The organism is Streptomyces sp. CA-243310 (genome assembly GCF_050936775.1).
Taxonomy (GTDB): Bacteria; Actinomycetota; Actinomycetes; order Streptomycetales; family Streptomycetaceae; genus Streptomyces.
In genome coordinates this window covers 2,272,119-2,383,309 of record NZ_JBNJMF010000002.1, presented here as the reverse complement: position 1 = coordinate 2,383,309, position 111,191 = coordinate 2,272,119, and the positions used below count along the sequence as shown (strand labels likewise).

Here is a 111,191-nt window from a genome sequence, read left to right as displayed (position 1 = left end):
GGGGTTCGTACCCCCCGGTTCGCCCGTCGGCTGCGGGTGGGGCGCGTAGCCCTGGCGCAGCACGGCACCCGTGTCGGCGTCACAGACGACGATGCGAGTGAAGGTGGAAGAGCTGTCCAGCCCGGCGACTATCCCCATGCGGAGAATTCTGCCGCACGGACCGGCGGGCTCCGCCGTCGAGGAGGCCTCCCGGCCACGGGCCGCGGAGGCCTCCCGGCCGGCCTCAGGTGTTGCTGGTGCCCCAGTCGTCCTCGCCGCCGGCGCCGGTGCCCCGACCGCGCAGGTTCCGGACCCGCTCGGCGAACCCCTCCGGCACCGCGTCGCCGACCTTGTCGCTCACCGCGGCGAAGGCCTTGCCCGCGTACTGGCGACCGCTGTGACCGGCCGTCTCCGCGGCATTGCGGACCGCCGGGTTCTGCGTGATCTCGCGGGCCGACTTCTTCAGCTGCTCGTACCGCTCGCGCCCGGCCCGGGTCCCGAGCACGTACCCGAGGGCCAGTCCGACCGCGAACGTGACCTTGTACCGCATGCCTGTCACCCTTCGTCGTGTGGTGCCCGGCCTGCTGCCGATACCGATTGGCGGAGCACCCCCCTGCTTGCGCTAATCTATGACTCGCAACGGGCGCTCGCCCCCCGGCAAACGCCGGAGGTGGGCTGTTCGGTGCAACGCAGCAATCCCCTGTAGCTCAATTGGCAGAGCAGCCGACTGTTAATCGGCAGGTTACTGGTTCGAGTCCAGTCGGGGGAGCGCGGTCCCCTGTAGCTCAATTGGCAGAGCAGCCGACTGTTAATCGGCAGGTTACTGGTTCGAGTCCAGTCGGGGGAGCAAAGAAGAGGAGGGCCCGCGAGGGCCCTCTTTTTTTGCCCTGATTCCGGAACCGGGCAGCGCTCGGCGCGGTCTCTCTGGACAGCGAAGCCGATCATGCGAGGCATCCGAGGCAGGAGATCGTATGAGCGGCTATGCTGCGGCAGACGGCGCGCACACATGTACGCGCCACGCCGTAAAGGGGCGGTAGCTCAGCCGGTTAGAGCAGCGGACTCATAATCCGTCGGCCGTGGGTTCGAGTCCCACCCGCCCCACTGCGGGGCTGGTTCGCAGAAACGTTGCGACCAGCCACTTCGGTGCCTCGTCCAGCCTGCTGGGTCGGGGCACCCTGTCGTTTCCGGCCCCGTGCCGGCCGTACGGGCCCGCGCAGATCTTCCTGGATGCCCTCGGCGGGAGCACCGGACGGACGATGCCGCTCATCGTCATCGGTGCCCAACTCTTCTGCGGCACCCGCCCCCCCGTGGTGCTCAACCGGCCGGGCAGGCCGCGGCCGGGTCGTCGTGGGTGAGGGCGCAGACCATCTGCGCGCCGCGTCGGTGGTCGGGGTACGCCGCGAGCAGTTCGGACTTGAAGTCGTTCCACTGGCGGGCGATCTCGGCGGTGGCCCCGGTCGTGGCATGCCGGAAGTTGTCGCCCGTCCTCGAACGGGCGGACGCGGCGGTGTCCTTGTTCAGGGCACGGTTGTGGGCGACGCGGCCGTCGCAGTCGGGGGGCTTGACCCCGGTGGAGTCCATGTCGGGGTAGCAGCCGGTGGTGAGGTCCCGGGGGATCCGCTCGCGCGCCTCCCGGGTCCACTCGGCGTCCGTCATGGCGCTGTAGCGGCGGATGTCGAGGAACGGCGCGACGTCCGTGCGTCCCAGGCCGGGCGGGTTGTCCGGGCCGATCGGACCGGGGGCGGGTCGGTCGACCCAGTTGGAGTGCGAGTAGAAGTCCTCGATCTGGTGCCAGCCGCGGCCGAGCTGTTCGAGGACGGCGCACTTGGCCCGCCCGGGCTTCCCGTCCCACACGCAGGGGGCGGACAGGTCGCCCTGGTCCGCGCGCACCTTCCCGTCGGAGTCGACGAGGCCGTCGGCGGCCCGGACGGCGGCGCGGAAGCGGGCTACGGAGGTACGGACGCAGGCGAGGAGCTCGGTGGTGGCCTCGTCCCGGGTACGGGGGTAGTCGCGGGCGTAACGGGGTTCGAGGTGGTCGGCGTTGTCGCAGTGCAGGGGGCCGACGTCGAAGTAGGGGCGGTGGTCGTTGGCGTTGATCGCCCCGCTCCGCGCGTCGGCCATCGCGGTCAGGGTCACCGGCTCCCAGGGCAGGGCCGCCCGGGTGATGTCCTCGTGGTCGGGTCCGGTGAAGGCGTGGGCGGGTCCGCTCGGCACGGCGGCCAGGGCGACCGCCACGAGCGCCGCGGCGGTCGCGGCGGCGGGCCGGGGCCGGCAGGGCAGCGGAAGGTGGGACATGCGGAGCTCCAGGCGTCCGAGGGCCTGCCCCGGGGAGGGCGAACCCTGCCTCCATGCTGCGCGCCCGCCCCGCGCTCCGCACGCGCGCGGCGGCCGGCACGCTCGTACGCCCCGTCCGCCCTCCGAAGCCGGCGGCTACGGCTCCGTCGAGCGCGGCTGGGTCGAGGGGATCCGTTGGGCGAAGAACAGGGCGATGAGCGCGGCGAAGGCCAGGATGGCGAGGGCCGCGCGCAAGCCGTCGAGCCTGGCGTCGGCATTGGCGGTCATGGCCGCCTCGGACACCTCCGGGCTCGTGCCGGCTTCGTCCAGGGCGGACTTCAGCTGGGTGTCGGAGAGGAACGGCGCGCCGCTCTGGAGCTGGACGGTCGCCTGGTTCTTGACGCTGTCCGGGACCGCCGGATTCGCCTCGACGTTGGTCAGGAAGGAGGCCGTCAGCGCGCCGATCATGATCGATCCGGCGAGTGCCGTGCCGATCGAGGCGCCGAGGTTGGTGACGGCGTTCTGTACGCCGCCGACCTCCGCGCTCTGCGCCTGCGGCACCGCGGACACCGTGACCGATCCCAGCTGGGACGCCAGCGCGCCCATGCCCAGCCCGATCAGCAGGAGCGGGAGGGTGACGATCTCCGCCCCGGCGCCCGCGTCGAGCGCGGCCATCAGCACCACCGCTCCCGCGAGCAGAGCGAGGGTGCCGAGCCGTACCACGAGCCGCGGCGAGACGTCCGGGAGGAAGCGCGGGATCAGGGTCGCGGCCGCCAGCAGGCTCACCGAGAGCGGCAGGAGACGGGCCCCGGTCTCCAGCGCGGACAGGCCCAGGGCGACGGACAGGTAGAGCGGTACGACGAAGAACACGCCCATCTGCACGAGGTACTGGAAGAAGAACATCGTCAGGCCGCCGCTGAGCTGCTTGTTCCGCAGCATCCCGGGATCGACGAGGGGATCCCGGCCCCGCTCGACGACCTTCGCCTCCCAGCGCAGGAAGATCCGGATCAGCAGCAGACCCGCCAGCATCAGCCACGTCGTCAGGGACACCCCGATCCACGCCGGCGCGTCGGGTTTCGGCTGGAACCAGCCCCATTCGTCCGACCGGAGCACGCCGTAGACGAAGATCCCCAGGCCGAGGGCGGAGAGGACGGCGCCCACGTAGTCGACGCGCCGGCGTTCACCGGGCGGGGCGTCCGCGATGCGGCGCGCGAGCACGAGGATGCCGAGCACCACCACGACCTCGCCGGCGAAGACCCACCGCCAGGAGAAGTACGTCGTCGCGACACCGCCGATGAGCGGTCCGACCGCGATGGCCACGGCCCCCGCCGCGACGACGAGGCCGTAGGCGGCGGGACGCCGTTCGACGGAGAAGTTGCCGGCGACGAGCGCCACGATCGCGGGCAGGATGAGCGATGCCCCGATCCCCTCCAGGAACGCCCAGCCCACGAGCAGCACGGGCAGGTTCGGTGCGAGCGCCGTGGTCAGGGAACCGGCCCCGTAGACACAGCAGCCGATCATGAACGCGCGTCTGCGGCCGATCAGTGCCCCGACCTTGCCGCCGGGGATCATGAACATGGCCATCACGAGGGTGTAGGCGGTGATCGCGCCCTGGATGCCCGTCACCGTCGTGCCCACGTCCTCGGCCACCGTGGCGATGGAGACGTTCATGACGGAACTGTCGAGCGCCATCAGGAACTGACCCGACGCGAGCGTCAGCAGGACGAGTCGCGCCTTCGCCGAACCCTCGGCCGTGCTGGGGGGAGCCATTTCCGCATGGTTCCAGCCGCCCGGGGGCCCGGAAGGACGGCGCGCCAGGCGGTCAACCGGACGGAGGCGGCCTGGCCGTGAGCGAGACGCGGGCGGGCCCCGCCGACCCGCCGACCCGGCGCCCGGGTCGGCGGGTCGGGCGGTTCCTAGACGTCCTCCGTGCCGTCCGCCACGAGGCGCAGTACGTCCATCAGGTCTTGGCGGCGCGCGTACGCCACCCGTTGGCGGTGGGCACCCGAGCCGTCGCGCAGCAGGCCCGCCAGGGTCTTGGCCGCGTGGTCGAGGTCGCCGACCGCCGCCAGTTCCGGGGCGACCCGGTCGAACAGGGCTTCCGCCAGGTCGGCCGCGGGAAGCTCGGTGCCGGAGTACGGGTCCAGGCCGAAGCCCTCCAGGCCGTCGTGGGCCGCTCGCCAGCGGGCCAGGCGCAGTACGTCGTCCCGCACCGGTGGGTCGGGGACGTGTTCCGCGATCTCGCGCAGGGCCGTGGCCACCAGGGCGCGGGCCAGTTCCGCCTGGAGGATGGCCGAGTCGATGTCCGAGGACATGTCGGGCGCCCGGATCTCGAGCGTCGGCCAGTGCCCGGACGGGCGGAGGTCCCAGTAGACCATCTTGGTGTCCAGGGCCGCCCCGGAGCCGAGCAGGGTCTGCACCGAGCGTCGGAAGTGGGCCGTGGACGTGTAGTGCGGGGGCAGGCCCGCCGAGGGCCAGCCCGCCCAGGCCATCGCGCGCCAGCTGGAGTGGCCGGTGTCACGGCCGCCCCAGAAGGGCGAGTTGGCCGCCAGCGCGATCAGCGTGGGCAGCCAGGGTCTGACCCGGTTGGACACCGCCACGGCGGTGTCCACGTCGAGGGTGCCGATGTGGATGTGGCGTCCGCAGCTGACCAGGGTGTCGGTCAGGGCGCCGAACCGGCGGTGCTGTTCGCGCTGGCGGGGTTCGTCGTCGGTCAGGTGCAGCGGCCCCTCCACGGCCAGGATCGGCGAGGGCGCCGCCAACAGCCGGCAGCCGTGGGCGCGGGCCGCCACGCCGAGGGAGCGCCGCAGGGCGGCCAGCTCCGCCCGCAGGGTGACCGCCGAGTCCGCGATGGGGGTGGCGATCTCCACCTGGTAGCGGGTTCCCTCGGGGTGCAGCTCGTGCGGCAGCCCCGCGGCCGTGGCGAGGACGAGGGGGGCGGCGGGGACCACGCGCAGGGTGCGGGCGTCGACGAGGAGGAACTCCTCCTCGACCCCGAGCGTGAGGGGGGTCGTGTCGTTGTTCGGGGGGTGCGGCCCGCCGTCGCCCGCGGCGCGGATGCCGGTGGGACTGGTGCTCGTGGTGCTGTTGCCAGGTTCGATCACTACGCCTCCCTGGACATACGAGTCTTTTCATCATGAGCCGAGCGGGAGGCGGGGAGGGTACGTCGATTCGGTCAAATGTCCGGTGACAGTGGCGGGTTAGCGGCAAGATCCGACTCGTGCCGGGGTGCCCGCTTCCGGTGGGGCGGCTGTTGCGCGGGCGTGAACAGGCGGAAAAAGGGGGAGAGCCGCGCGCGGGCCGCCGGCTATCATCCGATGTGACCGGTACGACTTCCCCTCCCCGACCTCAGCGGCGCATATTCGCCGACCTGACCCCGCTGCGCACCTCCCCGGACTACCGGCGGCTGTGGGTCGGCGGGACCATCTCCTGGATGGGCCAGGCGATGACCGCCCTGGCCATCTCCCTCCAGGTCTACGAGATCACCGGGTCCAGTTTCTCCGTCGGGCTCGTCGGCCTCTTCTCCCTCGTGCCGCTCGTGGTGTTCGGCCTTTACGGCGGCGCCATCGCGGACACCGTGGACCGGCGCAAGCTCGGCCTCCACAGCTCCACCGGGTTGGCGGTCCTGTCCATCGCGCTGGCCGCCGCCGCGCTCCTCGACTACCACCGGGTCTGGCTGCTCTACACGATCGTCGCGCTCCAGGCGGTCTGCGGGGCGCTCAACGGGCCGGCCCGGTCGGCGATGATCCCGAGGCTGCTGCCGCCCGAGCAGCTCCCGGCGGCCAACGCGCTGGGCTCCGTCACGATGACCTCCGGCACGATGATCGGCCCCGTCCTGGGCGGGCTCGTCGTCGGCTGGTGGGGATACCAGGCCGCCTACCTCGTCGACGCCGTCACCTTCTGCGCCGCCCTCTACGCGATGTGGCGGTTGCCCTCGATGAAGCCCGACCGGGCCGAAGGGGTCCGGGGCCGGGCCTCCGTGCTGGACGGGCTGCGGTTCCTCGGGACCAGGCCCAACATTCGGATGACCTTCTTCTCGGACATGGCGGCCATGGTGCTGGCGCACCCCCGCGCGCTGTTCCCGGCGATTGCCGGGCTCTGGTACGGCGGCGACGCCAAGACGGTCGGCCTGCTGGTGGCGGCTCCGGCCGTCGGGGCGCTGCTGGGCGGGGTGTTCTCCGGCTGGCTGGGGCGGATCCGAAGGCACGGCCTGGCCATCCTCCTGTCCGTCGCCGCCTGGGGCCTGGCCATCGCCGTCTTCGGACTGACCCGGAACCTGTGGCTCGGACTGTTCTTCCTCGCCCTCGCCGGCTGCTCCGACACCATCTCCATGGTGTTCCGCTCCACGATGATGCAGGCCGCCAGCCCCGACGAGATGCGGGGCCGGCTCCAGGGAGTCTTCATCGTGGTCGTCGCGGGCGGACCCCGGCTCGGGGACTTCCTCGCCGGGACCGTGGCCGACCTGACCTCCCCCGCCGTGGCGATCACGGGCGGCGGGCTGGCCTGCGTCCTGGTGGTGGGGCTGCTGGCCGCGTGGTGGCGCGGATTCGCGCGGTACGACGCCAGGTCGCCGCAGGCCTGAACGCGGGCCCGGCGGCGGGGTCGAGGACGACGACGAACCGCCCCCGGCAGATCACCCGGTCGAACACGGTCGACGTACGGGTGTCCGCGCGCTCCCGGCGCTGATCCTCAGCGTTGCGCCGCGACCACCCCGCGCGCCACACCCAGGGCCACCAGGTCCTGGGGGCGGACGCGGAGCTGGTCCGCGGTGGCCGGGGCCTGGTCGGCGGGGCGCTTGAGGATGGCCGCCGCCAACTCCGGCGCGATCACCGAGAAGTAACTGTCCGGGGTGACCCAGGTGTTCCCCGGCGCGGCCAGGGCCAGGGCCCCGCCCGAGCCGCCCTCGCCGATCAGCAGGGTGGTCACCGGCACCGAGGCCCCGGCCACCGCCGCGAACGTGTCCGCGATGGCCGCGCCCGCGCCCGCGTGTTCGGCGGCGGCGTCGTTGGCCGCGCCCGGGGTGTCCACCAGGGTCAGCACGGGGATGCCGAGCCGGTCCGCGAGACGGATGACACGGGCGGCCGTCCGGTAGCCCGCCGGGCGGGTGGCCGTGCCGCACTGGGCTGCATACGCGACGGCTCGCCCCTCCCGCAGCCCGAACCCGCACGACATCCCGGGATCCGTGCCGCCCGCCCGGTCCCCCGACAGGGGCAGGCGCAGCGCGAAGTAGGCGTCCAGGTAGGCCCGGGCGCGCGGCCGGTCGGGGTGCCGGGCCTGTCCGACGGCTTCCCAGCCCGTCGCGGGCGGCGTCGCGTCCGCCAGTGCGGCCGGGGGTTCGACCGGCTCCGTCGACCGGGGCGCGGCCAGCAGGCGCAGCCAGTCCGTCACGGTGCCCGGCAGTGACGCGGCGGGCACCACGGCGTCGACGTGGCCGGCCTCGTACTGCCCCTCGGCGGTGTAGGCCGCGGGGTCCGCGTCGGCCGGCCGCACCCGTGACCCGGCGAAGCCGACCTGCGCCCCGGGGAGCGCGAGCACGACGTCCGCGCCCGCCCCGAGGGTCGCCCAACCGCCGCCCGTGGTCGGGTCCCGCAGGACCGCGATCTGCGGGAGCCCGGCGGCGCGGGTCAGCACGGACTGCCGTGCCACCCGCTGGAGTTGGGTGAGGGCGAGCATCCCCTCCTGCATCCGGGAACCGCCGGTGGCGATCAGCGACACCAGGGGGAGTCGGTGCGCACGAGCGTGGCCGTACGCGGCTTCGAGCCGGTCTCCGGTGCGCTCGCCCAGGGACCCCCCGAGGAAGCCGAACTCGAAGGAGATCAGGGTCGCCTCGTGACCGCCGATGCGGACCGTCCCGGTGACGACGGACTCCCGTTCGCCGGTGCGCAGCTCGGCGCGGGCGCGGGACGCGTCGTACCCGCTCCACGCGAGGGGGCCGTCGGCCGGCGACTCCCTCGGCGGTACGGGGAGTTCGGCGAAACTGCCGGGGTCGGCGAGGGAGGCGATGGCCGCGCGGGCCGAGAGGCGGGTCACGGGCTCACCCTAGAGGGTGAGGAAGATCCCCGCCGGGTCGGTCCCCGCGGTCCGGCGGTCCCCGCAGTCCGGCGGTCCCGCGGTCCGGCGGCCCGGCGGGCCGGCACGGGGGCCGAGCGCTCCACCGGGATCCACGGCTCCGCGTCCGCCCGCTCCCCGTCCGGCGACAGCCGCACGCGCAGGATCTCCGGCCCCGACCTGCTCGGGTACGGGTTCGAGGGCAACCACTGCGTGAACACGTCCCGCCACCGGTACTGGAGCGACCGCGGGAACGCACCCGAGTTCTCGAAGACGGTCCACGTGCCCGCCGCCACGACCGAACTCCGCCTCGGGTCAGGCCCGGGGGAGGGGGAAGGCGATCTTCAGGGCGTAGGCGGCGACGAGACCGTGACCGAGGCGGAACGTCCAGACGCGGACGGCGGGGGAGACCCTCGCCCCCGCGAAGGAGCCGAGGACGACGAGGAACTGCTGCCACAGCAGGGAGGCGACGGCGACGCCCGCGAGGAAGACGGCTCCGGTCGGGCCAGTGCTCAGGCCGCCGCCCTGGGCGGTGGTGAGCGCGACGAAGTAGAGCGCGGTGGTGGGGTTCACGGCGGTGAGGGCGACGAAGCGGCCGAAGGCCCTGCCCGGCCGGGAGGCCTGCGCACCGACCGCCGGTGGGGCGGGTGCGGTCGGTGTGGCGGGCGCCGCGGATTGCGCGGGCGCGGCCGTCGCGGAGCGCAGTCCCCGCGCGGCGATGACCAGCAGGACCAGGGCGGAGACCAGCCGAACCCAGGCCTCGACGGGCGCGACGTGGGAGGCGACCCGGGGCCCGGCCATCGTGGCGAGCGCCGCGTAGCCGAGGTCCACCGCCGCGATGCCCGCCGCCGCGGCCACGGCCGCGCCGCGGTGCCGCATCGCCTCCTGGAGCAGCAGCACGCTCATGGCGCCCATCGGCATCGCCACGCCCAGTCCCGCCACCGCCCCCGACACCGCCGGCCCCATCAGTTCGCCCATGCCGTGAGGATGCGTCGCGCGCCCCGTCGTACGGCGGCGGATATCGGTCCGCGCTGCGACAATCGCGGCATGGACCGTCTGGACAGGGAGATCCTCGGCATCCTTCAGCAGGATGCGCGGATCTCGTACCGTGACCTCGGCGTCCGCGTCGGCCTCAGCGCCAACGCCACCGCCGACCGTGTGCGCCGGATGCGCCGGGACGGGGTGATCCTCGGATTCACCGTCGTCGTCGACCCGGCCGCCGACACCCGGGGCGGGCTCGTCGTCTTCATCGACCTCACGCTGCGCCAGGACGTCACCAACGAGGAGTTCGAGCAGCGGGTCGCCAGGCTGCCCGGGATCACCGAGGTCGTGCACGTCACCGGGGAGTACGACTACCTCGTTCGGGCCCGGGTCGCCGACGCGACGGCCCTCGACGCGCTGTTGCGCCGCCTCAAGCGGGAGACCGGGGTCGCCCAGTCCAGCACCCGACTCGCCCTGCGCTCCGCGAACACGCGTTAGTACGCCCGTTCGTGAGGTGTATTTCTGTTCGCAGCAGTGGAGGCGGTCCAGGCGGTCGAGTCGGGAACTCTCTGTTCCCCGGAAATGATTCCGGCCCTCCCGTCACGCTGGTCACGATTCTTCGCACCGAATGGGGCGGCGGGCGCACGGGGTCCGGCCATGAGGAATTTGGCCGGATCGAGCGGTGGACGGTCGGGGGCATTTCGGGCTGAATGGATTTCGCCCATCGGCGGACCATTTGGGGAGGGCCGATCGTCATGTCCGAAGGCGATGGAACAACCGGCGAGGAACAGGTTCAGGCGCGAGTCCGGAAGATCCGGAAAGTCTTCGCCCGCAAGCGGGAGGAGAGCGGCGGCCTCGGCTCGGGGCTCGATCTGGAGGCGTCGGCGCGACAGGCCCTGGAGGCGAGGGCGCAACCCGCGGTGGTCGCGGACGAGGCGATCCTGGCGAAACTGCGCGCCTCCGCCCCGGAGTCCCTCGACGAGAGCGGCCCGAACATCTGGTGCGAGCTCTACGGATTCCTGGACCTGGGGTACAAGATTCACCTGAATTCGTACGCGGTGACCATGGTGACGAGTGCGGCCTCGGCGCTGGAAAAGGTTCTGGGCGACGCCGTGGAGGATTTCCCGGAACTGGAGGCGATGTTCGTTCCACTGCTCGCCTTCATTTACGCCGAGGGGGACGCGATCGGTCAAGTCGCCCAGATCGGCGGCTCGGTCGTGCTGATCGGCGTGATTCCCGACCCGTTCCCCCTGCCTTTCCCCGACGACTGAATCGTCCCCGCTGTCGCCGGGAGAGCGACGCGGGTGCGACGAACTCGGCTCCGTCGGCCGCGCGAAGGGCCCCTCGCGCGTCTATGGGCGTGGCTTGCCGACGGACTTCGCGGACGCGTCCCGGGCGGTCCCGCCGCTGCCCTGGAGCGGCGACTCCCAGGTCAGCGTCGTGCCTCGGGCGCCCGTCTCGGTGCGGCCGTCGTCGGAGACCGTCAACCTGACCCGGGTCGGGGCGGCGTTCACCCCGACCCGGATGGAGGTGACCTCGGCCCGGCGGTGGGCCGCGGCCAGGGCCCCGCGCAGGGTGGACAGCAGTTCGCCGGCCACCGGTTCCGTGAGCAGGGTGTCCACGGCGCCCTCGAAGTGCACGGACGGTTGGAAGCCCAGCAGCACCGCCGCGCCGCCCGTCTCGCGCAGCACCCGGCCGCGGAAGGTGGCCGGGGCGTCGGTGGGCGGTTGCTGGAGGGCGAAGATGGCCGTGCGGACCTCCTGGATCGTGGAGTCCAGTTCGTCGACCGCCCGGCCGAGTTCGTCGCCGACGGTGTCCCCGGCGGGGGCTGCCGCCGAGCGCTTCTTGGTGCTCTCCAGCATCATCTCCGTCGCGAACAGCCGCTGCACCACGAGGTCGTGCAGGTCCCGCGCGATCCGGTCGCGGTCCTCGTACACGGCCAACTGCTCCCGGTCGTGCTGCGCGTCCGCGAGGACGAGCGCCAGCGCCGCCTGGGAGGCGAACTGCGAGGCCAGCAGCCGGTCCACCGCGTCGTACGGTCGACCGCCCCGTTCGCGGGGCAGGGCCAGTGTGCCGATCAGCTGACCGCCGCTCTGCAAGGGGAGCATCATGCTGGGGCCGAACCGCACCCGCACGTGCGTGGTCATCCGCGGATCCGTCGCCGAGTCCTCTATGAAGACCGGCTCACCGCCCAGTAGTTGCTCCAGGACCGCCGAGCCGGGGGCGATGGCGGTGCCGACCATGTCGCCGGGGTCGCCGTGCGTGGAGGCCGCGACGATCTCCATGCCGCCCTCGGGTGTCGGCTGGAGGACCACGCCGGCCGCCGCGTCCGCGAGGAGCCGGGCCCGTTCTGCCACGCACATCAGCGCGTCCGCGGCCGGCCGGCCCGCCAGCAGGGCCGTGGTCACGGCGGCGGCGCCCTCGATCCAGCGCTCCCGGCGGCGCGCGGTCTCGAACAGCCGGGCGTTGCCGATCGCTATGCCCGCCTGCGAGGCCAGGACGCGCAGCAGCGCGAGGTCCTCGTCGGTGAAGGGGCCGTCGCCCTGCTTCTCGGTGAGGTACAGGTTGCCGAAGACCTCCGTGTGCACCCGGATCGGTACCCCGAGGAAGGTCCGCATGGGCGGGTGGCCGGGCGGGAAGCCCACCGAGCGGGGGTCCCGGGCGAGGTCGTCCAGCGCCAGCGGCCGGGCGTCCGCGATCAGCGCTCCGGGCACCCCGGACCGGCCGTCGGGGAGCCGGGGGATCGCGGCCCGTTCGGTCTCGGTCAGCCCGGCGGTGAACAGCTCGGTCAGCCGGGCGCGCTCGGGGTCGACGACCCCGAGCGCGCCGTAGCGGGCGCCGCACAGTGCGGCGGCCGACTCCACGATGTGCTGGAGGGTGGTGCGCAGCTCCGGTTCGGAGCCGACCGAGAGGACCGCTTCCAGCAGGGCGGGCAGGGCGGACCGTTCGGCCGCGGTCTCCTTCGGGTCCAGCGTCATCCGGCCAGCGGGTTGAGAACCATGGGGGCGATCTTTCCTTCGAGCATCGCGCCGAGACCCAGCACGGCGCACACGTCGGGCCGTTCCGCGATGGCGACGGGCATCCCGGTCGCGTCCCGCAGCATCTGGTCCAGGCCCGGCAGCAGGGCGCTGCCGCCCACCATCATGATCCCTCGGTCCGTCAGGTCCGCCACCAGGTCCGGCGGGCAGTCCCGCAGCACCTTGCCGATCCCGTCGAGGACGGCGGTCAGCGGGGTGAAGATCGCGTCGCGGACCGCGGCGGTGTCCACCTGTACCGAGCGGGCGAGGCCGGTGGCCACGTCGCGGCCGTGGATGAGGGTGGAGGCCGGCCCGTCGGGGGTGATGCCGTTGCCGTGCAGGGCCAGCTGGAGCGGCCGGACGGCCTGGCTGGGCAGCATCAGCTCGTGCGCGTGCCGCAGGTGCTGGACGATCGCGTGGTCGATGGCCTCGCCGCCGACGGGGATCCGCTCGGCCGTGACGATCGAACCGAGGGAGAGGACCGCCACCTGCGTGGCCGCCGCCCCGCACACCATGATCATGGTCGCGGTCGGCTGCTCCACGGGCAGGCCGCAGCCGACGGCCGCCGCGATCAGGGTGTCGACGAGTTCGACGCGCCGGGCGCCGAGCCCGACCAGCGTCTCCACGGTGGCCCGCTGGGCCAGCGGATCGGCGTCGTGCGGGGTGCAGGCCGCGGCCCGCAGTCGGGGCTTGCGGCGCAGGGCGCGCCGCAGCTTCTCGCCGAGGAGGTGACGCAGCATCCGCTGCGCCATCTCGATGTCGACGACGGTGCCGCCGGAGACGGGGCGCACGACCCGGATGTAGTCGGGTGTGCGGCCGGTCATCCGTTCGGCGAAGGTGCCCACGGCGATGAGTGCACCGGTCCGGGTGTTCACGGCGGCGACGCTGGGCTCGTCGACGACGAGGCCGGCGCCCTTCACGTACACGCGGGTCCTGGCCGCCCCCAGGTCGACGGCGACGTGGCAGCGGCGCAACTGCTCAAGGCTGACGGTCACGGCGGATCCTCCCGAGAGCGCTGGGGCTGGGCTGACCGACGGAAGCCGGTCACAATCCATATCTTCTCGGGTAAATGGGGTATGGCGCCCGTTGGAATGCTCCGGGTGGGGTGCGCCTGATGGGCCGAGAGGTGCTGCACGGGGGTGGATTTCTGTACCGACAGGCAACACGATGCGCGCACCGTCCGCGCTACTCGCGCGTAACAAGGTAAAGGGGACCCGATGCTGACGCCCCGCCAGAGATTCCTGGCGCTCCCGACGCTCTGCCTGGCCCTGCTCGCACCCTTCCCGGCCCAGGCCGCAGACCGGTCCGCCCCGCCGGCTCCCGCCCGAAATCCGGTGGTCCTGGTGCACGGTTACAACGCCGACCCCGGGGTCTGGGGGTCGCTGCGGGAGGACCTGCGCGCCGACGGTTACGCCGACGCGGAGCTGTACTCGTGGGGGTACGACACCCACCGGTCCGTCAACGAGGTCCTCGCCGGCAGGCTCGGCGCGTACGTCGAGCAGGTCCGCCGGGAGACCGGCGCCGCCCGCGTGGACATCGTGGCGCACTCCTTCGGATCCCTCGTCAGCCGTTGGTACGTCACCCACGGGGGCGGCGGCGCGACGGTGGACCACCTGGTCTCGCTGGCCGGACCCAACCACGGCACCTCCATCGCCTGGGGCTGCGCCCTGTGGGACCAGGCCTGCCGGGACATGACGCCCGGTTCGTACGTCGTCAGGAACCTCGCCGCGGGCGACGAGACGCCGGGCGCGGTCGCGTACGCCACCTTCTGGTCGAACTGCGACGAGGTCGTCAACCCCGACGACAGCGTCCCGTTGGCCGGGGCGACCAACACCCCCGTCGGCTGCCTGGGGCACAACGACCTGCTCGGCGACGACGCCACCTCGGCGGGCGTCCGGGCCTTCCTGCGCTCCTGACCCGTGCACCCGCCCCGCCCCGGTCCGGTCAGCTGCCGCCGGGCCGGACCTCCTGGAGCAGCCCGTAGGTGAACTCCGCGACGTACGGCGCCCCCGACACGGCGAACGCCAGGCGCCACCGCGTCGGGGCGGTTCCCTCCATCGGCCGAACCGGGGCGAACGCCCGCGCCACCTCGTCCACCGTCGCGGACCAGGGCAGCAGGTCCGCCGCGGTCTCCAGTACGGGCGCGGGCGCGCCCGGGGCCCGTACCAGCCACTCGTTCCACACCGCCCCGTCGGGCGCGGCCAGCACCTCGAAGCGCAGGTCCGGCCAGAGCGGCACCGGCCACAGCAGGGCCTCGCACTCCAGGTCGCCGATCCTGCGGCGCGCGGTGGACTCCGCCGGACCCAGCACCGATCGGTAGCGGGCCAGTGCCCCGCGCGAGCGCGGCGACCGGACCATGGCCTGCCAGCGCTTGTTCGCCTCCCGCTGCTCCGCGAGCGAGGCGCCGAGGCGCAGCCGAGCCGCCTCGGCGAGGTCCGGCCGGAAGTCGGCCATTCTGCGCAACAGCACCAGCTGGAAGCCGGCCGGGCCGAAGGGGCCCGGGGTGGTCGGGCCGTGGTTCAGCGTCATGGAATCCACGATTCCACACAGAATCCTTACGTTCCCGGGACCCGGATGTGCTCCGTCGCCGCATAGCCTGCGGGCGCCATGAACTTCTGCCACGCCTGCCGGAGACACCTCAATGGCGCACTGGCGTGCGCCGGGTGCGGAACCCCGGCCGAATACCTGACCCCCGCGGCGCCGACCGCCCCCGCAGCCCCGGCCGGGTACACCGAGCCCGGGTATCCGGAGCCGGGACACGCCTCGCCGTACGCGCGGCCGGAGTACGCGGAGCCGCAGTACGCGCCGCCGGGGTACGCCGAGCCCGGCCCTCCGGCGCCCGGGTACGCGGTGCCCGGGTACGCGGTGCCCGGGTACGTGGCGTCCGAGTACGCGGCGCCCGCGCCCGGGTACGTCGACCACGCGGCGCCCGGGTACGTCGAGCCCGGCTATCCCGAGCCCGCCGGGGAGCGGCCCGAGGCGTCCGACGCGTACGTCGAGTCGCTCGTCACGCTGTCGGGCCCGGCCGAAGGCCGGGCCGGCGCACGGCGCCGCACCGCGAACCGCAGGAGTCGGACCGTCCTCGCCGTCGGGCTCGGGCTGGCGCTGGCCACCGGCGGGTCCGTGGCGCTGGCCCGCATGGTGACCGACGAGGAGCGCACGGACCGGGCGACCGAGGTCGTGCTGACCGACGACGCGGGGCCGCAGCAGCCGGTCCCCGCACCCGCCCTGCCGAGCACGGCCGCGCCCTCGGCGCCGTCGAAGGGCGGCGGGAGCGCGAAGGCCTCCGTGATCGCCACGCGGACGACCGGGCCCACCGGGGCGCCGAGCGGTTCCGCGGAGCCGGGGCCCGACGAGAGCGCCTCCACCCCCGCAGGGGAGTCGTCGTCGCCGTCGTCCTCCCGGACCGGCGGCCCGGGACCGGGTCCGTCCGCGAAGCCCTCCACCTCGGGCCGGCCGTCGCCGAGCGCTTCGTCCGGGACCGCGAAGCCGAAGCCCACGGTGACTGCGACACCCGGCCCCACGCCGACGCCGACCAAGAGCGAGTGCTGGATCTGGTTCCTCTGCTGAGGGGCGGGGCGATCAGCCCAGCATCCGCCTGAGCAGGTCCCTCAGCGCCGTCCGCTCGGCCGTGGACAGGCCGGCCAGCGGTTCGCGCGCGAAGTCCAGCGACTCGCGCAGCCGGTCCGCGGTCTGGAGCCCCTTCTCGGTGGCGGCGGCCAGTTTCACGCGGCGGTCGGCCGGGTCCGGGCGGCGTTCGACCAGGCCGCGGCTCTCCAGCCGGTCCACGATGCCGGTGACGTTCGACGGCTCGCACTTCAGCTTCTGCGCGATCTTTCGCATGGCCGTGGGTTCCAGGGAGAGCAGGTTCAGCACCCGTGCCTGGGCTCCGGTGAGCTGGTGGCTGGCTGCCGCGTGCTCGTACTCCTGGTGATAGCGGGCCACGACGTCGCCGATGAGCTCGACGACCTCGAGGGTCAGTGGGTCTGCGCGACGACTGGGCATGGAACCAGCGTACCCATTTACTTGACAACATGAAATATCCAGGAGCATGGTTGTTTCACGTTGTGAAGCATTTTCCTCCGTCCTTCACCCCCCAGCGTCAGGAGCGCACCATGTCCCAGATCCCCGCCGTGAGCCGTGAGTGGCACCTCGTCCGCCGCCCGCAGGGCTGGCCCGTCGCCGAGGACTTCGCCCTGCGCGAGGCCCCCGTGAACGCGGAGCCCGCGCCCGGCCGGATCCTGGTGCGCAACCTCCACATGTCCGTCGACCCGTACATGCGCGGCCGGATGAACGACGTGAAGTCCTACGTACCGCCCTTCCAGCTCGACAAGCCGATGGACGGCGGCGCGGTCGGCGAGGTCGTCGCCTCCGCCGACGAGCGCTTCGCGGTCGGCGACCACGTCCTGCACGGGCTGGGCTGGCGCGAGTACGCCGAGCTGGACGCCAAGCACGCCACCAAGGTCGACGGCTCCCTCGCCCCGCTCTCCACCTACCTCGGCGTGCTCGGCATGCCGGGCCTGACCGCCTACGCGGGCCTCTTCGAAGTGGCCTCCTTCAAGGAGGGCGACGCCGTGTTCGTCTCCGGCGCGGCCGGCGCGGTCGGCAGCCTGGTCGGCCAGTTCGCCAAGATCAAGGGCGCGTCCCGGGTGATCGGCTCGGCCGGCTCGGACGAGAAGGTGACGCTCCTCACGGAGAAGTACGGCTTCGACGCCGCCTTCAACTACAAGAACGGCCCCGTCGGCGAGCAGCTGAAGGAAGCCGCCCCCGAGGGCATCGACGTCTACTTCGACAACGTCGGCGGCGACCACCTGGAAGCCGCGATCTCCTCCCTCAAGGTGCACGGCCGCGCCACCCTCTGCGGGGCCATCGCCCAGTACAACGACACCGAGCCCGCCCCCGGCCCGCGCAACCTCGTGCAGGTCATCGGCAAGCGCCTGCGCCTGCAGGGCGTGCTGGTCGGCGACCACGCCGACATCCAGCAGCAGTTCGTCCAGGACGTCGCCGGCTGGCTGCGCTCCGGCGAGCTGCGCTACGACGAGACCGTCCACGAGGGCGTGGAGAACGCGACCGAGGCCTTCCTCGGAATGCTGCGCGGCGAGAACACCGGAAAGATGATCGTTTCTTTCACCGGTTAGGCTCACTGCACACCGTCGTGATCGTGGGCGCGAGTCACGGCGATTACCAGGAGGATCTTCTTACATGTCCATCCAGCAGTCCGATGTCGCGTACACCGCTGTCGCCACCGCCGAGAACGGCCGTGACGGCCGCGTCGCCACCAGCGACGGCAAGCTCGACGTCGTGGTGAACCCGCCGAAGGAACTCGGTGGCAGCGGCGCCGGCACCAACCCGGAGCAGCTGTTCGCCGCCGGCTACAGCGCCTGCTTCCAGGGCGCCCTGGGTGTCGTCGCCAAGAACGAGAACGCCGACATCTCCGGCTCGACCGTCACCGCCGAGGTCGGCATCGGCAAGAACGACGACGGCTTCGGCCTGATCGTCAAGATCTCGGCGTCGATCCCGAACGTGGACGCCGCCACCGCCAAGGACCTCATCGAGAAGGCCCACCAGGTCTGCCCGTACTCCAAGGCGACCCGCGGCAACATCACGGTCGAGCTGGCCGTCTGATCCCGCACCCCGCTCATCGCGAAGGCCGCGCCCCTCAGGGGGCGCGGCCTTCGCCGTAAACTGCGCGCATGAGTGCTTTCGCGGGGGGATTGCGGTACTTGCTCGCCGGCCAGCGGTGGGTCTTCGGCCACGGACGGTGGTTCGGCGTCGGCCTGCTGCCGGGACTGGTCGCGCTGGTGCTGTACGCGGGCGCGCTCATCGGGCTGGGCTACGGCGCCGACGACCTCGTCGGTTGGCTGACCCCCTTCGCCGACGACTGGGGCTCGCCCTGGCTGAGCCTGTTCCGCGGCTTCCTGACCGCGCTGGTCTTCAGCTTCGGACTCTTCCTCGCGGTGATCACCTTCACGGCCGTGACCCTGCTGGTCGGCCAGCCCTTCTACGAGTCCCTGTCCGAGCAGGTCGACCGGACCGAGGGCGGCGAGGTCCCCGAGTCCGGCCGAAGCCTGTGGCAGGACCTGTGGATCTCCGCCCGCGACAGCGTCCGCCTGCTGGGCCGGGTGGTGCTGTACGGGATCCTGCTGTTCGCCCTCGGGTTCATCCCGGTGATCGGACAGACCGTGGTCCCGGCGATCGGGTTCTGCGTCTCCGGCTACTTCCTCACCCAGGAACTCACCTCGGTCGCCCTTCAGCGCCGCCGCGTCGACCTCGACGAGCAACTGGTCCTGCTGCGGTCCCGGAGGGCGATGGCGCTGGGATTCGGCGTACCGCTGGTGCTGGCGTTCCTCGTCCCGCTGGTCGCGGTGTTCCTGATGCCGGGCGCCGTGGCCGGGGCGACCCTGATGGCCCGCGACCTCGTGGGTGCGGACACCGGCCCCGAGGGTCCCGACGGGGGAGCCGACCCCGACGAACCCGTCCCGGGCCCCCCGGCGCCGCAGGCCACCGGCTTCGGCCCGCCGCCGCCCGCCTACTCCTGAACGGCCTCCGTCGCCCCGGACCCCGCGTCAGTACCGGCCGGCCCGGCGGCGCAGCAGGGTGATCGCCCCGCTCGTGTCCTCGCGCGCGTGCGCCGCCGGGTCGGCCTCCAACCGCTCCCGCATCAGCTCCAGGTACGGGGTGATCAGCCCGGGGTCGACGCCCCGCTCCGCGGCCGTGCGCAGCAGGGTTTCGCTCGCGGCGACCTGCATGGACAGGTTCGACACCACCCCGGTGGTGAAGTCACCCGAGGTCAGCCGGTCGGCGGCGTTGCCCACGAAGAAGCCCATCGCACCCAGCCACTCCGACAGCAGCGGCGCCAGGTCCTTCGGGGCGATGTCCTCGCCGTCGATCAGGGCGTAGGCGTGCGAGATCCCCGCGAACAACCCGTACATCGCGCTGAGCAGCGCCACGTCGTGCAGGGCCGCGTGGCCCGGGTCCTCGCCGACGAAGCGGACCCCGGCCGGTACCTCCAGCGTCGCCCGGTGGCGGTCGAAGAGGGCCCGGGAGCCGCTGTAGAAGACGTAACCGCCGGCCTCCGGGACGCCGATCATCGACGGGGTGGCCATGATGCCGCCGTCGACGAACCGGGCCCCGCGCCCCTGGGCCCAGGCGGCGCGCGAGCGACCCTGGTCGGGGGTCCCGGTGGTGAGGTCGACCAGGTCCCGGCCCGTGAGGTCGACCCCGTCGAGGGCCGAGTCGACGGAGGCGTCGTCCAACAGGCACAGGACGACCAGTTCGTTCGCGGCGACCGCCTCGGCGGGGGTCGCGGCCACGCGCGCCCCTTCGGCGGCCAGTGCCTCGGCCTTTGCGGTGGTGCGGTTCCAGACGGTCAGGGGGTGTCCGGCGGCCAGCCAGGTACGGGCGAGGGCGGTGCCCATGTCACCGAGTCCGAGGAGGGTGAGCGGTGTCTTCACGAGGTTGTCGGTCATGACGTTCAGCCTGGTCGCAGGCCGTGAGACGCTCAAGTACGCACTTCGGAGTGGGTGGTTACCCCGAGGTGAGCGAACAGGTGGGAGGGGTGCGCGATGGCGTTGACACGAAGGCCCGGGGCGGATCACTGCGGGATCGCCGCGGCGATGTCCGTGATCGACGGCAAGTGGAAGGTCTCCCTGCTGTGGGAGTTGGAACAGCGCCCGCGCCGTTTCGGTGAACTGCGCCGGCTGGTCCCGGGGGTCTCGGAGAAGGTGTTGTCCGCGCAGCTGCGGGAGTTGGAGACGGACGGGATCGTGCACCGCGAGGTGTACGAGGAGGTGCCGCCCCGGGTGGAGTACTCGCTGACCCCGCTCGGCAGGGAACTGAACGCGGCCCTGGCTCCGCTGGGCGCATGGGGCGGCAGACACCTGCTCCCCGCCCCCGCGCCGGCGGGACCGTCCGGTCAGCCCACCGCGGCGTACGAGCCGGCCGAACGCCTGGTGTAGGCGCCGGGCGTCTCCCCGAAGTGGCGGCGGAAGGCCAGGATGTAGCCGTTGGTGCTGACGAATCCGACCCGGGCGGCGACCACGCTCACCAGGTGGCCCTGCCCCAGCAGTTCCAGCGAGTGGTTCAGCCGCAGCCGGGTCCGCCACTCCGAGAAGGCCAGGCCCGTCTCCGTGCGGAAGGCCCGCCGCAGGCTGGTCGAGCTGGTGTACAGGTCCTCGGCCCACTCGGTCGCGGTGCGCGGGTCGGCGGGGGTGCGGGCGAGCTCCCGGGCTACGGCCCCGGCGGCCCGGCTGGTCGGCTGGGGCAGCGGGAGACAGTCGCGGTGGGTCGCGCAGAGGGCGGCGAAGACCGCCGGGTCGTCCTCGGACACCTCGGAACTGCGCATCCGGGCCAGCAGCAACCGGCGCTGCTCGGCGGTCGCGTTGACGGTGGTCGCCTCGGTGTAGGGCAGTGCGTGCAGGGTGGCGTCGAACCCCTCGGCCGTGATCACGGAGTCACTGTCGAAGCGGGCGCTGTGCCACACCCCGGCCGGTATCCACAGGGCCACGGACGGGGTCAGCTCGTGCTCCCGCTCGCACGCGGTCACGACGATGCGCCCGATCGGCACGTACAGGAACTGGTGGAACGCGTGGACGTGGGGCGGGTGTCCGCCCGCCGCGATGAAGTCCTCGTCCACCGTCAGCTCCTCCAACCGGTCTGCCGTCACTGTGCCGTGACCCCCCATTGTGGGCGGTGCGCCACGACACCGACCCCCCGAAAGAAGGTAAGGGTAGCCTAACTATCGGGTGGGTGGGGCGGCCTCCTCCAGCGCGTCCACGCTGCCCGACATGACGGTCCGCACGTGCCGGGTGAGGTGCTCGACCGGCCAGTCCCACCAGGCGACGGCGAGCAGCCGGGCGATGTCCGCCGGCTCGTACCGGGTACGGATCAGGCGGGCCGGGTTGCCGCCGACGATGCCGTAGTCCGGGACGTCGTCCACCACGACGGCGCCGGAGGCGATCACGGCTCCATGGCCGATCCGCACCCCGGGCATCACCATGGCGCCGTGCCCGAACCAGACGTCGTTGCCCACCACGGTGTCCCCGCGCCCCGGCAGGTCGGTGAGCAGGTCGAAGTGGTCGGCCCAGGCGCCTCCCATGATGGGGAACGGGAACGTCGAGGGCCCGTCCATCCGGTGGTTGGCGCCGTTCATGATGAAGCGCACACCGGTGCCCAGCGCGCAGAACCTTCCGATGACGAGCCGCTCCGGCCCGTAGTGGTAGAGCACGTTGCGCGTCTCGAAAGCCGTCGCGTCGTCCGGGTCGTCGTAGTACGAGTAGTCGCCCACCTCGATCAGCGAGGACGTCACCAACGGCCGGAGCAGCACCACCCGCGGCTGTCCCGCCACGGGGTGCGGTACCGACGGGTCGGGCGGGACGGGGCTCATGCCGGCACCTCCGCCGTCACCACGCCCTGCGTGTGGTCGTCGGCCTCGACCACCGTCGAACCGTCCGGGGCCCAGACGGCCGCCCCGCCGCAGCCGGTCCACGGGCCTGCGGGTCCGACGTGGTTGGCGAGGACCACGTACAGGCCGTGCTCCTTGGCGATCCCGGGGTACACGGTGCCCCGCTCCGCGACCCCGGCGCCCGTTCCGTAGAGGGAGCTCGCCAGATGGACCGCGCATCCGTCGGCCGCGCCCCGGCCGGGGAGATCGGGGAAGTGGTTGTCGAAGCAGATGCCCAGGCAGAAGCGGACACCGCCGAGTTCGAAGCGGCCGTCGACGGCGCCCGGCGCGAAGGCGTCCCGCTCGTGCTCGAAGAGGTGCTGCTTGGCGTACGTCGTCACGTGCGCGCCCTCCGCGTCGTGGACCAGGGTCGCGATGGCCGGCAGCGGGCCGTCGGTGCGCACCGCGGCGTTGACGGCGGTGGCGATCCCGGCGGAACGCAAGGGGTCCAGTCGCGGATCGTCGGGGCCCGTCAGCCACAGCCCGGGGTCGGCGGTCAGAGCCTCGATCTCGTATCCGGTCAGGGCCAGTTCGGGCAGGACGACGAGTTCGGCGCCCTGGTCGCGGGCCGCGACCGCGAGGGCGGCGGCCCGCGCGGAGTTGGCTTCGACATCGGCCGGGACGCAGGTCATCTGGGCTGCGGCTATCCTCATGCGCCCAGCATGCCGGCCCGGTCCCCGCCCCGTCCGGCAGGGCCGCGCAGGGCGCTACGGAGACTCGGGGGCGCCCCGGAGCAGCGTCAGGAACGAGCGGAACGCGCCCGGCATGTCCACCGACTCGGGTGAGAGCAGCCACTGGTACTGGAGCCCGTCCATCACCGCCGTGAGCAGCGGCGCCGCCTGCTCGGGGGTGAGGCCCGAGGGGAGCCGGTCCCCGAACTCGGCCCGCAGCACCGCGGCCATCTCGCCCCGGACCTGCGCGTACCGCTCGGTGAAGAACTCCCGGGCGGGGTGCCCGTCGGTGACGCTCTCGCCCAACAGGGCCGAGAAGGTCTGCACGATGCCCGGACGCATCGCGTTGTAGTCCACCAGGGAGGCCAGCAGGTCCAGCCGCCAGGTGTCGGCCGAGGCGCGGGAGCCGCCGCCGGTGTCCCAGCGGTCGCGCTCCTCCAGCACCGCGACCAGCAGCGCCTCCTTGGTCGGGAAGTAGTGCAGCAGGCCCTGTTGGGTCAGGCCCACCCGTTCCGCCACGGCTCCCAGGGACGCTCCCCGGTACCCGCGTTCGGCGATCACCTCGACCGCCGCGCGGACGATGTCGCCGCGTCGTTCCTCGCTCCTCGCCCTGACCATGGCCCGGCACTCCCTCCGCGTCGCACCCCTGCCCGCAGGACCGTACGCGATCCGCGCCCGACAAGCCGAGATCACAAGAACATAACGAACCCTACCGCTCACCAGGTAGCAGGTCCACGATGGGGTCACCGCACCGCACCGCACCGCACCGCACCGCACCTCGCACCCGCACACCGCACCCGATGAGGAGGCTCGGCCGTGACCGATGCCGAACAGGTCCGCCACGACACCGCGGAAGCCGCACTCGACAAGCTCGACCTCGACACCAAGACCCGGCTCCTGGCCGGCCAGGACATGTGGTCGCTGCCCGCCCTCCCGGAGATCGGCCTGGGCTCCCTGGTCATGTCCGACGGCCCCATCGGGGTGCGCGGCGTGCGCTGGACCGCCGACGACCCCTCCATCGCCCTGCCGTCGCCGACGGCGCTCGCCGCCGCCTGGGACCCCGCCCTCGCCCGCCGCGCCGGCCGCCTCCTGGCCCAGGAGGCCCGCCGCAAGGGCGTCCACGTCCTCCTGGCCCCCACCGTCAACCTGCACCGTTCCCCGCTCGGCGGCCGGCACTTCGAGTGCTACTCCGAGGACCCGTACCTCACCGGCGCCATCGGCACCGGCTACGTCAACGGCGTCCAGGACGGGGGCGTCGGCACCACCGTCAAGCACTACGTCGGCAACGACGCCGAGACCGAACGCTTCACCGTCGACTGCGTCATCGCGCCCCGCCCGCTGCGCGAGCTGTACCTGGCCCCCTTCGAGGCCATCGTCACCAACGCCCGCCCCTGGGGCATCATGACCGCCTACAACCGGGTCAACGGCACCTCGATGACCGAGAACGCGTACCTGGTCAACGAGGTCCTGCGCGCCGAGTGGGGCTTCGACGGCGCCAACGTCTCCGACTGGATGGCCGCCCGCTCCACCACCGGCGACATCCTCGGCGGCCTCGACGTGGCCATGCCCGGACCGCAGACCGTCTACGGACCCGCCCTCGCCGAGGCCGTCCGCGCCGGCGAGGTCCCCGGGTCCGCCGTCGACGACGCCGTGCGCAACGTCCTGCGGCTCGCCGCGCGCGTCGGCCTCCTGGACGGCGCCCCCGCCGTCGTCACCGACCACCCGACCGCGATCGACGGGCAGGCCCTGGCCCGCGAGATCGCCGCCCGCGGCACCGTCCTCGTACGCAACGAGGTCGTCTCCGGCGAGCGGCGCGCGCTGCCCCTGGACACCCGCCCGGGCCGCACCGTCGCCCTCCTCGGAGCCGCCGCCCGCGACGCCCGCGTCCTCGGCGGCGGCTCCGCCACCGTCTTCCCCGAGCGGATCGTCTCCCCGTTCGACGGCCTCACCGCGGCCCTCCCCGACGGGGCGCTCACCTTCCGCGTCGGCGCCGACCCCAGCGAGGAACCCGTCCCCGCGGACAAGGGCTTCGCACTGCGCGCCGTCTGCCGCGACGCCTCCGGAGCCGTCCTGGGCGAGGGCAGCCTGCCCACCGGTCAGGTCCAGTGGATCGGCGACGACCTGCCCGAGGGCGCCGCGTACGAGACGATGGCGAGCATCGAGGTCACCGGCACGTTCCTGCCGCGCGAGAGCGGCGAGCACGCCTTCGGCACCCGCGGCCTCGGCGCCTTCGCCCTCGCCGTCGACGGCCGCACCCTCTGGGAGGGCGTCCAGGAGATGGGCGACGAGGCCGACCCCTTCGAGGCCTTCTTCGGGGCGCCCAGCGAGCGCGCCCGGATCCCGCTGACCGAGGGCGAACCCGTCGAGGTCTCACTGACCTTCCAGGTCCCCGACGTCACCGGGCTGCCCCTCAAGGCGATCATGTTCTCCCTGCTCCACCTCGGCCCCCGGCGCGACCCGGACGCGCTCATCGCCGAGGCCGTGGAGGCCGCGCGGGCCGCCGACACCGCCGTGGTGGTCGTCGCCACCACCGAGCGGGTGGAGTCCGAGGGCTTCGACCGCACGGACCTGACCCTGCCAGGCCGACAGAACGACCTGGTCGCGGCCGTCGCCGCCGCCAACCCGAACACCGTGGTCGTGGTCAACGCCGGGTCCCCCGTGGAACTGCCCTGGCGCGCGGACGTGGCCGCCGTGCTCCTGACCTGGTTCCCCGGGCAGGAGGGTGGCGTCGCCCTGGCCGACGTGCTCCTCGGGGACGCGGAGCCCGGCGGTCGACTGCCCACCACCTGGCCCGCCGCGTTCGCCGACGCGCCCGTCACCGAGGTGACGCCGACCGACGGCAGGCTGGAGTACCGCGAGGGGCTCCTCGTCGGCTACCAGGCGTACGAGGACCGGGGCGTGGTCCCCGCCTACCCGTTCGGCCACGGCCTCGGCTACACGGACTGGAGCTACGACTCCCTGGAGGTCACCGGCACCACCGCCCGGGTCCGCCTCACCAACACCGGCACCCGGACCGGCCGCGAGGTCGTCCAGGTCTACCTCGCCCCGATCGCCGACCCCGTCGAGCGCCCCGCGAGCCGGCTGGCCGCCTTCGCCTCCGTCGAGGCGGGCCCCGGCGAGAGCGTCGAGACCGAGATCGAGCTGCCCGCCCGGGCCTTCGAGATCTGGGACGAGGACACGCCCGGCTGGCGGCGGATCGACGGCCGGTACGAGGTCCGCGCGAGCCACGCACACGGCGACACCCGCCTCACGGTCACCCTCGACGTCCACTGACCTGCCGCATGGCCGGAAACCACCCATGAAGCGGACCGGGGAAGGGCCCTGACCCCCGCCCCCGGTCCGTACCAACCGTCAACGCGGCGGCCTTGCCGCCGTCACCTGTCGGTGCGCGAGTTCCGCCAGCCGCGCCTGTCCGTCCTTCCCCGGATGGAAGAAGTCCCAGCGGCTCAACTGCTCGGCCGAGAAGGGGTACTGGAACACCGCGCCCCCGTCGTATCGGCAGAGCGGGTCCTTCGCGCAGACCTCGCGCAGTACCTCGTTGTACTCGACCACGCGTGCCCGCACCCCCTCCCGCCGCGAGGTCGCGCCCGTCGCCAGGGAGAGCGGATCGGCCAGCATCGACTGGCAGATCCCCAGCTTCCAGATCTGGCGCACCATCGGCAGGTCCTTGCCCTGTTCCCACAGCCGCTGGAGGTCCGGCACCGAGGAGACGTACACCTGGGAGGTCGGGGACGCCGCCCGCAGGCCGGCCAGGGCCTTCTCGAAACCGGCCCGGAAGTCGGCCACCGAGGTCATCGACGAAGCCAGCGGCCGGCAGGCGTCGTTGGAGCCCACCATGACCGTGACCAGGTCGGGCTTGTGCGCGGCGGCCGAAGCCAGCTGCCCCGGAAGGTCCGCCATGCGCGAGCCGGTCACCGCGTGGTTCCAACTGCGCGCGGGCGCCTCGGCGGCCCCGATGAGGCGGGTGGCGAGGGAGTCGACCGCGGGATCGTCACCCGTCGCCCAGGAGACCTCCGGGCAGTCCGCCAACACCGAACAGGCGTCGAATCCGCGCGTGATGGAGTCGCCCACGGCGGCGATCGAGGTCGGCGCGGTGTTCCAACGGGGACCCGCCTGCGCCCCCCGCTCGCCCTCGGACGCCTGCTCGCCGCCGTCGCACCCCGTGACCACGCCGGCCAGCACGGCGACCGACGCGACCGCGCCCGTCAGCCTCCTGCGCGCGCGCCGGCGTGGAGCGGTGGTGCCCATCGGGTGGTCCCTCCTTCGTCGCCCCGTGTCCTTCCGGGGCGTCCTGCTGAGTGAATGCTTTGCGTTCACGGGGTTTGGAGCGACCGTACGTCACACCGGGACCCCCCGCGCACGGTAGCTTTTTCCCGTGGCGTTTCGGCCGCACGTCCCACGACGCAATGTCAGATCATTTCCGGTAAATTACGTCACGTCACATACTGTCCGTTTTCTGGAGTTTATTCCCGACCTCGTCCCACACTGGAGGTCCCGGTGACGACACGTGGAGTTCTGTACGTGCATTCCGCGCCGCGTGCGCTCTGCCCGCACGTGGAATGGGCTGTTGCGGGCGTACTCGGGGTGCGGGTGAACCTCGACTGGATCAGACAGCCCGCATCCCCCGGCACCTGGAGAGCCGAGTTCTCCTGGCAGGCCGAAGCGGGCACCGCGTCGAAACTCGCCTCCGCCCTGCGCGGCTGGCACCTGTTGCGGTTCGAGGTGACGGCCGAACCCTGCTCGACCTCCGAGGGCGAGCGGTACAGCTCCACCCCGGAACTCGGAATCTTCCACGCCGTCACCGGAATGCACGGAGACATCCTCGTACCCGAGGACCGGCTGCGCGCCGCCCTCGTCCGATCCGCGCACGGCGAGACCGACCTGGAAGCCGAGATCGCCAAACTGCTCGGCAAGCCCTGGGACGACGAGTTGGAGCCGTTCCGCCACGCCGGCGAGGGCGCTCCGGTGCGCTGGCTCCACCAGGTGGTCTGACCCCGCGACACACGGACGACACGTGAGAGGGGCCCCACCCGGCGGTTGCCGGGTGGGGCCCCTCTCACGTGGTGTGCGCGACTCAGACGGAGCGGAACGCCAGCGAGACGTTGTGACCGCCGAAACCGAAGGAGTTGTTGATCGCGGAGATCGGGCCGTCGACGGGCAGCTTGCGCGGCTCGCCGCGGACGATGTCCGCGTCGATGTCGTCGTCCAGGTCCTCGACGTTGATCGTCGGCGGGGCGATCCGGTTGTACAGAGCCAGCACGGTCGCCACCGTCTCGATGCCGCCGGCGCCGCCCAGCAGGTGACCGGTCATCGACTTGGTCGCGGAGATCGCGATGTGGTCGAGGTCGTCGCCCAGGACCTTGCGCAGCGCCTTCAGCTCGGCCGTGTCCCCCTGCGGGGTGGACGTGGCGTGCGCGTTCAGGTGCACCAGCTCGGCCGGGTCCAGACCCGTGTTGTCGAGCAGGTTCCGCAGCGCGGCGGCGACGCCGCGGCCCGTGGGCTCCGGCTGCGCGATGTGGTGGCTGTCCGCGGACAGACCCTGACCCAGGACCTCGCAGTACACCCGCGCACCGCGCGCGGCGGCGTGCTCGGCGGACTCCAGGATCACGACGCCGGCGCCCTCGCCGAGGACGAAGCCGTCACGGGCCTTGTCGTACGGGCGCGAGGCCTGCTCGGGGTGCTCGTTGTTCTTGGACATCGCCATCATGTTGGCGAACGCGGCGATCGGCAGCGGGTGGATCGCCGCCTCGGTACCGCCGGCGACGACCACGTCGGCACGGCCGGTACGGATCATCTCGACGGCGTAGCCGATGGCCTCGGCGCCCGAGGCGCACGCGCTGACCGGGGTGTGAACGCCCGCGCGGGCATTCACCTCCAGGCCGACGTTGGCCGAGGGGCCGTTCGGCATGAGCATGGGGACGGTGTGCGGGGAGACCCGACGCACACCCTTTTCCTTCAGTACGTCGTACTGGTCGAGCAGGGTCGTCACGCCACCGATTCCGGAGGCGATCACGGTACCCAGACGCTCGGGCGCGATGGACTCGTCCTCGCCGGCCGGGGCGGTGTAACCCGCGTCGGCCCAGGCCTCACGGGCCGCGATGACGGCGAACTGCGCCGAGCGGTCCAACTTGCGGGCCAGCGGACGGGCCAGTACCTCACTCGGGTCCACGGCGGCCTGCGCGGCGATACGGACCGGCAGTTCGGCGAAACGCTCGCCCTCCAGGGGCGAGACGCCGGAACGGCCGGCAAGCAGACCTTCCCAGGTCGAAGCGCTGTCGCCACCCAGCGGAGTGGTTGCGCCGATACCGGTGACGACCACGGTGCGATTGGTCGGGCTCACAGGAATTCTTTCTCCACGTCTCAGGGGGTGCTGAATTGTCACGGCGCCACCGCCAGGTGGCGACAAACGCTCGTCAGGCTCAGGCCTGGTGCTTCAGGATGTAGTCGGCGGCGTCGCCGACCGTCTTGAGGTTCTTGACGTCCTCGTCCGGGATCTTGACCTCGAAGCGCTCTTCGGCGGCGACGACGACCTCGACCATGGACAGCGAGTCGACGTCCAGGTCGTCGGTGAAGGACTTGTCGAGCTGGACGTCCTCCTGCGGGATGCCGGCGATCTCGTTGACGATCTCCGCGAGACCTTCGAGGATCTCTTCCTGCGTGGCGGCCATGTGGCGCTCCTTCTTTAGCTGACTGGATGTTCAGGGAGGGAAAGCGATCCCGACCCTAGGGGAGGGTAACGACCGTCGCGGCGTAGACGAGTCCCGCCCCGAAGCCGATGACGAGCGCGGTGTCGCCGCTCTTCGCCGCACCGGTCGCCAGGAGCCGCTCCATTGCGAGCGGGATCGAGGCGGCCGAGGTGTTGCCGGTGGTCTCGACGTCACGGGCGACCGTGACGTGCTCCGGCAGCTTCAGAGTCTTCACCATCGAGTCGATGATCCGCATGTTTGCCTGGTGCGGAATGAAGACGTCCAGGTCGTCCGCGGTGATCCCGGCCGCGTCGAGCGCCTGCTGGGCCACCTTGGCCATCTCGAAGACGGCCCAGCGGAAGACCGCCTGACCCTCCTGCGTGATGGCCGGGAACTTCTCGCCGCTGTCGGTTCTGCGGTACTCGTCCCACGGCACGGTCTGCTTGATCGTCTCGGACTTGTCGCCCTCCGAACCCCACACCGTGGGGCCGATGGCCGGCTCGTCCGAAGGGCCGACGACCACGGCGCCGGCGCCGTCGCCGAACAGGAAGGCCGTCGCGCGGTCCTCCAGGTCGGTGAGGTCCGACAGCCGCTCGACACCGATGACGAGGACGTACTGCGCCGACCCCTCCACCACCAGGCCCTTGGCCAGGGTCAGGCCGTAGCCGAACCCGGCACAGCCCGCGGAGATGTCGAAAGCGGCGGGCTTGATCGCCCCGATCCGGTGCGCGATCTCGGTCGCGACGGCCGGGGTCTGCTTGAAGTGCGACACCGTGGAGACGATCACGGCGCCGATCTGTTCGGGGGAGACCCCGGCGTCGGCCATGGCCTTGCCCGAGGCCTCCACCGACATCGCGGCGACCGTCTCCTGCGGCGAGGCCCAGTGCCGGGTCGCGATGCCGGAACGCGAACGGATCCACTCGTCGGACGAGTCGATCGTCTCCAGGATGACCTCGTTGGGCACCACCCGGACCGGGCGGTAGCCACCCACACCGAGGATGCGGGCGTACGGGGAGCCCTTGGCCGGCTTGATCTTCGACATGCTGTGTGGGCTCCTTCTCTCAGACCGCGTGCTCGGCGAGGAGCGCGGCGGCCTTGTCGAGATCGTCCGGCGTCTTCAGTGCGACGGCCGGCACGCCCTTGAGCGCACGCTTGGCCAGACCCTGGAGGGTGCCGCCCGGGCAGAGCTCGACGATCCCGGTGACGCCCAGTTCGGCGAACGTCTCCATGCACAGGTCCCAACGGACCGGGTTGGCCACCTGGCCGACCAGCCGGGCGACGACGTCGGCGCCCGTGGTCACGACCCGACCGTCCTTGTTCGACACGTACTTCAGCGCCGGGTCCGCCGGGTCGAGGGCCTCGGCGGCCTTCTCCAGCGTGGCGACCGCGGGCGCCATGTGGTGGGTGTGGAACGCGCCCGCGACCTTGAGGGCGACGACCTTCATGGAACCTTCGGGCTTCTCGGCCACGAGGGCGGCGATCTGCTCCACGGTGCCGGCGGCCACGATCTGGCCCGCACCGTTGATGTTCGCCGGGGTCAGCCCCAGCTTCTCCAGGTGCGCGACGACCACGTCACGGTCACCGCCCAGCACCGCGGCCATGCCGGTCTCGGTGACGGCGGCGGCCTCGGCCATGCCGAGCCCCCGGGTGCGTACGAACGACAGCGCGTCGGCCTCGCTCAGTACACCGGCGTACGCGGCGGCGGTGATCTCACCGACGCTGTGACCGGCGACCGCGCCGAAGGCCGTCGTGGTGCCGAGCGCGGAGGCGGACAGCAGACCCGCGGCGACCAGCAGCGGCTGGGCCACCGCCGTGTCGCGGATTTCGTCCGCATCGGCCTTCGTGCCGTAGTGGGCAAGGTCGAGCCCGATGGCGTCGGACCACCCCGCGACGCGCTCGGCGGCGCCGGGGAGTTCGAGCCAGGGAGTCAGGAAGCCGGGCGTCTGAGCGCCTTGGCCTGGAGCGACGAGTACGAGCACCCTCACACTCTCTCTTGTATGTGGCCCGCGCCGCCCGTGGGGACAGGGACGAAGAACCGACGGGGTAATTGTTGATGTCCGACAAAAGTCTAGGACTGGGGATCGCCGTCGGCCAGGCGCCCCAGGATCAGGGCGATCCGCAACGTGAACGCCGAACGGACATCGGAGGGTGACCAGCCGGTGACGTCGGTCACACGTCGGAGCCGGTAGCGCACCGTGTTCGGGTGCACGAACAGCATCCGCGCGGCCCCTTCCAGACTGCTCGCCTGCTCCAGGTAGACGCTCAGCGTCTCCAGGAGTGCCGACCCCGCCTCCTCCAGTGGTCTGTAGATCTCCTCCACCAACTGCTCCCTCGCCGAGGGATCGGAGGCGATGGCCCGCTCGGGCAGGAGATCATCCGCCAGAACGGGGCGCGGCGCGTCCTGCCACGCCGTACAGGCCTTCAGTCCGGCCGCGGCGGCCTGCGCCGACTTCGTCGCGTTCAGCAGGTCCGGGACCACCGGACCCGCCACCACGGGACCCGCCGCGAACGGGCCGATCAGGGACTTCGCCACCTGCATCGGGTTGTCGCTGCCGCCCGCGATGACCACCAACCGGTCGCCCAGCACACCCGTGAGGACCTGGAGCTTGTGGTGCCGGGCCGCGCGCCGGATCGCCTCGACCGTCAGTTCGCTGTCCCCGTCCGGGGCGGTGCCCAGGACGACGCACACGTGCTCCGGCGAGCTCCAGCCCAGCGCCGCGGCCCGGGACAGGGCGCCCTCGTCCGCCTCGCCCGACAGCACCGCGTTCACCACGAGGGACTCCAGCCGGGCGTCCCACGCCCCGCGCGCCTCGGCCGCCTGGGCGTACACCTGGGCCGTCGCGAAGGCGATCTCCCGGGCGTACACCAGCAGCGCCTCCCGCAGGATCGACTCGTCGCCCGGGGCCGCGACCTCGTCGATCGCGGTCTCCATCACCTCGATCGTCGTACGGACCATCTCCACGGTCTGCCGCAACGTGATCGCCCGGGTCAGCTCGCGCGGAGCCGTCCCGAACACGTCGGTCGAGATCGCCTGCGGGGTCTCCGGGTGCCGGAACCACTCCGTGAACGCGGCGATGCCGGCCTGGGCGACCAGGCCGATCCAGGACCGGTTCTCCGGCGGCATCGCCCGGTACCACGGCAGGGTCTCGTCCATGCGCGCGATGGCGTTGGCGGCGAGCCGACCGGAGGATTTCTCCAGCCTGCGCAGCGTCGCGGTGTGCGGATGGGCCGGGTGCGCGGCATGCGCCGGGTGCGCGGGGCTGATCTCTGGAGACTGCTCACGTTCGGGTTGGGGCACGGGACAAGACTGCCCTATCGGTGCCCCGGCGCGGACTCCGGTCTCGCGGCGGAGCGCCCGCGCCCCGAGTCGCGCCGCGGCCGGCGGGGTCTACGGTGGCCTTCATGATTGATGTACGCCGCGCCGCCGACCGGTACGAGGGCGGGGACCCGGCCGCCGGGATCACCACCCGGCACGCCTTCTCCTTCGGGTCCTTCTACGACCCGGACAACATCCGTTTCGGCCCGGTGCTGGCCTGCAACGAGGAGACCCTGCGGCCCGGCTCCGGCTTCGAGGAGCACGCGCACAGCCACACCGAGATCGTCACCTGGGTGGTCGAGGGCGAACTCACCCACAAGGACAGCGCCGGCGGCCACAGCGGGCAGGTCCGCCCCGGCGACGTGCAGCACTTCGCCGCCGGATCCGGGGCGCGGCACGTCGAGCGCAACGACGGCCCGGAGCGGCTGCGGTTCGTACAGTTCTGGCTCGCCCCGCTCGTGGCGGGCGGCGAGCCCTCGTACACGCTCGTCCGGGACCTCGCCGACGACGCCGCGTACGAGATCCCCGCGGCCGGCGCCGTACTGCGGGTGCGGCGGCCCGGCGCGGGCGAGCGGGTCCCCGTACCGGCCGCCGAGCGGATCTACCTGCACGTCGTCCGCGGGGACCTGCGCCTCGACGGGGAGGAACTGGGCCCCGGCGACTCGGCGCGGATCACCCGCGAGAGCGGGCTGGAGATCACCGCCGGCTCCCCGGGGGAACTGCTGATCTGGGAGCTGCCGTAGCGGCTGCCCCGCGGATTCGGCCGGTCAGGAACGCAGTTCGGCGAGGACCGCGTCCGTGAACGGGGTCCAGGCCTCCACGGCCCACGGGCCGAAGGCGCGGTCGGTCAGCGCCACGCACGCGGCGCGCGCGTCCGGGTCCACCCACAGGAAGGTGCCCGACTGGCCGAAGTGCCCGAAGGTCCGGGGCGAGGACGTGTGACCCGTCCAGTGCGGGGACTTGCCGTCGCGGATCTCCAGGCCGAGCCCCCAGTCGTTGGGGGACTGGTGCCCGTAGCCCGGAAGCACGCCCTTGAGGCCCGGGTGTACGACGGCGGTGGCCTCGGCGACGGTGCGGACGTCGAGCAGCCGGGGCGCCTGGAGCTCGGCGGCGAACCGCGTCAGGTCGCGGACGGTGGACACGCCGTCCTTCGCGGGGGAGCCGTGCAGCACGCTCGACGCCATGCCCAGCGGTTCGAAGACGGCCTGGTGCAGGTACTCGGCGAAGGGGATGCCGGTGGCCTTCGCGATGTGGTCGCCGAGCACCTCGAAACCGGCGTTCGAGTACAGCCGGCGCTGCCCGGGAGGCCCCGTCACGCGGTGCTCGTCGAAGGCCAGCCCGCTGGTGTGCGCGAGCAGGTGACGGATCGTGGAACCCTCCGGTCCGGCCGGTTCGTCCAGTTCGATCGCCCCCTCCTCGTACGCGACGAGGGCGGCGTACGCGGCGAGCGGCTTGGTCACCGAGGCCAGCGGGAACGGGTGGTCGACGGGGCCGTGGTAACCGGCCGTGCTCCCGTCGGCGCGGACCACGGCGGCGGCGGCCGTCGTCACCGGCCAGTTCTCGATGATCCGCAGACTCTCCAGGCTGTTCTCCATGCGGCCGAGCCTACTTGCCTGGAGTGCGCTCCAAGGTTTTAGCGTGGGGTCATGAGCCTGACGCAGACGCGGTACACGATCAGCGAGGTCGAGGCCCGCACCGGTCTGACCCAGCACACACTGCGCTGGTACGAGCGGATCGGCCTGATGCCGCACGTGGACCGCTCCCACTCGGGACAGCGGCGGTTCACCGACAAGGATCTCGACTGGCTGGCGTTCGTGGGCAAACTGCGCGCCACCGGGATGTCGGTGGCGGACATGGTCCGGTACGCGGAACTGGTCCGCGAGGGCGCGCACACCGTCGACCAGCGGCGCGAGCTGCTGGAGCGGACGCGCCACGAGGTGCGGTCGCGGATCACGGAGCTGACCGACGCGCTCGCCGTACTGGACTACAAGATCGGGATGTACTCGATGGGCACGACGACGGGGAAGGCACGGCCATGACGGAGCACGACGAGGTCATCGAGCAGGTCGAGCTGGGCGAGGGCGGCCCGCTGGTGGGCGTCCAGGGCCTGGGCTGCATGGGCATGAGCGAGTTCTACGGGGACACCGACGAGGCGCTCGCGCGGCGGACCCTGGAGGCGGCGCTGACGGCGGGGGTCACCCTCATCGACACCGCGGACATCTACGGGCGGGGCCGCAACGAGGAGTTCATCGCGCCGTTCGTGGCCGCCCACCGGGACGAGATCACCCTGGCCACGAAGTTCGCCATCGAGCGCAACGACGACCCCCACTACCGGGGCATCCGCAACGACCCCGCCTACGTCCGGCAGGCCGTCGAGGGCAGCCTGCGCCGGCTCGGTACCGACGTCATCGACCTCTACTACATGCACCGGCGCGACCCGGCCGTGCCGTTCGCCGAGTCGGTGGGCGCCATGGCCGAACTGGTCCGGGAGGGGAAGGTGCGACACCTGGGGCTGAGCGAGGTCACCGGTGCCGAACTGCGCGAGGCGCACGCGGTGCACCCGATCACGGCGCTCCAGTCGGAGTGGTCGCTGTTCAGCCGGGACGTGGAGCACAGCGCGGTCGGCGCGGCGGCGGAGCTGGGCGTGGCCTTCGTGCCCTACTCCCCGCTCGGGCGCGGCTTCCTCACCGGGGCGTTCGCGGACGCGGGCACGGACCTGTCGGCGGGCGACTTCCGCAGGTACCAGCCGCGGTTCACCGGCGACAACGCCAGGACCAACGCGGCGCTGCTGGCGCCCGTCCGTGAGATCGCCGCCGCCCACGGGGCGACACCGGCGCAGATCGCCCTGGCGTGGGTGCAGCAGCGGGCGAAGGTGCACGGCCTGCCGGTGGTCCCGATCCCGGGCACCCGCAAGCCGGGCCGACTCGCGGAGAACGCGGCCGCGACCCGCATCACCCTGACGGCCGCCGAACTGGCGCTGCTCGAACCGATCGCCTCCCGGGTGGCGGGCGACCGCTACCCCGACATGAGTTCCACGTCGGCGGCGCGGGAGGGCTAGGTCCTGTCGTCGAAGTGGCGCCGGTAGGGCCCGCGGTGTTCGGTGCCGTGCATCGCGAGGCGGAGGGGCGTCCGTGTACCGGACGTACTGGGATGCCCCGACAACGCGGCGAGGTGCGGTACCGGCCGCCGGGCTCAGGCGTCGGCCGCGAAGCGGTCGCGCAGGGCCGCGTACTCGGCGTCGGTGAGCAGGCCCGCGCCGTGCAGTTCGCTCAGGTGCCGGAGCCGCTCGTCGACCTGGGGGTGCGGATCGGAACCGGCCCTGCCGCCGACGGCGGCGAGGACGGACGCCGCGAACGGCAGCGACTCGTGCACCGCCCCGTATCCGATCCCGAACACCGCGGCCGCCAGGTCGTGGTCGGGCCGTGCGTCACCGGCGGCGACGCCGTCCCGGGGCAGGAGCCGCAGATGGCCGTCCGGGCCGTCGGGGGAGCGCCACTCGACCCCGCCGATCTCGGCCAGCGGGTACCGCTGGTCGCCCGCCTTCCACTTCGTGCCGCTGGCACCCGTACGCGACCACTGGAAGGTGACCGCCGAACCGTCGAAGCCCACCCTCGCGTCGTACGCCTTCAGGTGGATCGGCGGTTCCGGGGCGCGGACCAGGAATCGTTCGGCCGGTTCGGCGGGTCCCAGCCGTCCCCGCAGGGCGTCGACCAGCGAAGCCGCCTGGGGTGCCCGATCGCCGGGCAGGACCAGCCGGTACGGATCGCAGGCTTCCTTCAGCTGCCCCGCGGCGACCTCCATCAGCGGATCCGCTCCCGGGCGCGGGACGGCGCGCAGCACCGCCGTGTCCCGTTTCCCCCCGGTCACGGTCACCTCGGACAGCGCCTCCAGGGGGATGTGTCGTTCCCCCAGGGCGTGCCAGAGCCTCGGCGTGCGCAGCCCCCTCGTGAAGCGGATGATCACCGCGTCCGAGTCGAGTTCCCAGACGGCATGGTTTCCGGCCAATACATCCCCCATGCGGCACATCGTAGAGGGACGGGCCCCCGCGCGTCCCCTGGCCGCAGGAACGGTTTTCCCGCGCTCCGTGCCCAGGAGGGCCCGTCAGCCCTCGTCAGTCACCGTCTGTGGCGAAATTCCGTTGCCACAACCGTCGGCACCGCTCGCGCACACGACGGAACCGAAGGTGCCGGTTCCGATCTTGGCGAAGTTGTCCAACGAGGCCGTTCCTGGCTCGAAGTAGCCGTTGTGGCTCCCGGCCCCGGCCGAGGACAGCCGCCGCGCGCCGAAGGCCCGGGAAACCGGATCCGCCCCGTGGCCCACCCCGCCGACCTCCAGGTGCGGCACGTCGGCGATCCAGTCGCCGGGGTCCCGGGTCGCCCACACCCGTGCTCGGGTGTGCAGGTCTGCGGCGCTCGACGCGCGCATGCCCGGGCTGCCCGCCACCACCACGTCGGTCACCCGCGCCGGCAGGTGGTGCGCGGCGACCCCGCACACCACCGATCCGTAGCTGTGGCAGAACAGGGCGACGCTCGCGTCCCCGGGCAGGGCCGTGGCGAGGGCCTCCAGTCGGGAGGCTCCGTCCACCGCCAGCCGGCCCGTCGCGGCGTCCACGCCCACGCCTATGGGCGCGGTGTACCCGGCCCAGGCGATGACGGCGGTCCGACCGTCGGGCGCCGCCGCGCGCTCGGCCTCGTACAGGGACTGCGCCATGCCCACGGGCGAGGTGAGCCGGCGGCGGCTGCGCTCGAAGGTGACCACGTCGGTGTCGACGCCGGGCACGATCACCGACACGCGGCGCGCCCGGTCGAGGTCGCCGAAGACCTCGGCGACGAGCCCGTCGCCGGTGGGGTCGAAGGTGAGGATCTGACGGTCGGGATCCGCGAGGGACTCGAAGCGGTGCACGCGGCGGGTGGCCTCGGCCCGGTCGGTCGGGGTCACGCCGACGTCCCGGCTGCGGGCCTCCTCCACGCGTCGCGCCTGCTCCAGGCCGAGCAGGTTGGCCCGGTAGCGGGTGGTGGCGGGGACGCCGTCGAGGTTTCCGACGACGAGCGGGTAGCCGTCCGCGAGCCGGGCGCGCTGGGCGCCGTCGAGGCTGCCGAAGAATCGGGCCACCGTGCGGGCGGGTGCGTCGGCCGGCGGCAGCGGGCGGCCGTCGATGCGGGCCACGGCCCACGCCGAGAGAGCGACGGCACGCGGCGAGACGCCCGACTCGGGGCGGTGGACGGCGGTCCAGCCCGTCGTCACCAGCATGACGAGGACGACCGCCAGCACGAAAAGGGTGCGCAGGGCGGCGGGGCGCTCGGAGGCGCCGGCGAGGTGGTGGACGGGGCCGGGCAGGTTCACTGGAGCCAGCCTAGGAGACCGTTCGAGCCAGTGGCGCGCCAGGTGACGGGCGTCACCGCCGACCGTGTCACACCCGCGTGATCCACCCCGCGCGCCGGCGCGTCGTGCGCCGCCCGCCGGCTCGCCCCGCACCCCGCCGTGTGCACGGCCTGCTACGCGGGCCGCCGCCAGTCCGCGGCCAGTGCCGGACCGATCTGGTCGAGGTACGCCTCGGTCATCCGCCGGATCGCGGCCACGCTGGCGTCCTGGCCCTGGCCCCACAGGCGCCCTGTGACCCGCATCACCCCGGAGAACGCGGCGACGACCACCCGGGGGCGCGGGTCGACGTCCAGGTCCAGGCCCTCGCGGGCGGCGATCAGCCGCGAGATCTCCTCCTCCAGCTCCGTGGAGCGCCGCAGGTGGACGGCGAGCAGGGCCGGCGTGGACTCGATGAGCTGGTAGCCGCGCATGTACAGGTCGACCGGGACCACCTCGGAGATGGCCTCCTCGACGGTGTCCCAGGCGGCGAGCACCGCGTTGCGCATGGCCTCCAGCGGCCCCTCGGACGCCGGACGGGCCCGCAGTTCGGCGACGAAGTGGGACTCGACGATGTCCTGGACGGCGAAGGCGACCTCTTCCTTGTTCGCGAAGTAGCGGAAGAAGGTGCGCTGGGAGACGTCCACCGCGTCGGTGATCTCGTCGACGGTCGTCTGCTCGTAGCCCTGCGCGATGAAGAGCAGGAGGGCGGCGCGCAGCAGGGCGTCGCGGGTGCGCCGCTTCTTGCGTTCGCGCAGTCCGGCCGCCGGGGAAGCCGGGGCGGGCCGCAGGTCGGTCATCACCGTGGGTTCCCTTTCTGACGCTCAGTGAGCGGTCAGGGTACCTGTGACCGACCTGACAGTGGCCGTCTCGTTAAGCCGTTTGTGAAGTGTCAGTCGCTGTCACTAGCCTGTTCGCATGACTAGTCAGATCACCGTCAAGGACCGGGGACCAGCCGGTGGACAAGGCCCGGCATCGACCCGCACCGGACTGCGCGGTCACCCCTGGTTGACCCTCTTCGCCGTGGCGATCGGCGTCATGATGGTCACCCTCGACGGCACGATCGTCGCCGTCGCCAACCCCGCGATCCAAAAGGACCTCGGCGCCTCGCTGGCCGACGTGCAGTGGATCACCAACGGCTACCTGCTCGCCCTCGCGGTCTCCCTGATCACCGCCGGCAAGCTCGGCGACCGCTTCGGACACCGGCAGACCTTCCTCATCGGCATCGCCGGCTTCGCGGTCTCCTCGGCCGCCATCGGCCTGTCCACCGGCGTGGAACTCGTCATCGGCTTCCGCGTCGCCCAGGGCCTCTTCGGCGCCCTGCTGATGCCCGCCGCGCTCGGCCTGCTGCGCGCCACCTTCCCCGCCGAGAAGCTCAACATGGCCATCGGCATCTGGGGCATGGTCATCGGCGCCTCGACCGCCGCCGGCCCCATCGTCGGCGGCCTGCTCGTCGAACACGTCAACTGGCAGTCCGTCTTCTTCATCAACGTGCCCGTCGGCATCCTCGCGCTCGCCTTCGGCCTGGTCATCCTGCTCGACCACCGGGCCGAGAACGCCCCGCGCTCCTTCGACGTCCCGGGCATCCTGCTCCTGTCCGGCGCGATGTTCTCGTTGATCTGGGCCCTCATCAAGGCCGCCGAATGGGGCTGGGGGGACTGGAAGACCCTGCTCTTCCTCGCCGCGTCCGTGATCCTGTTCGGGCTGTTCGCCGTCTGGGAGACCAAGGTCTCCGAACCGCTGATCCCGCTCGGCATGTTCCGCTCCGTGCCCCTGTCGGCCGGCACCGTCCTCATGGTGCTGATGGCCTTCGCCTTCATGGGGGGCCTGTTCTTCGTCACCTTCTACCTGCAGAACGTGCACGGCATGAGCCCGGTCGACAGCGGCCTGCACCTGCTGCCGCTCACCGGCATGATGATCATCGGATCGCCGCTGGCCGGCGCCGCCATCACCAAGGTCGGCCCGCGCGTCCCGCTCGTCTCCGGCATGGTCGCCACCGCCGTCGCCTGCTTCGGGATGGCCCGACTCACCCCGGACACCGCCACCCTCACCATGTCGATCTGGTTCGCCCTCCTCGGCCTCGGCCTCGCCCCCGTCATGGTCGGCGCCACCGAGGTCATCGTCGGCAACGCCCCGCTGGAACTGTCCGGCGTCGCCGGCGGACTCCAACAGGCCGCCATGCAGGTCGGCGGCAGCCTCGGCACCGCCGTCCTCGGCGCGGTCATGGCGGGCACCGTCAGTGACTCGTTCGGGGACAACTGGGTCAAGGCGCAGCTCCCGCCGCTCACCCCCGAACAGCTCGACCTCGCCGAGAAGGGCGTCCAGGTCGGCATCGCCCCCGTCCCCGAGGGCGTCCCCGCCGAGGTGGCCCGGGCGATCACCACGGTCGCCCACGACACGTTCGTGTCCGGCATGAACACCGCCTTCACCGTCGCGGGCGTCGTCGCGGTCCTCGCCGCGGTCGTGGCCTGCTTCACCAAGCGCGGCGACAACGCCCCCGCAGGGGCCGGCGCGGCCCACATCTGAGCCCGCCCGGAACCCCCGCGACGACGTCAACCCCGTACGCCCGACAGCCCCGCCGGACGGTTCCGGCGGGGCTGTCGCCTATCCGGGTGGACCCGCCCGCGCCCCCTTCCGCCCGAGCGTCCGTGCAGGTCAGCGTGGTGCCATCGGAAACCCGGAAACGGTCCGGGACCCCGTGTCCACAAGGAGTTGACCCGTCATGCGTACGAGTTTCCCCACCCGCCCCAGCACGTTCCTGGCCGCCGCCGTCCTCGCCGCCACCGCCCTGATCCCCGGTACGGCCACCGGAGCCCACGCCGCCGGGCCACCGCCCCTCGCGGCCTGCGCCCCCGGTCAGCTGTGCCTGTGGGCGAAGCCGGACTTCAAGGGCGCCAAGCAGGTCCACGAGCTGAGCACCGTCAGCATCAACAGCTGCACCGCCCTGCCGCCCGGCACCAGCGCCCAGTCGCTCGCCAACCGGGTCGGCCGCCCGGTGACCACGTACCAGTCGGCCGAATGCGCGGAGACCGGGGAGTTCCAGACCTACCCCGGCGACGGGGTCTGGCTGCCCTCCTCGCCCTACCAGGTCAGGGCGTTCAAGGTGTGGGAGCGGTAGCCCCGAGCGGCGCCGGGGACCCCGGTCGGACGGCCGCGGCGGCGGCCACGGGGCCCGCGGCCCCGTGATCCCCGAGCGGGCCGGTCCCCGCGCCGCCGCCGAGCCGGGCGACCTCGGCGCGCAGGGCCCGCACCTCGGCCGTCAGCTCGGTGATCGCCGCGGTCTGGGCCCGCTCCACCTGGTCGTCGCGCTCGAAGCGGGAGATGAACCAGGCGGCGATGTTCGCCGTCACCACACCGAGCAGGGCGATCCCGGACAGCATCAGCCCGACCGCCAGCAGCCGACCCAGCCCGGTCGTCGGGGAGTGGTCCCCGTACCCGACCGTCGTCATGGTGGTCACCGACCACCACAGGGCGTCCCCGAGGTTCTTGATGTTGCCGTCGGGGGCGTCCCGCTCCACGCTCAGCACCGCGAGCGAGCCGAACATCAGCAGCCCGACCACCGAGCCCGCCACGTACGTCGTCAACCGGATCTGCGGCGCCATCCGGGCCCGCCGCCCCACCAGCATCAGCGTCGACACCAGCCGCAGCAGCCGCAGCGGCTGGATCATCGGCAGCAGCACCGCCGCCAGGTCCAGCCAGTGGGTCCGCACGAAGGCCCCGCGCGCCGGCGACAGGAACAGCCGCACCAGGTAGTCGGCGGCGAACGCCCCCCACACCACCCACTCCGCATGGGTACAGGCGCGGTGCACGACCGGGCCCGCGTCGGGCGCGACGATCGGCACGGCATAGGCGACGGCGAACGTCAGGGCGAGCACGAGCAGCGGAGTCTGCGTCCGCCGCTCCCACCGCGACTGCCGGGAGGCTTCCTTCATGCCCAGCATCGTAAGGACTGCGTAAACCCCGTGAGAACGGAGAAGGGAGCGGGGCCGGGGCATCCGCCCCGACCCCGCTCCCGACGATCAGCCCGTCACGGGCGTCAGGCGTCGCCGCCCGCCGCACCCGGGTCGGCCGCGGTGACGTCCAACAGCTGGTACCGGTCGATCGCCTGCTTCAGCAGCGAACGGTCGACCTTCCCCGCCTTCGCCAGCTCGGTCAGCACCGCCAGCACCACCGACTGCGCGTCGATGTGGAAGAACCGGCGCGCCGCGCCCCGCGTGTCCGCGAAGCCGAAGCCGTCCGCACCCAGCGAGGTGTACGCACCCGGCACCCACCGCGAGATCTGGTCCGGCACCGACCGCATCCAGTCCGAGACCGCCACGAACGGGCCCTCGGCACCGGACAGCTTGCGGGTCACGTACGGGACGCGCTGCTCCTCCTCCGGGTGGAGCAGGTTGTGCTCCTCCACCGAGACGGCCTCGCGGCGCAGCTCGTTCCAGGAGGTCGCCGACCAGACGTCGGCCTTGACGTCCCAGTCCTCGGCCAGGACGCGCTGGGCCTCCAACGCCCACGGCACGGCCACGCCGGAGGCCATGATCTGCGCCCCGATGGTGCCCGCCGTACCGGCCGAGACGCGGTGGATGCCCTGGAGGATGCCGTCCACGTCCACGTCCGCCGGCTCGGCGGGGTGCTGGATCGGCTCGTTGTAGACCGTCAGGTAGTAGAAGACGTCCTCCGCGTCGGGCCCGTACATCCGCCGCAGACCGTCCTTGACGATGTGCGCGATCTCGTACCCGTACGCCGGGTCGTACGCGACACAGCCCGGGTTGGTCGACGCCAGCAACTGGGAGTGACCGTCGGCGTGCTGGAGGCCCTCACCCGTGAGGGTGGTTCGACCCGCCGTCGCACCGAGGACGAAACCGCGCGCCAACTGGTCGGCCATCTGCCAGAACTGGTCACCGGTGCGCTGGAAACCGAACATCGAGTAGAAGACGTAGACCGGGATCAGCGGCTCGCCGTGCGTCGCGTACGCGGAACCCGCCGCGATCAGCGAAGCCGTGCAACCCGCCTCCGAGATGCCGTCGTGCAGCATCTGGCCCGTCGGCGACTCCTTGTACGCGAGCAGCAGCTCGCGGTCGACCGCCTCGTACTGCTGACCCAGCGGGTTGTAGATCTTGGCGCTCGGGAAGAACGCGTCCATGCCGAAGGTCCGGTACTCGTCCGGCGCGATCAGCACGAAGCGCTTGCCGATCTCCTTGTCCCGCATGAGGTCCTTCAGGATGCGGACGAAGGCCATCGTCGTGGCGATCGACTGCTGACCCGAACCCTTCCTGGCCGCCGCGTAGGTCTTCTCGTCCGGCAGCTGGAGCGGCTTCGCGCGCACCACACGGGTCGGCACGTAGCCGCCGTGGGCGTTGCGCTGGTCGTGCATGTACTGGATCTCGGGGGAGTTGCGGCCCGGGTGGTAGTACGGCGGCGCGCCGCCCTCCAACCGGGCGTCCGTGATCGGGATGTGCAGGCGGTCGCGGAAGCGCTTGAGGTCGTCGACCGTCAGCTTCTTCATCTGGTGCGTCGCGTTGCGGCCCTCGAAGTTCGGGCCCAGCGTCCAGCCCTTGACCGTCTGCGCCAGGATCACCGTCGGCTGGCCCTTGTGGGCCTTGGCCGCCGCGTACGCCGCGTAGACCTTCTTGTGGTCGTGACCGCCGCGACCCAGGTGCTGGATCTGGTAGTCGGTCATGTTCTCGACCATCGCGCGCAGCCGCTGGTCGCCGCCGAAGAAGTGCTCGCGGATGTACGCGCCGGACTCGGTGGCGTACGTCTGGAACTGCCCGTCCGGCGTCGAGTTCATCTTGTTGACCAGGATGCCGTCGCGGTCCTGGGCCAACAGCGGGTCCCAGGAACGGTCCCAGATCAGCTTGATGACGTTCCAGCCGGCGCCGCGGAACTGCGACTCCAACTCCTGGATGATCTTGCCGTTGCCGCGCACCGGGCCGTCGAGACGCTGGAGGTTGCAGTTGACGACGAACGTCAGGTTGTCCAGGCCCTCGCGGGCGGCGATGGACAACTGGCCCAGCGACTCCGGCTCGTCCATCTCGCCGTCGCCGAGATACGCCCAGACGTGGGACTTGGAGGTGTCCGCGATGCCGCGCGCCTCCATGTACCGGTTCATCCGCGCCTGGTAGATGGCGCCGAGCGGACCGAGACCCATCGAGACGGTCGGGAACTCCCAGAAGTCCGGCATCAGCCGCGGGTGCGGATAGCTGGACAGACCGTACGGCGCCTTCGACTTCTCCTGCCGGAACGCGTCGAGCTGCTGCTCGGAGAGCCGGTCGAGGAGGTAGGCGCGGGCGTAGATGCCGGGGGAGGCGTGACCCTGGAAGAAGATCTGGTCGCCGCCGTCGCCCTCGTCCTTGCCCCGGAAGAAGTGGTTGAAGCCCACGTCGTAGAGGGAGGCGGAGGAGGCGAAGGTCGCGATGTGACCGCCGACGCCGATCCCGGGACGCTGGGCGCGCGAGACCATGACGGCCGCGTTCCACCGGGTCGCGTTCAGGACCTTGCGCTCGATCTCCTCGTTGCCGGGGAAGAACGGCTCGTCCTTGGTGGCGATCGTGTTGACATAGTCCGTGCTGCGCATCTCGGGCACGGCCACGCGCTTCTCGCGGGCCCGCTCGATCAACCGCAGCATCAGGTAGCGGGCACGTTCACGGCCCCGCTCGTCGACGGCGGCGTCCAGGGAGTCGAGCCACTCCTGCGTCTCCTCCGGATCGAAGTCCGGGACCTGACTCGGCAGGCCGCCAATGATGATCGGATTGCGATCGGATGCGGAAGCCACGCTGTTCCTTCGCTGTCGGGGGAGTCGCGCCTTGGGGTCGCCGCCTCCCATGGTCTTACGCTCAGCCGAAATCTTCACCTCTACCACTGGGTAACCCCTGGAAACTCCGGGCATCGCGAGTGGAGCGGGGAGGAGGGGCGGCAAGCGGTCGGCGAGCGGGTACGGCCACATCGCAACCTTACGCCCAAGACGATCAGCCGGTTCGTAAGGCAGTTCGCCCCTCAAACAGGCGGGAAAGTCCTCCAGCGGCGACGAATGGGCCGCAATGGTGTGGGATGAATCACCCGGGGTACGCGAGGGAAGGCTGAAAGTTGCGGCGAGACGGCCGCAATCGTCACCGTTTCGACGGTCTCGGCGGCCGGGTACTTGCGCGATCCGCCGCGCCCGTGTGGACTACGCCCAATGCTGCGCGTACGCGCGCCGCCGAAAGACATTCACCGAACATGAGCAGGAGGCACCCCGTGAGCGCGACCGCGGACCACGCGGAGACCAGTCTGGTTTCCAGGCTGGGTTTCGAGTCCGAACAGGTGGTCCAGGAGATCGGCTACGACGACGACGTCGATCAGGAATTCCGTGACGCCGTCGAGAGTCACATCGGCAATGATCTCGTCGACGAGGAGTACGACGACGTCGCCGATGCGGTGCTGCTCTGGTTCCGGGACGAAGACGGCGACCTGACGGACACGCTGGTCGATTCCATCAACTTGGTGGAGGACGGCGCACTGATCCTGCTGCTGACCCCCAAGACCGGTCGTCCCGGCTACGTCGAGGCCAGCGACATCAGCGAGGCCGCCGAAACGGCCGGCCTGTCGCAGACCCGGAGCGTCAGCGTCGGCAAGGAGTGGGCCGCCACCAAGTTGGTGACCCCCAAGACCGCAGCCAAGTCCAAGCGCTGAGCCGCGCCCCGCAGCCAAGCGGACAACGCACCCCGCCGACCGGAATCGACCCCGGTCGGCGGGGTGCGTTCGTTACGCTCCCCGACCCCGTCGTCGAAGCGGCGCCCGGCGCCGCTTCGACGACAGGGCCTAGGCTGCACTCACCCGAACAGCTCAACGCACGCATGCGGGAACGAAGGGATGCGACAGATGGCGATCGAGGTCGGCGACAAGGCCCCGGACTTCGAACTCAAGGACAACCACGGTGCCACCGTGCGGCTCTCCGACTTCCGGGGGGAGAAGGCCGTGGTGCTGCTCTTCTACCCGTTCGCCTTCACCGGCGTCTGCACCGGCGAGCTGTGCGAGCTGCGCGACCGGCTGCCCCGGTTCCAGAACGACGACGTGCAGCTGCTGGCGGTCTCCAACGACTCCGTGCCGACCCTGCGGGTCTTCGGCGAGCAGGAGAACCTGGAGTACCCGCTGCTGTCGGACTTCTGGCCGCACGGCGAGACCTCCCGCGCCTACGGCGTCCTCGACGAGGAGAAGGGCTGCGCGGTCCGCGGCACCTTCATCATCGACAAGGACGGCATCGTGCGCTGGACCGTCGTCAACGGCCTGCCCGACGCGCGTGACCTGAACGAGTACATCAAGGCCCTCGACAGCCTCTGAGGGGCCCGCCGGGCCCACGAGAAGCGCTCGCGGGCATTGTTTCCGGGCATTGTTCCGCACGAAAATTCAGTTACAGGCGGGAACCCGTCACTAGGATCGGAACGTTGATCCGGTAGCAACCGCACGACGGGGCCCCGCCCCACACAGAAACCTTATGGAGGACCCGTGGGAGTCAGCCTCAGCAAGGGCGGCAACGTCTCGCTGACCAAGGCCGCGCCCAACCTGACGGCGGTCATCGTCGGTCTCGGCTGGGACGCTCGCACCACCACCGGTGTCGACTTCGACCTCGACGCCAGCGCGATCCTGACCAACGACCAGGGCAAGGTCGCCAGCGACTCGAACTTCGTGTTCTTCAACAACCTGAAGAGCCCGGACGGCTCGGTCGAGCACACCGGCGACAACACCACCGGTGAGGGCGAAGGCGACGACGAGGCGATCAAGGTCAACCTCGCCGGTGTCCCGGCCGACGTGTCGAAGATCGTCTTCCCCGTCTCGATCTACGAGGCCGAGAGCCGCCAGCAGAGCTTCGGGCAGGTCCGCAACGCGTACATCCGCGTCGTGAACCAGGCCGACAACACCGAGCTCGCCCGCTACGACCTCTCCGAGGACGCCTCGACCGAGACCGCCATGGTCTTCGGCGAGCTGTACCGCAACGGGGCGGAGTGGAAGTTCCGCGCCATCGGCCAGGGCTACGCCTCGGGCCTGCGCGGCATCGCGCAGGACTTCGGCGTCAACGTCTGAGCCCCAGCTCCACGGCCGCTCCCGCGGCCGCATCCCGTCCGGCGCCGTGCACTGTGTGTACGGCGCCGGACCGGCTTGTACCACCGGCACCACCATCACCACGTCGTCCGGGGAGGACCACAACATGGGCGTCACACTCGCCAAGGGGGGCAATGTCTCCCTGTCCAAGGCCGCACCGAACCTCACCCGGGTTCTGATCGGACTCGGCTGGGACGCGCGCTCGACCACCGGGGCGGACTTCGACCTCGATGCCAGCGCGCTCCTGTGCAACAGCGGCCGGGTGCTCGGGGACGATTACTTCGTCTTCTACAACAATCTGACGAGCCCGGACGGCTCCGTCGAACACACGGGGGACAACCTCACCGGCGAGGGTGATGGTGACGACGAGTCGATCATCATCGACCTGAGCAAGGTGCCCGCCCAGGTCGACAAGATCGTCTTCCCGGTCTCGATCCACGAGGCGGAGGCCCGCCGGCAGAGCTTCGGCCAGGTCAGCAATGCTTTCATCCGCGTGGTCAACCAGGCCGACGGCCAGGAGTTGGCCCGCTACGACCTCACCGAGGACGCCTCCAGCGAGACCGCGATGATCTTCGGCGAGGTCTACCGGTACGGCGGCGAATGGAAGTTCAGGGCCGTGGGGCAGGGGTACGCGTCGGGGCTCCGGGGCATCGCTCTAGACTTCGGGGTCAACGTTTCGTAAAGCCGTACAACACGATGGGGTGCCAGTGGTTCTCAAAACCTTCGGCTGGTCGTTCGCAGTCACTGCGCTCGGTCTGGTCGCAGCGGTGTTCTACGGGGGGTGGACCGCTTTTGGAATCGTGGCGATCCTTTCGATCCTCGAGATCTCGCTGTCCTTCGACAACGCGGTGGTCAACGCCGGAATCCTGAAGAAGATGAGTGCCTTCTGGCAGAAGATCTTCCTCACGATCGGCGTGCTCATCGCGGTCTTCGGCATGCGACTGGTCTTCCCCGTCGTGATCGTCGCGATCAGCGCCAAGATCGGTCCCATCGAGGCCGTCGATCTCGCCCTCAATGACAAGGACATGTACCAGCAGCTGGTGACGGACGCTCACCCGTCCATCGCCGCCTTCGGTGGCATGTTCCTGCTGATGATCTTCCTCGACTTCATCTTCGAGGACCGGGACATCAAGTGGCTCGCGTGGCTGGAGCGCCCGCTGGCCAAGCTCGGCAAGGTCGACATGCTCTCGGCGTGCATCGCGCTGATCGTCCTGCTCGTCACCTCGATGACCTTCGCCGCCAACGCCCACCAGCACGGTGGCGCGCATGTCGACAAGGCGCAGACCGTCCTGATCTCCGGTATCGCCGGTCTGATCACCTACATGATCGTCGGCGGCCTCTCCGGCTACTTCGAGAACAAGCTCGAAGAAGAGGAGGAAGCCGAGCACGAGGCCGAGGAGGAGGCCAAGAAGACCGGCAAACCCGTCTCCGCGGTCGTCATGTCCGGCAAGGCCGCCTTCTTCATGTTCCTCTACCTCGAAGTCCTCGACGCCTCCTTCTCCTTCGACGGGGTCATCGGCGCCTTCGCCATCACCAACGACATCGTGCTCATGGCCCTCGGCCTCGGCATCGGTGCCATGTACGTCCGCTCGCTGACGGTCTACCTGGTCCGCCAGGGCACCCTCGACGACTACGTGTACCTGGAGCACGGCGCGCACTACGCGATCGGCGCGCTCGCCGTGATCCTGCTCGTCACGATCCAGTACGAGATCCACGAGGTCATCACCGGCCTCGTCGGCGTCGTCCTGATCGCCTGGTCCTTCTGGTCTTCCGTGCGCCGCAACAAGCGCCTGGAGCTGGAGGAATCACCCGCCGAGGCATGACCGCGGCGTTAATGCGGAACGCTCCATTTGCGGGGCGGCCCAAGGGTCCCTCCCGGACGACGTCCGGGGGGCCACGGACCCGGCGGGCCGCCCCGCTTCCGTACGTACAGGGGATACCGGGGATACAGGGGCAAGGGGGGAACATGAGTTTCTTCGAGGGGTTCTTCGACGGCATCAGGGGCGCACGGGCCATGAGGTTCGACTCGGGCCAGGCCTCGTCCAACGCCATCGAGCTGACCAAACGACATCCGACGGTGTCGCTCACCAAACAGCAGGCGGTGCACGGCAATCTGCGGGTGAACCTGTCCTGGCGGATGCGCACCTCCGACATAGGAGGCCGGTCCGGGCAGAGCGGCCGGCTCTTCCGGCACCCCTTCAAGCTGTTCAAGCCGGACATGGTGCAGGCGCACACCCAGGGCATGGTCAACGTCGACCTCGACATCGGTTGCCTCTACGAACTCGCCGACGGCACCCGGGGCGTGGTGCAGCCGCTGGGAAACCTGCACGGCGACATCAACAGCCCGCCGTTCGTGAAGCTCAGCGGCGACGACCGGTTCGGGGCACCGTCCGGCGAGACCATCTTCGTCAACCTCGACCACGCCGAGGCGATCAAGCGGCTGCTCGTCTTCGTCTACATCTACGACCAGACCCCGGCCTTCGACCGGACGCACGCCCTGGTCACTCTCTATCCGATCGCCGGGCCGCGGATCGAGATCCCGCTGGAGGAGCGACACCCCCAGGCCCGCTCGTGCGCGGTGGTCTCCCTGGAGAACGTCAAGGGGGAACTGATCGTCCGCCGCGAGGTGAAGTTCGTGTACGGCTTCCAGGCCGAGTTGGACCGCCTGTACGGGTGGGGGCTCCAGTGGGGGCGGGGCTACAAGAGCACCAAGGCCTGACCGCGGCGACCCGCGCGGCCGTCACGGGGCCGCTCCCGGGGCCGGCCCCGGGGCCGGCCCCGAGGGTGATCAGCGGCGGATGAACTGCGGGCCCTGCACCGGCAGCCGGAACGTCGGATCGCCGGCCGGACCCGGCACCGGGACCGGCGACACCGGCTGCGGGTACCCGTACGCGGGCTCGACGGCCGGCGGGGCCTGGGTCGTCGGAGCGGGCGGCGGGGTCGGGGGACGCATCGCGGCCGTACGGTCCTCGCTCGGGCCCGCGGAGGGGCCCGCGGCGGCCTCGGCGTTCTCGTCGACCGAGATCCCGTGATCGGTGGCCAGCCCGACCAGGCCGTCCGAGTAGCCCTCGCCGAGCGCGCGGAACTTCCACCCGTCCCCGCGGCGGTACAGCTCACCGCAGATGAGGGCCGTCTCGGCACCCGTCTCGGGGTGGACCTCGAAGGAGGCCAGCGGTTCGGCGCCGCCGCTCGGGGTGGCGTCGTAGAGCAGGATCCGCAGGTCCCGTACCCGCTGGAAGGGAACGTCCTCGGCGGAGGCCACCACCAGGATCCGGTCCACGGCCGGGGTCACGGCGCGCAGATCGGCCTGCACGGCGTCCGTGATCGCGTCGCCGATCTGCTTCTTGCCCAGTCGCCACACGGCCCCCGAGGGGTGCCGGGGCTGGTTGTAGAACACGAAGTCCTCGTCCGAGCGCACGCGCCCGTCCGCCCCCACGAGCAGCGCGGAGGCGTCCACGTCGGGCACCTCGGGCCCGGTGGTCCACCGCAACACCGCCCGGACCGCCACGGCGGCCACCGGGATGTTCGAGCCCTTCTGCATCGCGTGCGTCATGCCCGTCATCCTGCCCTCCCGGGCATGACCTGGACAATGCGGCCCCCCGTTGGCCCTTGTACCGAACGCAAGAGCTGGGCATGGTGCAAGAGGGTTACCTGAACTTCATGTGCTTGAGGAACTCTTGACTCAGGTTAGTACGTACTATTACCGGCCACGTCAGTTGGGCCGCCGAAGCAGTACGGGGGAAGCACATGCGTCACTTCGGGCACATATCGCCCATGGTCCGCAAGGACCTCTTCCACCAGGAGCCGGTCGAGTTCACCGCCGCCTCCCCCTCCCGCCTGCTCGCGGCCGCACTCGGCGCCACCCTCTACAGCCCCGCCACCCGCCCCCACCTCGCCGCCGACATCCGCAAACAGGCCGCCCGCGGAGTCCTCTCCATGGTCCTCTGCCTGGAAGATTCCATCAGCGACGCCGAGGTCGGGTCCGGCGAGACGAACCTGATCCGTCAGTTCGAGGCACTCGACGAGCAGGACGACGAGCTCCCCCTGCTCTTCATCCGCGTCCGCACGCCCGAGCAGATACCCGACCTGGTGCGCCGGCTCGGCGGCACGGCCCGACACCTGGCCGGATTCGTACTCCCGAAGTTCACCGAATCCCGGGGTACGGCCTTCCTCGACGCCGTGGCCGAAGCCGAAAGCAGCCACGGGCTGCCCCGCCTGTATGCCATGCCCGTCCTCGAAACCCCCGACCTGCTGCACCTGGAAACCCGCGTAGAGGCCCTCGCCGGCATCTCCCGTACGGTCAATCGCCGTCGCGAGCACGTCCTGGCCCTGCGCCTGGGCGTCACCGACTTCTGCTCCGCGTACGGACTGCGCCGCACCCCGGACATGACCGCCTACGACGTGCAGATCGTCGCGGGCGTCATCGCCGACGTGGTCAACGTGCTCAGCAGGGCCGACGGCACCGGCTTCACCGTCACCGGACCCGTCTGGGAGTACTTCCGCAGCCAGCAGCGCCTCTTCAAGCCGCAGCTGCGGCGCAGCCCCTTCCTTGAGGAGGGCGTCGAGGAACTGCGCACCGCCCTGATCGAACACGACCTGGACGGTCTGCTGCGCGAGATCGAGCTCGACCGGGCCAACGGGCTGATGGGCAAGACCTGCATCCACCCCGCGCACGTCACGCCGGTCCACGCCCTGTCGGTCGTCTCCCACGAGGAATTCAGCGACGCCCAGGACATCCTGCGCCCCGAGCGCGGCGGCGGCGGCGTGATGCGTTCCGCCTACACGAACAAGATGAACGAGGTGAAGCCCCACCGGGCCTGGGCCGAGCGCACCATGCTGCGCGCGGAGGTCTTCGGGGTGGCGCGCGAAGAGGTCGGGTTCGTCGACCTGCTCACGGCAGGGCTCCAGGTGTGAGACCGCCCGTGACCGCCGACAATTTTCACGACGTTCGAGATGCTCAAGACGTTCGAGACGAGAGAGGAAAGACGATCGAAGAGGTGTGGTCGGGAACCTGGGTCGCGGACCGGCTGGGCGTCAGCCTGGAGCAGGGCCAAGGCGGCGGAGCGGCGGGAGCCGCCGGGTCTGCGGGCTCGGCGGGTTCCGCGGGCTCCGTTTCCGCGGGCTCCGCGGGAGCGTTCGGCGCGTCCGGGGAGCCGCCGTTGGAGGAGCTGCTCGGGCTCGCGCTGCGGCGCAATCCCAAGCGGGCCCACCTGCTGGTCTCCCGGGTTCTGGGCAAGCACGTCCCACAGTCCCCGGCGATCGTCCACGGAGCCGGGTTCGGCCTCGGGCAACGGGTGCGGGAACTCCTCGGTGACGACGTCGCCGCCGACGCGGTCGTCCTCGGGTACGCCGAGACCGCCACCGGGCTCGGCCACAGCGTCGCCGACGGCCTCGGGCTCGCCCCGTACCTGCACTCCACCCGCCGCCCCGTGGCGGGCGTGGCGCAGGCCGGGGGTTTCGAGGAGGCCCACTCGCACGCCACCTCGCACCTGCTGCTGCCCGAGGATCCTCGGCTGCTGGCCGGCAGCGGTCCGCTGGTCCTCGTCGACGACGAGTTCTCCACCGGCAACACGGTCCTGAACACCATCCGCGACCTGCACGCCCGCCACCCGCGCGCGCACTACGTCGTGGTCGCCCTGGTGGACATGCGCTCCGAGGCGGATCGCGGCCGGCTCGACGCGTTCGCCGCCGAGCTGGGCGCCCGCGTCGACCTCGTCGCCCTGGCCTCCGGGACCGTGCGACTTCCCGACGGGGTGCTGGCCAAGGGGCAGGCGCTGGTCGAGGAGCACGAGACGACCGAGGACGCCGGGGCTTCGCTCGTCGGCGGGTCCACCTCCACCTCCACCTCCACCTCCATCGCCCCCGTCCGGCGGGTCGCACTGGACTGGCCCGCCGGGGTGCCCGACGGCGGCCGGCACGGGTTCACCCCCGCGCACCGGGCCCGACTGGAGGCCGCCCTGCCCGCCCTCGCCGGGCGGCTCGCCGAGGCCCTGGACGAGGTCCCGGACGAGGCTCCGGACGCGGACGAGGCTCCGGACGCGGACGAGGCTCCGGACGCGGGCTCGGAGACGGGGCCGCGCTCGGATTCGGGGCCGCGCTCGGCACCCGTACGGGTCCTCGTCCTCGGCAACGAGGAACTGATGTACGCGCCGCTGCGGCTCGCCCTGGGCCTGGAGGAGTCCTGGGCGGCCCGTCCCGCGCCCGGCACCGGGGCCACCCGCGAGATCCGCTTCTCCACGACCACCCGCTCGCCCGTGCTCGCCGTCGACGACCCCGGCTACGCCATCCGCAGCCGCCTGGTCTTCCCGGCCCACGACGCCCCGGCCGACGGGCCCGGCGACCGCTACGCCTACAACGTCCACGACACCGCGGCGGGCGGCTTCGACGCCGTCGTCGCCGTCGTCGACTCCCACGGCGACACCGCCGCCCTGCACGCCCCCGACGGGCTCCTGGCCCGGCTCGCCCCGCACACCGGGCGGGTCCTGCTGGCCGTCGTACCGTCGTACGCCCCCACCCCGTCCGAGCGGCAGGAGCCGATCATGACCGAGCCCCTGCGCGGGCCCGCCTTCTCCTCCTACGCCGCCGAGGACGTCGGCTGGCTGCTCCAGGACTTCTCCGACGTGGAACTGGAGGCCCCGACCGAGGAACGAGAGGAGGCCATCCAGGCGGGCGGCGCGCACTACGCCGAGTCCCTGCCCGTGGAGTACCAGCCGTCCCCCGCGTACCAGGAGCTGTACCAGAGCGCGCTGACCGCCTCCGCGGCCCGCATCGCCCGCGCCGTCGGCACCGTCACCGAAACCGTCCTCGCGGAACGCTCCCCGTCCCCGGTCCTGGTCTCCCTGGCCCGCGCGGGCACCCCCGTCGGCGTACTCATGCGCCGCTGGGCGCGGGCCCGGCACGGCCTCGACCTGCCGCACTACGCCGTGTCCATCGTCCGCGGCCGAGGCATCGACGCCAACGCGCTGCGCTGGCTGGCCGCCCACCACGACCCCGCCGACATCGTCTTCGTCGACGGCTGGACGGGCAAGGGCGCCATCACCCGCGAGCTCGCCGCCGCCCTGGCGGAGTTCGACGGCTTCAACCCGGAGATCGTGGTCCTCGCCGACCCCGGCTCCTGCGTGCCCACGTACGGCACCCGCGAGGACTTCCTCATACCCTCCGCCTGCCTCAACTCCACCGTCTCCGGCCTCATCTCCCGCACGGTCCTCCGTTCCGACCTGGTCGGCCCCACCGACTTCCACGGCGCGAAGTTCTATCGCGAACTCGCCGGAGCCGACGTCTCCGTCGACTTCGTCGACACCGTCGCCGCGCACTTCGACGCGGTGGCCGACGCCGGCGCCGACGAGGTCAAGGAACTGCTCGCCGCCGACCGGACCCCCACCTGGGTGGGCTGGGCGGCCGTGGAACGCATCAGCGAGGAGTACGGCATCCACGACGTGAACCTCGTCAAGCCCGGCGTGGGCGAGACGACACGGGTGCTGCTGCGCCGGGTCCCGTGGAAGATCCTGGCCCAGCGCGGCGCCGGGGCAGACCTCGACCACGTACGCCTGCTCGCGGAGCAGCGGGGGGTGCCGGTCGAGGAAGTCGACGGTCTGCCCTACACGTGCGTGGGCCTCATCCACCCTCGTTTCACGCGCGGCGCCACCGGCGCCGACGGAAAGGCTGTGTCCGCCAAGTGACCGTCCTCGTAGCCAGTGACCTCGACCGTACGCTCATCTACTCCGCGGCCGCCCTCGCGCTGACCATGCCCGACCCGGTGGCCCCCGGCTGCTGTGCGTGGAGGTGCACGAGCACAAGCCGCTGTCGTACATGACGGAGACGGCGGCGGGGCTGCTGACGGAGCTGTCCGCGGACCCGGGCGTCGTCTTCGTGCCGACGACGACACGCACGCGCAAGCAGTACCAGCGCATCCGCTTCCCCGGCCGGCCGGCGAAGTACGCGATCTGCGCCAACGGCGGACAGTTGCTCGTCGACGGGATCCCGGACCGGGACTGGCGCCGAGACGTCGCGACGCGGCTGGCCGAGGAATGCGCGCCCCTGGACGAGGTCCACGCCCACCTGCTGGCCACCGCGGACCCGGCGTGGCTGCGCAAGGCACGCATCGCGGAGGACCTGTTCGCGTACCTGGTCGTCGAGCGGGACCTGGTACCGCCGGAGTGGCTCAAGGCGCTGGCGGAGTGGGCCGAGGCCCGCGGCTGGGCGGTGTCCCTCCAGGGCCGCAAGATCTACGCCGTTCCGCGCCCGCTGACAAAGAGCGCGGCCATGCGGGAAGTGGCCCGGCGCACGGGCGCGACCACGACACTGGCCGCCGGCGACTCGCTGCTGGACGCCGACCTGCTGCTCGCCGCCGACCGCGGCTGGCGACCGGGGCACGGCGAACTCGCCGACGCCGGCTGGAACACGCCGTCGGTCACCGCCCTGACCCTGACGGGCGTCCTCGCCGGCGAGGAAATCGTCCGGGCTTTCGGGCGAGCGACCGGCACGGCGGGCCACTGACTCGGCAGACTGGTGCCCATGACCAAGGGCAACAGCACCAAGATCACCGATGAGCTGTACCGCTACGTGCTCGCGCACAACCCCCCGCTGGACGCGGTCCAGCGGGGGCTCGTCGCGACCACCTACGAGAAGTTCCCGGACAGCGCCGGGATGCAGTCGGCCGAGGAACAGGGGCCGCTGCTGGCCTTCCTGGTCCGACTGACCGGCGCCCGGCACATCGTCGAGGTGGGTACCTTCACCGGCTTCTCCTCCCTGTCGATGGCGCAGGCGCTGCCGGCGGACGGCAGGCTGATCGCCTGCGACGTCTCGGAGGAGTGGACGGCGTACGGGCGCGCGGCCTGGGAGGCCGCGGGCGTCGCCGACCGGGTCGAACTGCGGATCGGCAAGGCACTGGACACCCTGTCGGCCATGCCGAGGGAACCGCACATCGACATGGCCTACGTGGACGCCGACAAGGAGAGCCAGATCGCCTACTGGGAGGAACTCGTGCCGAGGCTGCGGCCCGGCGGGCTGATCGTCACCGACAACACGCTGTTCCACGGGGCCGTGCTCGACGAATCCGCCACGGGCTCGGCGGCGGGCGTCCGCGCGTTCAACGAACACGTACGGGCGGACACCCGCATGGAATCCGTGCTGCTGGCCATCTCGGACGGCCTGACGCTGTCGCGCAAGGCGTGACGCCCACACGGGGTGGGGCCTGACACGGCACATGGGTGCCTGACGCTTCCGAGTGAGGCCCGGCGCTGTCGCGCGAGGCCTGGCGCCTGACGCCTGACGCTCATGGGTGCCTGACGTTTCCGGGCGAGGCCTGGCGCCGTCGTGGGGGGCCGGGCCTGGGTGACGCGGGGGCCGCGGGCGGTGTCAGCCGCAGCCGCCCCCGCCGCAGCAGCCCCCTCCGCCCCCACCCATGGGAGCGGGGGCGGGCGCGCCGCCCGAGGACCCGCCGACCGCGACGGCGGAGAGCAGCTTCACGGTGTCGGCGTGACCGGCGGGGCAGTCGGCGGGAGCGGACGACTCGGCCATCGGACGACTCACCTCGAAGGTGTCGTCGCAGGTCCGGCAGCGGTATTCGTAACGAGGCATGCGGACAGGCTACGCAGTGCGCGGGCCGTCCGGTATCCCACCACGGGCGTACGCGCCGCCGGTGAGTCCCACCCCGGTCGGCGCGGGGCCCCGCCGCGCGGCTATGGGCGGACGCCGCCGTGGGGCCGGGACCGCGCCCGCTGCTCGCGAGCCGCCTCCTCGGGGTGGCGCGCACGCCAGTACGGATTGTCGTGCGGCAGGGCGCTGCCCACCCGCCCGTACATCCCGAACCACATCAGCATCACGCCGACCACGAAGCTGAACAGCACGTTCGGGATGTGGAAGGCGAGGAAGTTCATCCCGGTGTCCAACAGCGCGAGGTTCACGAACCCGCTCGCGATGAACAGCACCCCCAGCACGATGTTCAGCGTGGACGCGAAGTTCCCGCCCACCACCATCCCGCAGATCAGCAGCAGTCCCACGAGGATCGACAGGACGCTCAACGCCCCGTTCGTGTTCAGCGTGAGAACGGTGTCGCCGCCCGTGTCGAAGAATCCGATCCGGTCGATCAACCCCAGGATCCCGAAGACGATCAACAACAACCCGGTCAGACCCGCGCCCACCCGGTACACCCTGCTCAAGCGGTGATCCACGGGAAGGTGCTCGTCCAGCCGGGTACGGACCGGCCTGCGCACGCGCGGCCCCGTATGGGTGGTGGCCATGATCCGGCCTCCTCTGCCTCGGGCCGCCCGCCCGGCGGCGGCAACCGCGGGTACTGCCCCCACCCCCAGCATCCGCCGCCCGGCCGCCGCGGACAACCGCGGCGGTGCGCACGCCGCGCCCGGGCCGCTCAGGGCCCAGAGGCTGAGGACTAAGGGGCTCAGGAGGGGCACGCCGGGGGCACAGGGCTCAGAGTCGGGGCCCGGGGGTCAGAGTCGGGCTCGCGGCTCGCGGCTCGGGGCTCGGGGCTCGCGGCTCGGGAGCGGATGCTCACCCGTGGCCGCGCTGCTCACGGATGTCGACGACCACCCGGTTCACGGCCGCACGCACACCCTCCATCTCCTGAAGGAAATGCCAGTAGTCCGGATGCCGCCCCTCCAACCCCGCGAGCGCCCGGTCCATCCGCGCCACCGACTCGTCCAACGGCCCCGCGTGCCGCGGATCGGGCACACTGCGGCCCTCCATCGCGAGCCGCTGCGCGTCCCGGATCGCGAACCGAGTCCGCCGCACCTCCTCCTGCGGATCCCGCGCCACCGCCTCCAGCCGCGTCAACCGGTCCTGCGCCGCCGACACCGCCTCGTCGGTCACGTCCAACGAACCGCGCACCGCCTCGATCAACGCCGCCACGTCGGACCACCGCTGCTCGTCCCGCGCCCGGCCCGCCTCGACGAGCCGTTCCTCCGCCTGCGCGACCTCCCGCACCGCCTGGTCGGGCACGTGCTGGAGGTCCTGCCAACACGCCGCCGAAAACCGCCGCCGCAACTCGCTGAGCACCGGATCCACCCGGTCCGCCCGATTGCGCAACGCCTGCGCCCGGGTCCGCAGACTCACCAGCCGCCGATCGATCTCGGCCGCCCGCTCCGGCAACCGCGCCGCCTCGGCCCGTATCCCCTCCGCGTCCCGAAGGATCCGGTCCGCCCGCCGCACCGTCTCCTGCACCCCGTGCAGGGCGGCGCCCTGGTTCAACTTGGTCAGCTCCGGACCCAGCGCCGCCAACCGCGCCGCCAGATCGTCCGCCCGCATCCCCTTGCCGCGCACCTCGTCCAACGCGTTGCTCGCCGCCAGCAGCGCGGCCCTCGCCCGCTCCCGCGCCGGCGCCACCCGCGCCAACTGCGTCTCCGCCTTGTCCAACAGTGGCCGCAGCCCCTGCTCGAACCGCTCCAGCTCACCCTTGACCCGGATCAACTCGTCCCGGGCCCGCGTCAACTCCTGCGTCGCCCTCGCCGCGACGGAGGCCTCCAGCTCGACCCTGTCCAGGTCGTGAGCGTCCACCGCCTCGATGTACACATGGCTGACCTCGTCGATCCGCCGCCCGAGCGCGGCGAACCCCTCCGTCGCCCGCAACGCGTCCGGCGAACCGTCCGCCGCCGCGATCGTCTCGATCGAGATCCGAAGATCCCGCTGCGCCGTGTCCAGGTCGTAGAACGCCGCCGCGGCGGCATCCTTCGCCGCCTGCGCGTCCGCCCGCCGACTCTCGTCCCGCCCGCCGAACCACCGCCGGGATGCCGTCGTCACAATCCCTCTCCCGTACCGCGTCCGCCATGCCCCGACCCATTCTCCCCCACGGGAACGGGTTTGCGTCGGGGGTGCGCCCGCCATGTAGGCTGTCCACTCATCCACGGGTGCGTAGCTCAGGGGTAGAGCGCTGCTCTTACAAAGCAGATGTCGGCGGTTCGAAACCGTCCGCGCCCACCAACGAAACGACCCCCCGCCGATCACGGCGGGGGGTCTTTTGCATCCACATCTGACATCAACGGGAGCGGTCAGGGACGGCCGGAGCGCTGCCTCAACAGCCGGTCCATGTGCCCGATGGCCTCGCGCTGCGTGTCCTGGACGACGTGGGCGTACACGTTCATCGTGACGGCGATCTGCGAGTGCCCGAGGATCTCCATCACGACCCGGGGCAGCACGCCGGCGGCGGTCAACAGAGTCGCCGTCCCATGCCGCGCGTCGTGCAGCCGAATCACCCGGAGGCCGGCGTCCTTGGCCACGCGTGTGAAAGACCGATAGACGTTCCGCGGCTCGATGGGCCGGCCGGACCGGGTGGTGAACACGTACCCGGTCTCCACCCAGGCGTCCCCGGCCTTGACCCGCATCTCCATCTGCTTCATCCGCTGCCAGCGCAGGGCAGCGACGCAGATTCCGGGCAGGGGGAGGGTCTGCCGGCGCCGCTTGCCCCTGGGGCCGTCCTCGTACGCCTCGCCCTCAACGCGCTCCACGTTCTCCCACCGCAGGCCGACGATCTCACCCCGCCGGAAGCCGAGCGCGATGGCCAGCACGAAGGCTGCGAACAGCGGGTCCTTGAGGCCGGCGGCAAGGAAGTCCAACGTCTCCTGGAGAGTCCACGGCGACAGTTCCCGATCCTCAACCGTCGGAGGCTCCAACGACGTTGCCGCATTCCGAGTGACCAGCTCCTCTCGGACGGCGGCGGTGAGCGCGGTCCGCAGCACCCGATGCGACTCCTTCGCCGTCGCGGCGCTGGTCTTCTCCTGGAGCTGCACGAGGATCCGCCGAACGTCGCCCACGCTCAGCGATTCGAGCCGCTTCGATCCGAGCAGGGGCACGAGGTAGAGCCGTACGCGCACCTCGTACTTGGCATGGGTCGTGCGCTTGCAGTGGGGCTTGACGATGTTCTCGAGCCAGTACGGCAGCCACTCGGACAGCCTGGCGGACCGCGTGGGCACGGGCACACCCTGGTCGACCTTGGTGAGCAGCTCACGGCGCTTCACGTCGCATTCGGCCCAGGTCTTGCCGTAGGCGAACTTCCGAGCCCGAGTGCCATCGGGCTGGAGGACGTACACGGCAGCCATGTACCGGCCGCCCTTGGGCTTGGTGATGGACCAGCCGCATGCGTCGGCGGTGCAGACAGCGGAGTCCTTGGTGCGGCCGTGCCGGTCGCGGTAGGTGCCGATCTGAACGGGGCCGAACTTCATCAGCGAGGGGAAGCTGATCCGGGCGGGTACCGGTTCTCCTCAGGCGAGTTGGGCGGCGATGGCCTCAGCCATCGAGGACGGGACGCCGAGCCGGGCGCGCAGGGTCTCGGTGTCGATGTCCGAGCCGGTGCGGGTGCGGTGGTCGGCGGCGATCTTCTGGGCGTGGGCGACGAGGGCGGGCGGAGCGGTGACCCCGGGTGCGGGTACCGGGGCCGGAGCAGGGAGGGCAGGAGCCGAGGCGGCCTGTACGCCGGGTTCTGTCTCCCGCTCGACCACGGGCCGGGGCTCCGGGGCGGGCCCCGGATCGCTGGGTGGCGTAGGGCGGTGGACCAGGAGCGTGCCGCCTAGGAAGGCGAGTGCGGGTCATCCGGCGACGAGGATCCGGAGCCAGTCCGGGACGTCGCTCAGGTCGAGGAGGCCGGCGGTGGCGACGATGGCGCCGAGCGAGGCGGCGAGGGCGACGACGAACCAGGACCAGGCCGGCCGCGAGGGTTCCCCGGCGTACGTGGCTGTGGCCGCGACTGGGCATGCAGTACCCGAGTGCCCTCGGTTGGGCAACGGAGATCGAGCGAGCGGCCGAGGGTGAGGGCAAGCCCGGCATGGAGCTGTTCTTTGAGCGCTGGACGAGTTCCGAGCCGAGCCGACTGGCGCCAGCCGTTCAGAGGCGCGGTAAGAGTTTCCCTACTTCATCAAGCACCCGGCTGCGCTTCGCTTCGCCGGGCGGGCTTCCCGGCTCCGCTCCGCGCGACGCTCCTGCCTTCGGCCCGCTCCGCGCGCGCTGCGCCGACGCCCGCCCCTGCAAGTGGGATAGGCCCAAGGGCATGAGTCGAGTCCCAACGCCCGCGGTTCCCTCCCCGTCACCGACATGCCTCCGGCGGGGGCGCTCCGACTCCGGGATGGCGGGGGCGCCGTACGCGAGTGCCGGCACGTTGTGATGGACGTGGGGAGGCTCCCATCCCGTCTGCCGTCGACCCAGGCAAGCCGAGCAGACACGGGCCCTGGCGTCCAGGTCGTTCGTACAGTGGCGCGCTCCACCTGGACGCCAGGGCCCGCGCCCGCTCCACATACGTGTGGGTCGACGGCAGACGGGATGGGAGCTGGGGTGTCTGGTGGGTTTAGGCAGGATCCCGTAGTCGCGAACTTCGAAATCGTGCAGCATTCGACTATGCAGCTCGATTCCATCGTCACCGTTGGCCCTTTGATTACGGCTGGAGCGGCAATCATCGTTGGGGTTGTCACGCGGTGGACCCAGAAGGGTGTCGCCAAGGATCGGATCCGATGGGAGGGCAGGCTTGAGATCGCCAAGCTCGACGTAGCGCGCTTTGAGACCACTCTCAAGCACCTCATTGAAGCCGCGGACGCCGGCACTCGGTACGTCGTCGCGCTCGGCGACATCGATGCGACGGAGTACGAGGAGCGCGAGCCGTACGTCTTCGCTCTCTTGGAGCCGCTGGGCAGAGCCAGGGCCGAGGCGCATGCCTTGCCTGATTTCCCGGGCGCTGATGAGGTCAGGGCGGCGATCAGGCGGTTGGAGAAGCTGGTACGACCGCCTGAGAGCAACAAAGATCTCTTGGACGTGTGGGATCCCCGAGGCCTGGGTGATGCCATCAACCTGCTGAGCAAGGGACGCAGCACCTACATGCATCAGGTGACGCGGCCCGAGACCTTCGGGTGGCGGAGGTTGCTGACAGGCAGGAACGGGAGGACGAGTCCTACTGGGAGGCCGTCCACGTTGTCAAGCGGCGCTGTGAGACCTGACATCAGCACCTGACACCAACAGAGGCGGATCCTGCCGGTCATCGCTGTACGTCGGTGGCAGGCTGGCCAAGGCTGCAAACGGAATGTACGAGATCGCGTACCCCGGGTCATCGACCTGATAAAGATGAGGCCCCCGATGACATGGCGGGGGCTTCGATCTCTGTTCAAACCCCGCTCATGACTGTCGGCGGCCGCACGTACGATTCCGCCATGCGTAAAGGTGCGATCAGCCGGGATGGTGTCCTCAAGGCCGTAGCTGAGTACGACGACTTGGGCCGCGAGGGATTTTTATCCAAGTACGGATACAAGCCGGCGACCGGGTACCTCCTCGTGTACGAGGAGCAGACATACGACTCCAAGGCCATCGCTGGCGTGGCCCATAAGTTTGATCAAGGCCGAGTGTTGAGGCCGGAAGAGTTGAGTGGGGGAAGGTCGCACGCTGCCAGGTGGCTCGCCCGACTCGGGTTCGTAATCCGCTCGTCTCGGAGCCCCGACTGGACTCGCGACGAGATCATCCTCGCCTGCGACCTGGCCATGGCTAACGGGTGGAAGCGGCTGGAGTTCGACGACCCACGTGTGGTCGAGTTGTCTGCACTTCTGCAGACAATGCCGATCCATCCTGAAGAACTACGCAATGAGCTATTCCGGAACCCCAACGGCGTAGCCCGCAAGACGGTTGACATCACGTGCCAGCACCCGGACTACCGAGGGAAACCCACGAACGGCAACATGCTGGATGCCGAAGTCATGAATGACTTCCTTGCCAGGCCAGCCGAGATGGCGGAGGTGGCCCAGCGGATCCGGCACGGCCTGACCGCGGGTGCATTTCAGGACCTGCCCCCGGAAGCCGAAGAGGAAGACGACTTCAGTGCCCCCGAAGGCCGGTTGCTGCTGGGCCGCCACCGTAGTCGTGAGCGGAACAAGGGTCTGCGCAAGAAGAAGATCGATGCAGTGCAGCGCCAGGGGCATCAACTTGTCTGCGAGGCGTGTGGCTTCGACTTTGAGCGGGTCTACGGCGACCGCGGAAGAGGCTACATCGAGTGCCATCACGTCGTGCCTCTCCATGAGGCCGGCGAAGGCAGGACCAAGCTCAGCGATCTCGCCCTCATCTGTGCCAACTGTCACCGCATGATCCACCGGCGCGCGCCATGGCCGACCCCTGCGGAGCTTCGAGCCTCGATAGAGCAGAAGCATGCAGACGACAGGCGCGCCGCGGCGGCTTTGGCGCGACCGCGGAGGGCAGCCGACGAGCAGATGCCGAAATTGTGAGCTGACATCCACTGCCGACATCAACGTCGGTGGACAACGGCAGCCCCGGAGAACCCTGGACGGCAGCCGCGGCCGGGCCCGCCAGGGGCCGTAATCACCTCCGGCCGAACTTGCAAAGCAGATGTCGGCGGTTCGAAACTGTCCGCGCCCACCAGCTAAAACCCCCCGCCAGTCAAGGCGGGGGGTCTTTTGCATCCGGTTCTGACGGCAACGGCAACGGCAACGACAATGGCAACGGGAACGGTCGGGGACGGCCGGGCCGCTGCCCTGGCTGCCGGTCCGTGTGCCCGATGGCCTCGCACTGCGTGTCCTGGGCGACATCCGCAACCAGGACGGCCGCCAACTCCCCACGGCATGACATGACGAAGTCGTGGCACTCGTTGAACGAGGGATGGGCGGCAGCGATCACAGCCGTCCACAGGGCAACCATGGCGCCGGGGGTGTGCGCGGCTCCATGTGTGCGGTCGGTGGTTGCTTCGACCAGCCCGTGAACCGGCCGGGGGCCAGGGGTGGCGTCGGTCTTGGGGGCGTCATCCGGGTTCGCGTCTTGCCGAGAGCGCTGTGGGCAAGGGGAGTTGGGGTTCTTGCGACGTCGGGTGGCCGTCAGGCGGGCGTCGGGTTGTCGGGCGTGGTGTTCGTCGTCTTGGCGGGGGGTCGGGGGCGTGGGATGGTCGGAGGATGGGGGAGTGGGTTGTTGCGGGGGTCGCGGTGTTGGTCGCCTGCGCGGTGTACGTCGTGGCGGAGCGGGCCTCGGGGGCGGCGTTCGAGCGGCGGCGGGACGCGGAGCGGGCGCGGTTGCTCGCTCGGACGCGGTCGGAGACGGATCCCGAGCCGGAGGCGCGGGATCCGAAGTACGGGGACACCGGTTGGCTCGCGCCGAGGACGGTCGGCCCGGCGCAATCGGGGGAGCGGCACGACGACTTCACCCCCCTTCTCGTCGAGTACTACGCCTACGGGCTGACGCAGGCGCGGAGCAGCTTCGTGACCAGCCAGCGGTTCGCCGGCGCGGGCGCGACCATCCTGCTGTTGGGGGTGGCGCTGGCCGTGTGGAAGGCGGAGAGCAGCGGGGACCTGTACCTCGGCGTGGTCACCAGTTCGGTCGGGCTGGTCGTCACCCTCATCGGGCAGCTGTTCCACCGACGGGCCGACATCGCGCTCCGGCACATGGCCGACCAGACCGCCTCGCTACGGGACGACAGGCGGGCCGCCGAGTCGATGGTCCGGGCTGTCGGGCTGTTGGAGGAGGTCGCCGACCCCGAGCTGAAGGGGCGGCTGCAAGCCGGGTTGATCATGAAGCTTTCCGGGGCCGAGCTGCCTCGGTAGCGGGATAGTGGAGACATGTGCCGTTCCATTAAGACCTTGCGCCCGCCCGTCCTCCCCGAGAAGGCCACCGAGGAGGAGATCCGCGCGGCCGCGCTCCAGTACGTGCGCAAGGTGTCCGGGTTCCGGGCGCCCGCCGCACACAACCAGGAGGTGTTCGCCGCAGCGGTCGACGCCGTCGCCGAGGCGACCCGGGACCTTCTGGACGGACTCCAGGTCAGGGGAGCCCACGCCGCCTCCTGAGCCGGGCGGGCTCGTGCCGTGTGGGGCCTGCGGCCACTCCCGCCGGTCAGGCGGTGCGTTCCGTACGGCGCCGGATCACCCACGCGCCGGCGCCGAGGGCGCCCGCGACGAGTACCCCGCCGAGGGCGATCTGGCCCGGACTCATCGTGTCGATACTGCCGCCCAGGCCGCCGCGGGCGGCGCCCGTGGCCACGTTCAGGGTGACGGTGACCCGCTCGCCGCCGCTGCCGCCGCACTCGTAGGTGACGGGGTGCGAACCGATGCGGGCGTTGCGGTAGACGGTGGCGCTGCCGAACAGGTTGGTGGCCTCCAGGTTGCCCGGTGTCAGCTGGACGTCGGGGAACGCCGGAGAGGTGGCCCGGCCGGTCTTGGTGCCGCAGCCCTGGACGTTCAGGCTGACCCGACCGCCGGGAGCGACCGTGTACGGGGACAGGGTGGCGGTGGGACGGGCGTAGGCCAGGGTGACGGGTGTGACGGCGGCGACGACGAGCGTCGCGGCCGCGCCTCTCATCAGGTGGTGCCGGATGCGGGTGGCGGGCATGGAGAGAACTCCTCGGGCTCCTCGAAACGGCGCGGCCAGGGCACGGGTGTGTCGCGGATTCGGTCGCGCACCGTGCTGTGGACGCTAGAAGCCCCGCCCCGAGGCGGCTATCGCTGTCGGGTGAACGGGTGACGCAACGCCCCCACCCGGGCTAGGTCGGGCCACCGTACGGGCGACCCGCGCCCACGGGCGCCCTGGTGGCGCGGGTGCCGGGCGGCGTTCAGGCCGCCGCGGCGGGGCCCGGGCCCGGGCGGCGCAGCAGCAACGCCGCCAGCGAGCCCACCGCGAACAGCGCGATCAACGACACCGCGGTACCCAGCCACGCCGTACCGAGCCACTGCGTACCGAAATAGCCCAATGCCACGCTGTACCCCGCCCAGGTCATGCCCGCCAGGATCGACCAGGGCAGGAACTCCTTGACCTTGCGCTGGGTCTTGCCCGCGCCCAGCGAGACCACCGACCGGCCTGCCGGGGCGAACCTGGCGATCACCACCAGGGCGCCGCCGCCACGCGCCAACGCCACGCCCAGCCGCTCGTGAGCCCGGCTCAGCCGACGAGAACGGGCGATGGCCCGGTCCAACCGGGCACCCCCGCGCCGCGCCAACCGGAACGCGGCCATGTCACCCAGCACCGAGGCCGACGCCGCGATCACCAGCAGCGCCATGATGTCCGGCACCTGCTCGGGAACCGGCGTCGACGAACCCGCGGCTCCTGCCGCGGCCGCGGCAGCCGCCGCGGTGATCACCAATACTCCGCTCGGCAACACCGGCAGGAACACGTCGAGCACCACGGACACCGCCACCACGGCGTAAATCCAGGGGCTGGTGGTCAGCGACCCCAGAGTCTCAATCACGTGGTACTCCCCAGTCCGAAGCGCCGCGTCGTCGCGGGGAGCGGCAGGGGCGGCTTGACAGCCAGACAGCGTACGCCCGGGAGTAACCTCCCGGATCCCCGGGGTGACGATACGAAGAACCCCCGGGGTACGTGGGTACGGCTTGTGGCTTCGTTCCGACGCGCACGTCGGCGTTCGGCTCGGACGCGCACGTCAGCGCTCAGCTCATCGCGGTTCGGTGAGCTCGCGATCCAACACGGTCGTCAGCCGGGCCTTCGACCCGCGCCCCCACCCCGTCCGCGCCTGGTCCAGACGGAGCCGGGCCGTGCGACCCGCCAACTCCAGCGTCATCAGCTGATTCCCGAACCAGGGACCACCCGTACGCCGCCAACTCAGCGGCGGCCGACCCGTCCGCCCATGCCGGGAGAAACCGCGCCCCAACCACCGCCCCACCCGCGACCAACCCAACCGGAAACCCCATTTCACGGCTGTGTGGATGGAGTTGTGCACGGGCGAGCACGTCAACTGGAACACCCGCGCCGTACTCGGTATTCGGGGCTCGGCCACATACGCGTGGTGTACGTCCCCGGACAACACGGCCACCGTCGCCGGCGCCCGCGGCCCCGTCCCGACCCCCTCGATCAGATCACTCAACGCCACGAAGGACTCGGGGAACGCCGCCCAGTGCTCCAGATCGCTGCGCCGCCGCAGATCCTCCCCGATCCGCGCCCACCGGGGCCCCCGCTCCCCGCGGCACAGGGCGGCGTTCCACACTTCCGCGTCATGGATCAACGGCGGCATCAGCCACGGCAGCGAGGATCCGATCAGCAGATGGTCATAGCTGCCATGCCCGTCCAGGGCGTTGTCCCGAAGCCACTCCTGCTCGGCGGGGTCGAGCATCGCCCGCCGGTCCTCGGCCAGCACCCGCGCGGCGCGCGTGTCCACCATCAGCAGCCGTGAGCGGCCGAAGTCCCGTCGGTAACTCCAGCGGGCCGAGCCCGGGTCGGCGTCGGCCGCGGCGGCGAAGGCACGCAGGGCGTCCGTCCCGTCGGGGGTTGCCCGTACCGCTTCGTACAGCGGGTCGGCCTCCAACTCGGCGGGCGAGAGGTTGCCGAGGTGCTGATGCACCCAGTACGACATCAACCCGCTCAGCACCCGCTCCGACCACCAAGGCGTCGCCCGCATCTCCGCCAGCCAGGCCGCGCTGGTGTTCCAGTCGTCGATGACGTCGTGGTCGTCGAAGACGTGCAGGCTCGACACCGTCGACAGCAACCAGCGGATCTCCGGGTCCAGCCAGGATTCGTAGTACAGCCGGGTGTACTCCTCGTAGTTCGCGACCTGCGCGCCCGGCGCCTCGCGCAGGTCTCGGCGGGCCGCCAGCCACCGCTTGGTCGCCCGCGAGAGGTGGTCCGCGTACACCTGGTCGCCGAGCAGGAGCAGGACGTCCGGTCTGACCGCTTCCGGATCGGCCGCGAGCCGCGCCGCGAGGGTGTCCAGCGCGTCCGCGCCGTGCGGCCCGCGCCGGTCGGCGGGCGGCGCGGCCTGCCGACACGATCCGAACGTCACCCGAAGCCCGGGAGCCGGCCGGCCGGGCCCCGCGACGGCGGGCGCGGTGATGGTGCTGGGCGGGAAGCCGCTGTCGGGCAGCGGCCACACGGGGGCCCCGGCGAGCCGGACCTCGTACTCCGTGGTCGTGCCGGGGGTCAGGCCTGTGACCGGCACCAACGCATAGTGGTGGCCCTCTATCTGGAAGGTGTGCGCACGGCCGCCCGCGCCGTCCGCGCACCGCACCTCGGCCGTGCACGGGCGGTCCGCCTCGACCCATATGGTGGCGGCGCCGCCCGTGTCCCAGTCGACGTGACGCAGCAGCGGCCCCAGACGCAGTCCGGCCATGAGACTCCCCCTCCTTCATGTCCCCTTCGATCACGGTAAGGGGTGGAGGGGGAGCCTGGCCTCCCCCTGGCGGGGGAGAAAGATCGGCCTGCGCCAGGGGGAGGTGCGGCGGGTCGGATCGGTGGCCGGCCGGGCCGCCGTCGGCAACCGTCAACAGCCGTCAGCCGTCAGCCGTCAGCCGTCAGCGGGCGTGAGCGGGCATCAGTGGCTGGTGTCGGCAGGCGTCGGCGGCTGGTGTCGGCAGTCGTCAGCAGCCGTTGAGCACGCTCGACAGGGCGGTCTTCTCGCCGGAGTCCATCTTCAGGCCCCAGTACTGCTTCACCTGGACCCACATCCGGGCGTACGTACAGCGGTAGGCGGTGCGCGACGGCAGCCACTTGCCCGGGTCGAGGTCGCCCTTGGCCTGGTTGACGTTGTCGGTGACCGCGATGAGCTGCGGGCGGGTGAGGTCGTTGGCGAACTGCTGGCGCTTGGCCGTGGTCCAGGAGGAAGCGCCCGAACGCCAGGCCTCGGCGAGCGGCACCATGTGGTCGATGTCGATGTCGGACGCCGCCGTCCAGGTGGCGCCGTCGTACTCGGAATACCAACTGCCGCTGACGGCGGCGCAGGCGGAGTCCTGCACGACGTTCACCCCGTCGCGCTTCAGGACCGTCTCGCGGGTGTTGCAGGTACCGGAAACGGTGCTCCAGTGCGGGAACAGGTCACGGCTGTAGCCACTGAGGGAACCTTCCGCCGCGGGCGTGACCGTGGCCAGGTACGAACGCGCGGCCGCAGCGCTGATCGGGGTGGGCGGGGAAGCCTGGGCGGTCGGGGCACTGACGAGGGTGGTCAGGGCGGCGAGCGCGGAGGCTGATGCGAGCACGCCGATTCGACGCGCGTAGACGGAGGATATGAGGGCCATGAGGGGCTCCCTGGATGCGGGGGGTGGTGGCCGTGCGACCCCGGTGGGGCGCGGCCATGCTTGCGGCGCCGGATGTCGCTCGGGTGGGCGCCAGGTGACAGGTTGCCGACATGGGCACGTCACATCAAGTCGTCCAACGGTCCTCGCATGTGCGGAAGTTGTGATTCCGGGCCGTGGGGTGCGGGCGATCCGGGGCCAACGTCGTAAACCGGACGCGCGCGGGGCCGACGACGGTGTCGGGCGGTGCGGGGGCGTCGGGCGGCGCGAGGGTGGGCTTCGATGGCGGGCTTCCGACCGGCACCGGGGCGTCCGCGTGTGGGGCTGCGGCGCAGAGGTGGGTGCGGGGTCGGGCATCCGCTCCGGTGCGGTCCGGCAGCTGCTCCGGCGTGCGGTCCGACACCTGCTCCGGCGTGTGGTCCGGCGCTTCGGTTCGGGTGGCGTGGCGGATCGGCAGGCGCGACGGGGTGGCGGGAAGGGGCGCGGGACCGGGTGCGCGCCGGGGTGTGGGACGGGGTGGCACTGCGGGGTGCCAAGGGGGTCGGCCCGGGCGTTGCCCGTGGCGCGGACGTACGGCCTGGCGGGCCCGGATCAATGAGGGTGGCGGGCGCAGGTCGGGGCGCGCAGGGGAGGGTGGCGGACCTGTCGACTGCAGGTGGGCCAGGTGGGCCAGGTGGGCCAGGTGGGTCTGGTGAAGCCGGTGGGCTCGTTGAGCCCCGCGAGGGCTATGGGTTCGCTGCGGGTCTGGTGAGTTCGGTGGGCCGTGTGAGTGTTGTGAGTCCCATGAGGGCTATGGGTTTGCTGGAGTCCCGTGAGCCCGATGGGTCTGGGAGGTCCAGGTGGGTCCGGTGGGTCGCGTGGGTGCCGTGGGCCCCGCGAGGGCTGTGGAGGCATGGGAAAAGGCGCGTGGACCGGCGGTCAACCGGGCCACGCGCCTTTTCGGTCTGTGGGTCAGACGGTGGGGGTGAGCGTGAGGTGGATGGTTCCGTCCGGGGTCGAGTGGACGCGGACCGACGTCAGGTCGAGCACGTGGGCCGTGGGGCCGTGCGCGGCGGCCCTGGAGCCGATGCCGATGACTCGCATCCCGGCGGCCTGGCCTGCAGCGATACCTGCGGCGGAGTCCTCGAAGACGATGCAGTCGGCCGGATCCACACCCAGCTCGGCGGCGCCCTTGAGGAACCCTTCGGGGTCGGGCTTGCTGGCTCCGACCGACTCGGCCGTCACCCGTACCTCGGGCATGGGCAGCGCCGCAGCCGTCATCCGGGCCCGGGCCAGCGCGGCGTCGGCGGAGGTGACCAGTGCGTGCGGGAGGCCGGCGATGGCGGCCATGAACTCCGGCGCGCCGCCGACCGGAACCACGCCGTCGGTGTCGGCGGTCTCGCGGGCGAGCATCTCGACGTTCTCGGCGTGGTTGAGCTCCATCGGCCGCTCGGGGAGAAGGATGGCCATCGTGGCGTACCCCTGACGCCCGTGGACCACCTTGAGGGCCTCGTGCGGGTCGAGTCCGTGGGACACGGCCCAGTCGCGCCAGCAGCGTTCGACCACGGCGTCGGAGTTGACGATGGTGCCGTCCATGTCCAGGAGCAGGGCCTTGGCGGTGAGGACGGTCGGGGTCGAGGCGGTGGTGCTGGCCGGCATCGGCGGGGCTCCAGACGGGGCGGGAAAAGAAACAAGTGGTTCCGCCCACCGGTCAGGGAGTGAAGGCGGAACCACTTTGTTCCCACACGATACAAAATCTGGTGCGGTCCGCGCCACCGCGCGCCCGGCGGGGAGTCCTTCAGGGGTGGGGGTGTGGTGTGGCGTGTGCGGCGCTGCCGGTCAACTTGGCTGGTGGTGAGGTGAGTTGAGAATGCGGCTGCCGGCTCGACGGCCGGGGGCGGTGACGAACGGCACACGACCGAGTCGCCCGCCGGCCTCGATGGGTCGCCGGTGAGGCGTCGGCGGCGGGGCGTACGGGGTGCGGGTCCACGGGTGCACGGGTGCACGGGTGTGTGGGTGTGTGGGTGTGTGGGACGGTGCCCGGGCGCGCGGGCGTGTGGCGGGTGCGGTGGGCCGGCGCCCTCGCGCGCAGCGGCCCTGGCGGCGCCGGGATGGTCGTGGCTCCGCCCCGCACCCGCGCCCCGAACGTCGGCGAGGCTGGAAGGAACCGGGGCGAGCGTCCGCCCGGGCCGTCTCTGCCGGATCTTGGCGGGCCCGCCCGGCCCGCCCGGCCCGGCACCGCAGCCCCCGGACTCCGTCCGGGGCCACAGGTCGCCGTTCCACCCGGGGCCCCTCCCGGCCAGCCGGGGGAGAGGCACCTCATCGGACGACCCGGTGCGGGCTCACCCGACAAGAGTCGGAAGAGACGGTCTGGACCGTGCACGCAGCCGTGCGCGCCCCTCCCTACAGGCTCGGGGCGCGCAGCAGGCCCGCCGGCAGGTAGCCGGAGCGCACATCGAGCTCCCAGCCGTGTGCGTGCACGGCGAGGGCTGCCAGGGCGACGACCGTGACCGGCAGCAGCGTCCTCGGCGCGGCATCCGGACGGGCACTGTCGCGCTGTTCCAGGAGTCGGCTGGTCAGGGCCCGCTCGAACGCGGGCTGGTCGTCGTCGAGGAGTACGCGCAGCAGCCGCTGGTCGGGGCTCTGCGGGCCCGCCGCGTCGATTCGCTCGGCGGCCGCTGCGCGCTCCTTCGCCTCCGGCTTGGCCAGGGGCGACACCCCGGGCGCGACCCACGGCGAATGCGGCGTCTCCACCAGGTTGAGGTAGTCGCACAGCGCGTCCATCTCGGCGAGCTCGGCCGGTTCGGACACCGAGCTCAAGGACGAGTGGGGCAGACCCGCGTGGAACATGGGAGCGTAGTCCTGCCTCAGCAACGGACCGATCACCCGGGCCCGCTCCCACAACAGCCCGGTGATCACGCTCAGGGCGAAGGCGTCCACCCAGACCCGCGCCGTGGGCGCCTGGTCGACCGCGTCGCCGAAGGCGAAGTTTTCGCTGCTGAGTTCCTCGTCGACGAGGGGGAAGAAGACCTCGAAGTCCCCGTTGGGGCAGGTGCCGAGCGTCAGAACACCGAGCGCGCACTCCGCAGCCGTTCGCAGGGCCAGCCGGGCCGGAGCGTCCTCCAGTTGCGGATCCTGGAGGGTGAGGGCGCCGACGTGGTCCAGGAGTTCGTCGCCCGTCTCCTGGATCCCCTCGATGGACAGGCTGCTGTAGCGGAGCCCGTGCCAGCGACCGAAGATCCGCCGCCTGATGTCCTCCAGGGCTCGGCTTGTCCGGTCCGCGTCGACCTCGTGACGCGTCACTTCCCGCATGGTTGTCATCCTCCCCGTAGGACAGGGCCGACAGCGTTCCCGCCGTCCTCGTCGCTGATCTTCAATGCGCCATCCTCTCCGACCCCACCGACAGGACACCCTTCAGGACGTGTCCGGGTGAGTGAGGCGATCCCGACAGCCTCCGGCACGCGCGAGCAGGATGCGGAAGAGACGACCTAGCCCTCCAGGGCGCGGCGGGTGGCGGGGCCGTAGACGCCCCAGGGGTCACCTTGGATGTCGTTGTACCACTGGAACTCCGACACCGCGTTCTCCACCGACCTGCCGTACCTGCCGTCCGTCCTGCCCCGGTACAGACCCTGCCCCGACAGGAGCTGCTGGAGCTTCTTCACCTCTGATCCGGAGTCTCCGTACGCCAGGGTCGGACCCTGCACCGGCGGTGGTGGGGGCGACTGGGGCTTGGGGGTACGGCTCGGCGTCGGCGGAGGGGTCGAGGTGGGCGGCGCGGTGGAACGGGACGGGCTCGGCGTGGTGGAGGGCGACGCCGAACGCGATGCGCTCGGGCTCGGCGACGCGGAACGGGACGCGGACGGTGACGGCGAGGCCGACCGACTTGCTTTCGGGCTGGGCGAAGCCTCCGGCGAACCGGTCGGAGCCAGGCTCGCCACGGGGTCCGACGGCTTCGCGTCCAACAGCGCGGTATCGGTTGTCCCGGGCTCCGAGGATCCCCCCAGCGCCAGGGCGAGCGCCGTTCCACCCAGGGCCACCACCGTGCAGGCGCCCGCCAGGAGCAGGACGAGCCGCCTGCGCTTCCTCGGGCCCCCACCCCCGCCGGTGGGCCGGGGCGCGGTGCCCGCCACGGGCCGCCCCGGGGCCCCTCCCGGGGTCTGCGGGGCCGGGGTGCCGGCCGTGCGCGGGACCGGGCGCAGGGGGATCGTGTGGTCCGACCAGGCCTGCGGCGGTCGCGGCGGCACGGGTATGCCGTACGCCGGGGTGTCGTGAGCCCGGCTGTCGTGAGCCCGGGTGTCCTGCGCGGGTGCGGGTGCCGGCGGGACCGGGGACAGCAGCTCCGTCGGTGCCTCGACGGGCGGGCCGAACGGGCCGAACGGGTTGCCGGCCGATGGCCGGGACGGATCGGCCATCGCGCCCAGCACCGGCTGGTGGGACGCCGAAGCGGATCCCGGCTGCCCGGGGTCGGACAGGGATACGTACGGGCGAATGCGCAGGGGGTTGAAACCCGCCCCCGGCGCGCACTCGCAGCCGACGCCCTCGGCGCCGCATTCTGGACAGCGCTCAGCGCTCACTGGAACCCTCCCTGGCCACTGCCTGCGATTATGCAGACCCGCCAGGCCCGACCCAACCCTCCCGAGAGGCCATAACCGGACACACCGCTCAGGATGGAAATGTTGATCCGGCCTGAGGAGGAATCGATGGCCCAGGATGTGACCGCATCGGCCGTGCAACCCGGCCCCGGCGGTGAGCGCGCCTCACGTGACGTACTCGTCTCCATCGGCGCCCTGCTGCTGGGGCTGCTGATCGCCGCACTCGACCAGACCATCGTCTCCACCGCCCTGCCGACCATCGTCAGTGAACTCGGTGGCATGGAGCACCTGTCCTGGGTCGTCACCGCCTACATGCTCGCCTCCACCGCCGCCACGCCACTGTGGGGCAAACTCGGTGACCAGTACGGGCGCAAGAGGCTGTTCCAGTACGCGATCGTGATCTTCCTGATCGGGTCCGCGCTGTGCGGGATCGCCCAGGACATGGCGCAGCTCATCGGCTTCCGCGCCCTCCAGGGCCTGGGCGGCGGCGGGCTGATGGTGTTGTCCATGGCGATCGTCGGGGACATCGTCCCGCCCCGTGAACGCGGCAAGTACCAGGGACTCTTCGGTGCCGTCTTCGGTGCGACCAGCGTTCTCGGGCCGCTGCTGGGCGGCCTGTTCGTGGACCATCTGACCTGGCGCTGGGTCTTCTACATCAACATCCCCATCGGTCTCGTCGCCCTCGCCGTCATCGCCGCGGCCCTCCACATCCCGGTGCGCTCCACGAAGCACACCATCGACTATCTCGGCACCTTCCTCATCGCCTCCGTCGCCACCTGCCTCGTCCTCGTCGCCTCTCTCGGCGGCACCACCTGGGCCTGGGGTTCGGCCCAGATCATCGGTCTGGCCGTTCTCGGCGCCGTCCTCCTGGTCGCCTTCGTCCTCGTCGAGCGGCGGGCCGCCGAACCCGTTCTGCCGCTGAAGCTGTTCGCGATCCGTACCTTCACCCTCTGCTCGGTGATCAGCTTCGTCATCGGCTTCGCGATGTTCGGCGCGATGGTCTACCTGCCGACGTTCCTCCAGATCGTCCGGGGCGTCTCACCGACGATGTCCGGCGTCCACATGTTGCCGATGGTGTTCGGCCTGCTGATCGCCTCCACCGTCTCCGGGCAGATCGTCAGCCGCACCGGGCGCTGGAAGGTCTTCCCGATCGCCGGCACGGGCGTGACGGCCATCGGACTGCTGCTCCTGCACCAGTTGCAGCGCACCAGCTCCGACTGGGAGATGGGGATCTACTTCTCCGTCTTCGGAACCGGACTCGGCCTGGTCATGCAGGTCCTCGTCCTCGTCGTGCAGAACGCGGTCAGCTACGAGGACCTGGGAGTCGCCACCTCCGGCGCCACCTTCTTCCGCTCCATCGGAGCCTCCTTCGGCGTCGCCATCTTCGGCACGATCTTCACCAACCGGCTCGACGACCAGCTCTCCTCCGCGCTGGCCGGTGCGCAACTGCCGCCCGGCGTGACCGTCGCGGGGCTGGAGGCCGACCCGCGGGCCATCGGAGCACTCCCCGCCGACCTGCGCACGCGGGCGCTCGACGCCTACTCCACCTCCATCACCGACGTCTTCCTCTATGCGGTGCCCATGGTGCTCGTCGCCTTCGTGGTGGCCTGGTTCCTCAAGGAGGACAAGCTCCGCGCATCCGTCACCGCACCCGATGTGACCGAGACCCTCGCCTCCAACCCCGTCCAGCGGTCCTCACACGAAGAGGTCGCCCGCGCCCTGTCGGTCCTCGGGACCCGCGAGGGCCGTCGGCACGTCTACGAGAAGATCACCGCGAAGGCGGGGTACGACCTGCTGCCCGCGTCCAGTTGGATGCTGCTGCGGATCAAGAAGTACGGATCCACGGACCCGTCGGTGCTCGCCGACCGTACCGGCGTGCCGATCAAGGTGATCACGGACGCGGCCCGGCAGGTCGAGGGGCGCGGACTCGCGGTACGCGACGGGCTGTCACTGATCCTGACCGACCCGGGCCGCGAGAGCGCCGCCCGGCTGGCCGCCGCCCGGCAGGAATCGCTCGCCGAGCTGCTCGGCGACTGGTGGGGCCCGAACCGGCCGACCGACCTGATCAAGCTGGTCGAGGAACTCAACGCGGAACTGTGCGGATCCGACTCCGAGGAGCCCTACGACACCCTGCCCCGCCGGGACCACGCCGCCCCCTGAACCCGTGCCGCCCCCCTGAACCCGTGCCGCCCCCTTGAACCCGTGCCGCCCCCTGAACCCGCCGCGGGCCTCGTGTGACGACTGCACGACGGCTCCTGTGCGGCGACTACACCAGGGGCTTCTCGAACCAGTGCTCCGCATAGGGGCCGGAGTTGTACGCGGGTATCTCCGCGTACCCGTGTCGTGCGTACAGTGCCCGGGCCTCCACCAGGTCGGACCGGGTGTCCAGCCGTACGCGCTCGGCGCCCAGCGCGCGGCCCGCGTCCTCCAGGGCGGTGAGCAGCGCCGCTCCGCCTCCGGTACCGCGGGCGCGCCGGTCGACGTACACCCGTGTCAGCTCGGCGGTGACGGGGTCCAGCAGTCGTATGCCGCCGCAGGCCAGGGCCCGGCCGTCGAGTCTGCCGACGACGAAGCGGCCCGTGGGTGGCAGGAGGTCGTCGGCGGGGAAGTCGAGCATGCCCTGGTCGATCTCCGCCTCGGTGACGGAGCGCTTCCAGTACCGCCCGGCGACCTCCGCGTAGTACGCGCGGCGCAGGGCCGTCCCGTCGGGAGTGGTGAACGGTTCCGGGGCGACCTTCCAGGTGCCCGTGCCGGTGATGACGTCGTTGTCGCTGTTCATGGCGTCATTGTGCGAGAGGGGTGGGGAGGTCCGCGTTGGATTATCCACAGGGGCGGGCCGATGATAGTGAAAAGGACAAACCGTGCACATGGAGGGCGTGAACCGTCATGTCGGAGCATCCTGACTGTGCCCTGATCCGCCGCGGCTACGAGGCCTTCGGCAAGGGCGACCTGGAAGCGTTGGGCGCGATGATGACGGCCGACGTCATCCACCACATGCCCGGAAACAACCCGTTGTCGGGGCATCACAAGGGGCGGGAAGCCGTCATGGGCCTCTACCGCCGCCTCGCGGAGGAGACGAACGGGACGCTCCGGCTCCACCTGGAATCGGTCATGGCCGACGGTCGCGGCCACGTCATGAGCTTCCACACCGCGCGCGGCGATCGGGGTGACCGGGGGATCGAGATCCGAGAAGGGCTGTTCTTCACGATCGTCGGGCACAAGATCACCGACATCGACGGCTGCACCGAGGACATCGACGAGGCCGACGCGTTCTGGTCCGCCCGACCCGACCTGCCGACCTGACGATCCGCCTGCCGACCTGACGATCCGCCTGCCGGTCCCGATCTGCCGACCGGCCGGAAGCCCCGGGCCGGAAGCCCCGGGCCAAAAGCCCGGGCCAAAAGCCCCGGGGCCAGGCCCCGGGGCATCCGACGTGCTGTTCAGGCCTGCTTCGGCGCCGCCTGTTGGACGACCTCGAACGACCACACCGAGGACCCGGAGGCCGCCGGCTTCGGCCGCTCGCCGCCACCCGCGCCGCTGCCGCCACCCGCGCCGCCGCCCTGGTGCGCGGCCTTCATCGGGCCGTCCATCCACGCCTGGAAGTCCTCCTCGGAACGCCACCGCGTGTAGACGAGGTACTGGTCGGTGCCCTCCACGGGGCGCAGCAGCTCGAACCACTCGAAGCCGTCCGAACCCTCCACGGCTCCCGCCCGCGAGGCGAAGCGCTGCTCCAGCACCTCTCGCTGCTCGGCCGGGACGGTCAGTGCGTTGATCTTCACGATGCTCATGGACGCCATCCTAGGGATCCGCGAGGGATATCGTCCTTCGGGTAATCAAGTGGTGCGTGGGGCGCGGCAGCCTGGTGAAGTCGAGGTTGCGGCCGACAGGGCGGGAGGCCGGCGAGGCGTGGCTGACGCGGCAGAGCACGGCGGTGGTGACGGACACGTCGGGGTCATGGACGATCGCGGCAGACCGGGAGCCCTGCACCTCCTGCTGTGGGCGCTCGCGGGCGCGCTCGCGGTCAGACAGGCCGTCGCCGTGTTGCGGGTGCCGCCGGCGCGATGGCTCGACGGTTTCCACCTCCCGGACGGTCTGCCGGGCTCGCTCTACGAGGGCGGATCCGGCCAGTTCACCGGCACCCCGTTCGCGGGGCTGGTCCTGAAGCCGCTGGCCGGTCTCGCGGCGCCCTCCCTGGAAGTGGCCTGGACCTGCGCCACCCTGCTGCTCGTCGCCGTGATCGGGCTGGTCGCCGCGCGAGGTCTGCCCGATCCGGTGCCCCGGCGTGCCGCGTTGCCGGCGGCGCCCGTGCTGGTCGCCCTGATGGTGGTCTCGCTGCCCGTGCGCGAGGCCACGTCGCCGGGCCAGACCGCCGTCCTGCCCGTGCTGTTGGTGTTGCTCGCCGTCTTCCGGGTGCCCGGCGAACGTCCCGCCGGGTTCCTCGTCGGTCTCGCGGCGGCCCTGCAGCCCGGACTGCTGCTGTTCGCACCGCTGTTGTGGCTGACCGGGCGCCGCCCCACCGCCGGGGCCGCCGCCGTGACCTTCGCGGGCGCGACCGCCGTGTCCTGGGCCGCGCTGCCGCGCGACTCGTGGACGTACTGGGTCGAGCACCTCGCCGGCACCGGTCTCGGTCGCGCCCCCGACGGCCTCGCCAACCAGTCCGTGCACGGCGCGCTGCTCCGCCTGGGCCTGAGCGGACCCGCCGAGATCGCCCTGTACGCGGCGCTCGCGGGCGTGATCCTGTGGATCGGGCTGCGCCGCGCGGTCCGGTACGCCCGCGACGGCCAACTGCTGCTCGCCGTCGCGATCACCGGCTGTGTGGCCGTCGCCGTGTCCCCGGAGGGCTGGCGCCACCAACTGCTGTGGGTGCTGCTCGCCGTCGCCGGCAGGGTGGGCAGGCGAGCCGCCGACCGCACCGTCTGGCCGGTCGCCGTCGTGCTCGCCGTGATCCTGCCCAGCACCGTGCTGCTGCCGAATCTGGGCGTGCTGGCCGTCGTCCGGGACAACGTGCTGCTGCTGGCCGCCCTCGCGGCGGCGTGCGCGGTGCCGTTCCTGTCGCTTTCCTCGCCGTACTGGCGAGAGCCCGTGCCCACCGCGTACGGCCGGCCCGCCGCCGCGCGCTGGTCCCGGGTGCCGCTGCTGCCGTTCTGGCGGCGCGTGCTGTCCCGCCCGAACCTGCTGCTGGAACTGCTGTTGATACGGGTCGGCTACTCGATCTACTCGCACATCCGGGCCGCCGCCACCGCGGGCCGCGACCTCGCGGAGGCCAACGGCAGCCGGATCCACGGCATCGAGAAGGCGCTCGGCATCGACATCGAGCACGCCGTCAACCACGCCGTGGTGAACACGCCCTGGCTGGAGGCGTTCTTCGACTTCTACTACACCTCCTTCCACTTCGTCGTCCCCATGGGGATCCTGGCGGTCCTGTACTGGCGCCGGCCCGCCGACTACCGCTGGGCGCGCGCCTCGCTGGGGCTGGCCACGGTCCTCGCGCTCGTCGGGTTCTGGCTGTACCCGCTCGCGCCACCGCGCCTGATGCCCGACCTCGGGTTCGTCGACACCGTGCACGGGGTGCAGGACCTCGCGAACCCGCAGTACGGGGCGATGACCGCGATCTCCAACCAGTACGCGGCCATGCCCTCGCTGCACTTCGGCTGGTCGCTGTGGTGCGGGATCGTGATCGTCGTACTCGCCCCGAAGGGGTGGCAGAAGCTGCTGGGCGCCCTCCACCCGCTGATCACGGTGTGCGCGATCGTGGCCACCGCGAACCACTGGGTGCTCGACGCGGTCGGCGGAGCCCTCGTCGTCGGCGCCGGGTTCGGGCTGGTCCACGTCCTTTCCGGGCCCCGCGGCGAGCGGGGCGGACCCGGAGCCGGGTTGACGCTGCCGCGGCCCCGGACCCCCGAGCAGGAGGGCAGTGCCCAACCGGCGGGGGAGCGCACCACCGCCTGACGGCGGGTCCGGTGGGAACGCCGAGGCCCACGGACCCCACCGGGGCCGGTCGGGCGGGAGCGCGGCCGAAGGGGTGCCGGAGTGGTCTCGACACCGCTCCGGCACCCCTTCGGTGGATCGCCGCGTCCGTCCAGGATCGGCCCGGCACGGTGCTCGCGCCACTCGGCGGTTCCTCCCGGCAGGTCCGGAAGAGCCCGCCCGCCTGGGCTCTGTCGTCGAAGTGGCGCCTGGCCCGCGGGCCTCACCGGCGCCGGAGCCTAGTCCGGCGGGATTTGGGCCACCACGAGGGCGATGGCCGCTTCGGCGGTGTCCGTCTCGCCGATCACGTTCGTCATGCGGGGGCCGCGCACCCGGAACCGGCCGTCGGCCAGCGGCTCGACCGCCGGCACGTCCACGTTGAACGGGGGGCTCGTACGGGAGCTGAACCACAGGGTCCAATGACTGGTGAACGGGTAGAGCCGTCTGAGTCCGGGTTCCTTGGAGGCCGCTTCTATCAGCGCCAGGACGCCCTGGCCCATGGTCTTGGAGTCGGCGCGGTCGAGCATCAACTGCCACGTCAAGGGCATCCGCTGCCAGCGTGCTTCCACGGCGTCGGCGGGCCCGCGTTCGTCCTGAAGGTTCATCCGCGCAGTGTGCCGCGCCACCGGCTCCGGGACAACGGGCAAGAAGGTTTCAACCGGAACATCACAACCGGAACGTGACGATGGGAGGGCCACCACCGGAATGTGACGACGGGAGGGCCACAACCGGAATGTGACGGGCCGGCGGTCCGCACGGGTCGGCGGACGGCAGGGGCCGGGCGGGGGTGGAGCGCCCCCGCCGGCCCGGTCGCGGGTCAGCGGCGGCTGACCCGGAGTTCCTTGATGCCGTTGAGCCAGGCGGCGCGCAGTCGCCTCGGGCCCTCGCCGGCCAGGCGCAGGTCGGGCAGGGCGTCGGCGAGTGCGTTGAAGATCAGGTCGATCTCCATGACGGCCAGCGACTTGCCGAGGCAGAAGTGCGGTCCGCCGCCCCCGAAGCCCAGGTGGGGGTTGGGGTCGCGGGTGATGTCGAAGGCGTCCGGGTCGTCGAAGACCTCGGGGTCGTGGTTGGCGGAGGAGTAGAACATCCCCACCCGGTCGCCCGCCTTGATCTTCTGGCCGCCCAGTTCGGTGTCCTGGGTGGCGGTCCGCTGGAAGGACACCACCGGTGTGGCCCAGCGGACGATCTCCTCCGCCGCCGTGGCCGGTCGTGTCGCCTTGTACAGCTCCCACTGCTCGGGGTGGGTGAGGAAGGCGTGCATGCCGTGGCTGATGGCGTTGCGCGTGGTCTCGTTGCCCGCGACGGCGAGCAGCAGCACGAAGAAGCCGAACTCGTCGGAGCCCAGGTTGCCCTGTCCCTCGGCCGCGACCAGCTGCGTGACGATGTCCTTGGCCGGACATTCCTTGCGGGCCGCCGACAGGTTCATCGCGTAGCCGATGAGTTCCATGGCCGCGTTCGAGCCGACCTCCTCGGTGATCGCGTACTCCGGGTCGTCGTAGGCGATCATCTTGTTCGACCAGTCGAAGATCCGGAGCCGGTCCTCCTGCGGTACGCCGATCAGTTCGGCGATGGCCTGGAGCGGGAGTTCGCACGCCACCTGCGTCACGAAGTCGAAGCTGCCGTCCGCGGAGGCGGTCACCGCCTCCTCGACGATCTTTCGCGCCCGGTCCCGCAGGGCCCCTTCCAGGCCGCGGATCGCCCGCGGGGTGAACCCGCGCTGCACGATCTGGCGGACGCGGGTGTGTTCCGGCGGATCCATGTTCAACATGATCAGGCGCTGGGCATCGATCTGCTCGCGCGCGATGTGCTCGTTGAAGCGGATGATCGCGGTGTTCGTGGTCGAGGAGAACAACTCGGGGTGCGTGGAGACGTACTTGACGTCCGCGTGCCGTGTCACGGCCCAGTAGCCCTCGTCGTCGAAACCGGTGATGCCCCGCCGCTGTGGGCACCACCACACGGGGGCGGTCTGCCGGAGCTGTGCGAACTCCGGGAAGGGGACCCGGTCCTGGAGGAGGTCGGGGTCGGTGGCGTCGAAGCCTTCGGGCAGCACGGGGCAGGGCATCGGGCGACTCCAAGGTCTGACGGCCCATCAGAAGTTGGCTCGAAGGTAGTAACGAGTTCCAGAAGTGACAAGGGCTCCGGCGTCAACTGTTGCGTGTGGAATCCGTGGAGCCGCGTGCAAGACCCTTGCGTGCCGGGCCTCCAGGTCATAAGACTGCGGAGGGAACTAGAACGCGTACTAGTTCAGGGCGGGGCGCCGGGACGGCCCGCCGCGTCGGCACCGTGCAGGAGAGGACGAGCTCATGGCCGCGGAACCCGTCATCGTCGAAGCCGTACGCACCCCCATCGGAAAGCGCGGGGGCGCCCTCGCCAACCTTCATCCCGCCTACCTGCTCGGTGAGACCTACCGCGAACTCCTCGCCCGTACCGGAATCCAGCCCGACTGCGTCGAGCAGATCGTCGGCGGCACCGTCACCCACGCCGGCGAGCAGTCGATGAACCCCGCCCGCAACGCCTGGCTGGCCATGGGCCTGCCCTACGAGACCGCCGCGACCACCGTGGACTGTCAGTGCGGCAGCTCCCAACAGGCCAACCACATGGTCGCCAACATGATCTCCGGCGGGGTCATGGACATCGGCATCGCCTGCGGTGTCGAGGCCATGAGCCGGGTCCCGCTCGGTTCCGGCTCCAAGCACGGTCCCGGCAAGCCCTTCCCCGACGAATGGAACGTCGATCTCCCGAACCAGTTCGAGGCCGCCGAGCGCATCGCCCGCCGTCGGGGACTGACCCGGGAGGACGTCGACACCCTGGGCGTGCTCTCGCAGGAGCGGGCCGCCACCGCCTGGGCCGAGGAGCGCTTCAAGCGCGAGACGTTCGCCGTGCAGGTGCCGACCACCGAGGCCGAGCAGGCCGCAGGGCAGGGCATGTGGCGGCTGGTCGACCGTGACGAGGGGCTGCGGGACACCTCCATGGAGGGCCTCGCCCGACTCAAGCCGGTCATGCCGACCGCCGTGCACACCGCCGGGAACTCCTCGCAGATCTCCGACGGGGCCGCGGCCGTGATGTGGGCCTCGCGCAAGATGGCCCGCGCGCTGAAACTCAAGCCGCGCGCCCGGATCGTGGCCCAGACGCTGGTCGGAGCGGACCCGCACTACCACCTGGACGGGCCGATCGACGCGACACGGGCCGTGCTGGGCAAGGCCGGGATGTCCCTCCGGGACATCGACCTCGTGGAGATCAACGAGGCCTTCGCCTCCGTCGTCCTCAGTTGGGCCCGCGTCTTCGACCAGGACCTGGAGAAGGTCAACGTGAACGGCGGAGGCATCGCGCTCGGCCACCCCGTCGGCGCCACCGGCGCCCGACTGATCACCACCGCGCTCCACGAGCTGGAACGGCGCGACAAGGAATTCGCATTGATCACCATGTGCGCGGGCGGCGCGCTGGCCACCGGCACGATCATCCAGCGGCTGTAGGCGCCGCGTCCGCACCACCACCGCGCGAGCGGTCCCGGACCCAGTGGGATGGGAAGACGAAGGCCCCGACGACCGGACCTGGGGAGGCCGGCCACCGGGGCCTTCGCATGTCTGTCACCGCCTTGTGGGCGGGTTCCGCGTTGCCACGCGGAGGATGTTCTCGTCGCCTTGTGGGCGGGAAGTCGTGCGCCGCCTCGCGGGGGGCGGGTCCTGCGCTGTCCGCTGCCACTGGTCGGCTTAGTACCAGTGGTGGGACTGCCAGAAGTTCCAGGCGCCGACGGGGCTGCCGTAGCGGGAGTTCATGTAGTCCAGGCCCCACTTGATCTGGGTCGCCGGGTTGGTCTTCCAGTCCGCGCCCGCCGAGGACATCTTCGACGCCGGCAGGGCCTGGACCAGGCCGTACGCGCCGGAGGAGGAGTTCGTGGCGGTGTGGTTCCAGCCGCTCTCGTGGGAGACGATCTTGGAGAAGGCTTCGAACTGGGCCGGGTCCTTGATCATCTGCTGCGCGATGGACTTGGCGTTCATCGGGGCCGCCTGGGCCGGGACCGTGGCGAGCATGGAACCGGCGACGCCGAGGGCGAGGACGGAACCGGCGATGGCCTTCTTGGAGGCGGTGATGCGGCGGATGACGGTGTTGGACACGGAATGGCCTTCCGTTGGGGACGGGGACGGTCGCAAGCACGCCGAAGACGTGCGTGAGCCACTCACGCGGTGGAGAGGGGTTCGTCGGCGGGGGGTGAAGTACCCCTGCCGCCTTGCGACTCATCCAGTTCTACAGACGCCCCGACGGCCTGGCAACGACCCCTCTTACTAGTGGCCCTCGCAGGCGGGGTGTTTCGACCCCCCTGCCCGCCGACCGGTCTTCGCGCAGGTGGGGGCCGCTCGCGAGGGGGTGAAACGGACCCCTCGGGGGCTACTAGTCCCGTTCGTATGTGACCTGCGTCCTGTGGGGCGGGTCACCGGCCAGGGCCCCGAATCTCACGGTCCGTGGCCACCCGTACCCCTTTCGGGGGGTGGGTCGAAAACGGACTAAACCCCCGAATCGAAGGAAATCGGCGCATCGAAGGCGGCCTTTCGCGTCGCCCGCCGCAGGGCCTTCAGCAGGGTGGCGCCGAGGGTGAGGGTCAGTACGACGGTCAGCGCCGCCCGCCCCAGGTCCCAGCCCAACGAGGTCGCCAGGCAGTACGCGACGAACCGCGCCAGGTTCTCCGGCACCGGATCCCCCGGGTGGAAGGAGACGCCCTGCCCCATGCCCTGCAGGATCACCCACCCCTGGAGGTTCATGATCGTGCCGTACGCGAACGACCCCGCGCACCCGTACGCCGCGAGCATGCCCAGCTCCACCCGGCCCCGGATCCGGTCCGGACCCGGCAGCAGACCCGCCCCCAGCGAGAACCAGCCCAACGCCAGCATCTGGAACGGCATCCACGGCCCGACCCCACCCGTGAGCAGGGCGGACGCGAACATCGTCACCGAGCCCAGGACGAAGCCGAAGCCCGGCCCCAGCACCCGGCCGCTCAACACCATCAGGAAGAACATCGGCTCCAGGCCCGCCGTGCCCGCACCCAACGGTCTGAGCGCCGCGCCGACGGCGGCCAGCACGCCGAGCATCGCGACGGCCTTGGCGTCCATTCCGTTGTCGGCGATCGTCGCCACGACGACCGCGACGAGTAGGGGCAGCAGCGCCGCGAAGAGCCACGGCGCGTCCTGGGAGTGGGCCAGCCCCGACTGCCGGTCGGCGAGCAGCGGCCAGCCGAACGCGACGATGCCGATGAGGGTGACCAGGACCAGTGCGACGGCGGCGCGGGGGCCGATGCGGACGGGACGGGTGGAACGGGCGGAACGGGTGGAACGGGCTGTGCCGTCGACCGGGCCGGTCGGATCGGACGGGCCGACGGGGTCGGTCGGGCCGGTCGGATCGGTGGTGCGGGGGGTGCGCGTGGTGCTCACGGGGCGAGACCCCCGGCCTTGCCGTCACCGGCGTCACCGGCGTCACCGGCGTCACCGGCGTCGGCACCGTCTCCGGCGTCACCGGAGAGGGCCCGCGCGACCTGGGACACCGTGAGCCACCGCCCCGGCGCCAGGATCTTGGACACCTGCGGGGCGAAGGCGGGGGAGGAGACCACCACCTCGGCCGTCGGACCGTCCGCGACGATCTCCCCGCCGGCCAGGATCACCACCCGGTGCGCCAGCTCGGCGGCCAGCTCCACGTCGTGCGTGGCCAGGACGACGGCGTGCCCCGACGCGGCGAGCGAGCGCAGAATCCCGATCAGCCGGGCCTTGGCGGCGTAGTCCAGGCCGCGGGTGGGCTCGTCGAGCAGCAGCAGGGCGGGCTCGCCGGTCAGGACCAGGGCCAGGGCGAGCGCGAGCCGCTGCCCCTCGGAGAGGTCCCGGGGATGGGTGTCGTCGGGCACGTCGGGCAGCAGGGCCGTCACCAGGTCCCGGCAGGTGCCCGGCGCCGCGCCCGCGTCGGAGTCGGCGGCGGCGCACTCGGCGGCGACCGTGTCGGCGTAGAGGAGGTCCCGGGGGTCCTGCGGGACCAGTCCGACGTGGCGGACCATCTCCCGGGGCGGGGTGCGGTGCGGGGTGCGACCGCCGACGAGCACCTTGCCGGTGGTCGGCTCGATCGTGCCCACGAGGGTCGCGAGCAGGGTGGACTTGCCGGCGCCGTTGCGGCCCATGAGGGCGACGGTCTCGCCGGGGGCGATCGTGAGGTCGATCCCGTGGAGGACCTCGGCCCGGCCCCGTCGGACGGACACGCCCGAGGCGGTGGCCGCCGTGGCGTCGACCCCGACCCCGACCCCGCCCCCGACCCCGGCACCGGTGGCAGCGGGCGCGGGCCGGGTGCGGCGCAGCAGCCGGGCCAGCCGGCCGGGACCCTCGGGGCGGCCCGTCGAGCCCGGCACCTTCGCGGGCCCGGACGGCGCCCGGCCCCCCGCCTCGAACGCCGCGGGGGCCGGTTCCGCCCCCGCGTCCTGCGGCAGGCGGGACCGCAGGGGCCCGGCCAGGCGGCGGGCGTCGCGGACCGAGAGGGGCAGCGGGGACCAGCCCGCGAGCCGGCCCAGGGAGATCACCGGGGGGTACACCGGGGAGATGGCCATGATCTCCGCCGGACTCCCCATGACCGGGGCCGCGCCCGGCGACGGCAGGAGCAGCACCCGGTCCGCGTACTGGACCACCCGCTCCAGGCGGTGTTCCGCCATGAGCACCGTGGTGCCCAGGTCGTGCACCAGTCGCTGGAGCACCGCCAGGACCTCCTCGGCCGCCGCCGGGTCCAGCGCCGAGGTGGGTTCGTCCAGGACCAGCACGCGCGGGTGCGGGGTCAGCACGGAGCCGATCGCGACCCGCTGCCGCTGTCCGCCGGAGAGGGTGGCGATGGGTCGGTCGCGCAGCTCGTTGAGGCCCAGCAGGTCGAGGGTCTCCTCGACCCGGCGGCGCATCACCGCGGGCGGGAGCCCCAGCGACTCCATGCCGTAGGCCAGCTCGTCCTCCACCACGTCCGTCACGAAGTGCGCCATCGGATCCTGGCCGACCGTGCCCACCACGTCCGCGAGCTCGCGCGGCTTGTGCGTACGGGTGTCGCGTCCCGCGACCGTGACCCGGCCGCTCAGCCGGCCGCCCGTGAAGTGCGGGACCAGCCCGCAGACCGCCCCCAGAAGAGTCGACTTGCCGACACCCGACGGGCCGACCAGCAAGGTCAGCTCCCCTTCCGGCACGACGAAGTCCGCGCCGCGCAGCGCCGGCCCGGCGGCTCCCTCGTAGGTCACCGACACCTGCTCGAAACGGATCACTGCGACGCCTCCTTCGGCGGAACGGGTGCCACGAAGGCGGGGAGCAGGCCGATGAGGATCGCGGCCGCCGGCCACAGCGGGAGCGTGGGCGCGACCAGGGGCACGACCCCCGGGCGCAGGGCCTCCGGGTCCCGGGTGCCCGCGTAGATCAGCAGGGCTGCGACCGCCGCCCCCGACCCGGCGACCAGCCAGGCCCGCGCGTCCCAGCGGTCGGGCCGGTAGCGGGTGCGGACGCTGCGCCGGCCGCCCAGGCGCAGGCCCGCCAGGGCCAGTCCCAGCCCGACGAGGAGCAGGGGCAGGCCGAACGCGGCGCCCTCCGCCGCGAGCAGCCCGTACGTGCCCGCGCACATGCCGAGGAGCCCGCCGAGGGTGAGCGCGTTGGTGGTGTGCCGGACCGCGGGCGGAACCCGCGCCGTGCGCCCGTACCCGCGCGCGTCCATCGAGGCGGCCACCGCCACCGAACGCTCCAGCGCGCCCTCCAGGACCGGCAGACCGATCTGGAGGACGGCCTTGACGCCGCCGGTGGGGCGCCCGCGCAGCCGGCGGGCGGTCCGCAGCCGCACCACGTCCGCGACCATGTTCGGCGCGAACGTCATGGCGACCACCACGGCGACCCCCGCCTCGTACAGGGCGGCCGGCAGGGACTTCAGCAGCCGGGCCGGATTGGCGAGCGCGTTGGCGGCGCCCACGCAGATGAGGAGGGTGGCCAGCTTCGCGCCGTCGTAGAAGGCGAAGACCAACTGCTCGGCCGTCACCCTGCCGCCGAAGCGGATGCCCTGCGCCCAGGCAGGCAGGGGAACCTCCGGCAGGGCGAAGAGGAGGTGCGAGCCGGGCAGCGGGGAGCCGAGCAGCATGGAGAAGACCAGGCGCAGGCCGATGACGAACAGGCCGAGCTTGACGAACGCCCCGTACGAACGCGCCCACGGCGCCGAGGTCCGGCGGGCGGCGACCACGTAGCCGGCGACGCCGACGATCAGGCCGAGGAGGAGGGGATTGGTCGTCCGGGAGGCGGCCGTGGCCAGCCCGAGCGCCCACAGCCACCAGGCCCCCGCGTGCAGGGCGTTCCCGCGGCGCGCCTCCGGGGCCAGACGCCGTCCCTTCTCGTACAGGGGCCCGTGCGGGTCGGTCTTCGCCGCCGCGAGGCGGCTCCGCCCGGGCGGTGTCACGTCGTCGACCGCCGCGCCGTGGGTGCTCCCCGGCCCGTCGGCGGACGCGGACGTGGCCGCGGTACCGGGGCCGGACGCGGTACCGGGCGTGCGCGCCGGCTCCGTCATCGGGCGCGGCGGCGGGACTGCCAGACGCCGGCCGCGGCCAGCGCGGCCACCGCCACGACGCCCACGACGAGACCCGCCGAGGGCCCACCGGAGCCGCCCGAGGACGGGGCGGACGCGGAGGGAGAGGACGCGGACGACGGCGCGGACGCAGACGGCTGCCGCCCGGTGTCGTCGGCGATCGGCTCGCCGCAGCCCTGCCGCGGGTACCCCGAGATCCCGCACAGCAGCGCGGCGCCGTTGTAGCGCAGCGGCTTCGCGACCGCCGCAAGGGCCTCCGCCGTCGTGGCGTCCGGCGCCACGCGGGCGCAGGCCGTGCGCGGTGCGTCCCCGGGCGGGGTCTCGCCCGAAGGGGCTTCCGAGGGGAGCCCGAAGTCGATGACGAGGGCCACCCGCTTGCGGCCCTGCTCCGCGGGGGTCGCGGAGCAGACGGCGTCGAACCCGGCGTCGGTGCGAGGCCGCCCGGACTGGTCCCCGGCGTCCTTGCTCACGCCGAAGCGGAACCCCTGCACCGAGCCGTCCGCCGGGCGCGCCGTCGAGGGGCCCTGGGTGGCGTACGACCAGGAACCGTTCGCACCGCCGTCCCAGAACGACCAGTAGCGGTAGCTCGACGCCATCGCCGGGGCGGAGGCGACCAGCACGAGGAGGACGCCGAAGGCGAGTGCGAGGGCCGGGAACCGGCGAGCGGGCAGCCCGCGCATCAGAGTTGGTTCTTCTTCCGGCGACCGCTCAGCAGGATGCCGATGCCCATGCCGGCCACGGCGCCCGCGCCGATGATCCACCAGAGGTTCCGGTTGCCGGAGCCCTCGTCGTCCTTCTTCTTGTCCGCGTCCTCGGAGGCCTGCGCCTTCGGGGTCGCCGACTGCGGCGCGGGGCCCGTCGCGTTCAGCGCCGCCACCAGGTCGGTGGACCCGAAGGCCTTCGGGTCGGTACCGGTGGCGTGCGCGGTGAGGATCAGCGTGCCCAGGGCCGCCGGGTTGCCCTTGGACCAGTCCGCCGAGTTGGCCTTCAGCCACTCCAGCGCGCCGGCCGCCGACTGCTTGTGGCCGGCCGCGGCCAGGGCGATCACCGCGTCGGCGGTGTTGCCGGTGTCCGGGGTGGGCTGGTCGGCGCCCGGGGTGACGGCGGTGAGGTGGCCGTCCTTCTTCAGGGCCTCGGCCAGGTTCCCGGCGGCGCCCTGGGCGGCGGCCGTCGGGTCGCCGGCGGTCGCCGGGCAGGCGAGCGCGGCGGCCGGGGTGTCGGTGGCGGCCGGTGCGACGACCGCGCCCTTGCCGAGCGCGGCCAGTGTCGCGGCGGCGGTCGCGTCGGCGTTCGCCGCGAGCTTGCCGTCGGCCGGCTGGTACCCGAAGGCGCCCCGGTCGGCGGCCGGCTCGGCGGAGCAGCCCAGCTGGAAGGAGAGCAGGCCGTCGTACGCGGACTTGCCCGCCTTCGACTTCACGTCGGCGGGCTTCTCGCCCGCCACGGCCAGCGCGCTGATGACGACCGAGGTGGAGCTGCCCTCGCTGGGGGAGCCGGGCGCGTAGGCCCAGCCGCCGTCCTCGTTCTGGACGGACTTCAGCCAGTCCACGCCCTTCTTCACCGCCGCGTCGTGACCGCCGAGCGCCTTGAGCGCCTGGACGGCGACCGCGGTGGCGTTGGTGTCGAGCACGGTCTTCGCGTCGCACGCCTTCGAGGCGTCGGCGCGGAAGGAGGCGAACCCGCCGTCGGCGCACTGCTGGCCGACGAGCCAGTCCACGGCCTGCGCGGCGGGCTGCTCGCCGACGGTCCGCTGGGCGAGCAGGGCGAACGACTGGCGCCACACGCCGTCGTACGTCGGGTCTCCCTTGCCGAACAGTCCCGAGGGGACGACCGGTGCCGGGGAGGGGGAGGGCGCGGCGAGGGCCGCGGGGGCGGCACCCGCGCAGAGCACGGCGGAGGCGGCGAGCGCGGCGGCGCTGCGTCGTACGTTCATGGTGGGGCGGGTGCCTCTCGTGCTGGGGAACGGAGGCAGGCACGCGCGGGTACCGGGCTCCGGCTCCGTTTACCTCGACGGTGCCGGCCGCCGGAAGACCCGGCGGCACGAGCCGCGCACCTCCGGTACAGGGCATTCCGGCTCCCCGCCCCGATGTCGCGGGGGCGGGTCACGGTTGCGGGTCAGCGCCGGATTCGCACCGGCTTCCCCCCGTGCGGAAGTGTGGACGACGGGCCCACTCTACCGGCCCGTAGGTTTCGGTGACCGGGGCGTGGGGCTCTGAGCCCCTTACCACGGCCGGTCCGCGGCGCCCGGTGCGTGGCGCCGGTGTCCCGTGCGAGGCTCCCCGTTCACAGGGCCCGGTACGTGACCGGGTCGCTGCCCGGCACCGGCTCCGCCCGGCCCTGCTTGACCAGCCGCCGCAGGTGCGCCTCCGCTTCGGAGACGGCGATGTTCCGGGAGCCGTACGGGATCTGCTCCCAGGGGCGGTTCCACTCCATCCGTTCCGCCAGCTCCCACGGGGTCAGGGGGGTGGCGAGGAGCCCCCACAGCCCGGTCAGCCGCTCCTCGTGGTGGTCCAGCAGCTCTCGGACGCGGGCCGGGGCGTCGGTGAAGGGGTGCTGGTGGGCCGGGAGCACCTCGGCGGGCTCCAGTCGGCCGACGCGTTCGAGGGAGTCGAGGTAGTCGCCGAGGGGGTCGGTGACCCGGTGCTCGGAGGGGTCCTCGTACAGGCCGACGTGCGGGGAGATGCCGGGCAGCAGGTGGTCGCCCGAGAACAGCCGGCCGTTGCCGGGCAGGCCCGCGGGGTGGGCCTCCTCCAGGTGGAGGCAGACATGGCCGGGGGTGTGGCCCGGCGTCCAGATCGCGCGGAGCCGCCGCCCGGCGAGGGGCAGCAGCTCGCCGGGAACGATCTCCCGGTCGGGGACGGCCGCGTGCAGGCCGGGCAGGGTTCGCAGCCGGCCGCTCGCGCGGGCCGCGCGCAGGGGGGCGATGTGCTCCTCGGGGGCCCCGGCGACGGCCAGTTTCTCGCTCATGTAGTCGAACCAGACGCCCGGTTCGGCGGAGCGGGTCCGCACGACGACCTCGGTGTCGGCGGCGTGCATGGCGATCCAGGCGCCCGAGGCCTCCCGGACCCGTCCGGACAGGCCGTGGTGGTCGGGGTGGTGGTGGGTGATGACCACGCCGTGGACGTCGGCCATCGCGATGCCGAGGGCGTCGAGGCCGGCGACGAGGGTGTCCCAGGACTCCGGGTCGTCCCAGCCGGTGTCGACGAGGACCGGTCCGCGGTCGGTGTCGAGGACGTGGACGAGGGTGTGTCCGAGGGGGTTGTCGGGGATGGGGACCTTGATGCCCCACACGCCTCCGCCGTGGTCGGTGACCTGAGGTGTCACGAGGGCTCCCTGTCTGCCGGCCGTCCGGGCGGTCGTGCGTCCGCCCGGACACGATAAAGAGAACTTGTTCCAGTAGTCGCCCAAGTCGACCATCTCTTCGGGTTTCTGGCTACCCGTCGGATGTCCGTTGGATCTTCCCCGTCGTTCCGTCCTGGCCGTGGACTCCTGGAACTAGAACTGGTATCAGTTCTGGAACGTCACGCCGCAGGTAGCCGCAGGAGGCCTCAGCCATGACCGAGCTCGTGGAACACGGACAACTGTTCATCGGCGGGGAGTGGACGGACCCGCTGGGCACCGACACCATCAAGGTCGTCTCCCCGCACACCGGACAGGTCATCGGCAGCGTCCCGCACGCCACCGAGGCGGACGTCGACCGCGCCGTCGCCGTCGCGCGCAAGGCGTTCGACGAGGGCCCCTGGCCCCGGATGTCCCTCGACGAGCGGATCGCCGTCGTCGCGCGCGTCAAGGACGCCATCGCGGTGCGGCACGAGGAGATCGCCCGGTCCATCAGCTCCCAGAACGGATCCCCGTACTCCTGGTCCGTCCTCGCCCAGGCGCTGGGCCCGATGATGGTCTACGACGCCGCGATCACGGTGGCGCGCGCATACCTCTACGAGGAGCACCGCCAAGGCGTGCTCGGACCCATCCTGGTCCGCCGGGAGCCGGTCGGCGTGGTCGCCGCCGTCATCCCCTGGAACGTCCCGCAGTTCGTCGCCGCCGCCAAACTGGCACCCGCGCTGCTGACCGGGTCCGCGGTGATCCTCAAGCCCTCGCCGGAGTCCCCGCTGGACTCCTACATCCTCGCCGACATCGTGCGCGAGGCCGGGCTGCCCGAGGGCGTGCTGTCGATCCTGCCCGCCGGCCGGGAGGTCAGCGAGTACCTCGTCGGGCACCCCGGCATCGACAAGGTGGCCTTCACCGGCTCGGTGGCCGCGGGCCGGCGCGTCATGGAGGTCGCCTCCCGCAACCTCACCCGGGTCACCCTCGAACTCGGCGGCAAGTCGGCGGCCGTGATCCTGCCGGACGCCGACCTGGAGACCACCATCGCCGGCATCGTCCCGGCGGCCTGGATGAACAACGGTCAGGCCTGCGTGGCGCAGACCCGCGTCCTCGCCCCGCGCGCCCGGTACGCCGAGGTCGCCGAGGCCCTCGCCGCCGCCGCCGGCGCGCTGGTGGTCGGCGACCCGCTGGACCCGGCGACCCAGCTCGGGCCGCTCGTGGCGCGCCGTCAGCAGCAGCGCTCGCTGGACTACATCCGGATCGGGCAGGAGGAGGGCGCGAAGATCCTCGTCGGCGGTGGCCGCCCCGCCGGCCTGGACCAGGGCTGGTACGTCGAACCCACCCTGTTCGGCGACGTCGACAACTCCATGCGGATCGCGCGCGAGGAGATCTTCGGGCCCGTGGTCTGCCTGATCCCCTACGGCGACGAGGCCGAGGCCGCGCGGATCGCCGACGACTCCGAGTTCGGACTCAGCGGCAGCGTCTGGACGGGAGACGTGGAGCACGGCATCGACTTCGCGCGCGGGGTGCGCACCGGCACCTTCAACGTCAACACCTTCAGCCTGGACATGCTCGGACCGTTCGGCGGCTACAAGAACAGCGGCGTCGGGCGGGAGTTCGGCCCCGAGGGCCTGAGCGAGTACCTGGAACACAAGATGATCCACCTGCCCGCCGGCTACCGGCCGCCGGCCGCCCCGGAAGCGGACGCGTGATGGGGGACCGCTGGCAGGTGGAGGTGGACCGGGGGGTCTGCATCGGCTCCGGCATGTGCGTCAACCACGCCCCGGCCGGTTTCTCCCTCGACTCGGCGCGCCAGTCCCACCCGGCGGCCCCCGAGACGGACGCGAACGAACCGGTCCTCACGGCGGCCGAGGGCTGCCCCGTCGAGGCGATCACGATCACCCTGCTGGGCAGCGGGGAGGCGGTGTTCCCGCCGGAGGAGTAGGCGGGTCGGCCCCGCCGGCCCCGGGCCCTGTCGTCGACGTCTCGCCCGGCCCGATCGGCGACAGGCCCTACGGCAGGATCAGGACTTTCCCCGGGCCTTCGGCGGGGCCGGGGCCGGCGTCGTCAGGTCGATCAGGCGGCAGACCGTCTCTATGTCGATCTTGACCTGGGCGATCGAGGCGCGGCCCGACAGCCAGGTGATCAGCGCCGAGTGCCAGGTGTGCTCGATCACGCGCACCGCCGAGAGCTGTTCCGCCGTCGGCGGGGCGTCCAGGCCCATCGCGTCCAGGATGATCGCCGTGGTCAGCCGCGACACCGTGTCCACCTCGGGGCTCACGCTCCGGTCGGCGAACGTGAGGGCGCGCACCATCGCGTCGGCGAGGTGCGGTTCGCGCTGGAGGGCCCGGAAGGCGCCCATCAGCGTCTCCGCGACTCGGGCCGCCGGATCGTCCCCCGCCGGGGGACGCTTGCGGAGCGTGGTGTGCATGTGCTGGAGCTGGTCCTGCATGGTGGCGACCAACAGGTGCACCTTGGACGGGAAGTACCGGTACAGGGTGCCGAGCGCCACGCCGGCCGCCTCCGCGACCTCCCGCATCTGGACCGCGTCGAAACCGCCCCGGCCGGCCAGTTGGGCGCTGGCGTGCAGGATGCGGCGCCGCCGCGCTTCCTGGCGCTCCGTCAGGGGCGGGGACGCCGGTGTGGTCACGGCCTTCACTTCCGCTGTCATCTGTCCCGTTCCAAGGCGTTCAGTGTCGTTGCGCCGGCCGTTCCGGGGCTGATCCGGGGCCGGCGCGTCAGGCGTCGGAGTCGTGGCGTGAATCACCTGCTCCGCCTCTTACGGTGAGGTTTCCGGCCGGTAGATTCAATGCTCTCAGACGGATCAAGTGTGAAACTTGTTCTACATTATCCGAGCGGTTACGCTCCGGCGAAAGTGCAGGGAGAAGGGGGCCGAGAGTGACCGCAGAGGCCGTGGTGACGAGCCCTTTCGCGAGTTCCGCCACCGAAGGTGACCGCCCGTTGCGCATCGCACTCCTCACCTACAAGGGGAACCCGTTCTGCGGCGGCCAGGGCGTCTACGTCCGCCACCTTTCGCGGGAACTCGTCCGGCTCGGCCACTCCGTCGAGGTCATCGGCGCCCAGCCCTACCCGGTGCTCGACACCGGGGCCACGCTGACCGAGCTGCCGAGCCTGGACCTCTACCGCAGCCCCGACCCGTTCCGTACGCCCAAACGGGCGGAATACCGGGACTGGATCGACGCCCTCGAAGTCGCGACCATGTGGACCGGCGGCTTCCCCGAACCGCTGACCTTCTCGCTGCGCGCCCGCCGGCACCTGGCCGCGCGCGCCGGTGAGTTCGACGTCATCCACGACAACCAGACGCTCGGATACGGGCTGCTGGGGGATCTCGGCGCCCCGCTGGTGACGACGATCCACCACCCGATCACCGTGGACCGCACGTTGGACCTGGCCGCCGCCAAGGACCGCAAGAAGCGGCTCTCGGTGCGCCGTTGGTACGGGTTCACGCGCATGCAGGGCAGGGTGGCCCGCCGGCTGCCGTCCGTGCTGACCGTGTCCGGTTCCTCGCAGGTCGAGATCGCCGAGCACCTGGGCGTGCGCGGCGAGCGCATCCACGTGGTGCACATCGGCGCCGACACCGACCTGTGGTCGCCCGACGCGTCCGTGGCCGAGGTGCCCGGGCGGATCGTGACGACGTCCAGCGCCGACGTGCCGCTGAAGGGGCTCGTCCACCTGGTGGAGGCGCTCGCGAAGCTCCGCACCGAGCAGCCCGACGCGCACCTCGTCGTCGTGGGCCGGCGCGCCGAGGAGGGGCCGGTCGCCCGCGCGATCACCATGTACGGACTCCAGGACGCGGTCCGCTTCGTCAAGGGCATCACGGACGCCGAACTCGTCGACCTGGTGCGCAGCGCGCAGGTCGCCTGCGTGCCCTCGCTGTACGAGGGCTTCTCGCTCCCGGCGGCCGAGGCCATGGCCACCGGCACCCCGCTGGTCGCGACCACCGGCGGGGCTATCCCCGAGGTGACGGGGCCCGACGGGGAGAGCTGTCTGGCGGTGCCGCCCGGTGACGCGGGCGCGCTCGCCGCCGCGCTGGGCCGGCTGTTGGGCGACGCCCCGCTGCGCGAGCGGCTCGGCGCCGCCGGACGCGAGAGAGTCCTGACCCGGTTCACCTGGGCCAAGGCCGCCGAGGGGACCGTGGTGCACTACCGGGCCGCCATCGAGCAGGCCGCCCGTGCGCGTCGTGCGCGCTGACGTCTCGCCGATGAGTCACCCCCGTTCCGAGTTCCACCCCCCACACCCCCGCGACCGCGAAGGCAGGACCCCGTGCTGACCGTCGATTTCTCCCGGTTCCCGCTCGCCGCAGGCGACCGCGTGCTCGATCTGGGCTGCGGCGCAGGCCGGCACGCCTTCGAGTGCTACCGGCGCGGCGCGCAGGTGGTCGCCGTGGACCGCAACGGCGAGGAGATCCGCGAGGTCGCCAAGTGGTTCGCGGCGATGAAGGAGGCCGGCGAGGCGCCGGCCGGTGCCACGGCCACCGCCATGGAGGGCGACGCGCTGGCCCTGCCGTTCCCCGACGACTCCTTCGACGTCGTGATCATCTCCGAGGTGATGGAGCACATCCCCGACGACAAGGGCGTGCTCGCCGAGATGGTGCGGGTGCTCAAGCCGGGCGGCCGGATCGCGATCACGGTGCCGCGCTACGGCCCGGAGAAGATCTGTTGGGCGCTCAGCGACGCCTACCACGAGGTCGAGGGCGGTCACATCCGCATCTACAAGGCGGACGAGCTGATCGGCAAGATGGAGGCCGCGGGCCTCAAGCCGTACGGCACGCACCACGCGCACGGGCTGCACTCCCCGTACTGGTGGCTGAAGTGCGCGTTCGGCGTCGACAACGACAAGGCGCTGCCGGTGAAGGCGTACCACAAGCTGCTGGTCTGGGACATCATGAAGAAGCCGCTGGCCACGCGCCTCGCGGAGCAGGCGCTGAACCCGGTGATCGGCAAGAGCTTCGTGGCGTACGCGACGAAGCCGCACCTGCCCGTGGACGCGGCGAAGTGACGTTCCCCGGTCGTACCGAACACCTGGTCCTGGACGGCGTGTTGACCGCCGAGCAGGCGGCCGGGACCGTCGCGGGCATTCTCGCGGCGCAGCGGGCGGACGGGGCGATCCCGTGGTTCCGCGGGCACCACCTCGATCCGTGGGACCACACCGAGGCCGCGATGGCGTTGGACGTGGCGGGCGAGCACGAGGCGGCGGAGCGGGCGTACGCGTGGCTGGCGCGGCACCAGAACGAGGACGGTTCCTGGTTCGCGGCCTACGCCGACCGGCCGGAGGGCGTGGACACGTCCGCCCCGCAGGATGCGAGCCGTGAGTCGAACTTCGTCGCGTACATCGCGGTGGGCGTCTGGCACCACTACCTGGCGACCGGCGACGATCCCTTCCTGGACCGGATGTGGCCGGCCGTGTACGCGGCGGTGGAGTTCGTGCTGGCGCTCCAGCAGCCGGGCGGCGAGATCGGCTGGAAGCGGGAGGCGGACGGCGGGGCCGTCACCGACGCGCTGCTGACCGGGTCCTCGTCGATCCATCAGGCGCTGCGGTGCGCGCTCGCCATCGCGGAGCACCGCGAGGACCCGCAGCCGGACTGGGAGTTGGCCGCGGGCTCGCTGGGGCACGCGATCCGACGCCACCCGGAGCGGTTCCTGGACAAGTCCCGCTACTCGATGGACTGGTACTACCCGGTCCTGGGCGGTGCGTTGAGCGGGCCGGAGGCGACGGCGCGCATCGAGGAGCGGTGGGAGGAGTTCGTCGTCCCGGACCTCGGGGTGCGGTGCGTGCTGCCGAACCCGTGGGTCACGGGCGGGGAGTCCTGCGAACTGGCCCTGGCCCTTTGGGCGTTGGGGGAGTCCGACCGGGCGTTGGAGATCCTGCGGTCGATCGGGCACCTGCGGGCCGACAACGGCATGTACTGGACGGGGTACGAGTTCGTGGACCGGGCGGTGTGGCCGGTCGAGCAGACCACGTGGACGGCCGGGTCGTTGTTGTTGGCCGTCGCCGCGTTGGGCGGGGACGAGGCGACGGGCGAGGTCTTCGGCGGGCTGAACCTGCCGCGGGGGCTTGAGCCGGACTGCTGCGGTTGAGCGTGTGGGGCCCGCGGGCCCCACACGCCCCGTGCGTCAGCGGCGGGAGAGTCGGCTCGCCAGGGCGTGGCCGATGAAGAGGTAGACGACGGCCGCGAGGCCGTAGCCGACGACGACCTGGACCCAGGCGCGGTCGAAGGTGAACAGGTCGTAGGACCAGCCGGCCAGCCAGGTCGCCGCGTCGTGGACGAGGTCGACGAAGGAGTTGCCCTGGTTGGCGTCGAGCAGGAACAGCAGGATCCACAGGCCGATCACGAAGGCAGCGATGTCCGCCACCAGGGCGACGGCCCGGCCCGCCGAACTGCTTCCTCGGGTGTGTACTCGGGTGTGTGTGGGCATGCACCCCGTGTTGCCGCGCAGGCGCGCCGCAAACCCCCGAACGGGTCCCCCAAGTGGCGGAGCCGCATGGCCCGGGTGAGGGTGCGGAGGACACCTCAGTCCCCGGAGGCAACTGTGTCCGTACCCAGAACTGTTCGATTCCGTCGTGCCGTCACGTCGGTGCTCCTGTCCTGTGCGCTGCTGGCCGGCGCCACCGCCTGTGGCTCGGGCGGGGGCGGGAAGACCAAGAGCGAGGACGTCTCGCTGTCCGCGGCCACGGCCGCCGACCAGGCGGCGGCGGAGGCCTCGGCCGTGGAGGTGCTGGCCGCCGAGGAGGCCGCCGCCGCGACTCCCGCGCCGAGCACGTCCGCCGAGAAGCAGAAGTTCGCGAAGACCCGATTCGTCGCGAACGCCGGTCTCGCGGCCGGCGCGACGTACCAGTGGATCGTCAAGCCGTACCAGGCGGGCAAGTTCAAGAAGGGCGCGAAGGGCCGTACGTTCGCGCTGATCAAGGCGGGTCTGGCGGGTGCCTTCGCCTACAACCGGTTGAAGGCGGCGACCGACAACGCCAAGGGCGACCCGCTGCTGTCCAAGGCGGTGGCCCCGCTCACGGCGAGCATCGCGTCCCTCAAGGGCCTCGCCACCAAGCTCCGCAAGGGGCAGGCGGGTGACGCCGACATCGGCGCCTTCGAAAGCGTCATCAACGGGGTCAAGGACGCCGGCAAGAGCGCGGGGGCCGTGGTGACCGACAAGGTTCCCAGCACCTCGCAGCTCGGCGGCTGACCGGCCGCGTCCCCGGGCGGGCCCGGGGTCGGGAGGCGTCGCGGCCCCTCGACCCCGGGCCCGCGCGCACGCGCCGGCCGGGGCTGTTTCAATGGGGCGCGTGATCGAGTTCGTGGTGGCTGCCGCAGCGGTGGCCGGGGTCGGGTGGCTGGTGCGGCGCAAGCACCGCGAGCGGCAGGCCGCCGAGGTGGTGCCGGGGCTGCCCGGCATGGCGCGGCTGCCCGCCGGCGCGGGGCGCTGGCGCATGGGCCGGTTGTACGTGGACGGGGGCGCGGCCCGCTGGGAGCCGCAGCGGGGTCCGGTGGTGGAGCTGGCCGGCGCGCGGGCCACGGGGGTGCGGGCTCCCTCCGTGAAGGAGGGCATGAGCATCAACCCGGGCTCGCGGATCGTCACGTGCGCGTGCCCGGGGGGCGCCGACATCGAGATCGCGGTGATGGCGCTGGACCTGCGGGAGTTCCTCGACGCGGTGCCGCGGGCCGAGCAGGTCTGAGCCGTCAGGTGTTCAGTTCCGCGAGGACCCGCAGGGTGTGCGGGTCGGGGGCGGTGAGGAGCAGGTCGGTGACCGGGCCCTCGCGCCACAGGTCGAGGCGTTCGGCGATCCGTTCCCGGGGGCCGATCAGGGAGATCTCGTCGGCGAACGCGTCGGGGACGGCCAGGACGGCCTCCTCCTTGCGGCCGGCGAGGAACAGTTCCCGGATGCGGAGGGCCTCGTCCTCGTAGCCCATCCTGGCCATCAGGTCGGCGTGGAAGTTGCGGGCCGCGTGCCCCATGCCGCCGATGTAGAAGCCGAGCATCGCCTTGACGGGCAGGAGGCCCTCGGCGACGTCCTCGCAGACGTGGGCCCGCGCCATCGGGGCGATCACGAAGCCTTCGGGGAGGTCGGCGAGGGAGGCCTGGTACACGTCGGTGCGGGACGGCGACCAGTACAGGGGCAGCCAGCCGTCGGCGATCCGGGTGGTCTGGGCGATGTTGCGGGGGCCCTCCGCGCCGAGCAGGATCGGGAGGTCCGCGCGCAGCGGGTGGGTGATCGGCTTGAGCGGTTTGCCGAGGCCGGTGCCGTCCTCGCCGCGGTACGGGTGGTGGTGGAAGCGGCCGTCCAGGGCGACGGGGGCCTCGCGGCGCAGGACCTGGCGGACGACGTCCACGTACTCGCGGGTCGCGGTCAGCGGGGAGGCGGGGAAGGGGCGCCCGTACCAGCCCTCGACGACCTGCGGTCCGGACAGGCCCAGGCCCAGTGTCATCCGGCCGCCGGAGAGGTGGTCCAGGGTGAGGGCGTGCATGGCGGTCGCGGTGGGGGTGCGGGCGGACATCTGGGCGATGGCGGTGCCGAGGCGGATCCGCGAGGTGTGCGCGGCGATCCAGGTCAGCGGGGTGAAGGCGTCGGAGCCCCAGGCCTCGGCGGTCCACACCGAGTGGTAGCCGAGGTTCTCTGCCTCGGTGGCGAGGTCGAGGTGGTTCGGGTTGGGGCCGCGCCCCCAGTAGCCGAGTGCCAGTCCGAGGCGCATGGGGGTCCCCTCCGCGAAGCCGCCGACAGCCACCGCCACTTCTGACGGCGCGTCAGGTGACTGTAGGGCACGACCCCGGCCCCGGGAAGACCGACGACCCCCGCCCGGGAGGGCGGGGGTCGTTCGGCCGTGCGGGCGAGGGGCCTCAGCCGCGCTGGATGTCCGACGTCTCGTTCAGCACGCCGCGTCGACCGTCCTGGGTCTGGGCGATCAGCGTGGACGGGCCGCGCTGGTCGACGGCCAGGTACCAGGTGCCCGGAGCGAGTTCCGCGATCGGGTTGTGCGAGCCGTCCTCGGCGAACAGGGACCGGGTCACCGGGACCGCGAACCAGAACGGGGTGAAGTCCGCCGCCGGGGCGGGCGCCGCGTCCTGCGGGGCCGGGGCGGGCGTGGGGTTCGGCTGCGGGGTGCCGCCGTAGGGCGGTACGGGCTGGGGGGTCTGCCCGTACGGCTGGGGCTGCTGACCGCCCGGGTAGCCGTAGCCGGCGCCGGGCGGCGGCTGCTGCTGGCCGAGCGGCTGGCCGCCGTACGGCGGGACGGCTGCGGGCCGGGACTCGGGCACCAGGTTGCCGGCCAGCGCGGGCACCTTGTCGCCGAACAGGGTCACGCCGGCCAGGGCCAGGGTGGCGAGGAAGGCGATGATGCTGCCGGCGCCCAGGTCGACGCCGCTCGGGCAGGTGATCAGGGACCACAGGGCGGCCCAGGCCGCCGCCACGGCCAGCACGGTGCCCCACGTCTGCATGGGCAGCCCGGCGAGCTGGCGGCCCTGCGGCAGGAAACGGGCCGCGAGGACCAGACCTGCCGCGATGAACCCGAGCAGGAAGACGGTCGGGAGCACCAGACGGTACACGTCGGTGTCCCAGGCGCTCGGCGTGTCGACGCCGGTCGCGGAGTAGAAATCGAGGAACGAGGCGATGAACAGCAGCACCGCTGCTCCGATCACCACGCCGTCGCCTCGAGTGAGGGAGCGGATGTTCACGTCTCAGGTGTCCTTCTCGGTCTCGGTCGTGTCGTGGTGCCGCGGTCGCAGATCAGGACTGGAGCGGGGCGGGCGGCACCATGGTACGGAGGTTTTCCGTGACCGAACGGACCGGGGGCGGCGGGCGGTCCCGGTGGGACTACCCGCCGAGGAACCCGACAATGCCGTCCGCGATGCCCTGCGCGGCCTTCTGGCGCCACTGCGGACTCGTCAGTTGAGCCGCGTCCTTGGCGTCACGCATGTTGCCGCATTCGATGAACACCTTGGGGCGAGTTGAGAGGTTCAGTCCGCCCAGATCGTCGCGGACCACCAAACCCGTGCCGGAACCGAGGTAGTTGGCGGGGCCGGAACCGGTGCTGCGGGCGAAGTTGGTCGCGATGCGTTCGCCCAGCAGGCGCGAGGGCTCGATGATCTTCGCGGTGTCGGCGCCGCCGCCCTTGACCTTGGCGGGAAGGATGACGTGGTAGCCGCGGCTGCCCTCGGAGACCCCGTCGGCGTGGACCGAGACGACGGCGTCGGCCGTGGCCTCGTTGCCGATCCGAGCCCGCTCGTCGATGCAGGGACCCCACGGGCGCTCGGTTCCGGCCTCGTGGGTGAGGACCACCTTCAGGCCCTTCGACTCCAGGACGGTGCGCAGCCGCCGGGACACGTCCATCGTGAACTCGGCCTCCATGTAGCCGGAGTTCGTGGTGGTGCCGGTGGTGTCGCACTCCTTGTGGTTGGTGCCGATGTCCACCTGGCGGTCGATCTCTTGGGTGTGCTTGAAGTTGCCCGTGTTGTGGCCGGGGTCGATGACCACCGTCCGGCCGGTGAGCGGGGCCTTGCCGGCGGCGGGGGAGCCGGACGGGCTGCCGTTCGGGGCGGGGCTCGCGGGAGCGGACTCGGAGGCCGTGTCCGGTTTCGCGTCCGAGGCGGACGTGTGGGACGCGGGCAGCGGCGACGCCTGCGGTCGGTGGTCGTCGTGCCCGTTCCCGGTCAGGACCTGGGTCAGGACCCAGCCCGCCAGACAGGTCGGGGCGAGGGCGGCCGCCGCGACCGCGAGGGTGGAGCGGCGCGTGAACCAGTGCCGGTCCGGGGCGACCGAGGAGCCGGACTCGGGGGGCGGGGGGCTGTCGTCGTAGCGCACCCGGCGATGCTAGACCGGCCGCCCGCCGCCCGGACGGACCGTGCTCCATCCGGGGGCGTGGTGTGTTTGTATGCCTGGCGGTGTCCCGGCTATATGCCCTGGTCAGTGCGTCGCAGCACCCGCAGCGAGTCCGTGACCGAGATCTCCTCGAAGGCCCCGGAGGCCAGCGCGCGCAGGTAGATCCGGTACGGGGCCTGGCCGCCGTCGGCCGGGTCCGGGAACACGTCGTGGATCACCAGCGTGCCGCCCACCGCGAGGTGCGGGGCCCATCCCTCGTAGTCGCCGCTCGCGTGCTCGTCGGTGTGGCCGCCGTCGATGAAGACCAGGCCCAGCGGGCCGCCCCAGGCCGCGGCGACCTGCGGGGAACGCCCCACGATCGCGATCACGTGGTCCTCCAGGCCGGCCCGGTGCAGGGTGCGGCGGAAGGTCGGCAACGTGTCCATGAGCCCGATCTCCGGGTCCACCACCGTCGGGTCGTGGTACTCCCAGCCCGGCTGCTGCTCCTCGCTGCCCCGGTGGTGATCGACGGTGATCGCGGACACCCCGGCCTCGCGGGCGGCGTCGGCGAGCAGGATCGTGGAACGCCCGCAGTACGTGCCGACCTCCAGGAGCGGCAGTCCGAGCGCCGCCGCCCGGGTCGCGGCCGCGTACAGGGCGAGGCCCTCGCCCACGGGCATGAAGCCCTTGGCCGCCTCGAAAGCGGCGAGGGTCTCCGGCTTGGGGCTGGCCATGTCGTTCCTCCTGAGCTGCGGGTGAGTGGCCGCCCATGCTGCCCTACCGCCCGGTAGGACGCCACGACCGGGGGCCCCGGACCCGCGGTCGCGCGCGATCAGCGGCCGAAGAGCCGGGACAGGCCACCGCCGAGGTCCGAGCGCCGGTCCTCCCACAGCATCCGCCGGAAGTCCGCACGGACGTCGGTCACCTCGCGGGTCAGCCAGTGGGTGTTGCCGGCGGTGAGGTGCAGCCGGTGCAACAGCGGCTTCAGGAGGGTCGACGCGCGGGCGGGATCACCGGCTTCGCCGATGCTGCGGGCCACCCGGTACGCCACCTCCGCGTGGCCGCGTTCCACCAGGGCCTCGGGATCCGGGTACAGCCGCAGGTACAGCCGGGCGGCGGTCGGGTAGTCGCCCACCAGCCAGGCCGCGTGCGCCAGTCGGCGCCGTACGTCCAGCAGGACGGGACTGTCGGCCGGCAGCCGCTGTTCGAGGTCGGGCAGCAGCGGGCCCAGCCACTCGCGCTCGCCCCGCGCCTGCTCCGGTGTGCGCGAGCCCCACTCCCCGTCCAGGTCGGTGTCACCCCGCCGGCGGGCTCCGGCCAGGTGGTAGCGGGCGGTCAGCGTGACGGGGTCGTCGGCGCCGAGGACCCGGGTCGCCTGTTCGATGATCTCGTGCAGCTCGTCCTCGTGGCGGCGGCCGTCGCCGGGCCCGTGGGCCGCGGCCTCGCCGACGTACGCGGCGCGCGCGGCGATGGTGTCGGGGTGTTCCAGGCCGAGCACCCGCATCATCCTCGGCAGGATGCGCTCCAGCTCCGTGGCCGACTGCCCCCGTACGGCCATGGCCCGGTGGTAGCCGGCCCGCACGGTCAGCGGGTCGTGCGCGCCGAGTTCCTCCGTCAGGTCGGCGACCAGCAGGACCAGCCGCTCGGGGAGGTCGGGCGGGGCGTCCTCCATCAGCCGGCTCAGCCGTCGCCCCAACATCGCCCGGACCGGATCCCCGGCGGCGGTGTGCACGGTGGGGGAGTAGGCGGGCGGGGGCGGCCACGCGACGGTCGGAGCAGCCGGTACGGGGCCGGCGGGTGCGGGGCCGGCCACCGCGCCCCGGGCGATCTCCGCCAGTCGCAGGCTCACCTCCCGCGCGGTCGCCGGACGCTGCCGGGGGTCCTTCGCGAGCAGGTCGAGCACGAGGGGGTCCAGCGCGGCCGGCAGCCCCTCGTGGAGCGAGCCGGGCGCGGGCGGCTCCGTCGTGAGGTGCTGGGCGAGGAGCTCGTGCATCTCGCGGGCGGGGAAGGGGCGGCTGCCGGTGAGCAACTCCATGAGCACGCAGCCCAGCGCGTACAGGTCGCAACGCCCGTCGACGGGAACCCCGTTCGCGCCGCCGGTCCAGCGTTCCGGCGCCATGTACGGGAACGATCCGATGATCATGCCGGTGGCCGTGAGTTCCGTGCCGGGGCCGCCCTGGGCCTTGGCGATGCCGAAGTCGAGGACCTTCGTCACCCCGCTCTCGGTGACCATGACGTTGGCCGGCTTGATGTCCCGGTGGACGATCCCGGCGTCGTGCGCGGCCCCGAGCGCGTCCGCGATCCGCGTGGCCCAGTCCAGCGCGTCCGCGAGCGGCGGCACGCCGGAGTCCAGGACCTCGGCGAGGCTGCGGCCCCGGAGCAGTTCCATCACGAGGAACACCGCGTCGCGTCCGCCGTGTTCGGTGCGGCCGAAGTCGTGGATGGTGGCGATGTTGGGGTGCGCGAGATTCCCGGCGAGGCTCGCCTCCCGCTCGAACCGGCGCGCGGCCTCGACGGTCTCCGGGTATCCGATCTTCACGGCCACCCGGCGGCCCACCCGGGCGTCCCTCGCCCGCCAGACCTCCCCGAACCCGCCCCGACCGAGCAACTCCTCCAACTCGTACCGGTCTTCGATCACTTCCCGCACACCCTCGACCCCCGTCACACCCTGCTCCGCCCGCTCGGCAGGAGCATTATCGCCGAGTGCGCACGGGCTCCGAGTGCGGGCCGGGAGGCGTCAGCGCCTCATCCGTCGCACTCGAACCACACCGTCTTGCCGGTGGGGTTCGGGTCCGCGCCCCAACGGTCGGTGACCGCGTCGATCAGCAGCAGCCCGCGCCCGCCCTCGGAGAGTTCGCAGCCGGGTGGTCCCGCCGGCCGAGGGAGCGCGGGGCAGTCGTCCGACACCTCGACCCGCAGGCCGCCGGGCCGGCACAGGATGAGCACGGAACATCCCCGGCCCGGCACGTGACGCACGACGTTGGCGATCAGCTCGGTCAGTGCCAGCTCGGCGGAGTGCGTCAGCGAGGCCAGGCCCCAACTGGCGAGGTACATGCGCAGGATGCGCCGCAGGTGACGGGCGGAGTGCTCACCGACGGTGAACCCCATGCGGTAGCTCTCGTCAACTGTGGTGGTTGAGTACTCAGTTGTGCGATTCATGAGACCAGAGTGGAGTGATCTGGTTACGCTCGGCTACGGACCGAACCGAACGCCGCACGGCGTGTACTTGGAGGTGACCGCTCCATGGTCAACATCCGTGATCTCGACCCCAGCGCCTCGGCCCTGGACTACTACGGTTCCGAACTGCGCCGCCTGCGGGAGGCCGCAGGACTCAAACAGGGGCAGCTGGGGGGCATCCTCTACTGCGCCGGTTCGCTGGTCGGCCAGATCGAGACGGCCCGGAAGGTCCCGACCCGGGGCTTCTCGGAACGGCTGGACGCGGCGCTCGACACCGGTGGGTTGTTCTCACGACTGGTCGGGCTGGTGCTGCGGAGCCAACTCCCGACGTGGTTCCAGCCGTACGCGGAGATGGAGGCGAAGGCGGAGTACATCTCCACCTTCCAGGCGCAGTTGGTCTACGGGCTGTTGCAGACCCCCGAGTACGCGCGGGCGGTACTGGGGGTCCGCACGGAGGGGGACCTCGACGCGAAGGTGGCCGCCCGCATGGAACGGCAGCGGATACTCGACCGCGAGAACCCGCCATTGATGTGGGTCGTGCTGAGCGAGGCCACGCTCCACCAGGAGATCGGCGGCCGGGAGGTCATGCGAAATCAACTGGCGCACCTGTTGGGGCTCCGGGGGCGCGAGTGGGTGCGAGTGCAGATCCTGCCGTTCGAGGCGGGTGCCCATGCGGGGTTGCCGGGCACGTTTACCACTCTACGGTTCGAGGATGACCCCGACCTCGTCTACACCGAGGACTTCGTCCAGGGCCATATGACGGCCAATCCGCAAGCCCTCAGGGAGGGTTCGCTCCGTTACGATCACCTCCAGGCCGCCGCCCTCTCCGTGGAGGACTCGGCGGTACGGATCGCCCGCGTAATGGAGGAGCGTTATGGACACCATCCAGAACCTGACGGGCGCGCGGTGGCGTAAGTCCTCGTACAGCGCCGACACCGGCGGCGAATGCGTCGAATGCGCCCCGCTCGGTGGTGACTGGCGCAAGTCCAGCCACAGCGGCGATACCGGTGGCGACTGTGTCGAGATCGCCGCCCGCCCGCACCTGATCGCCGTCCGGGACTCCAAGAACCCCGACGGCCCCGTCCTCACCGTCGCCCCCGAGGCCTTCGCGGAGTTCGTGCGCGGCATCTGAGCCGCGCCCTTCGACTAACCGGGGAACGCGCCCGGGTCGACGCCCGTCAGATCGCGGCTCGCCTCCCACAACCGTGCCGCGACGGCGGTGTCGGCGAGGTGGTCCCACAGCGGTTCGCGTCGGGGCTCGCCGCGCAGGCCGAAGTGGCGCGGCCCCCACAGCTGCCCTCCCCGTACCGCCGGGTCGAGCACCGCCCGGACCGCCGGCCACGCGCCGGCGTGCTTGCCCTGGAGGAGGAGGCCTGCGGGCGCCGCGCCCAGCCGTGTGCCGGTCGTGCGCACGTGGACCGGCGGCCGTGACGGGGTGAGGGAGTCCAGCGCGCCCCCGGGATGGACGACCACGCTCGCCACCGTGCTGCCGGCGGCGCGCAGGCGGCGGTCGAGTTCCAGGCCGAAGTGCATCTGCGCCAGCTTGGACCGCCCGTACGTCCGCTTGGGCCGGTAGTCCCCGCGGGACTGGAGGTCGTCCAGGTCGAGCCGCTCGGACTTCGCCGCGAAGCTGCCCGTGCTGACGACGCGGGCCGCCGGGGCGGCCGACAACAGCGGCATGAGCCACTTGGTCAGGGCGAAGTGCCCGAGGTGGTTCGTGCCGAACATCAGCTCGTGACCGTCCCCGGTCTCCTCGCGCGGCGGGGCGTCCAGGGCGACCCCGGCGTTGTGGACCACCGCGTCGAGGCGTTCTACTCCCAGGGACTCCACCGCCGCTTCGAGCGATGCGAGGTCGGCGAGGTCCAGTCGTACGGCCCGGACCCGTGCGCCGGGGACACGCGCGCGGATCGAGACCGCGGCGGCTTCGCCCCTGGCGGGATCGCGGCTGCCGAGCACGACGTCGGCCCCGGTCGCCGACAACTGTTCCGCGACGAAGTACCCGATGCCGGCGTTGCCGCCGGTCACCAGGACGACACGGCCGGCGGCGCCGGGGAGTCGTCGGACGTTCCAGGGCGGGGTGGAGGATGCGGACGACATGACGGCGGGGCTCCCTTGGCGCTGAGGACGGCTGCGGCTGCCCCTCGGGCAACCGACCCCCACGGTGGCGCCCGCCACCGATACCGGGCGGGTGGATCACCGACAGAGCCGCCGGACGTCCGACATCCCACCGACACACCGGGGCGGGACCCGGCGCGAGATCGAGGCCTCGCGCCGGATCGTTTCCTCCCCGACGGTCACACGGAGGCGGCCACCGGAGCGGACGGCGCCGGTCGGAGGGACATGCCGGCCGCGTGGTCCACGAGGTGCCGCAGGATCGCCAGGTGCTGCTCGTCGCCGCCCAGCGCGTCGAGGAGGTGGTGGGACGCGCCGCGGAAGCCGTCGAGGTCCGCGCGGTACCGGTCGAGCACGTCCGGCGCGAGGAGGAGACGGGTCAGCTCCGCGCGCCCCTCCTCGGAGTGCCGCGCGGCGGCGCACGCCTCCAGGAGGTGTTCCCGGGCCGGGAGGGTGTGAGCCACGTCGAGGGCGCAGGTGAGCAGATAGGTGACCGTCCCGTTGAGGAGATCCTCGTTGCGGCCGGAGAGGATGTCCTCCTGGTCGTTGAACATCTGCCACAGGATGCCGAACAGGTAGCCGAACTCCCGCCACAGTTCGACCTTTTCGTCACTCGCGTCGGCCAGAATCGCCGCCATGGCCGTGATCATCGAGAAGGGCCCGCCGGACTTCCCGCGGTAGGCCTCGACCACCGAGGCCCGGGTGGCGTGCTCGACGTCCCCGTCGATGTCGACGAGCTGGCCCTCGGTGCCCACCACCCAGCCGGTGGCGACCTCGGCCGTCAGGGCGACCTGCGTCTCCGCCGACACCGGCAGCGCCCGGACGATCTGGAACGGGAGCACCGATCCGCTGATCATCGAGGCCAGCAGCGCCTCGTTCTGGCTCAGGGTCGCGGAGGTGGTCGTACCGCCGCCGTCGGCGAGGTCGTCGAGATAGCAGGCGGAGGTCCACCACAGCACGTGCACGGCGGACAACGGCGCGGCCGGCCCCGGTTTCCCCGTCTCGATGGCATGTACCAACATCGGCAGCACCGAGAGTGGATGCCTCAATTTCTGATGCCGGAGCAGTCTGCTGACCGCGCTCTTGGCGGTGCTCGCGCCCGAGGCGGGGGCGAGCCGCGCGAGGGCGGCCTCGATCTCGATGTCGATGTCCGAGGCGACTTGTTGGTGGAGGTCCACGTACGTCACGGAATTCACTGGTCATTTCCTTTCGGAAGTGAATTGAAGTCGTCGTTAACGTCCCAGATTCGATCATTTGGGACGGACCCGAGCTAGAGCCATTTCGGGCCATGGCTGAATCTCGTCGGTCCTTACGTCACAGCACTCCTGACCTTCCGTCAGAATGGAACGTGTTCTACTCTGGCCCGCGTTCAGGGGGACGACCGGCGCCGGCCGGAAGCGTCGGAGAGGCGGCAGGGAACCGTATGGGCATCGGAATCACGCGGGAACACCAGGAGTTGGCCGAGGCCGTGCGCGGCTGGGCGGCACGCACCGTGCCCCCCGAGGAGGTGCGCAAACTGCTCGACTGCCCGCCCCGGACCGGCGTGCGGCCCGCGTACTGGGACGCGCTCGCCGCCGCCGGACTGCTCGCACCCCACCTGGAGGGCGGCGACCTCCTCGACCTCGCCGTCGCCGTGGAGGAAGCCGCCCGGGCCGCCCTTCCCGGCCCCCACCTCGCCGGAGCCCTCGCCTCCGCCCTGCTGGACCGGGCCGGAGCGAACGCCTTGGCCGCCGCCCTCGCCGACGGCAGCCGCGTCGGGGTCGTCGCACTGGGCCCCGGCACCCTGACCGCCGTCGCCGTAGAGGGCGGCGGCCACCTCATCGACGGCCTCGCGCCGCCCGTGCTCGGCGCCGGGGAGGCCGACCTCGTCCTGCTCGCCGCCGAGGCGGCCCACGGCACCTGCTGGTTCGCCGTGGACGCCGCCGACCTGGACATCCGCACCCACGAGAGCGCCGACCCGACCCGGCCCACGGCCGAGGTGCGCGCCCGCGCGGTCACCGTGCCGCCCGGCCGTCTCCTCGCCCTCGACGCCGCCCTGGTCCGGGACCTGGCCTGCGTCCTGTTCGCCGCCGACGCCTGCGGCACCGCCGCCTGGGCGGTCCACACCGCCGCCGAGTACGCGAAGACGCGCGAGCAGTTCGGCCGGCCCATCGGTCGGTTCCAGGGCGTCAAGCACCTGTGCGCCGACATGCTGGTCCGCCTCGAACAGGCCCGCGCCCTGGTCTGGGACGCCGCCCAGGCGACGGACGAACCCGCCGAGGTGCGCTCCCTGGTGGCCGCGCTGGCCGCCGCCACCGCCCTCGACGCCGCCTACTCCTGCGCCAAGGACTGCGTCCAGGTCCTCGGCGGCATCGGCTTCACCTGGGAACACGACGCGCACATCCACCTGCGCCGCTCCATCGTCGCCAGGCAACTGCTCGGCGCCGGCGACGGCCACCGGTTACGGGCCGTACGCCTCGCGGCCGGCGGGGCCCGCCGCGAACTGCGCCTCCAACTCCCCGCGCGGGCCGAGGACCACCGCGCGAAGGCCCGCGCCGCCATCGAGGACGCGCACGGGCTCGACCCCGCCGCCGCCCGCCGGATCCTGGCGCCCACCGGCTATGCGGCCCCCCACCTCCCGCCGCCGTACGGACTCGGAGCCGGCCCCGTCGAACAACTCGTCGTCCAGCAGGAGATGGCGGCGGCCGGGGTCAAGGTCGCCGACCTCGGCATCGCCACCTGGGTCGTGCCCTCGCTGCTCGCCCACGGAACGCCGGCGCAGCAGGACGCCTACGTACCGGCGACCCTGCGAGGGGACCTCTCCTGGTGCCAGCTCTTCTCCGAACCGGGCGCCGGCTCCGACCTGGCCTCGCTGCGCACCAGGGCCGAACGCACCGTCGACGGCTCGTGGAGGGTCAACGGACAGAAGGTGTGGACGAGTTCCGCGCACACCGCCGACCACGGGATCCTGCTCGCCCGCACCGACCCGACCGCGCCCCGACACAAGGGCCTCGGCTACTTCGTCATCGACATGACCACCCCCGGCATCGACGTCCGGCCGCTCAAGGAGATCACCGGCGACTCCCTGTTCAACGAGGTCTTCCTCGACGACGTGCTGCTGCCCGCCGACGCCCTGATCGGGGCCGCCGACGGCGGCTGGAAGGTGGCCCGCGACACCCTCGGCAACGAACGCGTCCACATGGCCGACCAGATGACCTTCGACACCGGCCTGGAGGCGCTGATCGCGCGCTCCGCCGCACTCGACGGCTCGTACCGCGCCCGGATCGGCGCGCTCGCCGCCGAGGCCCACGCGCTCGCCTGCATCGGCCTGCGCACCACCCTGCGACAGGTCTCGGGAGCGGAACCGGGCGCGGGCGCGTCCGTACGCAAACTCGTACAGACCCCGCACCAGCAGAAGACCGCCGAACTCGCCCTGGAGCTCCTGGGCCCGGCGGGCGCGGTGCGGGAAGGGGCCGGGGAACGGGCGGTGCACGGGATGCTCATGTCCCGCTGCCTGACCATCGCCGGAGGCACCACACAGGTCCAGCTCAACGTCGTCGCCGAGCGGATTCTCGGCCTTCCCAGGGACTGACCGAAGGGGCGGTAGGGCACATGAAGTCGTACATCGTGGGCGTCGGCATGACGAAGTTCGAGAAGCCGGAGTCGAGGGACTGGCAGTACTGGGACATGGTGCGCGAGGCCGGAACCGCGGCGCTGGCCGACGCCGGCATCGGATACGACCTGGTGGAGCAGGTACCGGTCGGCTACTGCTTCCAGGCCTCCACCGCCGGTCAGCGCGCCGCGTACGAACTGGGGCTGAGCGGCGTCCCCGTCTACAACGTCAACAACAACTGCGCGACCGGCGCCACGGCGCTGATGTTGGCCCGCCAGTTCGTCGAGGGCGGCACCAACGACTGCGTGCTCGCGCTCGG

The 111,191-nt window shown here is 71.9% G+C and carries 105 protein-coding genes, 4 tRNA genes and 4 pseudogenes (2 of these 113 cut by a window edge); 50 read left to right on the top strand and 63 right to left on the bottom strand.

Annotated features, from left to right (window positions below; translation table 11 throughout):
* On the bottom strand, positions 1 to 138 hold the beginning of the coding sequence (locus tag ACQEVM_RS28415; RefSeq protein ID WP_433083652.1) for an FGGY family carbohydrate kinase. It extends 1,311 nt beyond the left edge of the window; the window shows 138 of its 1,449 coding nt (coding positions 1-138); its start codon is at positions 136 to 138; its stop codon lies off the left edge, out of view.
* An 85-nt stretch (positions 139 to 223) separates the two neighbouring features.
* The gene (locus ACQEVM_RS28410; RefSeq protein ID WP_433083650.1) at positions 224 to 538 is read right to left on the bottom strand and encodes a YtxH domain-containing protein; all 315 of its coding nucleotides are present in this window, start codon (positions 536 to 538) and stop codon (positions 224 to 226) included.
* A gap of 137 nt (positions 539 to 675) precedes the next feature.
* Between ACQEVM_RS28410 and ACQEVM_RS28405 the strand changes: the two genes are divergently transcribed.
* The 3 genes from ACQEVM_RS28405 (at position 676) to ACQEVM_RS28395 (ending at position 1,080) form a co-directional block, all read left to right on the top strand.
* Positions 676 to 748: transfer RNA gene (locus ACQEVM_RS28405), tRNA-Asn, on the top strand.
* 5 nt (positions 749 to 753) lie between these two features.
* Positions 754 to 826 (top strand) — tRNA-Asn (locus tag ACQEVM_RS28400).
* Positions 827 to 1,006: 180 nt separating this feature from the next.
* Positions 1,007 to 1,080: transfer RNA gene (locus ACQEVM_RS28395), tRNA-Ile, on the top strand.
* Between the two features lie 213 nt (positions 1,081 to 1,293).
* Here ACQEVM_RS28395 and ACQEVM_RS28390 read toward each other — a convergent pair.
* The 3 genes from ACQEVM_RS28390 to ACQEVM_RS28380 form a co-directional block, all read right to left on the bottom strand.
* Entirely contained in the window at positions 1,294 to 2,274 is a 981-nt protein-coding gene (locus ACQEVM_RS28390; RefSeq protein ID WP_433083648.1) for a hypothetical protein, read from the bottom strand.
* A 135-nt stretch (positions 2,275 to 2,409) separates the two neighbouring features.
* On the bottom strand, positions 2,410 to 4,023 hold the full coding sequence (locus tag ACQEVM_RS28385; protein WP_433083646.1) for an MFS transporter: 1,614 nt from the start codon (positions 4,021 to 4,023) through the stop codon (positions 2,410 to 2,412).
* 146 nt (positions 4,024 to 4,169) lie between these two features.
* Entirely contained in the window at positions 4,170 to 5,357 is a 1,188-nt protein-coding gene (locus ACQEVM_RS28380; RefSeq protein WP_433083644.1) for a carboxylate-amine ligase, read from the bottom strand.
* Positions 5,358 to 5,572: 215 nt separating this feature from the next.
* On the opposite strand from ACQEVM_RS28380, the gene ACQEVM_RS28375 reads away from it, so the two are divergent.
* The gene (locus ACQEVM_RS28375) at positions 5,573 to 6,835 is read left to right on the top strand and encodes an MFS transporter (RefSeq protein WP_433083642.1); all 1,263 of its coding nucleotides are present in this window, start codon (positions 5,573 to 5,575) and stop codon (positions 6,833 to 6,835) included.
* 107 nt (positions 6,836 to 6,942) lie between these two features.
* Here the strand turns inward: ACQEVM_RS28375 and ACQEVM_RS28370 are convergent, their stop codons facing one another.
* From ACQEVM_RS28370 to ACQEVM_RS28360, 3 genes and pseudogenes are all read right to left on the bottom strand, one after another.
* On the bottom strand, positions 6,943 to 8,283 hold the full coding sequence (locus ACQEVM_RS28370) for a carboxyl transferase domain-containing protein (RefSeq protein WP_433083640.1): 1,341 nt from the start codon (positions 8,281 to 8,283) through the stop codon (positions 6,943 to 6,945).
* A gap of 110 nt (positions 8,284 to 8,393) precedes the next feature.
* Positions 8,394 to 8,597: pseudogene (locus tag ACQEVM_RS28365) on the bottom strand (GyrI-like domain-containing protein); the annotation flags it as partial.
* A 19-nt stretch (positions 8,598 to 8,616) separates the two neighbouring features.
* Positions 8,617 to 9,279 (bottom strand): LysE family transporter, encoded by a 663-nt coding sequence (locus ACQEVM_RS28360; protein ID WP_433083638.1) that lies wholly within the window; start codon positions 9,277 to 9,279, stop codon positions 8,617 to 8,619.
* A 69-nt stretch (positions 9,280 to 9,348) separates the two neighbouring features.
* On the opposite strand from ACQEVM_RS28360, the gene ACQEVM_RS28355 reads away from it, so the two are divergent.
* Positions 9,349 to 9,780 (top strand): Lrp/AsnC family transcriptional regulator, encoded by a 432-nt coding sequence (locus ACQEVM_RS28355; RefSeq protein WP_433083636.1) that lies wholly within the window; start codon positions 9,349 to 9,351, stop codon positions 9,778 to 9,780.
* A gap of 257 nt (positions 9,781 to 10,037) precedes the next feature.
* Positions 10,038 to 10,553 (top strand): hypothetical protein, encoded by a 516-nt coding sequence (locus ACQEVM_RS28350; protein ID WP_433083634.1) that lies wholly within the window; start codon positions 10,038 to 10,040, stop codon positions 10,551 to 10,553.
* A gap of 81 nt (positions 10,554 to 10,634) precedes the next feature.
* On the opposite strand, the gene ACQEVM_RS28345 is transcribed toward ACQEVM_RS28350, so the two are convergent.
* Both ACQEVM_RS28345 and ACQEVM_RS28340 read right to left on the bottom strand, forming a co-directional pair.
* Entirely contained in the window at positions 10,635 to 12,260 is a 1,626-nt protein-coding gene (locus ACQEVM_RS28345; RefSeq protein ID WP_433083632.1) for a sensor histidine kinase, read from the bottom strand.
* Positions 12,257 to 13,294: a rod shape-determining protein gene (locus ACQEVM_RS28340; protein WP_433083630.1), complete on the bottom strand. Its 1,038-nt coding sequence runs from the start codon at positions 13,292 to 13,294 to the stop codon at positions 12,257 to 12,259. The genes ACQEVM_RS28345 and ACQEVM_RS28340 overlap by 4 nt, the downstream gene beginning before the upstream one ends.
* A gap of 222 nt (positions 13,295 to 13,516) precedes the next feature.
* Between ACQEVM_RS28340 and ACQEVM_RS28335 the strand changes: the two genes are divergently transcribed.
* Positions 13,517 to 14,215 carry an esterase/lipase family protein gene (locus ACQEVM_RS28335; RefSeq protein WP_433083628.1) on the top strand — a complete coding sequence of 233 codons (699 nt, stop codon included), beginning with the start codon at positions 13,517 to 13,519 and terminating at the stop codon, positions 14,213 to 14,215.
* Between the two features lie 28 nt (positions 14,216 to 14,243).
* Here the strand turns inward: ACQEVM_RS28335 and ACQEVM_RS28330 are convergent, their stop codons facing one another.
* Entirely contained in the window at positions 14,244 to 14,828 is a 585-nt protein-coding gene (locus ACQEVM_RS28330) for a hypothetical protein (RefSeq protein ID WP_433083627.1), read from the bottom strand.
* 78 nt (positions 14,829 to 14,906) lie between these two features.
* On the opposite strand from ACQEVM_RS28330, the gene ACQEVM_RS28325 reads away from it, so the two are divergent.
* On the top strand, positions 14,907 to 15,869 hold the full coding sequence (locus tag ACQEVM_RS28325) for an SCO2400 family protein (protein ID WP_433083626.1): 963 nt from the start codon (positions 14,907 to 14,909) through the stop codon (positions 15,867 to 15,869).
* A gap of 12 nt (positions 15,870 to 15,881) precedes the next feature.
* Here ACQEVM_RS28325 and ACQEVM_RS28320 read toward each other — a convergent pair whose 3' ends face one another.
* Positions 15,882 to 16,304: a MarR family winged helix-turn-helix transcriptional regulator gene (locus ACQEVM_RS28320; protein ID WP_267797901.1), complete on the bottom strand. Its 423-nt coding sequence runs from the start codon at positions 16,302 to 16,304 to the stop codon at positions 15,882 to 15,884.
* A gap of 110 nt (positions 16,305 to 16,414) precedes the next feature.
* Between ACQEVM_RS28320 and ACQEVM_RS28315 the strand changes: the two genes are divergently transcribed.
* The 3 genes from ACQEVM_RS28315 (at position 16,415) to ACQEVM_RS28305 (ending at position 18,838) form a co-directional block, all read left to right on the top strand.
* Positions 16,415 to 17,437, top strand: coding sequence for an NADP-dependent oxidoreductase (locus ACQEVM_RS28315; RefSeq protein WP_433083624.1), 1,023 nt, complete (start codon positions 16,415 to 16,417; stop codon positions 17,435 to 17,437).
* 64 nt (positions 17,438 to 17,501) lie between these two features.
* Positions 17,502 to 17,924 (top strand): organic hydroperoxide resistance protein, encoded by a 423-nt coding sequence (locus ACQEVM_RS28310; RefSeq protein WP_433083622.1) that lies wholly within the window; start codon positions 17,502 to 17,504, stop codon positions 17,922 to 17,924.
* 68 nt (positions 17,925 to 17,992) lie between these two features.
* A complete protein-coding gene (locus tag ACQEVM_RS28305) occupies positions 17,993 to 18,838 on the top strand; it encodes an EI24 domain-containing protein (RefSeq protein WP_433083620.1) in 846 nt (281 codons plus the stop codon).
* Positions 18,839 to 18,865: 27 nt separating this feature from the next.
* Here the strand turns inward: ACQEVM_RS28305 and ACQEVM_RS28300 are convergent, their stop codons facing one another.
* Complete coding sequence (locus ACQEVM_RS28300) at positions 18,866 to 19,768, bottom strand: NAD(P)-dependent oxidoreductase (RefSeq protein WP_433083618.1); 903 nt, start codon at positions 19,766 to 19,768, stop codon at positions 18,866 to 18,868.
* 96 nt (positions 19,769 to 19,864) lie between these two features.
* Between ACQEVM_RS28300 and ACQEVM_RS28295 the strand changes: the two genes are divergently transcribed.
* Entirely contained in the window at positions 19,865 to 20,257 is a 393-nt protein-coding gene (locus tag ACQEVM_RS28295) for a winged helix-turn-helix transcriptional regulator (RefSeq protein ID WP_433083616.1), read from the top strand.
* Here the strand turns inward: ACQEVM_RS28295 and ACQEVM_RS28290 are convergent.
* The 4 genes from ACQEVM_RS28290 to ACQEVM_RS28275 form a co-directional block, all read right to left on the bottom strand.
* The gene (locus ACQEVM_RS28290; RefSeq protein WP_433083614.1) at positions 20,215 to 20,964 is read right to left on the bottom strand and encodes an AraC family transcriptional regulator; all 750 of its coding nucleotides are present in this window, start codon (positions 20,962 to 20,964) and stop codon (positions 20,215 to 20,217) included. The two genes, ACQEVM_RS28295 and ACQEVM_RS28290, sit on opposite strands and share 43 nt — an antisense overlap.
* A gap of 72 nt (positions 20,965 to 21,036) precedes the next feature.
* Positions 21,037 to 21,684, bottom strand: a complete 648-nt coding sequence (locus ACQEVM_RS28285) for a CatB-related O-acetyltransferase (RefSeq protein WP_433083612.1) — start codon at positions 21,682 to 21,684, stop codon at positions 21,037 to 21,039.
* The gene (locus ACQEVM_RS28280; RefSeq protein ID WP_433083610.1) at positions 21,681 to 22,394 is read right to left on the bottom strand and encodes a carbon-nitrogen hydrolase family protein; all 714 of its coding nucleotides are present in this window, start codon (positions 22,392 to 22,394) and stop codon (positions 21,681 to 21,683) included. Before ACQEVM_RS28280 ends, ACQEVM_RS28285 begins: the two co-directional genes overlap by 4 nt.
* A gap of 54 nt (positions 22,395 to 22,448) precedes the next feature.
* The gene (locus ACQEVM_RS28275) at positions 22,449 to 23,030 is read right to left on the bottom strand and encodes a TetR/AcrR family transcriptional regulator (RefSeq protein WP_433083608.1); all 582 of its coding nucleotides are present in this window, start codon (positions 23,028 to 23,030) and stop codon (positions 22,449 to 22,451) included.
* Positions 23,031 to 23,228: 198 nt separating this feature from the next.
* On the opposite strand from ACQEVM_RS28275, the gene ACQEVM_RS28270 reads away from it, so the two are divergent.
* Positions 23,229 to 25,685, top strand: a complete 2,457-nt coding sequence (locus ACQEVM_RS28270) for a beta-glucosidase family protein (RefSeq protein ID WP_433083606.1) — start codon at positions 23,229 to 23,231, stop codon at positions 25,683 to 25,685.
* A gap of 78 nt (positions 25,686 to 25,763) precedes the next feature.
* Here the strand turns inward: ACQEVM_RS28270 and ACQEVM_RS28265 are convergent, their stop codons facing one another.
* Positions 25,764 to 26,660, bottom strand: coding sequence for an SGNH/GDSL hydrolase family protein (locus tag ACQEVM_RS28265; RefSeq protein WP_433083604.1), 897 nt, complete (start codon positions 26,658 to 26,660; stop codon positions 25,764 to 25,766).
* A gap of 249 nt (positions 26,661 to 26,909) precedes the next feature.
* Between ACQEVM_RS28265 and ACQEVM_RS28260 the strand changes: the two genes are divergently transcribed.
* Entirely contained in the window at positions 26,910 to 27,404 is a 495-nt protein-coding gene (locus ACQEVM_RS28260; RefSeq protein WP_053677844.1) for a DUF3145 domain-containing protein, read from the top strand.
* 82 nt (positions 27,405 to 27,486) lie between these two features.
* On the opposite strand, the gene fabF is transcribed toward ACQEVM_RS28260, so the two are convergent.
* From fabF to ACQEVM_RS28235, 5 genes are all read right to left on the bottom strand, one after another.
* Complete coding sequence (gene fabF / locus ACQEVM_RS28255; RefSeq protein WP_433083602.1) at positions 27,487 to 28,752, bottom strand: beta-ketoacyl-ACP synthase II; 1,266 nt, start codon at positions 28,750 to 28,752, stop codon at positions 27,487 to 27,489.
* A 79-nt stretch (positions 28,753 to 28,831) separates the two neighbouring features.
* The gene (locus ACQEVM_RS28250; protein WP_150519766.1) at positions 28,832 to 29,080 is read right to left on the bottom strand and encodes an acyl carrier protein; all 249 of its coding nucleotides are present in this window, start codon (positions 29,078 to 29,080) and stop codon (positions 28,832 to 28,834) included.
* 55 nt (positions 29,081 to 29,135) lie between these two features.
* Positions 29,136 to 30,140 carry a ketoacyl-ACP synthase III gene (locus ACQEVM_RS28245; RefSeq protein WP_433083600.1) on the bottom strand — a complete coding sequence of 335 codons (1,005 nt, stop codon included), beginning with the start codon at positions 30,138 to 30,140 and terminating at the stop codon, positions 29,136 to 29,138.
* Between the two features lie 19 nt (positions 30,141 to 30,159).
* Positions 30,160 to 31,077, bottom strand: a complete 918-nt coding sequence (locus ACQEVM_RS28240; RefSeq protein ID WP_433083598.1) for an ACP S-malonyltransferase — start codon at positions 31,075 to 31,077, stop codon at positions 30,160 to 30,162.
* Between the two features lie 89 nt (positions 31,078 to 31,166).
* The gene (locus ACQEVM_RS28235; RefSeq protein ID WP_433085429.1) at positions 31,167 to 32,363 is read right to left on the bottom strand and encodes a PucR family transcriptional regulator; all 1,197 of its coding nucleotides are present in this window, start codon (positions 32,361 to 32,363) and stop codon (positions 31,167 to 31,169) included.
* A gap of 137 nt (positions 32,364 to 32,500) precedes the next feature.
* Between ACQEVM_RS28235 and ACQEVM_RS28230 the strand changes: the two genes are divergently transcribed.
* Positions 32,501 to 33,157 carry a pirin family protein gene (locus ACQEVM_RS28230; protein WP_433083596.1) on the top strand — a complete coding sequence of 219 codons (657 nt, stop codon included), beginning with the start codon at positions 32,501 to 32,503 and terminating at the stop codon, positions 33,155 to 33,157.
* A gap of 24 nt (positions 33,158 to 33,181) precedes the next feature.
* Here the strand turns inward: ACQEVM_RS28230 and ACQEVM_RS28225 are convergent, their stop codons facing one another.
* Complete coding sequence (locus tag ACQEVM_RS28225) at positions 33,182 to 33,997, bottom strand: serine hydrolase domain-containing protein (RefSeq protein ID WP_433085427.1); 816 nt, start codon at positions 33,995 to 33,997, stop codon at positions 33,182 to 33,184.
* 63 nt (positions 33,998 to 34,060) lie between these two features.
* On the opposite strand from ACQEVM_RS28225, the gene ACQEVM_RS28220 reads away from it, so the two are divergent.
* Together ACQEVM_RS28220 and ACQEVM_RS28215 are read left to right on the top strand one after the other, a co-directional pair.
* On the top strand, positions 34,061 to 34,453 hold the full coding sequence (locus ACQEVM_RS28220; protein WP_351376111.1) for a MerR family transcriptional regulator: 393 nt from the start codon (positions 34,061 to 34,063) through the stop codon (positions 34,451 to 34,453).
* The gene (locus ACQEVM_RS28215) at positions 34,450 to 35,472 is read left to right on the top strand and encodes an aldo/keto reductase (RefSeq protein WP_433083594.1); all 1,023 of its coding nucleotides are present in this window, start codon (positions 34,450 to 34,452) and stop codon (positions 35,470 to 35,472) included. Before ACQEVM_RS28220 ends, ACQEVM_RS28215 begins: the two co-directional genes overlap by 4 nt.
* A 134-nt stretch (positions 35,473 to 35,606) precedes the next feature.
* On the opposite strand, the gene ACQEVM_RS28210 is transcribed toward ACQEVM_RS28215, so the two are convergent.
* The 3 genes from ACQEVM_RS28210 to ACQEVM_RS28200 all read right to left on the bottom strand — a co-directional run bounded on the left by ACQEVM_RS28210 (position 35,607) and on the right by ACQEVM_RS28200 (position 38,572).
* Entirely contained in the window at positions 35,607 to 36,431 is an 825-nt protein-coding gene (locus tag ACQEVM_RS28210; protein WP_433083592.1) for a DUF4429 domain-containing protein, read from the bottom strand.
* An 84-nt stretch (positions 36,432 to 36,515) separates the two neighbouring features.
* A complete protein-coding gene (locus ACQEVM_RS28205; RefSeq protein ID WP_433085425.1) occupies positions 36,516 to 37,664 on the bottom strand; it encodes an alpha/beta hydrolase in 1,149 nt (382 codons plus the stop codon).
* Positions 37,665 to 37,909: 245 nt separating this feature from the next.
* Positions 37,910 to 38,572, bottom strand: coding sequence for a TetR/AcrR family transcriptional regulator (locus ACQEVM_RS28200; RefSeq protein WP_433083590.1), 663 nt, complete (start codon positions 38,570 to 38,572; stop codon positions 37,910 to 37,912).
* A gap of 158 nt (positions 38,573 to 38,730) precedes the next feature.
* Between ACQEVM_RS28200 and ACQEVM_RS28195 the strand changes: the two are divergent.
* Both ACQEVM_RS28195 and ACQEVM_RS28190 read left to right on the top strand, forming a co-directional pair.
* Positions 38,731 to 40,298 (top strand): annotated as a pseudogene (locus ACQEVM_RS28195) (MFS transporter).
* 196 nt (positions 40,299 to 40,494) lie between these two features.
* A complete protein-coding gene (locus ACQEVM_RS28190; RefSeq protein WP_267797883.1) occupies positions 40,495 to 40,890 on the top strand; it encodes a peptidase inhibitor family I36 protein in 396 nt (131 codons plus the stop codon).
* Here the strand turns inward: ACQEVM_RS28190 and ACQEVM_RS28185 are convergent.
* Both ACQEVM_RS28185 and aceE read right to left on the bottom strand, forming a co-directional pair.
* Positions 40,871 to 41,704 carry a potassium channel family protein gene (locus ACQEVM_RS28185; RefSeq protein ID WP_433083588.1) on the bottom strand — a complete coding sequence of 278 codons (834 nt, stop codon included), beginning with the start codon at positions 41,702 to 41,704 and terminating at the stop codon, positions 40,871 to 40,873. The genes ACQEVM_RS28190 and ACQEVM_RS28185 overlap by 20 nt on opposite strands.
* A 104-nt stretch (positions 41,705 to 41,808) precedes the next feature.
* Positions 41,809 to 44,541 carry a pyruvate dehydrogenase (acetyl-transferring), homodimeric type gene (aceE, locus tag ACQEVM_RS28180; RefSeq protein WP_433083586.1) on the bottom strand — a complete coding sequence of 911 codons (2,733 nt, stop codon included), beginning with the start codon at positions 44,539 to 44,541 and terminating at the stop codon, positions 41,809 to 41,811.
* 461 nt (positions 44,542 to 45,002) lie between these two features.
* Between aceE and ACQEVM_RS28175 the strand changes: the two genes are divergently transcribed.
* The 6 genes from ACQEVM_RS28175 to ACQEVM_RS28150 all read left to right on the top strand — a co-directional run bounded on the left by ACQEVM_RS28175 (position 45,003) and on the right by ACQEVM_RS28150 (position 49,563).
* Positions 45,003 to 45,437, top strand: a complete 435-nt coding sequence (locus tag ACQEVM_RS28175) for a DUF3052 domain-containing protein (RefSeq protein WP_053677871.1) — start codon at positions 45,003 to 45,005, stop codon at positions 45,435 to 45,437.
* Between the two features lie 189 nt (positions 45,438 to 45,626).
* Positions 45,627 to 46,085 (top strand): peroxiredoxin, encoded by a 459-nt coding sequence (locus tag ACQEVM_RS28170; protein ID WP_351376132.1) that lies wholly within the window; start codon positions 45,627 to 45,629, stop codon positions 46,083 to 46,085.
* 165 nt (positions 46,086 to 46,250) lie between these two features.
* Positions 46,251 to 46,826, top strand: a complete 576-nt coding sequence (locus ACQEVM_RS28165; protein ID WP_433083583.1) for a TerD family protein — start codon at positions 46,251 to 46,253, stop codon at positions 46,824 to 46,826.
* Positions 46,827 to 46,950: 124 nt separating this feature from the next.
* Entirely contained in the window at positions 46,951 to 47,526 is a 576-nt protein-coding gene (locus ACQEVM_RS28160; RefSeq protein WP_053677921.1) for a TerD family protein, read from the top strand.
* Positions 47,527 to 47,551: 25 nt separating this feature from the next.
* Complete coding sequence (locus ACQEVM_RS28155; protein ID WP_433083581.1) at positions 47,552 to 48,667, top strand: DUF475 domain-containing protein; 1,116 nt, start codon at positions 47,552 to 47,554, stop codon at positions 48,665 to 48,667.
* 143 nt (positions 48,668 to 48,810) lie between these two features.
* Complete coding sequence (locus ACQEVM_RS28150) at positions 48,811 to 49,563, top strand: TerD family protein (RefSeq protein ID WP_384613245.1); 753 nt, start codon at positions 48,811 to 48,813, stop codon at positions 49,561 to 49,563.
* 69 nt (positions 49,564 to 49,632) lie between these two features.
* Here the strand turns inward: ACQEVM_RS28150 and ACQEVM_RS28145 are convergent, their stop codons facing one another.
* On the bottom strand, positions 49,633 to 50,397 hold the full coding sequence (locus tag ACQEVM_RS28145) for a TerD family protein (protein ID WP_433083579.1): 765 nt from the start codon (positions 50,395 to 50,397) through the stop codon (positions 49,633 to 49,635).
* 194 nt (positions 50,398 to 50,591) lie between these two features.
* On the opposite strand from ACQEVM_RS28145, the gene ACQEVM_RS28140 reads away from it, so the two are divergent.
* From ACQEVM_RS28140 to ACQEVM_RS28125, 4 genes and pseudogenes are all read left to right on the top strand, one after another.
* Positions 50,592 to 51,758 (top strand): HpcH/HpaI aldolase/citrate lyase family protein, encoded by a 1,167-nt coding sequence (locus ACQEVM_RS28140; RefSeq protein ID WP_433083577.1) that lies wholly within the window; start codon positions 50,592 to 50,594, stop codon positions 51,756 to 51,758.
* Between the two features lie 245 nt (positions 51,759 to 52,003).
* On the top strand, positions 52,004 to 54,523 hold the full coding sequence (locus ACQEVM_RS28135; protein WP_433085423.1) for a phosphoribosyltransferase: 2,520 nt from the start codon (positions 52,004 to 52,006) through the stop codon (positions 54,521 to 54,523).
* Positions 54,520 to 55,340, top strand: a pseudogene (locus ACQEVM_RS28130) (HAD family hydrolase). The gene ACQEVM_RS28135 and the pseudogene ACQEVM_RS28130 overlap by 4 nt, the downstream one beginning before the upstream one ends.
* Before the next feature lie 18 nt (positions 55,341 to 55,358).
* Positions 55,359 to 56,018: an O-methyltransferase gene (locus ACQEVM_RS28125; protein WP_433083575.1), complete on the top strand. Its 660-nt coding sequence runs from the start codon at positions 55,359 to 55,361 to the stop codon at positions 56,016 to 56,018.
* A gap of 183 nt (positions 56,019 to 56,201) precedes the next feature.
* Here the strand turns inward: ACQEVM_RS28125 and ACQEVM_RS28120 are convergent, their stop codons facing one another.
* The 3 genes from ACQEVM_RS28120 to ACQEVM_RS28110 form a co-directional block, all read right to left on the bottom strand.
* Positions 56,202 to 56,423, bottom strand: a complete 222-nt coding sequence (locus tag ACQEVM_RS28120; protein ID WP_267797875.1) for an FmdB family zinc ribbon protein — start codon at positions 56,421 to 56,423, stop codon at positions 56,202 to 56,204.
* A gap of 101 nt (positions 56,424 to 56,524) precedes the next feature.
* Positions 56,525 to 57,085 (bottom strand): DUF4383 domain-containing protein, encoded by a 561-nt coding sequence (locus ACQEVM_RS28115; RefSeq protein ID WP_433083573.1) that lies wholly within the window; start codon positions 57,083 to 57,085, stop codon positions 56,525 to 56,527.
* Positions 57,086 to 57,353: 268 nt separating this feature from the next.
* A complete protein-coding gene (locus ACQEVM_RS28110) occupies positions 57,354 to 58,598 on the bottom strand; it encodes a hypothetical protein (protein ID WP_433083571.1) in 1,245 nt (414 codons plus the stop codon).
* A gap of 105 nt (positions 58,599 to 58,703) precedes the next feature.
* On the opposite strand from ACQEVM_RS28110, the gene ACQEVM_RS28105 reads away from it, so the two are divergent.
* A tRNA-Val gene (locus ACQEVM_RS28105) sits at positions 58,704 to 58,778 on the top strand.
* Between the two features lie 68 nt (positions 58,779 to 58,846).
* Here ACQEVM_RS28105 and ACQEVM_RS28100 read toward each other — a convergent pair.
* Together ACQEVM_RS28100 and ACQEVM_RS28095 are read right to left on the bottom strand one after the other, a co-directional pair.
* The gene (locus ACQEVM_RS28100) at positions 58,847 to 60,016 is read right to left on the bottom strand and encodes a tyrosine-type recombinase/integrase (protein WP_433083569.1); all 1,170 of its coding nucleotides are present in this window, start codon (positions 60,014 to 60,016) and stop codon (positions 58,847 to 58,849) included.
* Positions 60,017 to 60,055: 39 nt separating this feature from the next.
* A pseudogene (locus ACQEVM_RS28095) lies at positions 60,056 to 60,508 on the bottom strand (DUF2637 domain-containing protein); the annotation flags it as partial.
* Between the two features lie 673 nt (positions 60,509 to 61,181).
* Here ACQEVM_RS28095 and ACQEVM_RS28090 point away from each other — a divergent pair.
* The 4 genes from ACQEVM_RS28090 (at position 61,182) to ACQEVM_RS28075 (ending at position 64,606) form a co-directional block, all read left to right on the top strand.
* Positions 61,182 to 61,787 carry a hypothetical protein gene (locus tag ACQEVM_RS28090; protein WP_433083567.1) on the top strand — a complete coding sequence of 202 codons (606 nt, stop codon included), beginning with the start codon at positions 61,182 to 61,184 and terminating at the stop codon, positions 61,785 to 61,787.
* Between the two features lie 197 nt (positions 61,788 to 61,984).
* On the top strand, positions 61,985 to 63,043 hold the full coding sequence (locus ACQEVM_RS28085) for an HNH endonuclease (protein ID WP_433083565.1): 1,059 nt from the start codon (positions 61,985 to 61,987) through the stop codon (positions 63,041 to 63,043).
* Positions 63,044 to 63,721: 678 nt separating this feature from the next.
* Positions 63,722 to 64,366 carry a TRADD-N-associated membrane domain-containing protein gene (locus ACQEVM_RS28080; protein WP_433083563.1) on the top strand — a complete coding sequence of 215 codons (645 nt, stop codon included), beginning with the start codon at positions 63,722 to 63,724 and terminating at the stop codon, positions 64,364 to 64,366.
* A gap of 15 nt (positions 64,367 to 64,381) precedes the next feature.
* The gene (locus ACQEVM_RS28075; RefSeq protein WP_433083561.1) at positions 64,382 to 64,606 is read left to right on the top strand and encodes a DUF2277 domain-containing protein; all 225 of its coding nucleotides are present in this window, start codon (positions 64,382 to 64,384) and stop codon (positions 64,604 to 64,606) included.
* A gap of 46 nt (positions 64,607 to 64,652) precedes the next feature.
* Here ACQEVM_RS28075 and ACQEVM_RS28070 read toward each other — a convergent pair whose 3' ends face one another.
* From ACQEVM_RS28070 to ACQEVM_RS28040, 7 genes are all read right to left on the bottom strand, one after another.
* The gene (locus tag ACQEVM_RS28070; protein WP_266947387.1) at positions 64,653 to 65,147 is read right to left on the bottom strand and encodes a hypothetical protein; all 495 of its coding nucleotides are present in this window, start codon (positions 65,145 to 65,147) and stop codon (positions 64,653 to 64,655) included.
* 220 nt (positions 65,148 to 65,367) lie between these two features.
* Entirely contained in the window at positions 65,368 to 66,000 is a 633-nt protein-coding gene (locus ACQEVM_RS28065) for a DedA family protein (RefSeq protein WP_433083559.1), read from the bottom strand.
* A 204-nt stretch (positions 66,001 to 66,204) separates the two neighbouring features.
* A complete protein-coding gene (locus tag ACQEVM_RS28060; RefSeq protein ID WP_433083557.1) occupies positions 66,205 to 67,872 on the bottom strand; it encodes an alkaline phosphatase D family protein in 1,668 nt (555 codons plus the stop codon).
* A gap of 247 nt (positions 67,873 to 68,119) precedes the next feature.
* Complete coding sequence (locus ACQEVM_RS28055; protein WP_433085421.1) at positions 68,120 to 68,764, bottom strand: HNH endonuclease family protein; 645 nt, start codon at positions 68,762 to 68,764, stop codon at positions 68,120 to 68,122.
* A 957-nt stretch (positions 68,765 to 69,721) separates the two neighbouring features.
* Positions 69,722 to 70,408, bottom strand: coding sequence for an HAD-IA family hydrolase (locus ACQEVM_RS28050; protein WP_433083555.1), 687 nt, complete (start codon positions 70,406 to 70,408; stop codon positions 69,722 to 69,724).
* Positions 70,409 to 71,152: 744 nt separating this feature from the next.
* Positions 71,153 to 72,061 carry an Imm49 family immunity protein gene (locus ACQEVM_RS28045; protein WP_433083553.1) on the bottom strand — a complete coding sequence of 303 codons (909 nt, stop codon included), beginning with the start codon at positions 72,059 to 72,061 and terminating at the stop codon, positions 71,153 to 71,155.
* A 176-nt stretch (positions 72,062 to 72,237) separates the two neighbouring features.
* Positions 72,238 to 72,411, bottom strand: a complete 174-nt coding sequence (locus tag ACQEVM_RS28040) for a peptidoglycan-binding domain-containing protein (RefSeq protein ID WP_433083551.1) — start codon at positions 72,409 to 72,411, stop codon at positions 72,238 to 72,240.
* Positions 72,412 to 72,478: 67 nt separating this feature from the next.
* Here ACQEVM_RS28040 and ACQEVM_RS28035 point away from each other — a divergent pair, with 67 nt between their 5' ends.
* Positions 72,479 to 73,021, top strand: coding sequence for a hypothetical protein (locus ACQEVM_RS28035; RefSeq protein ID WP_433083549.1), 543 nt, complete (start codon positions 72,479 to 72,481; stop codon positions 73,019 to 73,021).
* A 401-nt stretch (positions 73,022 to 73,422) separates the two neighbouring features.
* Positions 73,423 to 75,501, top strand: coding sequence for a DHA2 family efflux MFS transporter permease subunit (locus tag ACQEVM_RS28030; protein WP_433083547.1), 2,079 nt, complete (start codon positions 73,423 to 73,425; stop codon positions 75,499 to 75,501).
* 106 nt (positions 75,502 to 75,607) lie between these two features.
* Here ACQEVM_RS28030 and ACQEVM_RS28025 read toward each other — a convergent pair whose 3' ends face one another.
* Positions 75,608 to 76,120: a GNAT family N-acetyltransferase gene (locus ACQEVM_RS28025; protein ID WP_433083545.1), complete on the bottom strand. Its 513-nt coding sequence runs from the start codon at positions 76,118 to 76,120 to the stop codon at positions 75,608 to 75,610.
* A gap of 107 nt (positions 76,121 to 76,227) precedes the next feature.
* Between ACQEVM_RS28025 and ACQEVM_RS28020 the strand changes: the two genes are divergently transcribed.
* The gene (locus tag ACQEVM_RS28020) at positions 76,228 to 76,644 is read left to right on the top strand and encodes a nuclear transport factor 2 family protein (protein ID WP_053679031.1); all 417 of its coding nucleotides are present in this window, start codon (positions 76,228 to 76,230) and stop codon (positions 76,642 to 76,644) included.
* A 137-nt stretch (positions 76,645 to 76,781) separates the two neighbouring features.
* On the opposite strand, the gene ACQEVM_RS28015 is transcribed toward ACQEVM_RS28020, so the two are convergent.
* Complete coding sequence (locus tag ACQEVM_RS28015; protein ID WP_433083542.1) at positions 76,782 to 77,129, bottom strand: antibiotic biosynthesis monooxygenase family protein; 348 nt, start codon at positions 77,127 to 77,129, stop codon at positions 76,782 to 76,784.
* Between the two features lie 166 nt (positions 77,130 to 77,295).
* On the opposite strand from ACQEVM_RS28015, the gene ACQEVM_RS28010 reads away from it, so the two are divergent.
* The gene (locus ACQEVM_RS28010; protein ID WP_433085419.1) at positions 77,296 to 79,290 is read left to right on the top strand and encodes a bifunctional glycosyltransferase 87/phosphatase PAP2 family protein; all 1,995 of its coding nucleotides are present in this window, start codon (positions 77,296 to 77,298) and stop codon (positions 79,288 to 79,290) included.
* A gap of 257 nt (positions 79,291 to 79,547) precedes the next feature.
* Here ACQEVM_RS28010 and ACQEVM_RS28005 read toward each other — a convergent pair whose 3' ends face one another.
* Positions 79,548 to 79,913 (bottom strand): DUF6193 family natural product biosynthesis protein, encoded by a 366-nt coding sequence (locus tag ACQEVM_RS28005; RefSeq protein WP_433083540.1) that lies wholly within the window; start codon positions 79,911 to 79,913, stop codon positions 79,548 to 79,550.
* Positions 79,914 to 80,125: 212 nt separating this feature from the next.
* Positions 80,126 to 81,370, bottom strand: a complete 1,245-nt coding sequence (locus tag ACQEVM_RS28000; RefSeq protein ID WP_433083538.1) for a cytochrome P450 — start codon at positions 81,368 to 81,370, stop codon at positions 80,126 to 80,128.
* 241 nt (positions 81,371 to 81,611) lie between these two features.
* Here ACQEVM_RS28000 and ACQEVM_RS27995 point away from each other — a divergent pair, with 241 nt between their 5' ends.
* Positions 81,612 to 82,781 carry a steroid 3-ketoacyl-CoA thiolase gene (locus ACQEVM_RS27995; RefSeq protein ID WP_433083536.1) on the top strand — a complete coding sequence of 390 codons (1,170 nt, stop codon included), beginning with the start codon at positions 81,612 to 81,614 and terminating at the stop codon, positions 82,779 to 82,781.
* Positions 82,782 to 83,018: 237 nt separating this feature from the next.
* Here ACQEVM_RS27995 and ACQEVM_RS27990 read toward each other — a convergent pair whose 3' ends face one another.
* From ACQEVM_RS27990 to ACQEVM_RS27960, 7 genes are all read right to left on the bottom strand, one after another.
* On the bottom strand, positions 83,019 to 83,423 hold the full coding sequence (locus ACQEVM_RS27990; RefSeq protein ID WP_053679041.1) for a transglycosylase SLT domain-containing protein: 405 nt from the start codon (positions 83,421 to 83,423) through the stop codon (positions 83,019 to 83,021).
* 387 nt (positions 83,424 to 83,810) lie between these two features.
* Entirely contained in the window at positions 83,811 to 84,596 is a 786-nt protein-coding gene (locus ACQEVM_RS27985; RefSeq protein ID WP_433085417.1) for an ECF transporter S component, read from the bottom strand.
* Positions 84,597 to 84,727: 131 nt separating this feature from the next.
* Positions 84,728 to 86,572: an ABC transporter ATP-binding protein gene (locus ACQEVM_RS27980; RefSeq protein WP_433083533.1), complete on the bottom strand. Its 1,845-nt coding sequence runs from the start codon at positions 86,570 to 86,572 to the stop codon at positions 84,728 to 84,730.
* Positions 86,569 to 87,846, bottom strand: coding sequence for an energy-coupling factor transporter transmembrane component T (locus ACQEVM_RS27975; RefSeq protein WP_433083531.1), 1,278 nt, complete (start codon positions 87,844 to 87,846; stop codon positions 86,569 to 86,571). Before ACQEVM_RS27975 ends, ACQEVM_RS27980 begins: the two co-directional genes overlap by 4 nt.
* The gene (locus tag ACQEVM_RS27970; RefSeq protein WP_433083529.1) at positions 87,843 to 88,544 is read right to left on the bottom strand and encodes an SCO2322 family protein; all 702 of its coding nucleotides are present in this window, start codon (positions 88,542 to 88,544) and stop codon (positions 87,843 to 87,845) included. Before ACQEVM_RS27970 ends, ACQEVM_RS27975 begins: the two co-directional genes overlap by 4 nt.
* Positions 88,544 to 89,794 carry a prenyltransferase/squalene oxidase repeat-containing protein gene (locus ACQEVM_RS27965; RefSeq protein WP_433083527.1) on the bottom strand — a complete coding sequence of 417 codons (1,251 nt, stop codon included), beginning with the start codon at positions 89,792 to 89,794 and terminating at the stop codon, positions 88,544 to 88,546. Before ACQEVM_RS27965 ends, ACQEVM_RS27970 begins: the two co-directional genes overlap by 1 nt.
* A 350-nt stretch (positions 89,795 to 90,144) precedes the next feature.
* A complete protein-coding gene (locus ACQEVM_RS27960) occupies positions 90,145 to 91,185 on the bottom strand; it encodes an MBL fold metallo-hydrolase (RefSeq protein ID WP_433083525.1) in 1,041 nt (346 codons plus the stop codon).
* Between the two features lie 230 nt (positions 91,186 to 91,415).
* Here ACQEVM_RS27960 and ACQEVM_RS27955 point away from each other — a divergent pair, with 230 nt between their 5' ends.
* Positions 91,416 to 92,897, top strand: coding sequence for an aldehyde dehydrogenase (locus ACQEVM_RS27955; RefSeq protein ID WP_433083523.1), 1,482 nt, complete (start codon positions 91,416 to 91,418; stop codon positions 92,895 to 92,897).
* The gene (locus ACQEVM_RS27950; RefSeq protein ID WP_266947351.1) at positions 92,897 to 93,130 is read left to right on the top strand and encodes a ferredoxin; all 234 of its coding nucleotides are present in this window, start codon (positions 92,897 to 92,899) and stop codon (positions 93,128 to 93,130) included. The genes ACQEVM_RS27955 and ACQEVM_RS27950 overlap by 1 nt, the downstream gene beginning before the upstream one ends.
* A 78-nt stretch (positions 93,131 to 93,208) precedes the next feature.
* Here the strand turns inward: ACQEVM_RS27950 and ACQEVM_RS27945 are convergent, their stop codons facing one another.
* Positions 93,209 to 93,856 carry a TetR family transcriptional regulator gene (locus ACQEVM_RS27945; protein ID WP_433083521.1) on the bottom strand — a complete coding sequence of 216 codons (648 nt, stop codon included), beginning with the start codon at positions 93,854 to 93,856 and terminating at the stop codon, positions 93,209 to 93,211.
* A gap of 227 nt (positions 93,857 to 94,083) precedes the next feature.
* Between ACQEVM_RS27945 and ACQEVM_RS27940 the strand changes: the two genes are divergently transcribed.
* The 3 genes from ACQEVM_RS27940 (at position 94,084) to ACQEVM_RS27930 (ending at position 97,283) form a co-directional block, all read left to right on the top strand.
* On the top strand, positions 94,084 to 95,397 hold the full coding sequence (locus ACQEVM_RS27940; protein ID WP_433083519.1) for a glycosyltransferase family 4 protein: 1,314 nt from the start codon (positions 94,084 to 94,086) through the stop codon (positions 95,395 to 95,397).
* A 72-nt stretch (positions 95,398 to 95,469) separates the two neighbouring features.
* Positions 95,470 to 96,204, top strand: a complete 735-nt coding sequence (locus ACQEVM_RS27935) for a class I SAM-dependent methyltransferase (protein ID WP_267803845.1) — start codon at positions 95,470 to 95,472, stop codon at positions 96,202 to 96,204.
* Positions 96,201 to 97,283 carry a prenyltransferase/squalene oxidase repeat-containing protein gene (locus tag ACQEVM_RS27930; RefSeq protein WP_433083516.1) on the top strand — a complete coding sequence of 361 codons (1,083 nt, stop codon included), beginning with the start codon at positions 96,201 to 96,203 and terminating at the stop codon, positions 97,281 to 97,283. The genes ACQEVM_RS27935 and ACQEVM_RS27930 overlap by 4 nt, the downstream gene beginning before the upstream one ends.
* Positions 97,284 to 97,319: 36 nt before the next feature.
* Here ACQEVM_RS27930 and ACQEVM_RS27925 read toward each other — a convergent pair whose 3' ends face one another.
* Positions 97,320 to 97,622, bottom strand: coding sequence for a hypothetical protein (locus ACQEVM_RS27925; protein WP_351382190.1), 303 nt, complete (start codon positions 97,620 to 97,622; stop codon positions 97,320 to 97,322).
* 66 nt (positions 97,623 to 97,688) lie between these two features.
* On the opposite strand from ACQEVM_RS27925, the gene ACQEVM_RS27920 reads away from it, so the two are divergent.
* On the top strand, positions 97,689 to 98,384 hold the full coding sequence (locus ACQEVM_RS27920; protein WP_433083514.1) for a hypothetical protein: 696 nt from the start codon (positions 97,689 to 97,691) through the stop codon (positions 98,382 to 98,384).
* Between the two features lie 100 nt (positions 98,385 to 98,484).
* Positions 98,485 to 98,874 (top strand): hypothetical protein, encoded by a 390-nt coding sequence (locus ACQEVM_RS27915; protein ID WP_433083512.1) that lies wholly within the window; start codon positions 98,485 to 98,487, stop codon positions 98,872 to 98,874.
* 4 nt (positions 98,875 to 98,878) lie between these two features.
* Here the strand turns inward: ACQEVM_RS27915 and ACQEVM_RS27910 are convergent, their stop codons facing one another.
* The 6 genes from ACQEVM_RS27910 to ACQEVM_RS27885 all read right to left on the bottom strand — a co-directional run bounded on the left by ACQEVM_RS27910 (position 98,879) and on the right by ACQEVM_RS27885 (position 105,150).
* Positions 98,879 to 99,889 carry an LLM class F420-dependent oxidoreductase gene (locus ACQEVM_RS27910; protein ID WP_433083510.1) on the bottom strand — a complete coding sequence of 337 codons (1,011 nt, stop codon included), beginning with the start codon at positions 99,887 to 99,889 and terminating at the stop codon, positions 98,879 to 98,881.
* 145 nt (positions 99,890 to 100,034) lie between these two features.
* The gene (locus ACQEVM_RS27905; RefSeq protein WP_433083508.1) at positions 100,035 to 100,868 is read right to left on the bottom strand and encodes a hypothetical protein; all 834 of its coding nucleotides are present in this window, start codon (positions 100,866 to 100,868) and stop codon (positions 100,035 to 100,037) included.
* Between the two features lie 139 nt (positions 100,869 to 101,007).
* Positions 101,008 to 101,994: an N-acetylmuramoyl-L-alanine amidase gene (locus ACQEVM_RS27900; protein ID WP_433083506.1), complete on the bottom strand. Its 987-nt coding sequence runs from the start codon at positions 101,992 to 101,994 to the stop codon at positions 101,008 to 101,010.
* Between the two features lie 89 nt (positions 101,995 to 102,083).
* Positions 102,084 to 102,725, bottom strand: coding sequence for a class I SAM-dependent methyltransferase (locus tag ACQEVM_RS27895; RefSeq protein WP_433083504.1), 642 nt, complete (start codon positions 102,723 to 102,725; stop codon positions 102,084 to 102,086).
* Positions 102,726 to 102,823: 98 nt separating this feature from the next.
* The gene (locus ACQEVM_RS27890) at positions 102,824 to 104,629 is read right to left on the bottom strand and encodes a protein kinase domain-containing protein (protein ID WP_433083502.1); all 1,806 of its coding nucleotides are present in this window, start codon (positions 104,627 to 104,629) and stop codon (positions 102,824 to 102,826) included.
* 107 nt (positions 104,630 to 104,736) lie between these two features.
* A complete protein-coding gene (locus ACQEVM_RS27885; RefSeq protein WP_433083500.1) occupies positions 104,737 to 105,150 on the bottom strand; it encodes an ATP-binding protein in 414 nt (137 codons plus the stop codon).
* Between the two features lie 84 nt (positions 105,151 to 105,234).
* On the opposite strand from ACQEVM_RS27885, the gene ACQEVM_RS27880 reads away from it, so the two are divergent.
* Positions 105,235 to 106,083, top strand: a complete 849-nt coding sequence (locus ACQEVM_RS27880; RefSeq protein WP_433083498.1) for a helix-turn-helix domain-containing protein — start codon at positions 105,235 to 105,237, stop codon at positions 106,081 to 106,083.
* Positions 106,043 to 106,300 (top strand): DUF397 domain-containing protein, encoded by a 258-nt coding sequence (locus ACQEVM_RS27875; protein WP_433083496.1) that lies wholly within the window; start codon positions 106,043 to 106,045, stop codon positions 106,298 to 106,300. The genes ACQEVM_RS27880 and ACQEVM_RS27875 overlap by 41 nt, the downstream gene beginning before the upstream one ends.
* Before the next feature lie 14 nt (positions 106,301 to 106,314).
* On the opposite strand, the gene ACQEVM_RS27870 is transcribed toward ACQEVM_RS27875, so the two are convergent.
* Entirely contained in the window at positions 106,315 to 107,265 is a 951-nt protein-coding gene (locus tag ACQEVM_RS27870) for an SDR family NAD(P)-dependent oxidoreductase (RefSeq protein ID WP_433083494.1), read from the bottom strand.
* A gap of 197 nt (positions 107,266 to 107,462) precedes the next feature.
* A complete protein-coding gene (locus ACQEVM_RS27865) occupies positions 107,463 to 108,476 on the bottom strand; it encodes a polyprenyl synthetase family protein (RefSeq protein WP_433083492.1) in 1,014 nt (337 codons plus the stop codon).
* A 227-nt stretch (positions 108,477 to 108,703) separates the two neighbouring features.
* Here ACQEVM_RS27865 and ACQEVM_RS27860 point away from each other — a divergent pair, with 227 nt between their 5' ends.
* Complete coding sequence (locus ACQEVM_RS27860; RefSeq protein WP_433083488.1) at positions 108,704 to 110,851, top strand: acyl-CoA dehydrogenase family protein; 2,148 nt, start codon at positions 108,704 to 108,706, stop codon at positions 110,849 to 110,851.
* 20 nt (positions 110,852 to 110,871) lie between these two features.
* Positions 110,872 to 111,191, top strand: partial view of a lipid-transfer protein gene (locus ACQEVM_RS27855; RefSeq protein WP_433083486.1) — the beginning only. Its footprint extends 886 nt past the window's final position; 320 of the gene's 1,206 nt are visible here — the first part of the coding sequence; the start codon lies at positions 110,872 to 110,874; the stop codon falls past the right edge of the window.

Bases quoted from the DNA above. Each gene is read 5' to 3' on its own strand.
- ACQEVM_RS28390 (WP_433083648.1), bottom strand. From the start codon at position 2,274: ATGTCCCACCTTCCGCTGCCCTGCCGGCCCCGGCCCGCCGCCGCGACC.
- ACQEVM_RS28385 (WP_433083646.1), bottom strand. From the start codon at position 4,023: ATGGCTCCCCCCAGCACGGCCGAGGGTTCGGCGAAGGCGCGACTCGTC.
- ACQEVM_RS28360 (WP_433083638.1), bottom strand. From the start codon at position 9,279: ATGGGCGAACTGATGGGGCCGGCGGTGTCGGGGGCGGTGGCGGGACTG.
- ACQEVM_RS28355 (WP_433083636.1), top strand. From the start codon at position 9,349: ATGGACCGTCTGGACAGGGAGATCCTCGGCATCCTTCAGCAGGATGCG.
- ACQEVM_RS28350 (WP_433083634.1), top strand. From the start codon at position 10,038: ATGTCCGAAGGCGATGGAACAACCGGCGAGGAACAGGTTCAGGCGCGA.
- ACQEVM_RS28345 (WP_433083632.1), bottom strand. From the start codon at position 12,260: ATGACGCTGGACCCGAAGGAGACCGCGGCCGAACGGTCCGCCCTGCCC.
- ACQEVM_RS28335 (WP_433083628.1), top strand. From the start codon at position 13,517: ATGCTGACGCCCCGCCAGAGATTCCTGGCGCTCCCGACGCTCTGCCTG.
- ACQEVM_RS28330 (WP_433083627.1), bottom strand. From the start codon at position 14,828: ATGACGCTGAACCACGGCCCGACCACCCCGGGCCCCTTCGGCCCGGCC.
- ACQEVM_RS28325 (WP_433083626.1), top strand. From the start codon at position 14,907: ATGAACTTCTGCCACGCCTGCCGGAGACACCTCAATGGCGCACTGGCG.
- ACQEVM_RS28320 (WP_267797901.1), bottom strand. From the start codon at position 16,304: ATGCCCAGTCGTCGCGCAGACCCACTGACCCTCGAGGTCGTCGAGCTC.
- ACQEVM_RS28315 (WP_433083624.1), top strand. From the start codon at position 16,415: ATGTCCCAGATCCCCGCCGTGAGCCGTGAGTGGCACCTCGTCCGCCGC.
- ACQEVM_RS28310 (WP_433083622.1), top strand. From the start codon at position 17,502: ATGTCCATCCAGCAGTCCGATGTCGCGTACACCGCTGTCGCCACCGCC.
- ACQEVM_RS28305 (WP_433083620.1), top strand. From the start codon at position 17,993: ATGAGTGCTTTCGCGGGGGGATTGCGGTACTTGCTCGCCGGCCAGCGG.
- ACQEVM_RS28300 (WP_433083618.1), bottom strand. From the start codon at position 19,768: ATGACCGACAACCTCGTGAAGACACCGCTCACCCTCCTCGGACTCGGT.
- ACQEVM_RS28295 (WP_433083616.1), top strand. From the start codon at position 19,865: ATGGCGTTGACACGAAGGCCCGGGGCGGATCACTGCGGGATCGCCGCG.
- ACQEVM_RS28285 (WP_433083612.1), bottom strand. From the start codon at position 21,684: ATGAGCCCCGTCCCGCCCGACCCGTCGGTACCGCACCCCGTGGCGGGA.
- ACQEVM_RS28280 (WP_433083610.1), bottom strand. From the start codon at position 22,394: ATGAGGATAGCCGCAGCCCAGATGACCTGCGTCCCGGCCGATGTCGAA.
- ACQEVM_RS28275 (WP_433083608.1), bottom strand. From the start codon at position 23,030: ATGGTCAGGGCGAGGAGCGAGGAACGACGCGGCGACATCGTCCGCGCG.
- ACQEVM_RS28265 (WP_433083604.1), bottom strand. From the start codon at position 26,660: ATGGGCACCACCGCTCCACGCCGGCGCGCGCGCAGGAGGCTGACGGGC.
- ACQEVM_RS28250 (WP_150519766.1), bottom strand. From the start codon at position 29,080: ATGGCCGCCACGCAGGAAGAGATCCTCGAAGGTCTCGCGGAGATCGTC.
- ACQEVM_RS28245 (WP_433083600.1), bottom strand. From the start codon at position 30,140: ATGTCGAAGATCAAGCCGGCCAAGGGCTCCCCGTACGCCCGCATCCTC.
- ACQEVM_RS28230 (WP_433083596.1), top strand. From the start codon at position 32,501: ATGATTGATGTACGCCGCGCCGCCGACCGGTACGAGGGCGGGGACCCG.
- ACQEVM_RS28220 (WP_351376111.1), top strand. From the start codon at position 34,061: ATGAGCCTGACGCAGACGCGGTACACGATCAGCGAGGTCGAGGCCCGC.
- ACQEVM_RS28215 (WP_433083594.1), top strand. From the start codon at position 34,450: ATGACGGAGCACGACGAGGTCATCGAGCAGGTCGAGCTGGGCGAGGGC.
- ACQEVM_RS28210 (WP_433083592.1), bottom strand. From the start codon at position 36,431: ATGGGGGATGTATTGGCCGGAAACCATGCCGTCTGGGAACTCGACTCG.
- ACQEVM_RS28205 (WP_433085425.1), bottom strand. From the start codon at position 37,664: ATGCTGGTGACGACGGGCTGGACCGCCGTCCACCGCCCCGAGTCGGGC.
- ACQEVM_RS28200 (WP_433083590.1), bottom strand. From the start codon at position 38,572: ATGACCGACCTGCGGCCCGCCCCGGCTTCCCCGGCGGCCGGACTGCGC.
- ACQEVM_RS28190 (WP_267797883.1), top strand. From the start codon at position 40,495: ATGCGTACGAGTTTCCCCACCCGCCCCAGCACGTTCCTGGCCGCCGCC.
- ACQEVM_RS28185 (WP_433083588.1), bottom strand. From the start codon at position 41,704: ATGAAGGAAGCCTCCCGGCAGTCGCGGTGGGAGCGGCGGACGCAGACT.
- ACQEVM_RS28170 (WP_351376132.1), top strand. From the start codon at position 45,627: ATGGCGATCGAGGTCGGCGACAAGGCCCCGGACTTCGAACTCAAGGAC.
- ACQEVM_RS28160 (WP_053677921.1), top strand. From the start codon at position 46,951: ATGGGCGTCACACTCGCCAAGGGGGGCAATGTCTCCCTGTCCAAGGCC.
- ACQEVM_RS28150 (WP_384613245.1), top strand. From the start codon at position 48,811: ATGAGTTTCTTCGAGGGGTTCTTCGACGGCATCAGGGGCGCACGGGCC.
- ACQEVM_RS28145 (WP_433083579.1), bottom strand. From the start codon at position 50,397: ATGACGCACGCGATGCAGAAGGGCTCGAACATCCCGGTGGCCGCCGTG.
- ACQEVM_RS28140 (WP_433083577.1), top strand. From the start codon at position 50,592: ATGCGTCACTTCGGGCACATATCGCCCATGGTCCGCAAGGACCTCTTC.
- ACQEVM_RS28125 (WP_433083575.1), top strand. From the start codon at position 55,359: ATGACCAAGGGCAACAGCACCAAGATCACCGATGAGCTGTACCGCTAC.
- ACQEVM_RS28120 (WP_267797875.1), bottom strand. From the start codon at position 56,423: ATGCCTCGTTACGAATACCGCTGCCGGACCTGCGACGACACCTTCGAG.
- ACQEVM_RS28115 (WP_433083573.1), bottom strand. From the start codon at position 57,085: ATGGCCACCACCCATACGGGGCCGCGCGTGCGCAGGCCGGTCCGTACC.
- ACQEVM_RS28100 (WP_433083569.1), bottom strand. From the start codon at position 60,016: ATGAAGTTCGGCCCCGTTCAGATCGGCACCTACCGCGACCGGCACGGC.
- ACQEVM_RS28090 (WP_433083567.1), top strand. From the start codon at position 61,182: ATGCAGCTCGATTCCATCGTCACCGTTGGCCCTTTGATTACGGCTGGA.
- ACQEVM_RS28085 (WP_433083565.1), top strand. From the start codon at position 61,985: ATGCGTAAAGGTGCGATCAGCCGGGATGGTGTCCTCAAGGCCGTAGCT.
- ACQEVM_RS28080 (WP_433083563.1), top strand. From the start codon at position 63,722: ATGGGGGAGTGGGTTGTTGCGGGGGTCGCGGTGTTGGTCGCCTGCGCG.
- ACQEVM_RS28075 (WP_433083561.1), top strand. From the start codon at position 64,382: ATGTGCCGTTCCATTAAGACCTTGCGCCCGCCCGTCCTCCCCGAGAAG.
- ACQEVM_RS28070 (WP_266947387.1), bottom strand. From the start codon at position 65,147: ATGCCCGCCACCCGCATCCGGCACCACCTGATGAGAGGCGCGGCCGCG.
- ACQEVM_RS28060 (WP_433083557.1), bottom strand. From the start codon at position 67,872: ATGGCCGGACTGCGTCTGGGGCCGCTGCTGCGTCACGTCGACTGGGAC.
- ACQEVM_RS28050 (WP_433083555.1), bottom strand. From the start codon at position 70,408: ATGCCGGCCAGCACCACCGCCTCGACCCCGACCGTCCTCACCGCCAAG.
- ACQEVM_RS28045 (WP_433083553.1), bottom strand. From the start codon at position 72,061: ATGCGGGAAGTGACGCGTCACGAGGTCGACGCGGACCGGACAAGCCGA.
- ACQEVM_RS28030 (WP_433083547.1), top strand. From the start codon at position 73,423: ATGTTGATCCGGCCTGAGGAGGAATCGATGGCCCAGGATGTGACCGCA.
- ACQEVM_RS28025 (WP_433083545.1), bottom strand. From the start codon at position 76,120: ATGAACAGCGACAACGACGTCATCACCGGCACGGGCACCTGGAAGGTC.
- ACQEVM_RS28020 (WP_053679031.1), top strand. From the start codon at position 76,228: ATGTCGGAGCATCCTGACTGTGCCCTGATCCGCCGCGGCTACGAGGCC.
- ACQEVM_RS28015 (WP_433083542.1), bottom strand. From the start codon at position 77,129: ATGAGCATCGTGAAGATCAACGCACTGACCGTCCCGGCCGAGCAGCGA.
- ACQEVM_RS28010 (WP_433085419.1), top strand. From the start codon at position 77,296: ATGGACGATCGCGGCAGACCGGGAGCCCTGCACCTCCTGCTGTGGGCG.
- ACQEVM_RS28005 (WP_433083540.1), bottom strand. From the start codon at position 79,913: ATGAACCTTCAGGACGAACGCGGGCCCGCCGACGCCGTGGAAGCACGC.
- ACQEVM_RS28000 (WP_433083538.1), bottom strand. From the start codon at position 81,370: ATGCCCTGCCCCGTGCTGCCCGAAGGCTTCGACGCCACCGACCCCGAC.
- ACQEVM_RS27995 (WP_433083536.1), top strand. From the start codon at position 81,612: ATGGCCGCGGAACCCGTCATCGTCGAAGCCGTACGCACCCCCATCGGA.
- ACQEVM_RS27975 (WP_433083531.1), bottom strand. From the start codon at position 87,846: ATGACGGAGCCGGCGCGCACGCCCGGTACCGCGTCCGGCCCCGGTACC.
- ACQEVM_RS27970 (WP_433083529.1), bottom strand. From the start codon at position 88,544: ATGCGCGGGCTGCCCGCTCGCCGGTTCCCGGCCCTCGCACTCGCCTTC.
- ACQEVM_RS27965 (WP_433083527.1), bottom strand. From the start codon at position 89,794: ATGAACGTACGACGCAGCGCCGCCGCGCTCGCCGCCTCCGCCGTGCTC.
- ACQEVM_RS27955 (WP_433083523.1), top strand. From the start codon at position 91,416: ATGACCGAGCTCGTGGAACACGGACAACTGTTCATCGGCGGGGAGTGG.
- ACQEVM_RS27950 (WP_266947351.1), top strand. From the start codon at position 92,897: ATGGGGGACCGCTGGCAGGTGGAGGTGGACCGGGGGGTCTGCATCGGC.
- ACQEVM_RS27945 (WP_433083521.1), bottom strand. From the start codon at position 93,856: ATGACAGCGGAAGTGAAGGCCGTGACCACACCGGCGTCCCCGCCCCTG.
- ACQEVM_RS27925 (WP_351382190.1), bottom strand. From the start codon at position 97,622: ATGCCCACACACACCCGAGTACACACCCGAGGAAGCAGTTCGGCGGGC.
- ACQEVM_RS27920 (WP_433083514.1), top strand. From the start codon at position 97,689: ATGGCCCGGGTGAGGGTGCGGAGGACACCTCAGTCCCCGGAGGCAACT.
- ACQEVM_RS27910 (WP_433083510.1), bottom strand. From the start codon at position 99,889: ATGCGCCTCGGACTGGCACTCGGCTACTGGGGGCGCGGCCCCAACCCG.
- ACQEVM_RS27895 (WP_433083504.1), bottom strand. From the start codon at position 102,725: ATGGCCAGCCCCAAGCCGGAGACCCTCGCCGCTTTCGAGGCGGCCAAG.
- ACQEVM_RS27885 (WP_433083500.1), bottom strand. From the start codon at position 105,150: ATGAATCGCACAACTGAGTACTCAACCACCACAGTTGACGAGAGCTAC.
- ACQEVM_RS27880 (WP_433083498.1), top strand. From the start codon at position 105,235: ATGGTCAACATCCGTGATCTCGACCCCAGCGCCTCGGCCCTGGACTAC.
- ACQEVM_RS27875 (WP_433083496.1), top strand. From the start codon at position 106,043: ATGGACACCATCCAGAACCTGACGGGCGCGCGGTGGCGTAAGTCCTCG.
- ACQEVM_RS27870 (WP_433083494.1), bottom strand. From the start codon at position 107,265: ATGTCGTCCGCATCCTCCACCCCGCCCTGGAACGTCCGACGACTCCCC.
- ACQEVM_RS27860 (WP_433083488.1), top strand. From the start codon at position 108,704: ATGGGCATCGGAATCACGCGGGAACACCAGGAGTTGGCCGAGGCCGTG.